This is a genomic window from Mesorhizobium sp. BR1-1-15 (genome assembly GCF_020165475.1).
In the GTDB taxonomy this organism is placed as follows: Bacteria; Pseudomonadota; Alphaproteobacteria; order Rhizobiales; family Rhizobiaceae; genus Mesorhizobium.
In genome coordinates this window covers 1-111135 of record NZ_JAIUIF010000010.1, presented here as the reverse complement: position 1 = coordinate 111135, position 111135 = coordinate 1, and the positions used below count along the sequence as shown (strand labels likewise).

The window sequence follows — 111135 nt, the reverse complement described above, 5'->3', positions numbered from 1 at the left end:
CAAGGTGCGAAAGCGTTGGCAAGCCTGCTGCCATTGTCGCTGAACAGCCAGGTGATCGCGTTGAAGACCTGGCTGATGCCGCCGACGATCGTCAGCGACAGTACGGCGACGATCAAGCCGTATTCGACGGCCGTGGCGCCCTTTTCATCGTTCAGGAAACGCAGCAGCACTGTTTTCATCACGTCGATCCCTCTTGCCGGAACCATACCGCCGACCTGTTAAGAAAGGTTAACGGCACAGGCTTAATAGGCGATGAAACCGCCGCCTCTGAAAATGTCTTGGACCCGATCAGCAGTCGCCGCTGGTCCGGCCGTCGGATCGGATGATGCAGACCGAATCGGGCTGCGGCTGAAGCACGCTGCGGCGCACCGTATAGGTATCGCGACGAGCGATCGAACCAGTGGCAGTCATGTCGAGACCGCTGGCAAAATTCCGAGCCGATTGCGAGCGCGCCTGGCTGTCGAGGAAGGGCGTTGCGATCAGGGCCAGCGCCACCGCGGCCGAACCGAACAGCAGCGTGACGCGCAGCACGCCCATGCCCGCATCCGCGGCGCGAAAACTGCGGTCGGGCCGGATCGAATCCCAATCCCTGTCTAGGCTCATGCTGTCGCTCCCCAGAAAATCGCCGGCACGGCCGCGACGAGGCAGCCTTGCATCAATTTTTCATGATGAGATAAATCTTCCATTAATGCTGGCTTATGCGCCCCGCAGCTCCGCTCAGCCACAGGCCGCTAGCGGTTCTGTTCGCCTACAGGAGGTCGATCAGGAACGGGATCAGCGGAGCGTCGGCCGGCGGCATCGGGTAGTCGCGCATCTGCCTGGGCCGCACCCATTTCAGCGCCTGCCCCTCCTTCGGCTGGGCGATGCCGCGAAAGCGGCGGCAGATGAAAAGCGGCATCAAAAGATGGAAATCGTCGTAGCTATGGCTGGCGAAGGTGAGCGGTGCCAGGCACGGGATGTCGGTCTCGATCCCGATCTCCTCATAGAGTTCGCGGATAAGGCATTGCTCCGGCGTCTCGCCGGGCTCGACCTTGCCGCCGGGAAACTCCCAGAGCCCGGCAAGCTGCTTGCCCTCGGGCCGCTGCGCCAGGAGCACGCGCCCGTCGGCGTCGACCAGGGCGCAGGCGGCGACCAGGAGCAGGCGCTTGCCGGCGATCGTCACATCATTCATGCCCGATTTCACCCATGAACAGGCGGCCGGCGGTAGTGGTAGCGATAGACCTCGTCGAACCCGAGCGAATGATAGAGCGCCAGCGCCGGCACATTGCCGGCCTCGACCTGCAGCCAGGCTTCCCGCGCGCCGCGCAGCCGCGCCCATTTCAGCGCCGACAGGATCAGGTTTCGGCCGTGGCCCTTGTTGCGTGCCGACTTGTCGGTGGCGACCTCGAACAGGCCGGCGAGATCGCCGTCATGGACGCAGATCAGCGTCGCCAGTGGTTCCGCTCCAGCCTCGAGCGCGAACAGCCCGGCCTCGGGCTGGATGGCGCCGATGATCTCCGACAGGCCTGGCCGCAGCGACGCGTCCGAGCCGCTGACCTTGAGCGACGCGCCGATGAAGCGGCTGATGTCCTTCAACGGGATCTGGTCCATGGCGGCGTCGAGCTGGGCATCGGCCAGCGGCAGCCGCATCACCAGCGATTCGTCGAACCGACTCCAACCCTCGCGGTCGAGATGGCTGGCGAGATCCGGACCCGATAGCGGCGACATGCGGAAGGTCAGCGGCCTGCCATAGGCATCGAAACGGCGGCTGGCGCGGCCGATGCGGTCAGCGATGTGCTGGGTGTCGCCGGGATCGAGCGGATTGACCGAATTCAGCCGCTTGGCCGGATGTCCGGCCGTCAGCCGCACCACCCAGGTGCCGTCATAATGGACTGCCGCCGCGGGCCAGGCGCGGAACCCGGCCGCCTCATAGCGGCGCACTGTCGCCAGCATGCTGGCCGGATGTTTGGAAACCAAGTCGTCAGCTCCGGTAGTCGCCATTGATGGCGACGTATTCCTTGGTGAGGTCGCAGGTCCACACCGTCGCCTTGCCGCGGCCGATGCCGATATCGGCGCGGATGCGGATGTCGTCGCGCTTCATATACGCCGAGGTCGCTTCCTCCGAATAGGCCGGATCGCGCTCGCCCTCATGCGCCAGCCTGTTGTCGCCGAACCAGATCGACAGGCGGTCGCGGTCAGCCGGCTCGCCGGCCTTGCCGACGGCCATGACGACGCGGCCCCAATTGGCGTCCTCGCCGGCGACCGCGGTCTTGACCAGCGGCGAATTGGCGATCGAGAGCGCGATGCGCTTGGCCGAGCGCGCCGATTTCGCGCCGGTAACGGTGACTTCGACCTGCTTGCGGGCGCCCTCACCGTCGCGCACCACTTGCAGCGCCAGCGACTTCAGCACTTTGCCGAGCGCACGGCGGAACGCCCCCAGACGGGCATCCTTGGGGTCGGTTACCTCCGGCGCGCCGCGTTTGGCGGCCTTTCCGGTGGCGAAGAGCAGCAGCGTGTCGCTGGTGGAGGTGTCGCTGTCGACGGTCACCGCGTTGAAGGTCTTGGCCGTGCCGCGCGACAGCAGATCCTGCAGCACGGGGGCGGCGATCGGCGCATCGGTGGCGACAAAGGACAGCATCGTGGCCATGTCGGGTGCGATCATGCCGGCGCCCTTGGAAATACCGTTGATGGTGACATCGGTGTCACCGAGCTTGACGGTCTGCGTCGCCACCTTCGGATAAGTGTCCGTGGTCATGATGGCTTTGGCCGCCTCGGTCCACAGGTCGGGCTTGCCGTTGCTGACCAGACCAGCCAGCAGATGGCTGAACTTGGTTGTGTCAAGCGGCTCGCCGATGACGCCGGTCGAGGCCAGGAACACCTCGCCTGGCGTGCAGCCGGCAGCCTTGGCTGCCGCTTCGCCCGTCAGCGCGGTGGAGTCCCGGCCCTTCTTGCCGGTGAAGGCGTTGGCGTTGCCGGAATTGACGACGAGCACCCGGGCCTTGCCCGCGGCAAGGTTCTGCCGGCAGAAATCGACTGGCGCCGAGGGGCATTTCGACTTTGTGAACACGCCGGCGACCGCCGTGCCGGGCTCGAAGACCATGGCCAGGAGATCGGTGCGGTTCTTGTATTTTATCCCCGCTTCGGCGGTGGCGATGCGCACCCCCTCGATCTCAGGCATCTTGGGGTATTTCTTCGGCGCGAGCGGCGAAATCGTCGTGGACATGGAACCTCGGACGGGAAAAATCGGCGGAGAAACGCCGGTTTGCCCGATACGGCGCGCCCGCGCAAGGCGTTTTGGTGGCGGCGTGAGAACCGGAATTGGCCTTGACCGGTTCGCAGCCGGCTCCGTTGCAGTTCGCTGGCACCGCCCTGCCCAGGTTGCGATCGTTGCGACTCGGTGCGGGCGCGCGGCCGGAGTTGGTCAGCACCGATGACGGCCTGCGCATCGTGCGGGAAACATGGCAGGCAAAAATGTCCCTTGAGTCAACCGCTAAGAACGGGCCGTTTCGTTTCATCGCCGGATCACTTATATTGCCGGCCCTACCGACGGCGAGGGCGACAGGATGGCCGAAGAGGCGGATACGGCGCGTAAATCTATTGGCGCGCGGCGCAATCCCGACAGCGCGGAAGCTATTCTCGATGCCGCCGAGGCGGTGTTGGTCGAGGCCGGCTATGCCGGCTTCTCGATCGAGGCCGTGGCGCGGCGGGCGCGTGCGGGCAAGCCGACCATCTATCGCTGGTGGCCGAGCAAGGCCTCGCTGCTGCTGGAGGTCTACCAGCGCCAGAAACGCGTCGATGTTCCCGATACGGGAAGACTGGAAGAGGACCTCGTCGGCTTCCTCAAGAACCTGTTCGCGCACTGGCGCGAGACGTCGTCGGGCAGCGTGTTCAGGTCGCTGATCGCCGAGGCGCAGTCGGACGAAACGGCGGCCACGGCCCTTGCCGGCTATACCGGCGGGCGCCGGGCCCACACCGGCCAGATCATCGAGCGCGCCAAGGCAAGGGGCGAGGTCGCGGCCGATGTCGATCCGGCTGTGGCCGCCGACCTGGTGGCTTCCTATGCGTGGCGGCAGCTCCTGACCAACCGGCTCGACGAAGACGAGGCGACGATACGCAAGGTGGTCCGCTATCTCCTGCGAGGCATAGAGGGGCCCGACGGCTGAACTGACGCAAAAAGGGCGCGGCGCCCTTTGGCCACCGCGCCCCTTTTTCGAAACCGTTCTGGTTTACTTGGCGCTTTCCAGCGTATCGACGGCCTTCTTCAAATTGGCGTCGGGAATTTCGACCTTGGCATCGGCGCGCAGCGACTTGACCAGCGCGAAATACTTGTCGCGGATGACCGCCTGCTTGGCCTGGTCCTTGACGTCGTCGAAGGCCGGCGGCTGCTTGGTGCGCTTGTCCTCGAGCTTGATCACATGCCAGCCGAACTGCGACTGCACCGGCTGCTCGGTGTATTTGCCGACCTCGAGCGCGAAAGCGGCCTTGTCGAATTCCGGCACCATCTGGCCAGGTCCGAACCAGCCGAGATCGCCGCCACTGGTCTTGCCGCTCGGATCCGAGGTGTGCTCGTTGGCGAGCTTCTGGAAATCGGCGCCGCCGTCGAGTTGCTTGATGATCGCCTCGGCCTCTTCCTTCGTCTTCACGAGGATGTGACGGGCATGCACCTCGTTGACCGGCGGCGTGTTGGCGATCTCCTGGTCGTAGCGGGCGCGGATCTCGGCGTCGGTGACCTTGTCGACGACGCCCTTCTCGACCATCTCGCCATGCAGCGCGCGCTGCTGCAGGAAGGCCATGCGGCGCTGGAAATCGGGATCCTTGTCGAGACCGGTCGAGACGGCCTGGGCGGCCATGACGCGGATCTCGATTGCGGCCGAAAGCGCCGCGGCGCGGCGTTGCTCGGCCGGGAGTTGCGCGAACTGCTGCGACAGCTCGCCTTCGGCAAGCACGAGATCTGCTTCGGTGAGGGGTTGGCCGTTGACGGTGGCAACCACTGTATTCGGATCGACCGGTGCGGCCGGTGCCGCTGGTGGTGCCGGCTGGGCTGGTGCGGTTTCCTGCGCCATCAGCGGCGACAGGCAAAGAGCCGACAGGCCGACGGCCAGGCCGAGGCTGGCGAGCGACGCACGGCGGAACAACAAGGACATTAAGATGACTCCGATGAGGATGTGAAGGACGGGAGGCTTCCAGATCAGCCAGATTGTGGCCGAATTTGGCGCGACCGGCAGGGCCAGCGCGGCGTTGACATCAGTTGAGCCCCCTCTTATCTGTCCAACGACTTTGCGTCCAGAACCGTTTTCCGGGCGCTTTTTGCGTTGCCCGTATACAGGCGGCGCATTCACGTGGATTTGATGGGGCCGGCCGGCGCTCGTCTCAGTTTGAGAATTCTATCGAAAGGACCATTGGATGGTCAGTCTCGGCGGTCTCGCCCGTAAGGTTTTCGGCTCCTCCAACGACCGCAGGGTCAAGTCGACCCGGCCCCGTGTCGAGGCGATCAACGCCATGGAAAACGAGATGCGGGCGCTCTCCGATGCAGAGCTCGCCGGCCGCACGGAAAAGTTCCGCCAAGACATCGCCAACGGCGCCAGCCTCGAGGACCTGCTGATCCCGGCCTTCGCCACCGCCCGCGAGGCGGCGCGCCGCGTGCTCGGCATGCGCCCCTTCGACGTCCAGCTGATCGGCGGCATGGTGCTGCACAATGGCGGCATCGCCGAGATGCGCACCGGTGAGGGCAAGACGCTGGTCGCGACCTTGCCCGTTTATCTCAATGCACTGGCCGGCAATGGCGTCCACGTCGTCACCGTCAACGATTATCTTGCCACCCGCGACTCCGAATGGATGGGCCGTGTCTACAAGTTCCTCGGCCTCTCGGTCGGCGTCATCGTCCATGGCCTGTCCGACGAGGAGCGCCGCGTCGCCTACGCCGCCGACGTCACCTATGCTACCAACAACGAACTCGGCTTCGACTATCTGCGCGACAACATGAAGTACGAGCGCGCCCAGATGGTGCAGCGCGGTCACAACTACGCGATCGTCGACGAAGTCGATTCCATCCTGGTCGACGAGGCGCGCACCCCGCTGATCATTTCCGGTCCCCTCGAGGACCGTTCGGAAATGTACAACACCATCGACACTTTCATCATCCAGCTGCAGCCGCAGGATTATGAGATCGACGAGAAGCAGAAGACCTCCATCTTCACCGAGGAAGGCACCGAGAAGCTCGAGAACCTGCTGCGCGACGCCGGCCTCTTGAAGGGAGAGTCGCTCTATGACGTCGAGAACGTCGCCATCGTCCATCACGTCAACAATGCGCTGAAGGCGCACCGCCTGTTCCAGCGCGACAAGGACTATATCGTGCGCAATGGTGAGATCGTCATTATCGACGAGTTCACCGGCCGCATGATGCCCGGCCGCCGCTATTCGGAAGGCCTGCACCAGGCGCTTGAAGCCAAGGAGCATGTGGCGATCCAGCCGGAGAACCAGACGCTCGCCTCCGTTACCTTCCAGAACTATTTCCGCCTCTACAAGAAGCTTTCCGGCATGACCGGCACGGCGCTGACCGAGGCCGAGGAGTTCGGCAACATCTACGGCCTCGAAGTCACCGAGATCCCGACCAACCTGCCGGTCATCCGCAAGGACGAGGACGACGAGGTCTACCGGACGGTCGAGGAAAAATACAAGGCGATCGTCAAGGAGATCCGCGAAGCCAGCGCCAAGGGCCAGCCCACGCTGGTCGGCACCACCTCGATTGAGAAGTCCGAGCAACTGGCCGAGCGGCTGCGCAAGGAAGGTTTTAAGGATTTCGAGGTGCTGAACGCCCGCCATCACGAGCGCGAGGCGGCGATCGTCGCCCAGGCGGGCAAGCCCGGCGCCATCACCATCGCCACCAACATGGCCGGCCGCGGCACCGACATCAAGCTCGGCGGCAATGCCGAGATGCGCATCGCCGAGGAACTGGGCGACATGCCCGAAGGGCCCGAGCGCGAGGCGCGGGAAAAGGAAATCTATGCCGACGTCGAGCGCCTGAAGGAAAAGGCGCTGGCTGCCGGCGGCCTCTACGTGCTCGCCACCGAACGCCACGAGTCACGCCGCATCGACAACCAGCTTCGTGGCCGCTCCGGCCGCCAGGGCGACCCCGGCCGCTCGAAATTCTTCCTGTCGCTGCAGGACGATCTGATGCGCATCTTCGGCTCCGAGCGCATGGACGGCATGTTGCAGAAGCTCGGCCTCAAGGAAGACGAGGCCATCATCCATCCCTGGATCAACAAGGCGCTGGAAAAGGCGCAGAAGAAGGTCGAGGCGCGCAACTTCGACATCCGCAAGAATCTTCTGAAATATGACGACGTTTCCAACGACCAGCGCAAGGTCGTGTTCGAACAGCGCATCGAGCTGATGGACGGCGAAGGCCTGTCGGAGACCATTGCCGAGATGCGCGAAGGCGTTATCGACGAGATCGTCGCCAAGGCCATTCCCGAGAACGCCTATGCCGAGCAGTGGGATGTCGCCGGGTTGAAGGCCGAGGTCGCCGAGTTCCTCAATCTCGACCTGCCGATTGAGGAATGGGTCAAGGAAGAAGGCATCGCCGAGGACGACATTCGCGAGCGCATCACGCAAGCCGCCGACGCCGCCGCCAAGGAGCGCGCCGAGCGCTTCGGGCCCGAGGTGATGACCTATGTCGAGCGCTCCGTGGTGCTGCAGACGCTCGACCATCTGTGGCGCGAGCACATCGTTAATCTCGACCATCTGCGTTCGGTTGTCGGCTTCCGCGGCTACGCCCAGCGCGATCCTTTGCAGGAATACAAGAGCGAGGCGTTCGAGCTGTTCCAGGCGATGCTGGGCAATCTGCGCCAGGCCGTCACCGCGCAGCTGATGCGCGTCGAACTGGTCCGCCAGGCTGCCGAGGCCCCGCCGCCGGAAGCCCCCGACATGTTCGGCACGCATATTGACGGTACCACCGGCGAGAACGATTTCGAAGGCGGCGAAACCGCCCTTCTGGTGCGCCAGGAAAGCAACGCCATCGTCGCCCCCGAAGACCGCGACCCCAACAACCCCGCCACCTGGGGCAAGGTCGGCCGCAACGAAGCGTGCCCCTGCGGCTCCGGCAAGAAATACAAGCACTGCCACGGCGCTTTCGCGTAAGGAAAACCTGCAGGGCTCACATTCCCGGATTTCTGATCCGGGCGCGATTCCTACGTGCTCAGATCAGCCCGGAATCGCGCGCGGCGGCGGTCGCCTCGCCGCGCGAAATGGCCTCCAGCTTGCCCAGCACCGCCGAGACATGATGATCGACGGTCTTCGGTGAGATGGTCAGGTGCTCGGCTATTCTCTTGTTGGAAAAACCGCGTTCGATCAGTTGCAGGACCTGCATCTGGCGCAGCGTCAGGCCAGCTTGATTGGCGCGCGTGCTCTGCCGCGGTCCCCTTGCAATGTTATTGACGCCATTCTGCCGCATGACGGCGCGGACGTGCTGGGCGACCGGCCGGGCACCGAGCCCCTCGAATATATCCAAGGCCAGGCGCAGGGCCGGCTCGTCGCCGCGCAGCAGGGCGAGCGCCTGCTCGAACGGAGCACCCAGCCGGGCCCACAGCGTCGCGGCACCGTGCCAATCGCCGGCGAGCAGCAGGCGATAGGGCTCCGCCATGCCGGTCGTATCGCCAGGGTCGCTTTCAGGCGACAAGAGCAGCCGCCAGACGGCCAGTTCGGCGAACATCGCCCTCGTCGGCGACAGGCTTTCTGCCAGCTCGATCAGGCGAAGCGCCTCACTGGCGTCGCCTTGCCCAAGCCATGCCAGTTCGGCCATCGACGCCGTATAAGGCACCAGCCGCTGCAGCTCCATTCCCCTGTCCAGGAACCGCTTCATTTCCTCCAGCACAGGCCCAGCCGGATCGCCTCGCCTTATGCGCAGTTTCGCCAGCGCGACCAAGGATGGGTAACGCACCAGGGCCGTCGTTGCAGCATCGTCGATGACGTCGAGAGCCATGGCGGCCGCATCGTCCCAAAGGCCGCGTCGCAAAAGCAGCTGCGCCTGCACGCCCCGCATATAGTCGCGCCAGGTCGCGAGGTCGTTCTCAACGCAATAGGCAATGCCGCGGTCGAGAAAGGATTGCGCGCGCACAAGATCGAGCTGGTTCATTTCGGCGCAGGCGCAATTGGTGAAGCCGCGTGCCGCGTGCTCCTGGAAATTCTGCACGAGCGCGATTTCAAGGCTGCGGGCGAGGTGCAGCCGGCCCTTGGCCAGGTCAAGCCACTGCTCGGCCGAGCCAAGATTGTTGAGCGCGTGGCAGATTATCTCCGGCTTGTTCAACCGTTCGGCCAGAGCGACTGCCTTGCCGCCAAGCAGCAGCGTCTCATCGAGCTTCTCGGCCAGCATCGCCAGCTGCGAGAGATTGGAATAGGCCATGGCAAGCTCCGGACTGGCAGGCGCCTGTTCCAGCAGTTCCACCGCCTGGGCTCCGAACAGGTCCGCCTGTTCGCGGTCACCCACCAAATAGGCGAAGCGCGACAGGCATCTGAGGCTGTCGCCCTCCCTGAGCGTGTCCCCCAGCACCTGCTGTAGCCGGCGCGCCTGGCCCTGCGCCTCGATGGCCGCATCGATGCGGCCGATCAGATGGCATTCAAACGCATATCCTTCGTAAAGCCTCGCCCGGTCGCTCATCGGCAGGCTGTCGGCATGCCGCAAGGCGACCTCGTAGTAGCCGGCGGCATCGCGATGCGCGCCGACGCGGGAAGCCTCGCGCGCTGCGAGCGGGGCAAGCTCGCGCACCGCCTCAAGATTCTGGGCCTCCACCGCGTGGTGCACAAGCCTTGCGGTAGCCACCTCGGCGTTTTCCTGCAGTGCGGAAAGCGCGCGTTGGTTGAATTCGCGCCGACGGCTCGAGGTCAGCGCCATCTCGATGGCGCGACGGGCGATCTCGTGCCGGAAGGCGTAGCCATCGCCGAGATCGTCGAGCAAGCCATTCGAGACACATTCCGCCAGCTGGCCGGCGCTGGCGACGCCACAGAGGCCGCGCAGCGCCCAGGCATCGGCGCGGCGTGGAAACACAGACACCGCGTCGAGCATCGAGCGCGCTCCCTGCGACAGGCGCTCGGCACGCGCCAGCACGGCGTCGCGGACGCTGGCCGGCGGGATCATCTCGCTTTCGGCAGCCAGCAATTCGGTGACGAAGAAGGCGTTGCCCGCGGTGGCGCGATAGATTGCGCTGCCGTCGCGGTTGGCTGCTTCGGCAAGCGACAACACCGCCGCCTCGCTGAGCAGTGGCACTTCGATGCGCTGGACGTTGCCGGCTGGAATTTCGCCGAGCACCCGGCGCGCACGCATCTGCCCTTCGCTGCGGTCGGTGCGTGCCGTGAACAGCACCAGCATATGCGTGTTGGTGATGCGCCGGCCCAGGAAACGGACGAAATCCAGGGTCGCGTCGTCGGCCCAGTGCATATCCTCGATGACCAGCAAACCCGGCCGAGACCTCGCCTCGAAAACCTCGAGAGCGTCTGAAAACAGGGGCAGCCGCTGACCTTGGCGGTCGTCGATTGCCCGGGGCAGTGCCCACTGCGCGTCCCGGGCCAGATCATAGAGCGGTCCCAGCGGATCGGGAATCGACAGGTCCTCGCAAGCGCTGCGGAATATGGAAACGTGCTGCCCGGCACGGGTTATGAACGCCTCGACGAGTGCCGTCTTGCCGGCGCCGGCCTCGCCCAGCAATGCCGCCACGCGGCCGCGACCGCGCGCGGCCTCCGCGAGCAGTTCCTCCAACTGATCGAGTTGTGCCTGCCGTTCCAGAAGCATCGTCACTGGCCCATAAGTATCGTCGTCCCTCGACCCTTCTCCAAAATACCCCCGCTTCGGTATCCGCAGTGTGGCTCCCAGACCAAACGTCGAAAACATAGGGAATCGTCCCGCGCAATATGGGGAAAGGCTCCGATGTGCGCTTTCGACGATCGTGATTTTTCTCCAACCGCGCTCATTTCGAGCGTGAATCAGTCACAAAAGGAAGCCACTCCATGCCTCGCTATCTGATCGAACGGACATTCCCCGACGGGCTCAACGTGCCGACGAACGACGTCGGCGCGACGGCGCTCGGCGGCATCATCATGCGCAACGCCGAGAAGGGGGTCACCTGGCTGCACTCCTTCGTGTCGCCCGACAGGAACAAGAGTTTCTGCATCTACGACGCCCCCTCGCCGGAGGCGATCCGCAGCACGGCGCAGAAGAATTCGCTGCCGGTGGACAAGATCACGGAGGTGAGGGTCCTGGACCCTTACTTTTATCGCTGACCCTATGGACCAAGGATGGAACAATGAGCGTGAGATCGTCCTGGGCAGCGATGGGTGTCGGCTTTCCGTGCTGTTTCCTCCCGAAACGGCAGCCGCCGTCGTGGCGTTCGACCATGCACCCTCCCGGCGTGGTCTCGCATCGCGGATTGTGTCCGCGCTGCTCGCGCCGTTGCGAAGCCGGCGCAGGCGCCTGCCACCGCAAGACGATTATTTAAGGCGGGACGTCGGCCTGCCGGAGCACGAGATGCGGCGGGACTACTGGGAATACTGGGGGTGGCATCAATGAGACCGCCGCCCGGCTAGAGACGGACGGATCGGACCCGTCCCGCAACTGACGATCCAACGCGCAGGCATGGCAGCAGGGCCTTACAGGCCGGTCCTGCCGCCTGCGCGTCACCAACAACCAATGGAGAATAAAATGAACGTCAATTTCTGGCGCCTTGCCGCGCTGTCCATCATGGCGATCGCCGCCACTGCCGCATCTGCGGAGAGTGGCAATCGGCTGGCAGCCGAGGTGCGGGCGGCCAACGGCCGCTTCGTGAATGTCGCGGCGGCCACCGCCGAGGGCTATGCGCCGATTCCCTGCGCCAGCGGCATCACCGGCGGCGCCATGGGCATTCACTACGTCAATGGCGCCTATCTCAAGGACGATGCCGTCGACCTCGCCAAGCCGGAGGCCGTGATGTACGAGCCGATGGCCGATGGCAAGCTGAAGCTGGTGGCCGTCGAATATATCACCGCGAAGGGTCCCGCGTCGCTCGAAGGCCAGCTGTTCAACTTCGACAGCGCTCCCAACCGCTACGGCCTCGGCCCCTTCTACGAACTTCATGTCTGGGCCTGGAAGCAGAACCCGACCGGCGCCTTCGCCGACATGAACCCGAATGTCTCGTGCGACGCCATGAAAAAGGCCGACTAACGGCACCGGCCTGCCGGAACAGTGCCGGCAGGCCTTTTCACGCGTCGCGAGGAGAAATCATGCCCGAGATCGCTATCTTCCTGGCAAGGCTGCGCGCCCCAAGCTCGGCCGCAACGAAGCCTGCGGCTCCGGCAAGAAATACAAGCACTGCCACGGGGGCTTTCACGTAAAGGCGCAGCGCTTTCCTTCTCCCCGTCACTATACCTATCGTATTCACACATCTCTGCCGGCATCGAGGATGCCCGCTGAAAACGCGAGTCTTTTCAATGTCAGTGATCACGCGCGCCGTCCGGTGCTTTCAACATCGATGCTCATCTAAGCTATTGATCCTGATTCGGTTTTTGCGATGTGTGAATCCGATAGGTCACTATACGGGGAGAAGGTGCCCGAAGGGTGGGGCGGCGCTGGCGGTCGCGATTTGCCGATCTCCCCACCTGAGGGGAGATGGCCGGCAGGCCAGAGGGGGGCGCTGTCCCGCCGGCCTCTAAAGGATCGGTATCCCGATCGTTGTGGTCTTGAACTTTACCCGCAGTTCGCCGTCAGCCACACTCACCAAAAATACCGATTTTGGTTCTTTGTAAGCGCCAAGCTTTTTGTATCTTTCGCATAGATCGAGCAACTTGCGCGCGTCAGCCGATACCTGGACGCGCCACGCCGGTGATGAGTTCACCAGAGAGCCCATAATTGGCGTTTCAACCATGATGCCGCCGGCCGCAGGCGAGAGGATCGTATCCTTAGGGATGCTGCCCTTTGCTCCTACCGGCGCACGCCGCATTTGCGGCAGTTTCGCAACTGCTTGATAAAAATCCAGAGCGCTGGTTTCGACTGGCGGATGAGCAAGCGTTGGAGATTTGGTGGTCACCGTTTGGCCCCCTTCATCGCCTCAGTGATCGCCACCGTCTCTATGCTCACGCGCGTTACTCGCATCAGAAGGTCGATTACTTTCTCCTTGTAATCAGCAAAGCGGTAGGTATTGAACTTTTCACGAATGGTCGGGTCTTTCGGTGTCTTTTCCTTGTACTGATCGAGAATCCACTCGAGGCCTGACCGATTGCCGAGCCGGTAATCCCACGCCTCCATCGGAATACCGGAAAGCTGTGTTTCTGTGTCGAGCCGGATGATACCGTTCTCGCGGTCTGCCTTGAGCAGGGGCCTGGGCGCAACGCCTGTTGTCCGCGCCGTTTCATCAGACGCGTCTAGCCGCTCCAGCGGCCATGGTTCGACGCTCTCATAGCCGACATGCAGTTCCATCAACTGCTTACCCCACTCTGCCCAGCGCCAGAAATCGGGATAGAACGGGATGTGAGGGAACTCTCGCTTTAAATTCAGCATGTATTTGTCCCGGTACAGCGGGTCGTACAACACAGCGTATACGTAATGGAAGATGCTATCCTTGGTGAGTACCTGCGTCTTCGCTTGTTCGGCTCTGAGAGACGTGGTGCCGCCCCCGTCCTTTCCATATGCCTTCTGGAATTCCTTCAATCCCCAGTCAGTGATGTTGTCGACGCGCTCCCCGCCTCTGGAATAGCGATAGCGAGGAAGACTTTCCGTTCCACCGTTTCCGGTTTTGACCAAGCTGTAATCAATAGGCGCGTTGGAAGCCAATACCGATAAACCGTCGTCGGCTGCCACGTTCCTAAACGCAATAACGATATTAGGTAGCGTGAGATTTGGACCAAAAATCGAAAAATGATGGTCCGTTAAACGATCGCTTAATATCTTGTCGCAATAGAAAAACCCTTGGACAAACGCGCGAAGCTCTACCGGACGAACGCGGGCACGCGAGAAAATGACGGCTGACGAGGGGATGCGAAGGGAGCTGCTGAGCTTGATCTCAGTTGCGAGTAAACGAATATCGGTAATCTTCTTCTCGTGAGCTTGATTTAGTACACTTAGGAAAAATGAAATTTTGTCTTGAAGCCTATCTTCAGATAAATCATAGACCCACTCATCTCTATTCGTTTTTATGCCACTAGCAAACAGCCGAAAAATTGCTTTCTCTTGCGTCTTTGTCTTGGCTGCCTTTGTCTTTTTGTCCGCCACTGGAATCATTTCATCCCAGTCGTTCTCCACCAAATTGACCCAATTTCCGTTCTTGTCAGGCTCGACCCGAAGGTAGGAAATCTCCGAGGCCTTGGTGTTTGCCAGAAAGCTCAGTTTATCTTCGGCCGTGTCCATTTCCGGCCGACGCGCATAGAAAACCTTGCAGCCCTTCTGCTTGTGCCGCTTGACGAAGAAGGAGATCGCCACGCCCGTCTGGATCCCAAAGACATTGTTCCTTGTGCCGGAGAGCCTGGGGTTAGCACGCACATCTCCGCCGAGATCGAGGACGTGGATTTCGTTGAACTCTTGCGCCACTGCCTTGCGGAACCCGTCGAAAGTTCGGCTTTCGATGAAGCTGCGATTTGTGATGAACGCCAGCACACCGTCATCGGCCATGCGGTCCGACGCCCAGCGGAAGAACCGAGCATACATATCGTAGACCTTGGTCTTCTGCGCCGTCGAAAGTCGGATGTAACTCGACTTGATGAGTTGATCGATACGGGGATATTCGCGGTTCTTGTTGTTGTCGTTCTCGTTGGCCTGGTTGGCATTGTACGGCGGGTTGCCGATTATGACCGAGATCTTGCGCTTGTTCTGTCGCCTGACACGCGCGACGTTCTCATCCGAAAGCCCGGCGAACATGTCGTGCTGATAGCCGGCCTTGATGCCAAGCCCGGCTACATTGTCCAGCGTGTCGACGAAGCAGAGGTTGGGAAACTCGGCGAATTGGCCCGAGATCGCGGCATAGGTCGCCTCGATGTTCAGATTGGCGACATAATAGGGCAGGATCGCCACCTCGTTGGCGTGCAGTTCGTTCTTGTATTTGTGCGCCAGCTTTCGCGGCTGCCCGCGAAAATGTTCCAGCAGTTCGCAGATGAAAGTGCCGGTGCCGGTTGCGGGGTCCAGTATCTCGACATGCTCGTCGATAAGTTGTTGCCGAAATGTTTTTGAGTAAGCCAGTCGGCGCCCTCAATCATGAATTTCACGATCTCGTTTGGCGTGTAGACGACGCCCAATCGGTCGGCTTTCTTCTTGTCATAGACCTTGTAGAAATTCTCGTAGATCAGCTTCAGGAACTGCTGTTTTTCCTGATGGCTGGAAATCAGCGCCGCATTGGCGCGGATCGTGGCGTAGTAGGTTTCCAGACCCTTGAGGGTTTCGCGTTTCACTTGCCCCGTGAAAAACTTCGCCTCCAAAGCATAAAGCTCTTTGGCGATGTTGTTCTCGCGGTGGAAGTCGCTGTTGTCGAAAACGTGGGCGAAGATTTCCTCGGTCAATATGTGCTGGATCAGCATCTCCCGTACATCGGCTTCGCCGACCGACGGGTTGATCGTGTCCTTGGCATGCTGGAGGAACTTGTCTGCCGCGGCGCGGAAATCCGGATTTTTGTCATAGGCCGCGTCGATGCGTTCACGAAGTGCGGTCAGCACCGCCGGAATGTCGTGCTTGAACTGTTCTACCGCCTTGCGAAAATCACGGATTTCTTCGCGCTCGTACTTGAAGAACAGCGAAACCAGTTTCAGCAGTTTTTCGGTGTCCGTCATCGAACAGCGAAAAACCTCCTGCCGGTTCTGGATCAGGACCGCCGTTTTCGAATTCTCAAAAATGATATTGTCCTGTGGATAGCCCTTGGCCAACTTCTTTCGAATTTCCCCATCGAGATCGTCCGCCGTGTCCTTGGCTTCCCAATAGCCAAGCGGCACCCGGAGATCATGCAGGATTGTTCCATCAGGACGGATGCGGTTCTTCTGCGGAGACAGAAATTCGTATTGGCTAATGAAGTGCAGATTGTTCTGCCGTGACCACGCCTTCAACAGATCCTTGAAGGCTTCCGAGATAACTCCCTCGGTAATGGATCCCGAAAACTTTCTTAGCCTGTCGATTTCGTTGAGATATTGCTGAATTAGAAGTTGCGACATGATTCCCCCAGAGCGGGCGTATTAGAGCGGGTTTCGCGGTTCCGGGAAAGTGCTTGAACGCTGATCCCTGCGCCTCCTGTTTCCTCATTCTTTGCCAAGAACGACGGGGACGAGCGCCGAGCAAATCTCCAAAACCCGGCGACGCCCCTCATCCGCCTGCCGGCACCTTCTCCCCGTATAGTGACGGGGAGAAGGGAGCTCCCCACCCACCCTTTCTTAAGGTGTCTCCGCTACACCAAAGCCTGAAAAGAAGCGGAAAACGGAGAACAATCGGGGTGCGCTTTTCCGCGGCCACGACAGCCGGGCGGTTCTTGCCGCAGCGTTTGGCGCTGCGCGTGGAGCCGTTGCTTGGCCGCGTCGACGCCGTGCTGTTCACCGCCGACGAGCGCGGCGAGGCCGGCCGCATGTCGGTCATTGCCTTTTCCATCCGCATCGTCAGCGCCGTCATCGCCTTCGTCAGCCAGGTGTTGATGGCACGCTGGATGGGCTCGTTCGAATACGGCATCTTCGTCCTTGTCTGGGTGACCATGGTCATCGTCGGCAATCTCGCCTGCCTCGGCTTCCACACCTCGGTCATCCGCTTCATTCCCGAATACCGCGAGCGCGGCCTCATCGACGAGTTGCGCGGTATCGTCGTGGCCAGCCGCCTGTTCGTCCTGATCGCTTCGACGGTCATCGCCGGGCTCGGCGCGCTCGGCGTGTGGCTCGCTTCGTCATGGACTGAAAACTACTATGTCCTGCCGTTCATCCTCGGCGTCATCTGCCTGCCGATGATAGCGCTATCGGATCTGCTGCAAGGCCAGGCCAGGGCGAACAGCTGGGCGCTGTTCGCCCTGGCGCCGACCTATCTGATACGGCCCGTGCTGATCCTGCTGTTCATGGCGCTGATGCTTTTCGCCGGCTACGCGCCCGACGCGAAGACCGCGATCTTCGCCTCGATCGCCGCCACTTACGTCACCACGCTCGCCCAGCTTATCGGCGTCACCCGGCGCATGGAAAAGCAGATTCCGGCCGGGCCGATGAAGGTGCATTTCGCACAATGGTTCATTGTCTCGCTGCCGATCTTCCTGGTCGAAAGCTTCTTTTTCCTGCTCACCAATGCCGACGTGCTGATGGTCGGCGCCTATATGGACCCCAACGACGTCGCCGTCTATTTCGCCACGGTCAAGACACTGGCGCTGGTGCATTTCGTCTACTTCGCCGTCAAGGCAGGCGTCGCTCAGCGCTATGCCCAGTTCACCCATGGCGAGCCGGAAAAGCTCGCCGCCTTCGCCCGCGAGACGGTGTCGTGGACCTTCTGGCCATCGCTCGCCATGGCGCTGCTGGTGCTGGCGCTTGGCAAACCGATGCTGATGCTGTTCGGTCCCGAATTCACATCGGGTTATCCGCTTCTGTTCCTGCTCGTCTTCGGCGTCGTGGCGCGCGCCGCCGTCGGCCCGTGCGAAAGCCTGCTCACCATGAGCGGCAACCAGAATGTCTGCGCCGCCGTCTATGCCATGACGCTGGCCTTCAACATTGGCCTGAACGTGGTGCTGATCCCGCTCTTCGGCCTGTGGGGCGCCGCAATGGCCACCGCCTTCGCCATGATCTTCGAGGCCGGCGCGCTGTCCTTCACGGTCTGGCGCAAGCTCGGCATCGTCATGGCGATCTTCGTGCCAGCCAAAGGAGCCGCGTGATGGCCGCCATCCCCTTGCTCGAGGAAACCAGCGGCGGCCCCGCCGGCGCCATGGTGTCCGGCCTTGCCGGACTGGGGCGCGACACCGACCCGGCCCATATCGAGATCCTCGCCAACAACCGGCCCGAGCGGAAACTGGCCATCTATCCGGCGTCGGCCGGGTTCGACCTCGTCGAGGAGCTGGATTATCTGTGCGCCCGCACCATCGAGCCCAACGTCTTCTTCAACCCGCGTTTCCTCGCGCCCGCAATGCCCCGGCTGGAAGACCGCGAGGTGCGTCTGGCCGTCATCCGTGACGGCGATGAATACCGCAACCGGCTACGCCTTCTGGTGCCGTTCTCGGTGGAGCGGCCGGTGGTGCCGCTCGGGGTTCCGGTCATGCGCACATGGTCGAGCCCGTTCGGCCCGCTCGGCACCCCGCTGGTCGACCGCGACGATCCGGTCGGTGTCCTCGAGGATTTCTTCTCCATGCTGTCGCGCCCGCATCTGAAGCTGCCGAAAGTGTTCGTCCTGCCCGACATCAGGCTCGACGGCGCGGTGGCGAGCCTGGTTGCCACTGTGGCCGAAACGCGTGGCCTGATGTTGGTCACCACCGGTCACGCCCAGCGTCCGCTGCTCGAGAGCGAACGCGACGCCGAGGACTATCTGAAGGCTTCGCTGCGCGCGCACCATTACCGCGAGTTCCGCCGCCTCAAGCGGCGGCTGGGCGACCTCGGCAAGCTTGAACATGTCGTGGCGCGCGGCCCCGACGAGATCCGTCACGCCATCGAGAGCTTCCTGACGCTGGAGGCGGCCGGCTGGAAGGGCCGCGAGCGCACGGCCATGGCGATCGACCGCTACCGCGCCGCCTTCGCCCGCGAGGCCGTGCACAGGCTGGCCGAGCAGGACCTGTGCCGCATCCATTCGCTGACGCTCGACGGCCGCACCATTGCGTGCCTGATCGTCTTCGTCGAAGCCGGCGTTGCCTACACCTGGAAGACGGCCTACGACGAAACTCTGGCCGGCTATTCGCCAGGCACGCTGCTGATGATCGAGGTGACCAGGCAGCATCTCGACGACCCCAACATCATGATGACCGATTCCTGTGCCGTGCCCGACCATCCGGTGATGAGCAGGCTGTGGACCGAGCGCAAGCCGATGGGCACGCTGGTGATCGGCCTGACGCCGGACGCCGACCGTCTCGCCCGCCAGGCGGCCTCGCAACTGCATCTCTACCGGGAGACCCGCAACATGGCCCGCCTGCTGCGCAACCGGATGAAGAGCCTGCTCAAGAGACGATAGACGCGCTCGCATCTTCTGGAGCGCGTGGATGCTTGCTTCAAGCCTGAGCATTTGGTTGCTTCATGGGATAAACAGTCACTGTATTGATAGCGTTTATTCGCCAGCGCCTGCTTGAGCAACAGTCACAATCTTTCAACAAAGCGCGACAAAGGTGATACGATTTTGGGTATAATTCATGTCGCTTGCCGGCGGCGCATCCGTTTTTCTTGAGCGCTTTTCCTCGTGGCAGACATCAGAATTAGCTAATTCATTCGAACATATAAAGGACATTCAAGGAACTTAAGTGGTAACATAAGACCTTTGGGACCAGACCCTGGGACTTTGGTCCGCCTTCACGAAATCCGGCAGCGAGCATGAGGCTAATCTTCATTGCTCTTCAGGAACTTGAAACGGCCGACCAGATCTAACTTGAGCCACTCGTCCTCATTCTTCCTCGTCGCTTTCGGCGGTGGCGCGCGGATTGCGAGGAACAGGCGCTGAACGCGAGAAATCCACCTGCCGGAACCAGCGGGTGAGCCGCCATGGGAAAGCTGCCGGCGCCAGAATCCTGGACGCGTAGAAGCCCGCCACGGAGCCCTACGGGGACGGTCTTGGGCGAGCGAGCGCCATGTCGAAAGTGTCCGGCAGGTGAGGATGCGCGCCGGTCCGTCTCACCGAAGCCGTGGTCATCGCGTCGACCGGGAGAATAATCGACATGCGAGCATAGTGGTCCGGCCACAGCGGCTTTCCAAACAGGAAGAACACGATCGCGAGAAAACAAATCAGCAGCAGGACGGCGAAGGTGTTCGCGATGATCTCGCCAAGCTGCATGTCTTTCTCCCCGAAGTCGGACACCCGCCGCTCGCAGCAACGGCGGGCGTCCAGGGACCGTCGATGAAGGGACTTTACTCGACGGCTTCCACGCCAATGAGGAACGGCGGCTTATGTTCAGGGTTTAGGACCAATGCGTCGATGCTTCGGACTTCAGTCCCAATTGCGGGTCCGAGGAGAAGGAGACAGTCTGCCTTTCGCACCGGCTAAGCCCTCCACCAAGGTACCTGACAGCCGGGAGCACAGCCCGGCCTGCTCGCCAAGTGCCGAACCTACCGCCAAAAGCAGGCCGGGCTCCTTCTGTCGATAGTCAAGATCGTCGCCCAACAGGGAAAATGACCAGCTACAAGGTGGAGGAAATCCTGGACGAGAGAATTATCGGCACGCACGAGGTGGCGGCTTCAAGTCCCGCAGGGGCTGCCAGACGGGCAACCGGTCATCCGATGCAACCCCGCATTCCAGGTGCGCTGTTCGTTCGGGTCACCAGATCGGAGGACGGCACGGTCGCCGAATTCAGCTTCGCGGGATTTCCTTGTTGAACCCGGATGTCGTCGGATGGGACGGCACGAGTGGCGTTTCTTGCGACTATGGCCGGTGTCTAAGCCGACCCATTGGCGCGGTTCGGCGTTGATGGAACCGCCGGCTCACCCTAACCGTTTGTTTTCACGTGGATTCCGAAGCTCGTCGATGAAACCGTTTTGACCCGACTTGCACCAGAATTGCGCTAGCGTCCCAGCGGCTGTCTGGATGCCGAAACCAATTCGTCTTCGTCCCTGATCCCGGCCATGTAATTCGCGATTATGCGGGATGAAATCGCTTCGCGTTGCTGGGCCGATCGGGCGTCGAGCTTCAGCCTGTCGAACACGCGGCCAAGCAGGGCCACTTCGGAGGAATCGAAGACGCCAGCCTCCTGAGCTTTCTGACGAATCGGCATGAGTTCCTCCCTTTCAGATAAATAAGCAACAACTGATGCAAGGGGCAATCTCAAGGCCTGATATATCCACACCGAGGAACGGTCAGGCGGCCAACATAGGTCCTGAAGCGTGAAAGCGGCTACCGCATTGGACAGGCCGTCCTGCACCCTGCCGAGCCGCTCCCGGATGTCGCTCTTGCGATATCGGCTTTAAACGGCGCACGACAAACTCGAACACCATATCCGCATTTGCCGAAACGCCGATCGGGAATTAGCGGCAGACGTATCGAAGCGGCGACTGAAATGGTGCCCCTAGCCGGGATCGAACCAGCACTCCTTGCGGAACTCGATTTTGAGTCGAGCGCGTCTACCAATTCCGCCATAGGGGCTCAGGCCGGGCGGCCTGGATGGCGCGGACTATACGGTTGGAGGCCTGTTCGTCAACTGGCCTGTTGCCGATAGCCTGCGGAGCCGCGACCAAACCGCCCCTTTCGGTTTCCTGCGGGCACTGCCATTGTGCGGCGCGGAAAATCTTTCTAGACAGGCGTCGTGTCGAAGCGCCTGGCGTCCGGAAGAAGGAACGCGGCGCGCTTCGGGTCTTGGTTTCACGCATGCACCTGTTTCATCCATGCCCCTGGTTTTCTGCCTGCCCTTATGCCGGCCACGCCGTGCATGTGGGCGCCGTGCGGTAGGCATTTACGACATTAGGAGAGCCGATGCTTCGCGGACTGTACGACTGGACCTTGTCGCTGGCGGCGCGCAAATCCGCTGAATGGTGGCTGGCCTTCATCGCCTTCGTCGAGAGTTCCGTGTTCCTGGTGCCGGCCGACGTGCTCTATCTGCCGATGGCACTGTCGCGGCCTGATCGCGCCTATCGCTATGCGCTGATCGCCACCGTCGCCTCCGTGCTGGGCGGCATCGCCGGCTGGTTCATCGGCCACTACGCCTACGACGCGCTGGCGCGGCCCATCCTCGAATTCTACGGCAAGTATGACGAGTTCGAGGCGCTGCGCGTCTCTTCGGGCATCGGCTTCATCATCTTGATGCTGATCACCTCGGGCGCCGCCCATCTGCCGCCGATCAAGGTGGTGACGATCCTTTCGGGGGTCATCGGCGTCAATCTTTTGCTGTTCATCGCACTGGCAATCGTGGCGCGCGGCGGGCGCTTCCTGCTTCTGGCCTGGCTGCTGCGCCGCTATGGCGAGCCGATCCGCGAGTTCATCGAAAAGCGCCTCGGCCTGATCGCGGGTGCGGCGGCAGCCGCCCTGATTTTGCTCTATATCCTGGTCAAATACGCCTTCTGATTCATGTCGCCCAAACCGCGCGGCGGCGTGGCGACATGGACCACAAGACCGGGCGAGCGGCGAACATAACGGACGAAAGACCCCATGACTGCGACCATGACTGCCAACACCGGACGCCAGCGGACCATGACGGCCCTGTTCCTTGCCGTAGCCATGGCCGCCACTGTCGGCTCCGCGCTCGCCTTCCAGTACATTGGCGGCTACATCCCTTGCCATCTCTGCCTGGAACAGCGCACGCCCTACTATATCGGCGTGCCGCTGATGCTGCTGGCGCTGCTTGCATCGGCGCTGCACGCGCCGGCATGGGTGGTGCGCGGCTTGCTGGCCATCGGCGGCCTGCTGATGCTCTATGGGCTGTATCTCGGCATCTATCACGCCGGCGTGGAGTGGGCCTGGTGGCAGGGCCCGGCCGATTGCACCGCGGGCGGAGGCCCGGTCGACACCGGCGGCAAAGGCGTGCTCGACGCGCTCGACAAATTCGTGCCCCCCTCCTGCGACAAGGCCGCGCTTCGCATTCTCGGCCTGTCGCTCGCCGGCTGGAACGCCATCGCCAGCCTTGTCCTCGCGGCCGTGGCCTTCCGCAGCGCTCTTTCGCGCGACTGAGTAGCGCGAAAGCGCCGACGCGAGATCGTTCAAGAACTCTGCAGGCTGAGTCGTATGGAGTGATTGTCGAGAACCGAAGCGGAGCGGACATTGGTCCGTGAGCATCGGAAGCGCAGACAATCGCTTCAGACGGCCAGCGTCCCGAATTGTCGGACGCTCTCAGGGTTCGAGTTCGACATCCCAGTACAGATAATCCATCCAGCTTTCATGCAGATGGTTGGGCGGGAACAGACGGCCATTATTGTGCAGGTCGTGCACCGTCGGCTGGTAGGGCTTCTGCAACGGCCACATCTTGGCATGCGCCGGCATCATGCCGCCTTTCCTGAGATTGCAAGGGGAACAGGCGGCGACGACATTCTCCCACGTCGTAGCACCCCCGCGGTGGCGGGGGATGACGTGATCGAAGGTCAGATCGTCGGGCGTGCCGCAATATTGGCACTGGAAGCGGTCACGCAGGAAGACATTGAAGCGTGTGAAGGCGGGATGCCGCGACGGCTTCACATAGGCCTTCAGGCTGACGACGCTCGGCAGCTTCATCGAGAAGGTCGGCGAGGACACCGCGTGCTCGTATTCGGCGACGATGTTCACCCGTTCGAGGAACACCGCCTTGATGGCGTCCTGCCACGACCAGAGCGACAGGGGGTAATAGCTGAGCGGACGGTAATCCGCATTCAGCACCAGCGCTGGAAGCCCATCCGGAGATACGGCAACCGTCACGTCGTTGGCCTCCTTGGTTCTCTAACCTGAATGGCGCGGATACTGTAAGCCCGACATGACAGGGATGTGAAGCGGATTGTCACGCGTCCGAAGGCACAAAAAAACGAGATTTTGATGCTTTTTCGCGCTTTCAGGCCGGGGGTGCGGCATCCCTGCCCTTCAATTCGCGATAATAGGACCAGAAAAGCCGCGATGCGACACCTCTCCATGGGCTCCATGATTCGGCGAGTTGGATCAGTGTTTTCTCCTGCGGACGCGGGTCGATGCCGAGCGCATGGCCGACGGCGGTCTGGAGCGCGACATCGCGCGCCGGGAAGATGTCGGGATGGCCTGCGGCGAACAGCAGATACACCTGCGCCGTCCACGGACCGATACCGGGCACGGCCGTCATGGTCGTGATTGCCTCGCCGGCGTCAAGCGAACACAAATGATGAAGATCGAGGCCGTCCGCCACCGCCTGGGCGGCGGCGAGGAGGCCGCGTTGCTTGGGTCGCGACAGGCCCGCCTCGCGAAACATGTCCTCGCCGGCGGCAAGGATCGCCAGCGGCGTCAACGGGTCGACCAATTTCGTCAGCCGGCCGAAGATCGCATCGGCGCTGGCGCGCGACACCTGCTGCGAGACGATAATCGAGGCAAGGCTCGAGAATCCTGGTTGGGACAGCCGTAGCGGCACCTCGCCCGCCATGCCGCGGATCTTTTCCAGCCTTGGGTCGATCGCGCAAAGCGCGTCGAGTCCCCGGGCGATGTCGTCCAATGTGGCGATACGTTGCATGCTTTCTTGTTCCTGAACCGGCCGCACGGTAGCAATTGGCAAAACCGCCGCACAACCCGATTGCCGCTCAAGAGATGACACTCCTGACATTCCGTTTCGCGCCAAGTCCCAATGGCGAACTGCATCTCGGCCATGCCTTTTCGGCGCTGCTCAACCAGAAACTGGCGCGAGCGGTCGGCGGCCGCCTGCTGCTGCGCATCGAGGATATCGATACCACGCGCTGCTCGCCGGAATTCGAGGCGGGCATCTTTGCCGACCTGAAATGGCTCGGACTTGCCTGGGAACAGCCTGTACGACGGCAATCCGAGCACTTCGCCTGTTATGAGACGGTGCTTGGCCGGCTGATCCGGGAGGACCTCGTCTATCCCGCCTTCATGAGCAGAAGCGAGATCCGGGCTTTCATCACCGACAGCGAAAAGCGCGACTGGCCGCGCGATCCCGATGGCGTGCCGGTCTATCCCGCCGTCGACAAGGCGCTGCCGGCGAAGGAACGCCGGCGCCGCATTGCCGAAGGCGCTCCCTTCGCCTGGCGGCTGGATGTCGATGCGGCGATGGCACGCGTCGGCAAGGATTTGTCATGGAACGAATTTTCAGACGAAACGCTTTCCGCGACGCGCGTCGTCGAGGCCCGCCCGCGCGATTGGGGCGACGTGATCGTGGCGCGCCGCGAAATCCCGACCAGCTATCATCTCGCCGTCGTCGTCGACGATGCGCTGCAGGGCGTCAGCCATGTCGTGCGCGGCCAGGATCTTTATTCCGCCACCGGGGTACAGCGGCTGCTTCAGGAACTGCTTGGCCTGCCGCAGCCAGCCTATTTCCATCACCGGCTGATCCTGGGACCCGACGGGCGCAAGCTGTCGAAAAGCCTGAAGGACACCGGCCTTGCCGTCTTGCGCGAAGCGGGCGTGTCGGCTCACGATGTCAGGCGGATGGTCGGTCTCTGACGCAGGCGAAGGCCGAAGAGACAGCTTGCAGAAAAGGCGGCCGGTTGAATTCCGGTGATGCATGGATCAATCGTTTCGTTTTGCGCGCCGGCTTGAACCGGACTAGAGCTTCGCCACGGCTCAATTCTCATCAAGCGCGGTCCCCGGAAAATGCACAGCGTCAAGCGGCTCATCCCCGCCACTTTCGTCGTCCTGTGGGCGACCGGCTTCATCGGCGCCCGCTATGCCATGCCGTGGGCCGAACCGTTTACGTTCCTGGCTGCGCGCTTCGTCCTGGCGGCGGCGTTGTTCGCCGGCCTGGTGGTCGTGCTTGGCTCCAAGAGAGCCTCCCGCGAAGAGGCATTGCACGCCACCGGGGCCGGCATTCTGATGCATGGCGTCTATCTCGGCGCGGTCTTCTGGGCTATCCACAGGGGCATGCCCGCCGGGCTGTCGGCGCTGATCGTCGGCCTGCAGCCGCTGATCACGGCGGTGCTCGCCGGCAAGTTTCTCGGCGAGGCGATCCTGCCGCGCCATTGGGTCGGCCTCGCGGTCGGCCTCGCCGGCGTTGTCATCGTGCTCTGGCCAAAGCTCGGTGCGCTCGGCGGCGGCGTGACGTCAGCCACGCTGACAGCCTCGCTCGTCTCGGTGCTCGGCATGAGCGCCGGCACCATATGGCAGAAGCGTTTTGCTTCCGGCGGCGACCTCGTCGCCGCGACCATGTGGCAATATGTCGGCGGCGCTTCGGTGATGATCCTGGCTTCACTGGCCTTCGAGACCCACGCGGTCGTCATCAACGGCGAATTGATCTTCGCCATGGCCTGGCTGGTGCTGGTGCTGTCGATCGGCGCCATCTTCCTTCTGATGGTGATGATCCGCGACGGCGAGATGTCGAAGGTCGCTTCGCTGTTCTATCTGGTGCCGGCGGTGACGGCCGTCATCGCCTGGGCCTTGTTCGACGAGCAGCTCAACGCGCTTCAGATTACCGGCATGGCGATCACGACCTTCGGTGTCGGTCTGGCAACGGTGCGGCAGACCAAGGGAAGAATTGTAGAAATGAGGAATTGAGGAATTGAGGAATTGAGGAAAATGGTGCCATCTGGCGCTGGGGGCTTCTTCTTCAATTCTCCAATTCTCCAATTCTCCAGTTCTTCAATTCAGCCGGTCATCCCACCCGCGCGCGTGCCTCCAGATAGCGGCTGATTGCTGCATTGAGTTCGCCACCGAGAATGAAGATCGCGGACACGATGTAAAGAAAGACCACCGCGATCATGATCGAGGCAAGCCCGGCGTAGGTCGTCACGTAGGACGAGAAATGGTCGAGATAGGTGGCGAAAATGGTCGAGCCGATCAGCCATGCGGCGAGCGTGAAGACGATGCCGGGGATCAGCGAGACGAAACGGCGCTTGCCGGCCGGCAGCCAGTAATGCACTGAAAACAGACCGCCGACGATGACGGTCGAGGCGATGACGTAGCGCCACAGCGTGATGGTGCCCGTATAGGGTTTTATCCACTCGAAATGCGCCTCGGCCAGCCGCGCCAGCAATGGCGCGAAGACCAGGAGCACGCTGATCGCCAGGAAGCCTGCCGTGGCGATCAGCACGAAGAAGATGCTCTGCACGCGGCGATAGATGATGCCGCGCGTCTCGGTGACGCGATAGGCCCGGTTGAGCGAGGTGCGCAGCGCCTCGATGCCGTTCGAGGCGAAATAGGCGGCCAGCAGCACGCCGTAGGTGAGCAGATCCGATCGTCGCACGGTGAGCACGTTCAGCACCTCCCGCGCGATCGGTTTGGCGATTTGCTCCGGCCAGGTGTCGAAGACCAGGTGCACGGCCGTGTCGGCGAAGGCTTGCGCGCCGAGGAAGCTCGCCAGCGTGGTGGCGAAGATCAGGAACGGAAACAGCGCCATCAGCGAGGTGATTGCCAGATGGCTGGCCATCGCCCAGCCGTCATCGGTGTTGAAATGACCGATCGCGTCGTAGAGCACGCGGCGCAGGGCGACGATATTCCGCAACAAGAACCGCGCTCCCCTTCGATTGTCTCGACGCCGCGAATATGGGAAGGGAATGCGGCAAATGGCAACCCTTGGTCATAAGACGAATCCGTCGGCACGCGCGTTGCGCGTCATCATCGTCACCGGCGCGTCGTCCGGCATAGGCGCTTATTGCGCGCGGGCGCTCAAGGCGGAAGGCTGGCGGGTGTTCGCCACGGCGCGCAAGCCCGAAGACATCGCGGCCCTGGAAAAGGAGGGAATCGAGGCGTTCTATCTGGACTATCGCGAACCTGCCTCCATCGAAGCGCTTGCGGCTTCAGTGCTGGAGCGGACCGGCGGCAGGATCGATGCTCTGTTCAACAATGGCGCCTATGCGCAAGCGGGCGCGGTCGAGGATCTGCCGGTGGCCGCCTTGCGCGAGCAGTTCGAGGCCAATTTCTTCGGCTGGCACGACCTGACCCGCCGGCTCGTGCCGGTGATGCGCCGCCAGGGCCGTGGCCGGATCGTTCATTGCTCGTCGATCCTTGGCCTGGTGCCGGTACGTTTTCGCGGCGCCTATTCGGCATCCAAACACGCTTTGGAGGCGCTGATGCTCTGTCAGCGCCAGGAACTGGCCGGCAGCGGCGTGCATGTCTCGCTGATCGAGCCGGGGCCGGTGAAATCAAAGATCGCCAGCAATGGCCTCGCCTGGTTTCTCAAGAATATCGACCATGAGAATTCCGTGCACCGCGCGGACTATGAGGCGCAGTTGGAACGGATGCGCACCGGCGGCAGCCAATCGGCGCTGAAGCCCGGGCCGGAAGTGGTCCACAAGGCGCTTCGCCATGCACTTCTGTCGCGGCGCCCGCGCCCGCACTATGTGGTAACAGTGCCGGCCAAGGTCGGCGCCACGCTCAAACGCATCCTGCCGGCATCGATGCTTTACCGCCTGCTCGCCAAACGCGCCTGAGCAAGAAAAGGACTGGAAACGCAAAATGGCATCCGTCTTCAACATCCTTGCCATCCTGGTCATGGTCGCCGTGGTGATCGTGCTGGTCCGGGGCCTGATCAACATGATGCGCGGCGGTTCCGGCATGACCTCCAACAAGCTGATGCAGACGCGCGTCGTGCTGCAGGCCGTGGCGCTGGCGCTGATCCTGCTGGCCGTGTATTTCACCCGCAAATGAGGACACCGGCCGTTCGGGAGGCGACGTGGTCAAGCTCAACAAGATCTACACCCGCACCGGCGACAACGGCACCACCGGGCTCGGCACGGGTGAGCGGCGGCTGAAGTCCGATCTCAGGGTGGACGCCTACGGCACTGTCGACGAAGCCAACGCCTGCATTGGCATGGCTCGTGTTCACACCGCCCCAAGCCACCCGGCGATTGACGCCATGCTTGCCCGCATCCAGAACGATCTCTTCGACCTCGGCGCCGATCTGGCTGTGCCCGACGACGGCAAGCCGCTCGGCTACGAACCGCTGCGCATCATTGCCGCGCAGACCGAGCGCGTCGAACACGACATCGATCTCCTCAACAACGACCTCCAGCCGCTCAAATCCTTCGTGCTGAACGGCGGCACGCCGGCCGCCGCTGCGCTCCATCTCGCCCGCACGGTGGCGCGGCGGGCCGAGCGGCTGATGGTGGCGCTCGCACAGCATCCTGGTGAGCACGTCAACCGCGACGGGCTGAAATACATCAACCGCGTCTCCGATTTCCTGTTCGTCGCCGCCAGGGCGGTCAATGACAATGGAAATGCCGACGTGTTATGGGTTCCTGGCAAGAACCGCTGAACTATGCCAAGGCGGGAGAGGCCAGGCACCTATGTTCATCCCGCTCTACGACACCAACAGGCTGCGGCACATCAGGCTGCAATATGTGACGATCGCCCTGATCCTGGCCAACGCGCTGGTCTATTGCGCCACCGCGCTCGGGGGCGAGAATTTCACCAACGCCGCCGTGCTCGGCCTCGGCTTCATCCCCTCCGTGGTGCATGACACGGCAGAGCTCGACCCGCGCTTTATCGTCATTCCCGAAAGCCTGAGCTATCTCACTTACTCATTCCTGCATGCCGACATTTTCCACCTTGGCGGCAACATGCTGTTCCTGTGGGTGTTCGGCGACAATGTCGAGGACGCGCTCGGCCATATCCGCTATCTCATCTTCTACCTCCTGTGCGCCATCGCCGGAGCCGCCTTCCAGGGCCTCATCGCGTGGGACTCGCAGGTGCCGCTGATCGGCGCCTCCGGCGCCATCGCCGGCGTGGTCGTCGCTTACCTGATCCTCTATCCCAGGGTGAAGGTCTGGGTGCTGGCCTTTGCCCGCATTCCGCTGCGCATCCCGGCCTTCATCCCGCTCCTCCTGTGGGTGCTGTTCCAGATCGTCATGTTCGCCGCCGGTGGCGAGGACCAGATTTCCTGGGCCTGCCACATAGGCGGCATCATCGCCGGCGCCGTGCTGGTGCTCGTGCTGCGCAGCCGCGGCGTGCCGCTTTTTGCGGGCGCGGACGAAGAGGCCGCACCCGCCGACCAGCCCGCCATCGCCGTAGATCCGGCCGTAAACGAGCCGATTGCCGCGCAGCCCGTGCCACGCTGGGGTCGGGGAAGTGCCCCCGGCCCCGACTGAACCGATTGAGTGAATTGCCCGACGCCGTGGCATATTGACGTGCGGGTTCGCCGCAACTACGGAAGCGTTTCCGCCCGCCTTTGGCGGTTGAAGAGCAGAATTTCCATCCGGAATGTCGGCTTTCGACAACTCTGACAGGGTTCACGCTGGTATAGCGCGCCCCAACTATCTCAAGAGAGGTGACAGGAAAATGAAGATCCTTGTGCCCGTGAAGCGGGTTGTGGATGCGAATGTGAAGGTTCGCGTCAAGGCTGACGGTTCGGCGGTGGAATTGGCCAACGTCAAGATGGCGATGAACCCATTCGACGAGATCGCGGTGGAAGAGGCGATCCGGCTCAAGGAAGCCGGCAAGGCCGAAGAGATCATCGTCGTGTCGATCGGCCCGCAGCAGGCGCAGGAGACGCTTCGCACCGCGCTCGCCATGGGCGCCGACCGCGCCATCCTGGTCAAGACCGACGAGCAGACAGAGCCACTGGGCGTCGCCAAGGTACTGAAGGGCGTGGTCGAGGCCGAGCAGCCCGGCCTTGTCATCCTCGGCAAGCAGGCGATCGACGATGATTCCAACCAGACCGGCCAGATGCTCGCAGCCCTTCTCGGCTGGGCGCAGGGCACGTTTGCTTCCAAGGTGGTGCTGGAGGGCGACAAGGCCAGGGTGACGCGCGAGGTCGACGGCGGCCTGCAGACGGTTGAGCTGAAGATGCCGGCGATCGTCACTGCCGACCTTCGCCTCAACCAGCCGCGCTATGCATCGCTGCCCAACATCATGAAGGCCAAGAAGAAGCCGCTCGACGAGAAGAGCCCGGCCGACTACGGCGCCGACGTCAAGCCGCGGCTGAAGGTCATCAAGACCGAAGAGCCGGGCGGCCGCAAGGCGGGTGTCAAGGTCAAGAGCGTCGCCGAGCTCATCGACAAGCTGAAGAACGAAGCCGGCGTGCTCTGAGATCGGAAGGAACAGATAAAATGACCATTCTCCTCATCGCCGAACACGACAACGCTACCCTTTCCGACCAGACCGCCAAGGCGCTGTCGGCCGCGCTGCAGATCGGCTCGGACGTGCATGTGCTGGTGGCCGGCAAGGGCGCCAAGGGCGCAGCCAACGCCGCCGCCAAGCTGAAGGGCGTGAGCAAGGTGCTGCTGGCCGAAGCCGACGAGCTTGCCGAGCGTCTCGCCGAGCCGACCGCGGCGCTCGTCGTGTCGCTGGCCGGCTCCTATGACACCATCGTCGCGCCGGCAACCTCGTCGGGCAAGAACGTCGCGCCGCGCGTGGCCGCTTTGCTCGACGTGGCGCAGGTCTCCGAGATCATCGAAGTGGTCTCGCCGGACACCTTCAAGCGGCCGATCTATGCCGGCAACGCCATCCAGACGGTACAGTCGACCGATGCCAAGAAGGTCATTACCGTGCGCACCGCCTCCTTCCAGGCGGCGCCCGAGGGCGGTTCGGCCGCTGTCGAAACCGTCAGCGCTGCGGCCAATCCTGGCCTCTCCTCCTTCGTCGAGAACAAGCTATCGGAGACCGATCGTCCGGAACTGACCTCGGCCAAGATCATCATCTCGGGCGGCCGCGCGCTCGGCTCCTCGGAGAAGTTCCAGGAGGTCATCCTGCCGGTCGCCGACAAGCTCGGCGCTGCCGTCGGCGCATCCCGCGCCGCCGTCGATGCCGGTTATGCGCCGAATGACTGGCAGGTCGGCCAGACCGGCAAGGTCGTCGCCCCCGACCTCTACATCGCCGTCGGCATCTCCGGCGCCATCCAGCACCTCGCCGGCATGAAGGATTCGAAGGTCATCGTCGCCATCAACAAGGACGAGGAAGCGCCGATCTTCCAGGTTGCCGACTATGGCCTCGTCGGCGATCTGTTCGTTGTCCTGCCGGAGTTGCAGAAGGCGCTTTGACGCCCTGCCGCAAAGCGTATTAAATTGTGAGGGGTGGGGTAGACGAAGTCGCCCCACCCTTTTAGTTTGCACCGCACAAAAAGCAGGCCGCAAAGGCCTTTTTCGACGGGATCGGTGTAATGAGCAAGATCGAAACGATCGGCATCATCGGCGCGGGCCAGATGGGCGGCGGCATCGCCCATGTCTCCGCACTTTCGGGCTACAAGGTGCTGATCTACGATATATCGCCCGACCGTATCGAGAAGGGCATCGCCACTGTCAGCGGCAACATGGCCCGCCAGGTGGGGTCCGGCAAGCTCGACGAGAAGCTCCGCAACCAGGCGATGGCGCGCATCGCGGCGGCGCCATCCATGGCCGATCTCGCCGGTGCCGACCTGGTCATCGAGGCAGCGACCGAGGACGAGACGGTCAAGCGCAAGATCTACGCCCAGCTTTGTCCGCAGCTCAATCCCGAGGCCATACTGGCGACCAATACCTCGTCGATCTCGATCACGCGGCTAGCCGCGCAGACTGACCGCCCCGAGCGCTTCATCGGCATCCACTTCATGAATCCGGTTCCCCTGATGAAGCTGGTCGAACTGGTGCGCGGCATCGCCACCGAGGACCAGACCTTCGAGGCGGCGAAGACCTATGTGAAGCAGCTCGACAAGACGATCACGGTCTCGGAGGATTTTCCGGCCTTCATCGTGAACCGCATCCTTTTGCCGATGATCAACGAAGCGATTTACACGCTTTATGAAGGCGTCGGCACGGTCGATGCGATCGACACCGCCATGCGGCTCGGCGCCAACCATCCGATGGGGCCGCTGCAGCTGGCCGATTTCATCGGCCTGGACACCTGCCTGTCAATCATGCAGGTGCTGCATGACGGCCTGTCGGATTCGAAGTACCGCCCCTGCCCGTTGCTGGTCAAATATGTCGAGGCCGGCTGGCTCGGCCGCAAGACCGGCCGCGGCTTCTACGATTATCGCGGCGAGCATCCGGTTCCGACACGCTGACCCGCCAGACTGATCACGGCCTGGCCGCGCGGGTTTACGACGCGGCGGCCAGGGGCTTGGGCGTCTCGATTTCGACCCTGTCGTCCTTCGCATCGGTCTCCGGCGCCATGGACACGCATCCGCGACCGGCAGCCTTGGCCACGTAGCAGGCGGCGTCTGCCCTGGCGATGATCTCGTCGACCGCGCCGCAATCTGCGTTGATAGGAGCCAGTCCGATGCTGGCGCCGATCGAATGAGGACGGCCTTCCCAGGTGAAGTCGAGGCCCTGTATCGCATCGATGATGGATCGCGCCGCGATTCTGGCCCCGGCAGCCGAGCCCGACTTCAGAATGACCGCGAATTCGTCGCCGCCCAGACGCGCGACCATGTCCTGCGGACCAAGCACGCCACGCACGGCCTCGGCAACGCGCTTGAGCAATGCGTCTCCCGCCGCGTGGCCGCCTGTGTCGTTGACCAGTTTGAAATGATCGAGGTCGATGAACATGAACTGATGTCCGATCCCCTCCTTGCGGGCCTGATCGACCAGTTCTTCCATGGCGCGGATGAAACTCGCGCGGTTGGCAAGGCCGGTCAGCGCATCATGCGCGGCGGCGTGGGCAAGCTGGCGCTGCAGCGCCCGCGCATCGGTGAAGTCCTGGAAGACGATGACCAGTCCGCAGAATTCGTTGCGTTCGTTCATGATCGGCGACACGACCTGCCGGATGCTGCAGCGCGTCTCGTCGCGCCGGATGAGGACGGCGCGGCTGTTCTGGTCATCGGCTCCCTGGCCGCCGATCGCAGGCCGCGCCACGCCGATCCTGTGGCCGGTCTCCTCGTCGACCGCCCAATAGACATGGCCGAGCGTCTTGCCGAGGGCATCATTGCAAGAGACACCGGTCAGCTTTTCGGCGACAGGATTCATGAAGGTGACGCGGTTGGCGGCATCGGTGCAGATGACGGCATCGCCGATCGACTGGAGCGTCACTTTGAGGCGCTCCTTTTCGTCCGCCAGCATGGCCGCCGACACGGCGAGGCGCTCCTCCGCCTGCTTGCGCCGGGTGATGTCGGTCAGGCTGCCTATCGCCCTGATCAGCCGCCCCTCTTCGTCGCGCTCGATCGCCTTGCCGCGGTCGAGGAACCAGAGCCAGCGGCCATCCTTGTGGCGCATCCTGAATTCGGCCTCGAAGAACGGCGTGCGGCCTTCGAGATGGGCGCGGTCCGCCTCGGCCACTGCTTCGCGGTCGTCGGGATGTATCATCGCCAGCCAGTGATCGGGGTCACCGTCGAGTTCCCCGTCGGCGTAACCCAGCATCTTGACCCAGGTCGAGGAATAGTTAGTGCCGCCCCTGCGCTTGTCGAAGTCCCAGACGCCCTGGCCGGCGCCGGCCAATGCAAAGTTCCAGCGCGTTTCGGCCTCGGCGATCCGCGCCTCGGCCTGCTTGCGCGCATTGATGTCCTCTATCTGCGAGACGAGATACAGCGGCCGGCCGCTATTCCCGTCGCGAATGACGGAGCCGGCCAGCCTGGCCCAGACGGGCGTGCCGTCCTTCTTGAGATAGCGCTTCTCGAAATGAAAGGAATCGATCTTGCCGGCCTTCAGGTCTTCCATCGTCTCCCGCCCGATCTCCAGATCGTCGGCATGCGTGAGCTGGAAGAAGGTCAACGCCTCGATCTCGTCGCGGCGGTAGTCGAGCATGGCAGCGAAAGCCGGGTTGGCCTCGAGAATGCGCCCGTCGAGGCCGACGATGGCGACGCCGATGGAGGAATCCTCCATGGCACGGCGGAAGCGCTGCTCGCTCTCGGCGATCTGGCGGCGGTCCTTGCGGATGACGCGCGCGAACATGCAGGCCAGGAGAAGTGCGCCGGCTGCCACACCGACCGACGCCTGCACACATAATTCGAGCGTCTCGGCGCCGGGATCCAGCCGCGACAGCAGGATCGATGCCGTCATCGCCGCTGTCCCGCCCACGAGCAGAGCCAACCCCGCATGTCTGTGCGGCGCCGGCCCGATGATCCTTCGCATTGCCACGATTTGTACCACCCCGTGGGCAATCGCATTTCCCGTGAAAATCCTGACGGATCGATTTTAAGGAAAGGTTGCGTCGGGTATCGGCGATGCCGCCGGCCGGCAAACATTTGCCGGCATGATTAAGGATCGGTATGCGCGGGATGCAGCAGCGGGCGTCGCGCTACCAGCGCACGGAAAACCGGCCGCCGAGCGCGCCGAGCAGCGCCAGCGCGGCGATCGCGATCGTATACCAGGTGGCGACGAAAAGCGGCGAATCATCAAAGCAATGCGCGGCATAGAAGGTTGCCGCCAGCCCGCCGGCGAGCAGGCCCGCGGCCGTGCCGGCCAGCACCGGCCGTGTCGGCGCGCCATAGCGCAGCATCCACAGGAAGATGGCAAGCGGGCCGATGCCGATCAGCGGGATGAGCCCCATGCAGACCATCATGTTGGAACCGACGAGACGCCTGCCCCAGTCGGCCTCGGGCACGGTGTAAAGCTCCAGCACCACGGCCACTGCCACGAGCACGGGCGCAGCCGCCATCCAGGCCGCCGCCTTGCCTGTCGATGCTCCCGGTGTCGACAATGCCCTGACGAAGGCGAAGGCGCTGGCGGCGAGCACGATGGTGAACAGGAACTTCGAAAGAAAGCGCATCGTATGTGCGGCAGCCATGAAGTCGGGGCGCGGACCGATCGTCATCATGAAAACCGCGCCCGCGATCACGGCGGCCACGCCGGCAGCCAGCCACCAGGCCGAGCGCAGCGGCATCGCCTTGCTGCGGGCGTCGGCATCAAGCGCCTTGATGAGATCCTCGGTCCTCATGTCATTCCCGCCCAAACCGCCCCTGCCCGAACCGCTTGGCAATGGCTGCAAGTCCGCGATGCAAGGAAACCCGCACCGCTGTTTCGCTGATGCCGAACTTGGCTGCCGTGTCGCCGATCGAGCGCCCCTCCACCGACACGGACGACACCACGGAGCGCTGTGCCGGCGGCAGGCCGTCGAGCGCCCGGCTGATGTCGCGTTCGCTGACGGTTTCCGTTTCCGGCTCGGCGAAGGTTTCGGCAATATCGTCGACATCGATCTCGATGCGCCGTCCGCGCCGCCGGAACGCGTCGATCAGCTTGAAGCGCGCGATGGCATAGACCCAGGGCAGCACAGGTGCGTCCTGGCGCCAAGTGTGCCGTTTCACATGAATGGCCAGCAAGGTTTCCTGCACGACATCCTCGGGATCGACCCCGCCTTTGACGATCTTGCGCCTGGCAAAACCGCGAACCAGAGCGGCCGTCCGGTGCAGAAAGTCGGCATAGGCCCTTTCATCTCCCGCGATCGCGGCTCGCATCAGCCGGGAAAGCTCGGCCTCGTCCTTGCCGCTCACAAGAGTTCACTCCCCGATCTTCGCGCCTCGGCGCTGATTTGTTACGTGGCCGGCGAAATAATGTCCAAGGCAAACTACCGGCAAGTCACGAAAGATTGCGGGCGAACGCGAACTTGGGCTCGTCGACGGCGACTGTGTCCTGGACCGTCGGTCGCGCGCGGCCATCACGCGGAATTGTCCGCCTGGCATGGGCCTGTGCCGCCAGCGGCCGATTGAAGCAGGCCAAAAATGTTGACTACACCTGTCATGTATCGATAGGTGCTGCGTGCCAGTTCAACGAGATCGAGGACGACGCCCATGAAATACGCTCTTTCCACCCTTGCCGGCGCCGCGGCGGTGGCGGTCAGCCTGATCGCTGGCCAGGCGATGGCTGAGGATACAGGCATCATCGTCTACAATGCCCAGCACGAGAGCCTCGCCAAGGAATGGGCCGACGGCTTCACCAAGGAAACCGGTATCAAGGTCACGCTGCGCAATGGCGGCGACAGCGATTTCTCCAACCAGATCGTCGCGGAGGGCACCGCCTCGCCCGCCGACGTGTTCCTGACCGAGAATTCGCCGGCCATGGTGCTGGTCGAGAATGCCGGCCTGTTCGCGCCGGTCGACGCCGACACACTGGCGCAGGTTCCGCAGGATTATCAGGCAGCGAGCGGCAAATGGGTCGGCGTTGCCGCCCGCAGCACCGTCTTTGCCTACAATACCACCAAGCTCAAGGCCGACCAGTTGCCCAAGTCGCTGCTCGACCTTGCCGATCCGAGCTGGAAAGGCCGGTGGGCCGCCTCGCCGTCGGGCGCCGATTTCCAGGCTATCGTCAGCGCGCTGCTGCAGCTCAAGGGCGAAGCCGCGACAGCGGACTGGCTGAAGGCGATGAAGCAGAATTTCACCGCCTATAAGGGCAACAGCACCGTGATGAAAGCGGTCAACGCCGGCGAGATCGAAGGCGGCGTGATCTATCACTACTACTACTTCGGCGATCAGGCCAAGACCGGCGAAAACAGCAAGAACGTAGCGCTGCATTATTTCAAGAACCAGGATCCGGGCGCCTTCGTCTCGACCTCCGGCGGTGGCGTGCTGGCTTCGAGCAAGCATCCCAAGGAAGCCCAGGCTTTCCTGAAGTGGGTGACCGGCAAGGGCGGCCAGGACGTGCTGAAGAACGGAACGTCCTTCGAATACGCGGTCGGCAAGGGCGCAGAGTCCAATCCGAAGCTGGTGCCGCTGGCCGACCTGCAGGCGCCGAAGATCGATGCCGCGACGCTGAACTCCAAGAAAGCCACCGACCTGATGACGGCGGCCGGCTTGCTTTAGTTGCCGTTCGTCCTAATAAGGACACCGGCCGTGCTCCCGCGGGAATTCCGCGGGAGCGTTTTGTTTTTTCGAGATGGCATTCGTCGATGACGACACGCTGTATTCCCGACCATGATCGTGGTCTTTCGATTGCCGCCGCCGGGCGGCAAGGGCGCGAAGTCTGAGCCGATGCAGTTCGCGGCCGACATTGCAACCCCGGGCCTGCCGCCGAGGACGCGCCGCAGGGCGCGCCAGCGCGCTGCGTCATGGATCGTTGCCGCCGCTATCTTCGTTTCGCTGCTGGCCCTGCTGCCGCTTGCCTTCATCGTCTGGGTCGCCGTGCAGACCGGTTGGGAAACCGTCTCGGCGCTGGTTTTCCGGCCGCGTGTCGGCGAGCTTCTGGCCAACACCGTCCTGCTTGTCGCGCTCGCCGTGCCGATCGCCATCATCCTGTCGGTGGCGCTGGCCTGGCTGACCGAACGCAGCGACCTGCCCGGCGCCCGGCTGTGGGCCTGGCTATGCGTGGCGCCGCTCGCCATTCCCGCCTTCGTGCACAGCTATGCCTGGATCACCATGGTGCCCGGGCTACATGGCTTGTGGGCCGGCGTGCTTGTCTCTGTCATAGCGTATTTCCCGTTCCTTTACCTGCCGGTATCGGCGGCCCTGCGCCGGCTCGATCCGGCGCTCGAAGACGCCGCGGCCGCACTCGGCCTTGGTCCCTGGCGTGTGTTCTGGCGCGTCGTGCTGCCGCAGCTCAGGCTTGCCATCTGTGGCGGCGCATTGCTGGTCGGCCTGCACCTGTTGGCCGAATACGGCCTTTACGTCTTCATCCGCTTCGACACCTTCACCACGGCGATCGTCGACCAGTTCCAATCGACCTTCAACGGGCCGGCCGCGAATATGCTGGCCGGCGTGCTGGTGAGCTGCTGCTTCGTGCTGCTCGGGCTGGAGGTGCTGGTGCGCGGGGAAGAGCGCTATGCCCGCGTCGGTTCGGGCGCCGCGCGCCACCAACAGCGCGCGCCGCTCGGCCGGGCGACCGTGCCTTGCCTGCTGCTGCTTGCCGCCACCACGCTTCTGGCGCTCGGCGTACCGTTCGTCACCATCGGACGCTGGCTTGCCGCCGGCGGCGCCGAGGTCTGGCGGCTCGACGAGATCGGCCTGGCGCTCGGCCAGACGTTGTTCCTGGCGCTCGCCGGCGCGCTGCTCGCCACCGTCGCCGCCATGCCGATGGCCTGGATCTCGATCCGCGCGCCGGGGCCTCTGCAGCGCTTGCTGGAGGGCTGCAACTACATCGTCGGATCGCTGCCCGGGGTCGTGATCGCACTGGCGCTGGTCACCATCACCGTGCGCATCGCCCTGCCGCTCTATCAGACCCTGTTCACCATCCTGGTTGCCTATGCCTTGATGTTCCTGCCCCGCGCCCTGATCAGCCTGCGGGCGTCGATCGCGCAGGCGCCGGTCGAGCTCGAGCGCGCCGCGTCCAGCCTCGGGCGGTCGCCGCTCCATGCATTGTGGTCGACGACGATCCGCCTGTCGGCGCCGGGTGCCGCCGCCGGCATGGCGCTGGTGGCGCTCGGCATCATGAACGAGCTGACCGCGACCCAGATGCTGGCGCCGAACGGCACCCGCACGCTGGCAATGGCATTCTGGTCCTACAGCGGCGAGATCGACTACGCTTCGGCGGCACCTTACGCCTTCATCATGGTGGCGATGTCGCTGCCCCTGACCTGGCTGCTCTATGTCCAGTCAAAACGGATGGCTGGACGATGAGCTTTCTCGAACTCAGGGGCTTGCACAAGCATTACGGCCCGGTCGCGGCGCTTGCCGGCATCGATCTCGACATCGCCAGCGGCAGCCGCACGGCCATCGTCGGGCCGTCCGGCTGCGGCAAGACCACCTTGCTGCGGCTGATCGCCGGTTTCGAGGCGCCCGACCAGGGCAGCATTGTGCTTGACGGAAAGATGCTGGCCGACAGCAGGGGCGCCGTTCCGGCGCACCGCCGCGGTATTGGCTTGGTTGCACAGGACGGCGCCCTGTTTCCGCACCTGACGATTGGCGACAATATCGGTTTCGGGATGGACCGCAGGCTGGACAAACGCTCCGAACGCATCGTCGAACTGGCCTATATAGTAGGGCTGGACAAGGCGATCCTGAAGCGCCGCCCGCACGAACTCTCCGGCGGTCAGCAGCAACGCGTGGCGCTCGCCCGCGCCATGGCGATGAAGCCGCGGCTGATGCTGCTCGACGAACCGTTCTCGGCGCTCGACACCGGCCTGCGCGCCTCCATGCGCAAGGCCGTGGCGGAACTGCTCGAAGCCGCCGGCATCACCACCATCCTGGTGACGCACGATCAGGCCGAGGCGTTGTCCTTCGCCAGCCAGGTCGCGGTGATGCGCGAGGGCCGGTTCTCGCAGGTCGGCACGCCGCGCGAACTTTATCTCAAGCCGAAGGACAGGATGATTGCCGAGTTCCTTGGCGACGCCATCATCCTGCCGGCGAAGATAGCGGGCGGTTTCGCCACGTCGCCGCTTGGCCGCATCGCCGTCGATACGTCGGACAGCCGCGATGTCGCCCGCATCATGTTGCGGCCGGAGCAGATCGGACTGAAGCGGACATCGCGCGAGGGCATGTCGGGCACGCCGGACATGCTTTTTGGCGAGGTAACGGAATCCGAATTCGCCGGCTCGACCTGCACGGTCGCGGTGCGGTTGCTCAACAGCCCCGACCCGCCGGACGCCGCCGCCATCGGCAGCACACCGCTGATCCTGCGCAAGTCCGGCATGGACGCGCCGGCGGTCGGTGAGATCGTCCGGCTCACCGTGTCGGGACAGGCGCATGTATTCGCCTGACCGGCCGACGGTTCGCGGCTCGCTGATCAGCATGCAAGATTGGCGTCAGTCGACCCTCTTTGCAGCCTGATCGAACCAGTGAAGTTTCTCGGCCTTGGCCACGACGCGCAACTGGTCGCCGGGCTTGGCTGTTGCGCGCGCGGCCACACGCACGACGATGCGGTCGCCTCCTGCCGCACAGTGAAGAAAGCTGTCCGCTCCCACCGGCTCGACCGCCTCCACCATTGTCGGCAGCACGAGCGCGCCGGACGGTGCCTCGGCCGCGAAAGTGACATCGGCATCCTCGGGGCGGAAGCCAAGCGTGACGGCATTCGCAGGCGCAAAGTCGCTCGTCTTGCTGCCGGTCAGCGCCGGACCCGAAAGGGACAGAAGATTCATCGGCGGTGCGCCGATGAAAGAGGCGACGAACGTCGAGGCCGGCTTTTCGTAAATGTCGAGTGGCGCGCCCGCCTGCTCGACCAATCCGCCATTCATGACGACAAGGATGTCGGCCAACGTCATCGCTTCCAACTGGTCATGGGTGACGTAGACCGAGGTGACACCGAGCGAGCGCTGCAAGTTCTTGATTTCGACCCGCATCTGGCCGCGCAGCTTGGCATCGAGATTGGAGAGTGGCTCGTCGAACAGGAAGACTTTCGGATTGCGCACGATGGCGCGGCCCATGGCGACGCGCTGGCGTTGACCGCCTGAAAGCTCGCGCGGGCGCCGGTCAAGCAGCGCTGAAAGCTCCAGCACCTTGGCGGTCGAACGAACCCTGCTGTCGATCTCGTCCTTGGGCGTACCGCGATTGCGTAGCCCGTAAGCCATGTTGTCGTAGACTTTCATATGCGGATAGAGCGCATAGTTTTGGAACACCATGGCGATGTCGCGCTCGGTCGGGCCGATCGTGTTGACGATCTTGCCGTCGATAGCGACCGTGCCGGAAGAAATGGTCTCCAGCCCGGCGATCATCCTCAAAAGCGTGGACTTGCCGCAGCCGGACGGCCCGACCAGCACACAGAGTTCCTTGTCGGGAATGGCAATGGAGACGCCCTTCACGGCTTCGACGCCGCCGGCATATACTTTCTTCACGTCCCTCAGATCGACCGTCGCCATCGGCTTCTCACTTTTCGGTGTCGACCAGTCCGCGCACGAACCAGCGCTGCATCAGCACCACAACCAGGATTGGCGGCAAGATTGCCAGGATCGCCGTGACCATGACCAAATGCCATTGGGTGTCGGCATCGGCGAAGGAGACCATCTTCTTCAGTGCGATGACGATGGTGTTCATATCGTTGCTGTTGGTGACCAGCAGCGGCCACAGATACTGCGTCCAGCCGTAGATGAAAAGAATGACGAACAGCGCCGCGATATTGGTGCGCGACAATGGCAACAGGATATCGAAAAAGAACCGCCATGGACCGGCGCCGTCGACGCGCGCCGCCTCGACCAACTCGCCCGGGATGGTCATGAAGAACTGGCGGAACAACAACGTTGCGGTGGCCGAGGCGATCAGCGGGATGATCAGTCCGGCATAAGTGTCGATCATACCGAGGTCGACCATTACCTTGTAGGTCGGCAGGATGCGCACCTCGACGGGAAGCATCAGGGTGATGAAGATCAGCCAGAAGAACGTCATGCGCAGCGGAAAACGGAAGAAGACGATCGCATAGGCCGACAGGATCGAGATGAATATCTTTCCGACCGCGACGCCGAGCGCCATGATCGTGGAGTTGAGGAGCAGCCTGCCGACGCCGAGCCCGCCGATGCGGCCGACGCCGCCGAACAGCGCCTCGCCGTAATTGTTCCAGAACTCGCTGCTCGGCCGGAAAGGCAGTGGCGGCCTAAGGATGGTTTGCAGCGTCTGCGTCGAGGCAACGAAAGTGTAGTAGATCGGGAAGGCCACGATCAGTATGCCGAGGATGAGCACGGCATGTGCAAGGAAAATGCGAAACGGGGATTGACCGATCATCGCGCTCCTCAGCCGTAATGAACCTTCCGTTCCACGTAGCGGAACTGGATGGCGGTGAGCGCGATGACGATGACCATCAGGATGACCGACTGCGCCGCCGAATCGCCGAGGATCAGATTGACGAAGCCGTCATTGTAGACCTTGTAGACCAGTGTCTCGGTGGCCTTGCCCGGCCCGCCGCCGGTGACGGCGTGGACGATGCCGAACGTGTCGAACAGCGCATAGACGGTATTGACGACCAAAAGGAAAAACGTCGTCGGCGCCAAAAGCGGGAAGACGATGGTCCAGAAGCGCTTGGTTTCGCCGGCGCCGTCGATCGCCGCCGCCTCGATCAGCGTTTTCGGCACCGCCTGCAGCCCGGCGACGAAGAACAGGAAATTATAGCTGATCTGCTTCCAGGCGGCCGCCGCCACCAGAAGGATCATGGCGTCGGTGCCGTTGAGCAGCGGATCCCAGGCGACGCCCAAACGTCTCAGCAGATAAGACAGCGAGCCGATCGATGGATTGAACAGGAACAGCCACAGCATGCCTGCAATCGCCGGCGCCACCGCGTAGGGCCAGATCATCAGCGTGCGGTAGAGGCCTTTGCCGCGCACCACCTTTTCCGCCATCACGGCAAGGAGCAGCGCCACGCCCATGGCAACGATCACGGTCGCGAGCGAAAACACCACTGTGACCTTGATCGAGTTGAGATAGGCCGGGTCGGCAAGCACCTTGCGGAAATTGGCAAACCAGACGAACCTGCTCCTCAGCCCGAACGGATCCTGCCTCAGCATCGACTGGTAGAGCGCCTGCCCGGCCGGCCAGTAGAAGAACACCAGCGTGATGGCAAGTTGCGGCGCCACCAGGAGGTATGGCAAGACTTTGTTGGGAAAGACGACGCGCGGGGTCAATGCGCCGCTCCGGCGTGGAAAGCCGAGCGGCACTCTACGGCGCTCACCGCTGCCCTGCCGGGCATCTCCCCCTCTTGGAGGAAGATTGGCAGTTCCTGCGGCAGCTGCCATTCTCCAGCTTTGACAATCGCCGAAAACGGTCGCGACAGCCAGTCTCCCCCCTTCAGGGGGAGATGCCCGGCAGGGCAGAGGGGGGCCTCGTAGAGCAAGGACTATAACTCGATAGGTTCGGACGCGCCCTAATTCCCCAGCGCTTCCTTGATCGCCGCGTTGCCACGCGTGACCGCATTGTCGAGCGCCTGCTGGGCGGTTTCCTGGCCGGCAAGCATCTTTTCGAACTCCTCGTTCTGGATGTCGCGCACCTGCGGCAAGTTCGGCAACCGCACGCCCTTCGAATTGTCGGTCGGCGCCTTGCCCGTCATCTGCAGGATCGGCGTCTCGCGACCGGGATTCTTGTCGTAGAAGCCGGACTTTTTCGTCGCCTCATAGGCGGCGAGCGTCACCGGCAGGTATCCCGATTTCTGGTGCAGATATTCCTGCACATCGGTCTTGGACAGATAGGCGAAGAAAGCCGCGACGCCTTTGTACTCCTCGTCGGACTTGCCGCCGAAGACCCAAAGGCTGGCACCGCCCGGCGTCGTGTTCTGCGGCGCGCCCTTGGCGTCGCTGTCATAGGGCAACTGGCCAATGCCGTAGTTCATGCCCGACTTGACGATGTCGCCTAGGCCGCCCGAGGATTCGGTGAAGATGCCGCATTCGCCGGCGAGGAATATCTGCTTGGCTTCGGAGGTGCGCCCGCCATATTTGAAGGTGCCGTCCTTGGCCAGATCGGCGAGCGCCTGGAAATGTTTGACGAAGATCGGCGAGTTGATCTTGAGTTCGACATCACCGCCGGCCAGGCCATTCTGCTGCGTGGCCCACGGCACATCGTTCCACGCCGCGAAGTTTTCCAGGTGTATCCAGGTCAGCCAGGTCGAGGTGTAGCCGCAAGCGGCGGCGCCGCTCGCCTTGATCTTTTTGGCATCCTCCCACACCTCGTTCCAGGTCTTGGGTGGGTTGTTCACATCGAGCCCCGCCTTCTGGAAGATGTCCTTGTTGTAGTAGAGGATCGGCGAGGAGGAGTTGTAGGGGAAGGACAGCATGGTGCCGTCCGGCGTCGAATAATAACCGACGATGCCTGGCAGATACTGGCTCTTGTCAAAGTCCATCCCGGCGCCGGTCAGCACCTCTGCCACTGGCTTGATCGCGTCCCGGGCCGCCATCATCACGCCGGTGCCGACATCGAACACCTGGATGATGTCAGGCGACTGGCCGGCGCGATAGGCGGCGATGCCGGCATTCAGCGTTTCGGGATAGGTGCCCTTGAAAACCGGAACAATCTGATAGTCGCCCTGGCTGGCGTTGAAATCCTTGGAAATCTTGTCGACGACCTCTGCGTTGGCGCCGGTCATGGCGTGCCACCAGCTGATCTGCGTGACGGCGAAGGCGGAGGTTGTGGAAAGCAGGGTCACGGCGACACCGGCCGCGAAGCCAAAGAACTTCATGTTTCGTCTCCCGTTCTCATTGCTTGTCATTGGCGAAAGGGGCACTCCCGCAATGGCACTATGTGTCGTTCGCGCGCAGCGGACAACGGTTTTGTTGCGGGCAGGCGCACTTCATGTCCGGCTAAAGTAGCGTTCACTTCCGGATGAAAGTGACCCGGAAAAGGATTGCATAGCGGCTTGCTGCTTGAATGATGTACCAGGGACCTGTCTCGAGACGGTCAGCGACCTCACCGACGGACGGCGTCTAACAGCACATGACAACACTGACATGACAACGCTGAAAAAGGCGTCGGTTTAATGCTCGGTCGATGCGTGGAAATTCCCGTCCCGCGCTCAGCCTGACGGATTTGACATCGGCCAATCAGTCTGCTGGCCGGGAATGGGTCTGCCGCCGCTCAGTTCTGCTGCCGCTCGGTTCCAGAAGCGCGCGGCAAGTAGAGATGCAGGCTTGTTCCCTGACCGATTTCGCTATCGATTCGGACATGCCCACCGGATTGCTTGATGAAGCCGTAAACTTGGCTTAGCCCGAGTCCCGTACCCTGCCCTTCCGATTTTGTTGTGAAGAATGGTTCGAAAACGCGCGCCAGGGTGTCCTTGCTCATTCCACAGCCGGTATCGCGTACAGTCACGCGAACAAATGAAGCCGCCGCTGAACGCAAATCCTCCAGATCATTTGGAAAATTGCTGGTCTCAATCGTGAGAGTGCCATTGCCTTTCATTGCATCTCTGGCGTTCACGGCAAGGTTAAGAACGGCGATGTCGAGCTGGTTGGCATCGATAAGGATAGGGTCCAAGGCTGGATCCAGATTGCATTGTACCCGGATGCCGCTCCCCAACGTCCGTTCCAGCAGCGTCGTCAGCCCCTTGATACGTTCATTGAGATCAATCTGTTCCGGGACCAGGGATTGGCGTCGCGAAAAGGCAAGCAGTTGCTGTGTTAGCGCTCCTCCATTTTCGATCCGCCTGAACATCTCCTCGACCAGCAGAGCGACTTTCTCATCCGCAGGATCTTTAGCGATCTGTTTCTCCAGAAGCCGAAGGCCAGACCCGAAAACGGCGAGTAGGTTGTTGAAGTCATGGACAATGCCAGCTGCGAGGCGTCCAATGGCTTCGAGCTTTTGTGACTGGCGTGCGTTTTCTTCTCTTGATCGCTGGGCCGAGACATCGCGCAGGCTGGCAAGCAATGCGGGCCTGCTGTCCCAGGTAACCTCGACCGTACGCATTTCCACTTCTGCCGGCTTGCGGCCGGAACGGTGAACGGTGATCTCGGCGATCTCTCCGGAGACGACCGGACGGCCGAGCGGAACGTGGAGGAGTTCGTCAAGCGGCTGTCCAAAAATTACGGCTGCCGCAGGATTGGCATAGAGCACTGTTCCGTCCAAATCGACCACCAGCATCCCGTCGGCGGTATTTTCGATCAACTGGCGAAAGCTGAGCTGGCTGATGCCAGCCGGAGATGTATCTCCGGGCGATTCCAGCATTTCGGCGGCGTTTTGCGCCGTATTCAAGGCGCTCTTCATGTCGACGTGTTGTCCACGGCGGAGTCGCCGAACACATCAGGCGCGCTGTCAAAGGGCTTTCCAAGATGCATACCGCCACTGTCGATGGTGAAGCGCCGTATCTGTTTGTCGTGTTCGCTGCCGCGCATTTTCAGCACCATCATGCCGCGATGCATGAATTCTTCCTGCTGAATGTAGCGCAACAGAATGATCGAATCGGTGAGTGTGGAAATATGCTGCTCGCTAGCGCTCTGGCCTCCGACAAGCGATTTGTTGGTAGCGGTGCAAAGGCCGGCAATTTCGCGCTTCTTTATGAAGGAGGTGACGCTGATCAAGAACTCACGAAACCCGGTTTCTGGCGCGATGCGTTCCAATGCCGACAAGCTGTCGATTGCCATGCGATCGGGTTTGAACTCCGCCACCAGTTCGCGGATCATCAGAAGGTGATCCGGCAAACTCTGCGCTTCCGGATAAAGGCAGACTACCTTCAGGCGACCATCCGCCTCCATCGCTTCGAAATCGACGCCCCAGCTACGCGCGTTGCGGAAAAGCTGGCCGCGGCTCTCCTCATAGCCGACGAGCAAGGCGCGTTCGCCCGCAGCCACTCCGCCTGCTAGAAAGTTGGTGACAAGTAGAGTCTTTCCGGTGCCTGTGGCTCCACTGACAAGGGTTACGCTGTCGCGAAAGAACCCGCCGCTGCACATTTTGTCGAGTTCGGAATTACCACTGGTGACCCGTTTCGTGCTTGATTGCTGCTCCAGGCGCAACGATGACAGAGGCACAGCTACGATGCCCTGTTCGGCGACCAGCGTTATGGGCACTTCGCCCTCAACGTGACGGCTGCCGCGCATTTTCAGGACTTCTATGGTCCGCCGACGGCGCTCGCGATCAAGGGCATTGCGAAGGATCACGACATTGTCTGCGACGAACTCCTCTATTCGGTGACGGGAGATTTCACCATATTCACTGTTGCGTTCCGCGGTCATAAGGACCGTCAGCCCTTCTTTCTTCAGCGCGGTCGCAATACGTAGAAGTTCGCGGCGCACTGCCGTCTGCTCGGCTACGAAATGATCGAAAAGTTGGGTAACCGAATCGAGCACGATGCGCTTTGCCCCGGCGCTTCGGCTCGCGTGCAGAATGCGGGTCAGAAGACCGGCGAGGTCGAAATCGCCCACAACCACCTGGTCCTGATCGCGCGGGCTCGCATCGACGAAAACAAGCTTGTCCGCCGCTCGCCAGCCGCGGATGTCCCAGCCGAAGCTCGCCATGTTTACCTCGATCTCGGTTGGCGACTCCTCGAAAGTGACGAAGACACCGGCCTCATTGAGACCGGTGATGCCATGCGCCAGGAACTGCGTGGCGAATACGGTCTTGCCGCTACCGGGCGTGCCGCCCACGATGGTGGTGCGTCCGCGCGGCAAGCCACCCATCACCAAGTCGTCAAAAGCCTCGATCCCTGTATTGACGCGTTCAAGAACCGGGTCGATAGAGATCTCATCCGTCGCGGTCATGAATATCATCCTTCTTGCGAAAACCGAAATAGTCCAGAACCTGAGCGATATTGCTGATGTCGCCCACCAGACGGCGCGGGGGATCGGCGGATTCGTCGGAGAGCGTCGGCGTTGCTAGTATCCCTGCTCGCTCCGCCTCATGAGGATGTTCCAGGATATCGAAGATCTGGATTTCAATGGATGCGCTCATCTCCTCGATTATCTTCAGGCGGCTTTCCAGTGCCCGACGAGCACCGGGCGTGTCTCCGGCGATGTAGAGCCGGAGAAGGGGATGGGCCCCTGAAGCGGGCGGTTGTTCCGGGTTCATATCTCACGCTGGTTGCACGGGTTCAGTATCGACGTGCTCTACGCGACACGCCAGCAATTCAACCGCAGGGCTTTGTTGTCCGCCTTGGGCGATCTTCTAGCATTTCGCCTGGAGCCGACGCGCCACAGCTCGCGCTCGATGGGGCCTGGATCAGCACCCCTGTCACTTCTTAGACATTCGCGCTTTGCGCGTCTGCGCACTAGTGGACATTTCTCCGGTTATTGGGATATGGCCGCAAGCGATCGTTCGGAGGAGTGTAAATGGAAGCCCGCGCCCACATAGACTCCGGCATGATCGGCAACAATCTTCTGCGGGCACTCACCGCGGCAGATTGGGCAATCCTCGAGCCTTGGCTGGATGAGTGGTCGGCCCCCACCGGAACACTGCTTTATGAACCTGGTGACACGGTTCGCCATGCATACTTCCCGAGAGGTCCCAGCCTGATTTCCTATCTCGTCGTGCTGAGCGACGGGCGTGCGATCGAGACGGCTCTGGTCGGACGAGAAGGGGCAATTGGCGGAGTTGTCAGCCAAGGCAGGCTCCCAGCTTACGCTCGCGCTGAAGTACAATTGGGAGGTTCGTTCTTCCGCATCGACCTGCTTAACCTTGAAGAGGCGAAGTCCAGGTCGTCGACGCTACGGAATCTGTTCGCGCGGTACGCGGACTGCCTGATGGCGCAGATGTTCCAGTCCGTCGCCTGCAATGCCGCGCATTCGATCGAGCAACGGACAGCGAAATGGCTGCTGGCCGCCATTGATCGGACGGGCACTCCCGATCTGGCGCTGACACAAGAACAGCTCGCCGTAATGCTCGGAGTCGGCCGGAGCTATTTGAGCCGCGTCATACGCGATCTGAAAGAACACGGTCTCATTGAGACCCATCGTGCCCGGATCGTCGTTCGCAAGGTCGACGGCCTGCGGTGGCTTGCTTGCGAGTGCAATGCGGCGGTCAGTCATCACTTCGACGAAGTATTGAAGGGCGTCTATCCCCTGCCGACCAACGGCTCGTCTGGCCGATAGCACAAACGGCTCGCCATATATGTCCTTAAGGTGAGTCCCTGGACGCCGAGGCTTGGACTACTATCTCGGCAAGCCGGCGCCGATCCAGGCATTCGACGAATTGACCGGGTCGGCTCAGGCCGACGCGGATGGGCTGGGCGGGACCGTTGCGTGGTCAGGCCGCGCTTGCGCCCAGCCTTGTCCCAGCCTCTTCAAGACCCGAGCGCGGCCTCGACAAGCCGCTTGGCGTCCGGCCCCGACCACTCGGCCGGGCCGTTCATATGAGCGATCAGGCAGCCTTCGCCGTCGATCAGCATGGTGACGGGCAGGCCGAGCGCCAGGCCGCGCGTCTTGAGCTCGTTGAACAGCGCCATCGTCGAATCCCTGTAATAGCCGAGTGCCTCGACGCCGGTGTCCTTGAGGAACTTCTTCGGCTTCACGTCGTCGCCGGCATCGACGTTGACGGCGACGACCTGGAACGCATCGCTGCCTTTCTCCTTCTGCAAGGTGTCCAGCGCCGGCATTTCGGCGCGGCATGGCGCGCACCATGTCGCCCACAGATTGAGCAGCACCGTCTTGCCGGCACGGTCGGCGATGGTCATCGGCTTGCCGTCCGGGCCGTTGAAGGCGAGGCTCTTCATCGATTGCGGCGGATCGGCTGGCAAGAGCGCCGCGACCTCGCCGGTGGCGGCTGCGGCGATCTTCTTGGCGCGTTCGCTCTTGGCAGCGCAGGCGACATCGTCCTTGCTGTCGCCGACGGCGACTTGCGACGCGGCGTTGTTGCCAGACCGGCTCTCGCTGACATATACCGCGACCGCGCCGGCCAGCGCTCCCGCCACCAGGGCGGCGAGGATCAGGCGCGGGGCCGGGAAAAATCTGTTTCCGTCTGCCATTTTCTCAAAACTGCTCCGAGCACGGGTTTTATAGCCATGAGCGACAAGAAGACCAGCAACCAGATGTGGGGCGGACGATTTGCCTCGGGTCCGGCCGCGATCATGGAAGCGATCAACGCGTCGATCTCGTTCGACCGCAAACTCTATGCGCAGGACATCAGAGGTTCGATCGCCCATAGCGCGATGCTGGCGCAAACGGGCATTATTTCGGCGGCCGATCAAGAGAAAATCGCTCACGGCCTGAACACGATCTTGAAAGAGATCGAGGCGGGCACGTTTGAATTCTCGACCAGGCTGGAAGACATCCACATGAATGTCGAGGCCCGCCTCGCCGAGCTGATCGGTCCGGCCGCCGGCCGGCTGCACACGGCCCGCTCTCGCAACGACCAGGTTGCAGTGGACCTCCGGCTCTGGGTCAAGGACGAGTGCTTTCGCGTCGCCGAGGCCTTGAAGGGTCTCATCAGTGCGTTGCTGGAGCGGGCCGAGCAGCACGCCGCGACGGTGATGCCGGGCTTCACCCATATGCAGGCGGCGCAGCCGGTGACATTCGGCCACCACTGCATGGCCTATGTCGAGATGTTTTCGCGCGACCTGTCGCGGGTGCGCGACGCCATCGAACGCATGGACGAGAGCCCGCTCGGTGCAGCAGCCCTTGCCGGCACCAGCTTTCCGATCGACCGCCACCAGACCGCCAGTGCGCTCGGCTTCCGCGAGCCCATGCGCAATTCGCTGGACAGCGTCTCGGACCGCGATTTCGCGCTGGAATTCCTGGGACTGGCGGCCATATGCGCCACGCATCTGTCGCGGCTGGCGGAAGAAATCATCATCTGGTCAACGCCGCAATTCGGCTTCATCAGGCTGTCGGACAGCTTCTCCACCGGCTCCTCGATCATGCCGCAGAAGAAGAACCCCGACGCCGCCGAACTGGTGCGCGGCAAGACCGGGCGCGTCACCGGCCATCTGGTCGGCCTGCTGACGGTGATGAAGGGCATGCCTTTGACCTATGGCAAGGACATGCAGGAAGACAAGGAATCGGTGTTCGATGCCGCCGAGACGCTCGACCTGATGCTGGCGGCGATGACCGGCATGGTCTCCGATATGACGGTGAACGCGGCGGCGATGAAGAAGGCTGCCGGCTCCGGCCACGCAACCGCGACCGACCTTGCCGACTGGCTGGTGCGCACACTCGGCCTGCCGTTCCGGGAAGCGCATCATGTCACGGGACGGGCGGTGGCGCTGGCCGAAGAGAAGAAGCTGAGCCTGGAGAAGCTTGCGCTGGAAGACTTGCAGTCGATCCACCCCGGCATCACGAAGGACATTTTTTCGGTGCTGGCCGTGCAGAACTCTGTGAAGAGCCGCACCTCCTTCGGCGGCACCGCACCGTCGGAAGTCAGGAAGCAGATCCGCTACTGGAAAAAGCGGCTGGCCAAGGCGTGATGCCGGACATTGCGGCCAGCCATATCCCGGATATTGCAACCGCCAATATCCACGATATTGCAACGGCAATATCCAGGGTGCAATGCGCCGAGAACTCGGCTAAAAGCAGCGGCGGAAAAAAGTTTCGGACGGATGGATCGATGACCGGAAGCAGGATTTTGGTGACACTGACGCTGCTTGCGGCGGTTGCCGCCGTTACGGCTTGCGGCAGAAGGTCCGGTCTCGACACGCCTTACGAGGCGGCCGTGCAGGCGCGCAAGGACGCCGAGAAGGCACACCAACCCGTGCCGCCGGAACCGGAAAAACCGGTCGCGGACAAGAAGTTCATTCTCGACCCGCTGCTCTAGAGCCGGTCAGAGCGGTTTAGAGTGCTAAACCCGCTCCTACCCTGCTCCAACTTTTCGGAACCACTCTCGTGAACCATTTCGACTACCGCGACGGCGTGCTTCATGCCGAGGACGTGGCGATATCGGACATCGCCGCAACCGTCGGCACGCCATTCTACTGCTATTCGACGGCCACGCTGACCAGGCACTACCACGTCTTCGTCCAGGCATTTGCCGGGCTCGATGCACTGGTCTGCTACGCCATGAAGGCGAATTCCAATCAGGCGGTGCTCAAAACCCTGGCCAGGCTCGGCGCCGGAGCCGACGTGGTGTCGGAAGGCGAGTTGCGGCGCGCGCTGGCAGCCGGCATCCCGGCCAGCAAGATCCTGTTCTCCGGCGTCGGCAAGACCGCGCGTGAGATGGACTTTGCGCTGGCAGCCGGCATCCTGTGCTTCAACGTCGAATCCGAGCCCGAACTCGAACTGCTCTCGTCGCGCGCCGTTGCCCTGGGCAAGGTGGCGCCGGTCTCGCTGCGCATCAATCCGGATGTCGACGCCAGGACGCACAAGAAGATCTCGACAGGCAAAGCCGAGAACAAGTTCGGCATCCCATGGCAGAAGGCGCGTCAGGTCTATGCGCGCGCGGCTGAATTGCCGGGCATCAAGGTCACCGGCATCGACACCCATATCGGCAGCCAGATCACCGAGCTGCAACCTTTCGACGATGCCTTCGCGCTTTTGGTGGAACTGGTCGGCGCGCTGCGCGCCGACGGCCATGCCATCGAGCATGTCGATCTCGGCGGCGGTCTCGGCATTCCCTACCGCGTCGACAACAACCCGCCACCGCTCCCCGACGCCTACGCGCAGATCGTCCGCAAGCACGTCACCAAGCTTGGCTTGAAGGTGATGTTCGAGCCGGGCCGGCTGATCGTTGGCAATGCCGGTATCCTCGTCTCGCAAGTGATCTTCGCCAAAGAAGGCGATGCCAAGAATTTCCTCGTCGTCGACGCCGCCATGAACGACCTGATCCGGCCGACGCTCTACGACGCTTTCCACGACATAAGACCGGTGGTGCTGCCGCCCGCCGACGCGCCGCGCATGACGGTCGATATCGTCGGCCCGGTCTGCGAGACCGGCGACTATCTCGGCCTCGACCGCGACCTGCCAAGGCTCAAGTCCGGCGACCTGGTCGCCATCGCCACCGCCGGCGCCTATGGCGCGGTACAGGCGGGCACCTACAACACCCGCCTGCTGGTGCCGGAAGTGCTGGTCGACGGCGATCGTTTCCACGTCGTGCGCCCGCGCCAGACCTATGACGAACTGATCGGGCTGGATTCGATCCCCGACTGGCTTGCATAGAAGCCGCCGAAGGCGGTCCTAGCTATAGCCGGTTCTGGATGAGCGCTCTTGTCTCAGCGATCCTGTCCTCGTCGCGGCGATAGAATGTCCATTGCTTGATGCGCTTGGCCCGTAACAGCCCTGCCTGGGTGAGCACACGCATGTGCTCGCTGAGCGTCGCCTGGGTAATGCCGAGCTTTTCGGCGATCAGCAGCGCACAGACGCCGTCCTCGACCAGATCGCCATCCGCCTGGGCCGGGAAATGCGCGCGCGGATCCTTCAGCCAGTCGAGGATCCGCAGCCTTCGTTCGTTGGCAATCGCCTTGAACACGTCAACCTCTTGCATTTAGGCATTTTGCCAAGTTACTGATTGCTGTCAATCCCAAGGAGATGGCCATGACCAACGGCAACACCATAACGCGCGAACGCATCGCGATGATGGAACCGCGCATCCGTCGCTATGTGCGCCACACGCCGGTGCTGCGCGTCGACATGGCCGACTTCGACCGGCCGCCGCTGGCGGTCGATCTCAAACTCGAATGCCTGCAGCATTCCGGTTCGTTCAAGGCGCGCGGCGCGTTCACCAATCTTCTCGAGCGGCAGGTCCCCGAGGCCGGTGTCGTCGCCGCCTCGGGCGGCAATCATGGCGCGGCGGTGGCGTATGCCGCCATGCGGCTCGGCCATAGGGCGACCATCTTCGTCCCGGAAGTGAGCCCGCCGGCCAAGCTGGAGCGCATTCGCAGCTACGGTGCCGAGCTGGTCGTCGGCGGCGCCCGCTATGCCGAGGCGCTAGCCGCCAGCGAACGTTTTGCCGAGCAAACCGGCGCCTTGCAGATCCACGCTTTCAACCAGGAGGAAACGCTTATCGGGCAAGGCACGCTCGGGCTGGAAATCGAGAACGACCTGCCTCAGATCGACACTTTGCTGGTCGCCGTCGGCGGCGGCGGCCTGATCGGCGGCATCGCCGCCTGGTTCGCCGGCCGTATCCGCATCGTCGCCGTCGAACCGGAGGGCGCGCCGACACTCTATCGCGCCCTCGAGGCCGGCCATCCGGTCGATGCGCCGGCCGAGGGCATCGCCGCCGATTCCCTGGCGCCCAAACGCGTCGGCGAGATGATGTTCCCGATCGCCGAGGCCTTCGTGGAACGCTCCATCCTGGTCAGCGACGACGAGATCGTCGTCGCCCAGAAGGCGCTGTGGGACCGGGTGCGGATCATCTCGGAACCCGGTGGCGCCGCGGCTTTCGGCGCCATCCTGTCCGGCCGCTATGCGCCGGCACCCGGCGAACGGGTCGCCGTCCTGGTCTGCGGCGCGAACGCAAATCCGGCGAAATTCTGATCGCCGCGCCTTTCTCTCCTTCACGTTTTTCAGGAACTGCCTCGCCTTCGCCGCGTTTGCTGGGTATTCTTCGAGTCGTGAGGTTCGGGCCATCCCGCCCGCTCCCGTGGAAGGGCCGATGACGGAACGACCGATCTTCAGCAGCGATCGCGGTCTTGCCGGGCGCCTGGCGCTCAGCCGGCTGGCGACGCGGGTCTCGATGATGGTCGAACGGGGCTGGCCGCTCCTGCTGCCGCTTCTCGTCGTCGCCAGCCTGTTTCTCAGCATTTCCTGGCTAGGGCTTTTCCCGCGCCTGCCCGATGCGGCGCGCATCGGGTTGGTCGCCGCCTTCGGCGTTGCGACACTGGCCGCGCTCTATCCGCTACGCTTTTTCCACATGCCGGGCGGCGCCGAGATCGACCGCCGCATCGAGGCGGCCAATCACTTGCTGCACCACCCCGTCCAGACCCAGACGGACCGGCCGAGCGGCCGCGAAAGCAGCTTCTCGCAGGCGCTGTGGCGCGAGCACCAGAAGCGCATGGCCGACAGGCTCGACAGCCTCGGCGCCGACGTGCCGCGCACGCGCGTGCCGGAACGCGATCCCTGGGGATTGCGCGCCGTGGCAGCGCTTCTGCTCGTCACCGCCTTCGCTTTTTCCTTCGGACCGACTGGTGGCCGGATAGCCGACGCGTTCAGCGCCCAGGACGCGCATGACGCCGTGCCGCCGCGGATCGATGCATGGGTGACGCCGCCCGCTTATACCGGCAAGCCGCCGATCTTCCTTACGGCAGACGCCAACCAGGCGGCGCCGGCTTTCCACGTTCCCGAAGGCAGTGATGTTTCGCTGCGCGTCACCGGCGGCTCGGGCGAGGAGACGCTTGCCTATGCCGACAAGGATGGCAATGCCCGCGCCATCGATCCCGCCGACCCGCAGGCGGCCGCGGCCAAGCCGGCGGCAAGCCCGGCAGCGCAATCCAAAGTGCGCCAGTTCATCGGCAAGCTGACGAGCGATGGCACGCTGACGCTGAAGTCGGGCGAGGACCAACTCGGCCGTTGGGCCTTCGCGGTGATCCCGGACAAGCCGCCGCAGATCCGTTTCGTCGGCGAGCCGAAGCGCGCTGTCAACGGCGCTTTCGAGCTCAATTACCAGATCGACGACGATTATGGCGCCGCCAACGCCAAGGCCGTGTTCGCGCTCGCCGATCCGCAGGCTCCCGATGCGCGTCCGCTCTACGGTCCGCCTGACATGCCGCTGACGCTGCCGCGCCGCGGCGGCAAGGCGAATGCCGCCAGGACCTCGAAGGACCTGACCGAGCACGTCTGGGCTGGCGCCGAGATCAAGTTGACGCTGGTCGCCACCGACGATGCCGGGCATACGGCGAGCAGCGAAACCAAGACATTGGTGATGCCGGAGCGGCCGTTCTCCAATCCGCTGGCGCGGGCCGTTATCGAGCAGCGCCGCCTGCTGGCGCTCGACGCCAACGCCAAGCCGCGCGTGCTCGACCTGATGGATGCGATCACGCTGCGGCCCGAGGACACGTTCGACAACATGTCCCACTACCTCGCCATCATGAGCGCGCGCAGCCGGTTGAAGATGGCCGACAGCGACGACCAGTTGCGCAACGAGGTCTCCTATCTCTGGGAAATCGCGCTCGGCATCGAGGAGGGCAATCTCTCGGCTGCCGAGAAGCGGCTGCGCCAGGCGCAGCAGGCGTTGCAGGATGCTATCAAGAACGGCGCCAGCGACGCGGAGATCGAAAAGGCGATGAAGGAACTGCGCGAGGCGATGAACCAGTTCCTGCAGGAATTCGCCGAGCGCGCCAAGCAGAATCCCAACGCCCCGCAGATGCAGCAGAACGGCCAGGAACTACGCCAGAGCGACATCGACCGCATGATGGACCAGATCGAGAACTTGGCGAAGTCCGGCGATCGCGACAAGGCGCAGCAATTGCTGTCGCAGCTGCAGGACATGATGAACAACCTCCAGGCCGGCCGCCAGCAGCAGGGTGGCCAGCAGGACAGCCAGCTGCGCCAGCAGATGGACAAGCTCGGCGACATCCTGCGGCGCCAGCAGGAGATGATGAACGACACCTTCCGCATGGACCAGATGCAACGCGGCGAGCGCCAGCGCGGCCAGAACCGCGATGAACAGTTCGGCGAAGGCGGCGGCGAGGGTCAGGACAAGCCGGGCGCAGGCGAGAACCGCGATCCGCTCGCCGGGCAAAAGCCGATGACGCCGCAGGAATTCGCCGATGCGCTGAAGCAGTTGCAGGAAGGCCAAGGCCAGCTGAAGAACGACCTTGAGCAGTTGAAGAAGGGGCTCGAGGGCATGGGCATGGAGCCCAATGAAGGCTTTGGCGAGGCCGGCAAATCAATGGGCAATGCCGAGCAGGCCCTGGGCGATGGTGAAGGTGATCAGGCCGTTGGCCACCAGGGGCGCGCGCTGGAGGCGCTGCGCAAGGGCGCCAAGGACATGATGAAGCAGATGCAGGCGATGCAGGGCGACGAAGGCGGCAGCCAGGAAGGCGGTCGCCAGCAGAACGCCGATCGCGATCCGCTCGGCCGGCCGCGTGCCAGCCAGGGTCCCGATTTCGGCGATTCGGTGAAGGTGCCGGACGAGATCGACGTACAGCGCGCCCGCCAGATCCTGGAAGCGATCCGCAAGCGGCTCGGCAATGCGCTCAGCCCCGATATCGAGCGCAGCTATCTGGAACGGCTGCTGGAACTGAAATAGGGATCGCCGCCGCGGCATCCGCTGGGAGCGGCTGCAACATCATGCCCGAACTCGGCACAGTGACGCCCATCCTGCGCATCTTCGACATTGCCAAGGCCCACGAGTTTTACGTCGGCTTCCTCGGCTTCCAGGTGCTGTGGGAGCACCGCTTTGACGACAACGCGCCGCTTTACATGGCGGTCGGCCGTGACGGCTGCATCCTGCATCTGAGCGAACACCATGGCGACGGCGTGCCCGGCATCGCCATGCGCATCAAGGTCGAGGACATCGCCGCCCTGCATCGCGAGCTGATCGGCAAAGCATACCGTTTCGCCAGGCCGGGCCTGGAAAAGACGCCGTGGAAGACCCGCGAGGTGTCGGTTGCCGATCCGTTCGGCAACCGGCTGCATTTCTACGAGGATGCGGCCGGCTGAGTCTGCCTGTTGACGAACGCCTCGCGGATCGCCTCTTGCATGCCGTCGATCGCCTCGCCCGACGCATTCGGGTTGCGATGCATCACCACATTCGAGGAATCGATGTCGCCGAAACCGTCGGCGGACGTCAACTCGCGGCAGCCGTCCGGAATGTTGCTGCGCGAAATCGGTGCGATCGCCAGTCCCGAGGTGACGGCAAGCTTCAGGCCGCCGGTCGTGTCGCTGGTGTAGGCGACACGATAGCCGAGCCCGCGCTGCTCGAGCGATTTGATGGCGAAATCCTTGCACCAGCCGGCCCGGTTGTAGAGCGCGATCGGCACCGGACGCTCCTCATGCATGTTATGCAGGATCGATGTCACCCACACCGTCGGATCATGCATCAGCACTTCGCCGCCTGAAGGATCCTGCCATTCGAACACCACGCAAAGATCGAGCTCGCCGGCGGCAAGCGCCGCTATCTGCGCCCCCGAATGGGCATAGCGCACGGTGACCTCGACCTTGGTGTGACGCTTTGAGAATGCGCCGAGCGCGCGCGACAGGATGGCATGGCCATATTCCTCCGGAATGCCGATCCGCACCGGCCCGCCGAGCGGCGCCGCCGCCATCGACGCTGCCGTCTCGTCGAGCAAAGAGACGATGCGGCGGGCATTGACGATCAGCTCGCCGCCGCGCCGCGTCAGCGCCACGCCGCGCGACCCGCGCTCGAACAGGCTGTCGCCGATGACGCTTTCGAGCTTCTTCATCTGCATCGAAACGGCTGACTGGGTGCGACCGGCCTGCTCGGCCGCCTTGGTGAAATTGCCTGCTTCGACAATGGCCACGAAGGTGCGCAGGAGATCGCTGTCGAGGGTGGGCCGCATCCTGTCCGCCATAAGGAATTTTGATTGCTGGTATCATTCCAATTCGTTTGCAACATGTCAAACACGGGATGATAGTTGGTTCACCCATTGGATATGTGGCTGAGGATTCGGCCACGGACCAATCAACAGTCCTCACTCATGCCCGCTGCCCGAAACGGTGGCGGGTTCTTTTTAGCTTGCTGCAAGCTTGCTTGCGTCCTGGTACGGGAGCTTGGGATCCTTATGCGCAATCGGATGGTGCTCGGCATGCTGAGCCTGTGCCTGGGCGTGTTGGTCTTCTCGTTGCAGGACCCGCTGGTCAAGGCGGTGTCGGGCGGCTACCCCGTGACCGAGGTGATGGCCATCCGCGCGGTCGTCGCCCTGCCGATCCTGATCGTGCTCGTCCATGCCGATGTCGGGCTGCGTGCGATCCTGTCGCGGCGGTTCGGCATGCTGACCATGCGCGCCTTCATTCAGTTCACCTCCTACACCATGTACTACCTCGCCATCGCCGCCTTGCCCCTGGCCGATGCCGTGGCGCTCTATTTCATGGCCCCGCTCTGCATCATGGTGCTGGCCGGGCCCTATCTTGGCGAACGGGTCTCCTGGCAGACGCTGGCGACCGTGTTGATCGGGCTGCTTGGCGTCGTCGTGATGCTGCGCCCGGGTGCGGGACTGTTCGACTTGGCGGCGCTGCTGTCGCTGGGCTCCGCGGTGCTCTACGGCTTCTCGCAACTGATGGCGCGTAAGATCGGCGACACCGAATCCTCGACTGTGATGGCCTTCTACCAGAACGGTGCCTATCTCGCCGGCGCCGCATTGGTCGCAAGCCTGTTCTGGCTTGCCGGCATCAATCATGCTGCCCATCCCAGCCTGGAATTCCTGGTGCGGCCCTGGCTGTGGCCGACGCTGCCGGATTTCATCAAGATGGCTGCCTGCGGCTTCGTCGCCTCCGCCGGCATGATCTTGCTGTCGCAGGCCTACCGGATGGCGCCGGCCAACCGCGTCGCCACCTTGGAATACACAGGCATCCTGTGGTCGCCGCTATGGGGTTTTCTGTTCTTCGCCGAAGTGCCGCGGTCGACGACCGTGATCGGCGCCGCCCTTATCATCGGCGCCGGCCTGCTTGCGCTCAACACCGGACGGCGCAAGCTCCCCGTACTCGTCGCTGCCGATCCCGCCTGATCAGGCGAAAATGCTCAGCGCCCGTTCGACGCGTGAACGGATTTCGGCCAGCGTGAACGGCTTCTGCACGACGTCGAGGATGATGCCGTTCAACTCCTCGGCGCGCTCGCGCTGATCGGCATAGCCGGTCATCAGCAGTATCTTCATCGACGGGAAAAATGCCGAGGCTGCAATCGCCATCTCGATGCCGTCCATCTCGGGCATGCGGATGTCGGAGACGACGAGATCGTAGCCGCCCTTCGCGGCGCGTATCAGCGCCAGTCCTTGCGCGCCGTCGGCGGCGATGTCGATTGCGTGCCCGGCGCGTTCGAGCGCCCGGGCTGCGAGGGTGCGGACGGACTCATCGTCCTCAACGATCAGAAGCTTTGCCATGGCCGGCATGTTTGGCGAGCAAACGTTGACTTTTTCTGAAGGGCCCGGCGCTCCGGCATGGGTTATTTTCTTGAAGCCGTTAAGGCCTTTTTCAGTATTTGCCGCTGCCTCACTCATCGCCTTTGACGACGCCGACGAACGGCAGTTCGCGAAAGGCGTGCGCGACATCCATGCCGTAGCCGACGACGAAATAGTCGGGGCAGTCGAATCCGACATAATCGGCATTGAGGGTGGTCTGGCGACGCATGCGCTTGTCGAGCAGCACCGCGATGGCGCAGCTTCTGGCGCCGCGTGACAGCATCAGGTCGCGGGTGAAGCTCAGCGTTTTGCCCGACTCCAGAATGTCGTCGATCAGAAGCACGTCGCGGCCGGCGACCTCGTTGTCGATGTCGCGCAGCACCCTCACCTCGCCGCTTGTGGTGCCGGCGCCGTAGCTGGAGATGAAGATGAACTCGACCTCTGGCGACAGGCCGACATCATGCATGGCGCGGATAAGGTCTGCGGCGAAGATGAACGAGCCCTTCAGCACCGAGATCACCAGAAGATCGTGATAGTCGTGCCCGGCGATCTCCTTGGCGAGTTCGAGATTGCGCCGGGCGATGGCCGACGCCGAAAACAGGACCTCGATGTCCTTGCCGCGCACAACTGGCATTCTTCGTCCCTTCAAGATTTTCAAAGGCCTTCGCGCACAGGAAGCGCTGACATCAGCCGTTTGCGGGCCGGCCTCACCTGTCGCACATGCTATTCCGCGAAGGTGACCGACACCGTCCTTACGCCGTTTCTAGGCACGTCAAGCCGGCTGGCAAAGCCGAATCTTTCATTTGGCGCCAATGAGCGGCTGGATGTCCCCAAAGTATAGCGCGTTGTGCGCCCATCATTGCCGGTGACGCGGATCTCGAGCGGCGGCAGCGTCGCCGGACTTGCACCGTCATTGGCGGCCTCGCCGTCGACGAACAGCACGGGGTTCGCCCCAGACGCGTCCACGCGTGACGTCACCCCTGAAATGCTCAACGCCGAGGCCGGTCCGCCCGCGGCGGGCGGCGCCTGGCGCACCAGTGCATGCCCGCCGGAGACCCAGAAGGCGGCAAAGGCGGCGCCGACACCGGCGATCCAGAAGATCGGACCGCCGCGCGGCGCCGGCGGCCGCACCGGCGGCGGCTCGGGCTTGCGCAGCATGTCCATGCCTTCGAGGGATGGCATGGACATCACGCGCCGCGGTGAAATGGCTTCGGCATGGGGCGCGGCCCGCGGCACCACCACATAGTCGGCATCGACGATATTCGCCGCGCCAGCGCGCAGGATACGCTCCGGCGCGGCATTTGCCGGCGGATCGGTCATGATTTCGCCGGAAACCGGGCGCGCGGTTCGATCCTCAGCCATCATGGCCCCAGCATTGCAGCACGTTCGCTTTTCGTTTCTTTTGCGTAAAGGCAAATGGTTAACGCTTCTCCACCGGAGCCCTTGTGACGAGCCGAAACAACCCGCTAATTAACCGCCGGTTAACCATGCCGGCCGATGGTCTTTTCCCAGAACAGGCCGGCTTGCCGCCGACGGATTCCGATTTCAGGTCAAATCGACCTGAAATCTGAATCCGCCTCCGAATTAGAGTGATAGAGCATGATGTCGCCCGAAAATCGCCTCACACTTTTCGGCATCACGCTCTAGGAATTTCAGGTCGCCGAAAGTGATTCGCTTCGAAAATGTCGGCCTCCGCTATGGCATGGGTCCGGAAATCCTCCGCGACATCTCCCTGCACATACCGGAGCGCTCGTTCCAGTTCCTGAGCGGGCCTTCGGGCGCCGGCAAGACGACGTTGCTGCGCCTTCTGTTCATGTCGCTGAAGCCGACGCGTGGGCTGATCACCATCTTCGGCAAGGACCGCTCGCGCATCTCGCGCGCCGAACTGCCGCATCTCAGGCGCCGCATCGGCGTGGTGTTCCAGGATTTCCGCCTGCTCGACCACATGACCACGTATGAGAATGTCGCGTTGCCCTTGCGCGTGCGCGGGCGCGAGGAAGCGAGCTACCGCACCGACGTCACCGAGCTGTTGAAATGGGTCGGGCTCGGCGAACGCATGCATGTGCTGCCGCCAGTCCTGTCGGGCGGCGAGAAGCAGCGAGCCGCGATCGCCCGCGCCCTGATCGAGCAGCCGGAGATCCTGCTGGCCGACGAGCCGACCGGCAATGTCGATCCGCCGCTGGCGCGACGCCTGCTCAGGCTCTTCATCGAACTCAACCGCCTGGGCACCGCCGTGGTGATCGCGACCCACGATCTCGGCCTGATGGAGCAGGTCGATGCGCGCCGCATGATCCTGGCCGGCGGGAGGCTTGATATCTATGACTGAGCTTTCCGCCGAACACCTCGACGCACAGGCCGACGAAGCGGCCGCGCCAAGACCGCGCGTCCAGCGCAAGATGGCGCCCATCGTGCCGGCGCAGAACATCGCCGGCCGCGCCCTGGTGCTGGTCATCGCCATCATGACCTTCCTGTCCTGCCTGACCTTCGGCGCGGTTACCCTGGTGCGCGACACCGCCTCGGTCTGGGAAAACCAGATCTCGCGAGAGGCGACGATCCAGATCAAGCCGGTCGACGGCCTCGACATGGAGGCAGCCCTTGCCCAGGCCTCGCAGATCGCCGGCGAATTCCCCGGCGTGAAGGCGACCAGGATCATCGACCGCGACGCCACCGCCAGATTGCTGGAGCCGTGGCTGGGTTCGGGCCTCAACATCGACGAACTGCCGGTGCCGCGGCTGATCATCGTCACCATCGACGAGAGCAACCCGCCCGATTTCGCCGCCATGCGCGCCGCGATCACGCCGAAGCTGCCGAGCGCATCGCTTGACGATCACCGCACCTGGGTGGACCGGCTGGTGGCCATGGCCCGCACCACGGTGACCATCGGTATCGCGGTGCTGGCGCTGATGCTCTCGGCGACGGTGCTGACCGTGGTGTTCGCCACGCGCGGCGCCATGGCCGGCAACGGCCACATCATCGAGGTGCTGCATTTCGTCGGCGCCGAAGCGCGTTTCATCGCCCGCGAGTTCCGTCGCCATTTCCTGATCACCGGGATGAAGGGCGCGGCCGCCGGCGGAGCCGCCGCGGTCGCCGTCTTCATCGTCTTTTCCTGGTGGTCCTCGCGCAACATGGCGACCCCGCAAGCCGACCAGGCGACTGCGCTATTCGGCAACTTCGCCATCGGCTCGGCCGGTTATCTCGGTGTCGTGCTGATGGTGCTGGTCATCGGCGGGCTGACGGCTGCAACCTCGCACGCCACCGTCGTCGCCTATCTCAGCGACATCGACGTGCGCCAGCCTGAAGCGTGACGACGTCGAATGACCAGGATCGATCACGCATGAAGAACCGCCGTAACGCAAATTGCGATTTTTACCTACCAAAGGCCGCATTTCGGGATTAACCATGCCATGATGGAGGTGCGGGACTCGACTAGTACCGTTGGACCGATGCCGGCGTTGCCGGCTCGTCCGCATGGACGCGGCCGGGTTTCGGCCGTGCTGCGCCTTTCTTCTTTCGCGTTGCTTGCCCTAGTCGCACTGTTTGCCGGCGGCTTCGGCTGGTTCGCCAACACCGTCAGTCATCTGACCACCCCTGCCAACCCGGCCAAGGCCGACGCGATCATCGTGTTGACCGGCGGCCAATCGCGCCTCGATGCGGCGATGGAGCTGCTGGCGTCCGGCAAGGGCGCGCGGCTTTTGATCAGCGGTGTGCATCCCTCCGCCAGCCGACGTCAGCTTCAGGCCGCGACCGGCGGTGACATCAGGCTGTTTTCCTGCTGCGTCGACATCGACCGCGCCGCGCTCGACACGATCGGCAATGCCGAGGAAAGCGCCAAATGGGTCGAGAGCCATGCCTATGGCACGGTGATCCTCGTCACCAACAATTACCACATGCCGCGCAGCCTGCTGGAAATGGGCCGGCTGCTGCACAAGGCCAAGCTCGAACCCTATCCGGTGGTCAACAGCAATCTCGACAATGGCGGCTGGCTGACCAAGCCGCGGGCATTGCGCGTGCTGTTCACCGAATACAATAAATATCTGCTGGCATTGGCGCGCGGCATCGTTCCGGTGAAGCCGACGCCGGACGGCATCGCGTTGGCCGAGATCGCCGCCGGCAGCTGAACCTGCTCGTCATTTGGTGACGACGGATCCCGGCGCCTGCCGCAGGCGAGCGACTTCCTGTTCGAGCCGTTCGATCCGCCTGTCGCGTTCGGCCAGCGCCGCCGCCACGTCAGCGGCCTCGAAGCGCTGCGGAATGTGCTGCGGACAATTCGCATCCCAGGTCGCCACGGTGAACAGAATGACCTGTTCGGGCCGTGCCGCATAATCCCGCGGCATCAGCCTCGCCATCAGCTCGGCGTCGCCTTCCACCACACGCGCCGTGCCCCAGATCTTGACACGCCGGCGATGGGCATAGTCGATGAGGAACAGGAAGGCCTGCGGATTGTCGGCGAGATTGCCCTGGGTGATGAACTGTCTATTGCCGGCGAAATCGGCGAAGCCGATCGTCTTTTCATCGAGCACCTTGAGGAAGCCGGCCGGCCCGCCGCGATGCTGGATATAGGGCTGGCCAACACCGTTGGCCGTCGACAGGAAGACGCTGGTCTGCATCTCGATGAAGGCCGCAAGGTCCGATGTAATCACCGACTGCCAGCCACCGCGCTCCTCGACCCGGGAATAGGCCTGGCGAGAGCCCTTGCGGGCCTGGATCGCCTTGACGGTCGGCGTGAAAGCGACGTCGCTGGTAAAAGCATGCGCGTCCATCGGTAGCCTTTCTTACCCGGAGAGGTTAAAGCCCGAGTTCAGACAGCGACGGATGGTCGTCCGGCCGTCGGCCGAGCGGCCAGTGATATTTACGGTCGGCAGCGCCGATCGGCAGGTCGTTGATGCTGGCGATGCGCAGCCGCATCAGCCCATATTCGTCGAATTCCCAGTTCTCATTGCCATAGCTGCGGAACCACGAGCCGCTGTCGTCATGCCACTCATAGGCGAAACGCACCGCGATACGGTTGCCATGGAAAGCCCAGACCTCCTTGATCAGCCGGTAGTCGAGTTCCCGGCTCCATTTGCGCGTCAGGAAAGCCTGGATGGCATCGCGGCCTTGCAGGAACTCGGCGCGATTGCGCCAGCGGCTGTCTACCGTATAGGCAAGCGCGACACGGGTTGGATCGCGCGAGTTCCAGGCATCCTCGGCCATGCGCGCCTTCTGCGCGGCGGTTTCCGCGGTGAATGGCGGCAGCGGCGGACGCTCTTGCGACATGACAATTCCTTTCTTGACCCGGGTCGTCTGCGTCACACCCAATATGGAGGCTTCCATCAGACAGATGTAGATGCCATATTTGTAATCTATCCTTCCAATTTCCGGAAGAATCGATGGACCGGCTCGAAGCCATGTCGCTCTTTGTCGCCGCGGCGGAGGCCGGCAGCCTGTCTGCAGCCGCGCGCCGTTTTCGCATTCCGCTGGCGACGGTCAGCCGCAAGGTTTCCGACCTGGAACGACATCTCAAGACCCGCCTTCTGAACCGCTCGACACGCCGGCTGACGCTGACCGATGCGGGCCAGGCGTATCTTGCCGCCTGCCGCCGCATCCTGGGCGAGGTCGGCGAGGCCGAGCGCATGGCGGCCGGCGAATACAGCGCCCCGACGGGCGAACTGGCCATCACCGCGCCGGTCGTCTTCGGCCGCCTGCATGTGCTGCCGGTCGTGACCGGCTTCCTCGCCGCCTATCCCGACGTAGACATCCGCCTGACGCTGGCCGACCGCATAACCCGGTTGGTCGAGGACCATTTCGACCTCGCCATCCGCATCGGCCGGCTTCCCGACTCCAGTTTTGTCGCCATGCGGATCGGTACGATCCGCCGTGTCGTTTGCGCGAGCCCCGGCTATCTGGCCGAACGCGGCGCCCCGACGGCGCTTGCGGACCTCGAGTCCCACAGCTGCATTACCTTCGAAGGGCCGGGCGCGCTCTCGACATGGAGCTTCACCGTCGGGAAGGCCGAGATGCCGATTCGGGTCCGCTCGCGGCTTCAGGTCAACACCGCCGAAGCTGCGATCGATGCCGCGCTCGCCGGCGTCGGGCTGACGAGGGTGCTGTCTTACCAGGTCGACGCGGCGGTGCGGTCACGCGCGCTGCGCGTGCTGCTGCGGGAGTTCGAACCGGAACCCTGGCCGGTAAGCCTGGTGCACGCAGGCCACGGCTTGCTGCCGGTCAAGCTGCGCGCATTTCTTGACTTCGCCGCCCCGCGCCTGAAAGAAAGACTGGCGCGGCTGATGTAGCGCGGCTGGGCCGTGGGCGAAGCCGAAACGTCTTTCGGCGCTGTTCGGGGGCATCTTCGGCCATTTCCTTTTTGCGCCCGCTTGGTGTAACCAACGCACACCTCCTTACCGGGCCTCCCCCAATGCTCCAAGTCCGATCGCTGGCGTTCAACTTCGTCTTCTACGTCAATCTGATCGTCCAGATGATCCTCTGGACTCCCTATTATTTCCTGTCGCCGCGCCATCGCGCCTGGTTCGTGCCGAAGTTCTGGTCGCGCACCTCGATGTGGCTCTACGACAAGATCGCCGGGACCAAGAGCGACATCACCGGGGTGGAAAATCTGCCCGAAGGTTCCTTCATCCTGGCGCCCAAGCACCAGTCCTTCTGGGACGCGATCGCCTTCTTCCCCTATCTCCAGGATCCACTCTACATTCTGAAGCGCGAGCTGACCTGGATTCCGTTCTTCGGCTGGTACATCCTGAAAATGCGCATGATCCCGGTCGACCGCGGCAGCCGCTCCAAGGCGCTGAAGGCGGTGGTTGCGGCGACCAAGGAAGAAATCGCGCGCAACCCGCGGCAGCTCATCATCTATCCCGAAGGCACCCGCCGCGCGCCCGGCGACGAACCCGCCTACAAATACGGCATCGTCGAAATCTATGCGCAGCTCGGCATTCCCGTGGTGCCGGTCGCCCATGTTGCCGGCCTCTATTGGCCGCGCCGCAAGTTCCTGCGCTATCCCGGCACCATCAAGGCGCGCTTCCTGCCGCCGATCCCGCCGGGCCTGGACAAGGAGGAATTCATGCGGCGGCTGATCGGCGAAACCGAAACCGCCTGCGACCAGTTCCTCATCGACGCGTCCCGTGCACCCAATCCGCCCGCCTTGCCGCCGACGGCGGTCAAGCGGCTGCGGGAACTCGGCGCCAAAGCCTGAAGTGCGGCCTTCGGCGCGGCCGATGGCGGCTCGCGCAACGTTCAAGCGAACACAGCCAGTGCGGTCGTCAGCACCAGCGTCGCGGCAAAGACCAGATTGATGATGCGCGAAGCCACCGGCCTGCGAAGAAAGCGCGCGAAAGCAGCGCCCGCAAGCAGCCACACGGCATGGATGGCGACGATCATGAATGCGAGAGCGGTCAGCTTCGGCGCGGTGCCGATGGCGCCGGCGCCCGAATCCGCGGACGCGCCGGCGAACACCGCGGCGATGGCCACATAAGCCTTCGGGTTGGCCAACGCCAGCAGGAACCCGCCGGTGAATGTCGGTCGCGCGGCCTCGCCGGCATCCGCCGCCAGGGGCGGCGCGCTGGCAATCTTGAACGCGAGATAGAGGATATAGGCAGCCGACGCCGCGACAAGCAGCGGCGCGAGCGGCGGCATCGCGGCAAGCATGGCGCTCACCCCGCTTGCCACGACCAGAAGCACGGTGATCGTGCCCAGGATGACCCCCAAGGCGTAGCTCAGGGAACGGCGCAGGCCGAACGCCGCGCCGACGGCGGTGACGCTTATCGTCGCCGGTCCCGGGCTGCCCATGACGGCCGTAGCGGCAAGCATCAGCGCAACGAGCTGACGCCACATATCCGGCTGCGAAAAAAGCGGGCCTGCCATCCGCGCCTCCTGTCTTGCCAAGCGTCAATGACGGTATGGCAAGGTCGGGGCGACCGTCTTGGACGATCGTGCGCGCTGCTGACGGCTCAGCCGCTCGCCTTGTCGAGCTCGGCCATGTCGTCGGCGCTCAGCTCCAGCGACACCGCCTTGATCAGGCTGTCCATCTGTTCAGGCTTGGTGGCGCTGGCGATAGGCGCGGTGACGCCCGGCCGGGCAATGACCCAGGCAAGCGCCACTTCCGCCTGTTTGGCCGAATGCCTGGCGGACACCGCGTCGAGTGCCGCGAGGATGCGCATACCGCGCGCATTTAGGTAATCTTTCACGCCGCCGCCGCGCGGGCTTTGACCGAGATCGGCCTCGCTGCGGTATTTGCCACTCAAGAAACCCTTGGCCAGGCTGAAATAGGTGATCACGCCGATGTCCTCCGCCATGCAGAGATCGCGCAGCGGGCCATCGAACGACGAGCGGTCGTAGAGATTGTATTCCGGCTGCAGCACTTCATAGCGCGGCAGGCTGCGCAGGCTTGCCACGTCGAGGGCGGCGCGCAACTGGCCGGCGTCGAGATTCGAGCAGCCGGCATAACGGATCTTGCCCTTGGCGAGGAGCTTTTCATAGGCGCCGAGGGTTTCCTCATAGGGCGTGGTTGGATCCGGCCAGTGCGACAGATAAAGATCGATGAACTCGGTCTGAAGCCGCTTCAGCGATGCATCGACGGCCTTTTCGATGTAAGCGGCGGACAGGTCCTTGTGGCCCTGCCCCATGTCTGAGCCCACTTTGGTGATCACCACGACCTTATCGCGGTTGCCGCGGTCCTTCATCCATTTGCCGATGATGGTTTCCGATTCGCCGCCCTCGTGGCCGGGCACCCAGCGCGAATAGGCGTCCGCTGTGTCGACCGCGTTCAGGCCGGCGCGGACGAAGCGGTCGAGCAGGTCGAACGACGTCTTCTCGTCGGCGGTCCAGCCGAAGACATTGCCGCCCAGAACCAGCGGCGCGATGGAAAGGTCGGTGCGACCGAGACGGCGTTTCTGCAAGGCTGATCTCCGTGTTGGTGGGATTGGGCGGCTATCGCCCGTTGAGAGTCGGAGCCTAACCTAGGCCTCGCCGCATCGAGGTCAAAGGCCTCACCGGGCTTTTCCGCAGAGCCAGCGCTTCACAAAGGCGCGATCCGCCTCGCCACGTCTTCCAGCCAGTGATCGCGAATGCCGAGCGCCCGGAGATGGTCCAGCGTGCTCGACACATAATCCTCATTATTGCCGGACTGGCCGACAGCGCCGCGCACCACATCAGCGGCGTGGGCCGCATCGAGCGCACCGGCATACTGCTCATGATTGCGGTCGACGATATAGGCCACGGCCTCGACCGTGCCGCCGCCGTCAAGGCGGACATTGAGCATGCGCTCGAGATAGACATTGGTGACCAGCTCGCGCTCACGCAGATAGGCGATGACCTCGTCCCGCAACTCGCCCGGCACCCGGAAAGCCAGCCCGACGCAGGAACCCCCGCGGTCAAGGCCGAGCACCAGCCCCGGACGTTCCCGCGTGCCGCGATGCACGAAGGAATAGACGCACAGCGCGCGACGATAGCCATGCAGGCGCGCCCGCCTTGTCTCGACATGCGCGAACCCCGGCCGCCATATCAACGAACCATAGCCAAACACCCAAAAATCGCCCATATCGCCGTGCCTGATTGCGTAAGAATGGCAACACCACACCGGAATCGGTGTTTTTTCCGTCCATCTCTGTCTACCTATTGTCGTTGCCAGAATCGACAGCCCGCCCACAGCCCCCATGCGTGAACGAGAACCGCAGCATGACGTCCACTGACGAACGCCAGCCGAAGCATCGCCGCCGCCTGTTCTGGCTTGCAGCGTTTGTCATCGCGCTGTTCGCCATCTACAGCGGCGGCTGGTTCTATCTCGCCGACAGGGTCCGGAGCGAAGCCGACAAGGCGATCGCCACGCTCAACAAGAGTGGCATCGAGGCCGGCTGCGCCAATCTCCAGGTCAGCGGTTATCCCCTGAGCTTCGCCGTCTCCTGCGACAATCTTGCTTATGAGGACGACGCCAAGAACCTTGCCGCCTCTGCCGGCTCCTTCAACGCCGTCGCCCAGATCATCCAGCCGCTGTCGCCGGTCGCGGACCTGCGCGGTCCGCTCAGGACCTCGGTTCCGGGCATGGTGCCGCTGTGGATCGACTGGGATGATCTTAAGGCCAACGTCAAGCTCTCATGGCCGCTGCCACGGCGCATTTCGCTCACGGCCGAGGGCCTGTCCGGCCAGACCGATCCGGCCGACGACACCGATCCGGTGCAACTGTTCAGCGCCGGCAAGGCGGCGGGCCAGCTGCAGCCGAACGGCAGCGATATCGACTATATCGGCAGCTTCGGCGATCTGGAGATCGATCCCGATGCGATCGGGGGCCGCGTCCTGCCGCCGCTCGACGCCAGTGGCGAGGCGACGCTGAAGAACGGCCTGGCCCTGATCGGCACGCAACTGAAAAGCCTGCGCGGCCAGGCCGTCGAGATCCGCAGGCTCGATTTGTCGTCGGGCACGGCGCACGTCACCGTTTCCGGGCCGCTGTCGGTCGACGCCGAGGGCCTGGTCGATGCCGATCTGATGATCAGACTGAAAGACCCGAAAGCCGTGGCCGCCATTCTCGGCGCCGCCATACCCGAGCAGAAGAACCAGATCGAACAAGGCTTTGCCGCCCTGGCGCTGCTCGGCAACGAACCGTCGATGCCGCTCAAGGTGGTCAAGGGCAAGGCCTCGCTCGGCTTTATCCCGCTGGGCAAGATCAAGCCGGTCGACTAAGCATCCCCAATGGACAGACCGGCAAAACTCCTGAGCGTCGGCGCGCTGACGCTCGACACCATTCTTCGCGTCGAAGCGCTTCCCATCCATCAGGGCAAGTTCATGGCCGCCGATGGCGTCCAGATCGCTTCCGGCATGGCCACGAGTGCCGCCTGCGCCGCACGCCGGCTGGGCGCCGAAGTGTGGCTTTGGGCGAGCGCCGGCGATGATCAGGTCGGCGACCAGTTGATATCAGGCATCGAGGCGGAGGGCGTCGATTGCAGCCTCATCCGTCGCGTTGCCGGAGCGCGCTCGGCGCTGGCCGCGATCCTCGTCGACGGCCATGGCGAGCGCATCATCGTGCCTTTCTACGATCAGCGCGCTCAGGCCGATCCCGACGGCTTGCCGGTCGCCGATCTCACGGCTTTCGATGCCGTGCTGGTCGATGTGCGCTGGCCGGGTGCGGCGGCGCTGGCGCTCAGCGCTGCGCGCGCTGCCCGCCGCCCTGGGATCCTCGATGCCGACACCGCGCCATTGGCAGTGCTGGAGCGGCTGTCGCCGCTCGCCTCGCACATCGTCGCCTCCGAACCGGCGGCGCGCATCGTCTGCGGCCAGGCGCTGGACCCGCAGGCCGCATGCGCCGACCTTGCGTCGCGCACCGACGCTTTCGTCGCGGTAACCGCCGGCGGGGCTGGAACCTGGTGGCATGACAGGCAGGCCGGTTGCGTACGCCACGTCGCTGCGCCAAAGGTCAAGGTGGTGGATACGCTGGCAGCCGGCGACGTCTTTCATGGCGCATTCGCAGCCGGATTGGCGCAAGCCATGCCGATCGAGCAGGCGCTACGCTTTGCCAGCGCGGCCGCAGCGCTCAAATGCCAGCGCTTCGGCGGCAGGCTGGGCGCGCCCGATCGTGCCGAGACACTGGCGATGATGGCGGCGACCTGGCCTGAAGGAGCCTAGTTTTTCGCCGGATGCTCGACCGCCTGGCGACCGAAATCCGGCACGTCGATGTCCTGGCCGGCCTCGATGATCGAGCGTCGCACGGCGCGGGTGCGGGTGAACAGGTCGAACAGCTTGTCGCCGTCGCCCCAGCGGATCGCCCGCTGCAGAAAAGCCAGATCCTCCGAGAACCGCGCCAGCATTTCCAGGATCGCGTCCTTGTTGTGCAGGCACACGTCCCGCCACATGGTCGGATCGGAGGCGGCGAGGCGCGTGAAGTCGCGGAAACCGGAAGCGGAATATTTGATGACTTCCGTCTTGGTCACCGATTCCAGGTCATCGGCGGTGCCGACGATGTTGTAGGCGATGATGTGCGGCAAATGCGAGACGATGGCCAGCGTCATGTCGTGATGCTGCGGATCCATCGTGTCGATGTTGGCGCCACAACGGCGCCAGAATTCGGAAAGCCTTTCCAGCGCGTCCGGATCCGTGTCCGGCAGCGGGGTGAAAATGCACCAGCGGTTGTCGAACAGATCGGCGAAACCGGCATCGGGCCCAGATTTCTCCGTGCCGGCCAGCGGATGGCCGGGAATGAAATGCACCCCACCGGGTATATGCGGCTGCATCTGTGCGATCACGGAAGCCTTGGTCGAGCCGACATCGGTGACGATGGCGCCCCTCTTCAGCGCCGGCGCGATCTCTTGCGCCACCGCGCCGGACGAGCCGACCGGCACCGAGACGACGACCAGGTCGGCATCGCGGACCGCTTCCTTGGCATCTATGGCGTAGGAGGAGCCCAGCCCAAGCTCTTGCGCCCGCGCCAGCGTTGCGGCGCTGCGCGTCGAGATGGCGACATGGCCGGCCAGGCCCTCGCGGCGGATGACGCGGGCCAGCGACGAGCCGATCAGGCCGATGCCGACCAGCGCGATCTTTTCGAACATCGGTGATGCCATGGCGTTCTAGCTTTTCAGGAATGTCGTGAGTGCCGCGACAACGCCGCGATTGGCCTCTTCGGTGCCGACCGTCATACGCAGTGCGTTGGGAAAGCCATAGCCCGAAACACGCCGCAGTATGTAGCCGCGCTGGGTGAGATAATCGTCCGCCGCCGCGGCCGAATGCTTGCCGTCGTCGGGAAAATGAATGAGGAGGAAATTGCCGACGCTGGGCGTCACCCGCAACCCGAGCCCGGTCATCTGTTCGCTCAGCCAGGCCAGCCAGGTCTCGTTATGCGCGACGCTGCGCTCGATATGGGCGCGGTCGCGGACGGCGGCGATGCCGGCCTCGATCGCCGTCGCATTGACGTTGAAGGGACCGCGTATGCGGTTGATCGCGTCGACGATGTGCATCGGCCCATACATCCATCCGATCCGCGCCCCGCCAAGTCCGATCTTGGAGAAGGTGCGGGTCATGACCACGTTCTGAGAGCTGCCCGCGAGCTCGATGCCGGCCTCATAGTCGTTGCGCCTGACATATTCGGCATAGGCGGCATCGAGCACCAGAAGCACGTTCTTCGGCAGGCCGGCATGCAGGCGGCGCACCTCCTCGAACGGCACGTAAGTGCCGGTTGGATTGTTGGGATTGGCGAGGAACACGATCTTCGTACGTGGCGTGACGGCCGCCAGGATCGCATCGATGTCGGCGCGCTCCTGGGTCTCCTTGACCGCGACAGGCGTCGCACCCGCCGACTGGATGTAGATCTTGTAGACCATGAAGGCGTGTTCGGTGAATATGGCCTCGTCGCCGGGCGCGAGATAAGTCTGCGCCAGCAGGCCGAGGATCTCGTCGGAGCCGTTGGAACAGATGATGTTCTGTGCGTTCAGACCATGCACCTCGGCGATTGCTTCGCGCAGGCGCCGGGCGGTGCCGTCGGGATAGACGTCGAGCTTGGCGGCGACCTCGCGCGCGGCCTCGATTGCCTTCGGCGAGGGGCCGAGCGGGTTTTCGTTCGACGACAGCTTGTGGACCTTGTTCACCCCGGCGGAGGCCGAGCTCTTGCCCGGCACATAGGCCTCGATGTCCATGATGCCCGCGCGCGGGGTTGGACGTGCCTTGTCCGGGGTCTGGCTCATATCGCAAATCCGTCGAGAACGCTTCCGTCCTGGAAGCCGCTGCGGAAATACAAGCCATGGCCGGCAATGTCGAGAGGTGGCAGTGGTGCCAGCAGGTGGCATTGACGGCGGGGCAGGTGAGTTCTAGAAGGGCAGCAACAGTTCCGTGGTGATTTGGCCGGTCGGCTTGCAGCCACGTTAAACAATTCGCTAAAGGGCCGTTTGCGTGACGTAACCGGCTTTGCGAAGGCATTGCCGGTTTTTTATTGTCCGCGGCCGGCCGGACGAACGCATCGGCGGCGCGGACATCGGTAGCGATTTCCGCAAAGGCAAGGGTGCAGCAAGAGAGACGAGATGGCCGCTCAGCGCGCTGGCAGAACCAACAACGAGGCAGACCAGCCGTCGAGCCCGGTCGTGCGCTTCGGCGCCGACAAGCCGCTCAAGCTCGACGCCGGCACGCTGCTGTCGCCGTTCCAGATCGCCCACCAGACCTACGGCACGCTGAATGACGCCCGTTCCAACGCCATTCTCGTATGCCACGCTTTGACCGGCGACCAGCATGTGGCCAGCACCAATCCAGTGACCGGCAAGCCGGGTTGGTGGGAAGTGCTGATCGGCCCCGGCAAGATCATCGACACCAACCGTTTCTTCGTCATCTGTTCAAACGTCATCGGCGGCTGCCTCGGTTCCACCGGCCCGGCATCCACCAATCCCGCCACCGGTAAGCCTTATGGGCTCGACCTTCCGGTCATCACCATCCGCGACATGGTGCGTGCCCAGCAGATGCTGATCGACCATTTCGGCATCGAAAAACTGTTTTGCGTGCTCGGCGGGTCGATGGGCGGCATGCAGGTGCTGCAATGGGCGTCGAGCTATCCGGAGCGTGTTTTCTCGGCGCTGCCGATCGCCACCGGCGCGCGTCATTCCTCGCAGAACATCGCTTTCCACGAGGTCGGCCGGCAGGCCGTGATGGCGGACCCAGAATGGCATGGCGGCAAGTATTTCGACCACGGCAAACGCCCGGAAAAGGGGCTCGCCGTGGCGCGCATGGCCGCCCACATCACCTACCTGTCGGAAGCCGCCTTGCACCGGAAGTTCGGCCGCAACCTGCAGGACCGCGAAGCTCTGACCTTCGGCTTCGACGCCGACTTCCAGATCGAGAGCTATCTGCGTCACCAGGGCATGACTTTCGTCGACCGCTTCGACGCCAATTCCTATCTCTACATGACGCGGTCCATGGACTATTTCGACCTCGCCGCCGACCATGGCGGCAGGCTGGCCGATGCTTTTGCCGGCACCAAGACACGCTTCTGCCTGGTTTCGTTCACCTCGGATTGGCTGTTTCCGACCGAGGAGAGCCGCTCGATCGTCCATGCGCTGAATGCCGCCGGCGCGTCGGTGTCCTTCGTCGAGATCGAGACCGATCGCGGGCACGACGCCTTCCTGCTTGACGAGCCGGAACTGTTCGCCGCCATCAATGGCTTCATCGGCTCGGCCGCGCGAGCGAGAGGGCTCGGCGCATGACCCCGCAAAATTGCAGACCTGTCCATCAAGGGTCACGCACCACGACAAGGGGCAAGCCATGAGCGTCAACCGCGCCCAGCGCGTCGATCTCGAGGTGATCGCCGGTCTGATCCCGCCGCAATCGCGGGTGCTGGACGTCGGCTCCGGCGACGGCTCGCTGCTCGAGCTTTTGCAGGAAACCAAGCAGATCGACGGCCGCGGACTGGAGCTGTCGCAGCGCGGTGTCAACGAATGCGTGGCGCGCGGCCTTTCCGTCGTTCAGGGCGACGCCGACAAGGATCTCGAATTCTATCCCGACAAGGGTTTTGATTTCGTCGTCCTGTCGCAGACCTTGCAGGCGACCCGCAACCCGAAGCTCGTTCTCGACGAACTGCTCAGGATCGGCGAACACGCCATCGTTTCCTTCCCCAATTTCGGCCACTGGCGGGTGCGCCTGTCGCTGTTCGTCAAGGGCCGCATGCCGGTGACCAAGGACCTGCCCTATTCCTGGTACGACACGCCGAACATCCACTTCTGCACCATCCGCGACTTCGTCAATCTGTGCGAGGAGCTTGGCGCGACCGTGGAAAGGGCGACCGCGCTCGACGCCAACGGCCAGAAGATCGGCCTGTCGATGCCATGGTGGTTCTGGAACTTCTTCGGCCAGCAGGCAGTGTTCTTGTTGAAGCGATAAGGGCCATCCCGGAGGTGGCTATGACACCCCCTTTTCGGGCGAAGTCGAGCTGCAGGCTGATCTCTGCGAGGAAGGTCATCAGCAGGTTGGAACGCATAGCCCGGCGAAGGCTCAGCGATCGAGCTCCGGGAAATACGGATCCGACAAGAGCCGTCTGTCGCGTTCGCCTTGCAGGCAGTCGATCGGAGCCTCGGCTTCGGCGGGAATGATCCTGGTCTCGTTCTGAACGCCGCTCACTTCGAGAATCAGCTTGCGCCGGATTGCCGTCGAAAATTCGGCGGCTGTATAAATCGGCAGCACGAAGGAGCCCGGCCCGCCGGTGACGCACTGGGCGTAATACCGGTCGAGGTGGCTGAAGGTGGGCGATGGATTGATCAGGATCGGCAGGCCGTTGATGACGATGCCTCTGGCGTTTGCCGCATCCCGCGTGGCGGTGACGGGCGGCCCGATATTGTTCGGTCCGTCACCGGAAATATCGATGACGCTGCGTTCGCTTTCGTAAGCGGTGCGGTCGAAGAGCCCCGCGCCGAAGGCGAGCGCGCCGGAGATCGACGTGCCGCGGAAGCTGCGGAACGGGCGGGCTGCAATCTTGTCGGCAAAAGCGTTGGCGCTCTCAGCGCCGTCGATGGCCTGCCAGCCGATGAGCGCGTCGTCGCGCGCAGTGCCGGCCCATTCGAAATAGGTGAGCGCGATGCGACCGGCGTTCCCGGCGCGGACCGCCTTGATGAAGTCGGGATGACGCAGCGCCTCCACATAGCCGGCGCGCTGCAGGGCGAACTCCTTCTCGTCCATCGACAATGAGATATCGACCGCCAGCACCAGTTGGACATCAACGGCCAGGCTGTCCGGCGCAGGCGCAGTCACGGCGGCCTCGGTGCAGGCCAGGCAGGCAAGCAGGCTGAGAGCATCAAGCATGGCCGGCTCAAGCTATGTTTCCGGTGCGATCTTCCCTCGCGATCACGGCGAAATAAAGCTGCCACCTGACGTGGCGCGGGCTGGTCCGAATAGATGCCGGAAGTGCTATTTCTTGCGGCGAGGAGCGGCCGGCGGCGGCTCGATCGCGCCTGCCCTTATGCGCGCGGGCTTCAGGGCCGGCACGCCGGACGCCTTCACGATGGTCAGTGCGCGCGGGAAGAATTGATTGTTGTGCTGGCCGCGGCCTATATTGAGGATCGTCGCCCCGCCCAGCCGCTTCTCCAGCATCGACAACACCCGCCGCAGTGTCGGTCCGTCGAAGGCATCGAGAGCCTCATCGATGATCACCCATTTTGGTTGGCGCAGCACGAGGCGGGCAAAGGCCAGCAGGCGCAGTTCGTCGTCGGCCAGTTCATGCTCCCAGCGCGCGCTGCGGCCGAGCGACGACGACAGGTGTTCCAGGCCGATCTCGGCCAGCACGGCTGAGATATCGGCATCGCTTGCCGGCGCAACCCCGTCCACGCGGTCGAGCACTTCGCGCAGCGTGGCGGTTGGGAAGTAAGGCGTGCGCTGCACGAAGATGGGCGTCTCTCCCGCCGGCATGCCGATGCGCCCGCTCCCCCACGGCCACAGGCCGGCAATGGCGCGAAAGAACAGCGTCTTGCCCGCGCCAGGCTCGCCGGTGAGCATGACGCGTTCGCCGGCGTGGATCTCGACATGCTGGTCGGCGAGCCTCGTGCAGCCCTCCGGCGAGGCCACTTCGAGTTTCTCGAAGGTCAGCTTGCCGTTTGCATTCTCGCCGAATTCGATGCGCCTTTCCTGGCCGTGCAGCACATCGGTCTCATCCAGCGCAATGCGGAAATCGGCGACGCGCATCAGCGTCGCGCGCCAATCGGCGATGCTGCCGATATTGTTGATGAACCAACGCAATGAAGAATGGACCTGATTGAAGGCGCCGACCGCCATCATCAGTCCGCCGAAGCTGATATCGCCCGCGAAATAGACCGGCGAAGCGACCAGGATGGGAGCCACCACGGTGATCCAGCCATAGGTGTCCGTCACCCAGGCGAGATTGATCTGGGCGTTATAGATGCGTCGCATGGCGCCGAGCACGGTGCCCAGGTCGGTTTCCAGCCGCCGCCTGGCATCGGGCTCGCTTCGGGCGAGCGCGATGGCATCGATGTTCTCGTTGACGCGCACCATCGAGGAACGCAGCTCCGCCTCGCGTGTGTAGCGGTCGCTGTTGAGGTGGATCAGTGGCCGTCCGACCAGCCAGCTCAGCCAGGAAGCCGTTCCGGCATAGAGGATGGCCGCCCACACCATGTAGCCCGGTATGGCGAGCGATGTCCCGCCGACATGGAAGACGAAGCCCGAGGACAGCTCCCACAACACGCCGACGAAGGAGGCGAGCAGGATTAGGGATTGCAGCAGGCCAACGCCAAGATCCGTCGACAGGTCGGAAAGATGGCTCGCGTCCTGCTGCATGCGCTGGTCGGGATTGACCCCGATGGCGCCTGCATGCGCCAGGCGAAAAGCGCGCGCCGGCCGCATCCATCCATCGATCAGATCGAGCGTCAGCGCCTCGCGCAGCTTCAGCCGGATCGTCTGATTGAGCCAGGTCTGGCCGACATTGAGCACAAGAAGCCCACCGGCAATCGCGGCAAAAACGGCGAGCTGGTGCAGGAAGGCCTGCATGTCGCGGCGTGCAAGCGCATCGTAGAAAGGCTGGTTCCAGCGGTTGAGCAGAACCTGGCCGATCGAGGTCGCGACAATGACGGCAACCATTCCGATGGAGGCCCAGCGTAGCCCTTTGCGGACCGGCGACCCGGCAAGCGCCAGCTTGATGGTTGCCACCTGATCACGCAGGCTCGAAGCTTCGACCGCAGCGATAGGCCGGGCAGAGGCATCATTGTCCGGATAATCGGCCATGAGCTGAAGTCCTTGCGTTCAAAAGCGGTGCTGAAAACCGGATGAAGTGTAGTGACGCCACTGGTCACTCAGCCAGGCTGCGAGCCCGTCAGCGACAGATAGGTCGCGAAATGCCGTCCGGCGCAAGTTTCTGGCATGATCACGAAGGTGTCATTCGCGGACCCGGCGATGTCGTGGCCCCGGTCTCTATTCGCCGGCCGAGCCGCGTTGCTGCATGCGGCGAAAGCACCGGCACGAAAACCCGTCGGGAAGCGCGCTGGGCGGCCGGCACGCCCTGATAGAGCCGCTTCTGCGCCTCGACCACGATGACGCCGGAAAAGATCGGCCACAGCCGCCGGCCGGCGCGCTCCACCATATTGTGGAAGCGCATCATGAAACGCCGCCGCGATGGCGGAAAGAACAGGGCGTCGGACCAGGCGGCGGGCGTGAAATTCGCCTCGCGCAGCAACTCGGTGAGCTGACCGCGCGAGAACGGCCTGCCATTGCCAAACGGCGTGTGCTCGAACCGCGCCCAGACGCCGCGCCGGTTGGGCACGACGATGACCACCCGGCCGGCCGGCGACAGCACGCGCCAGATCTCGTTCAGCGTTTCGCGCGGGTTTTCGACATGCTCGAGCGAATGCACGAGCAGCATGCGGTCGATGCAGGAATCGACCAGCGGCAGTTCCTCGTCGAAAACCAGAGCCGTCGCCGTCGGTCCCGCCGCCGGCCAGACCACGGCGCCCTGCGTCGCCGGCATGAAGGCGAACACCCGCTCGGCGTCGCTGCCGAACCGTTCCAGCCAAGGCAAGGTGTAGCCGAGCCCGACAAGCCGCTCATTGGGCACGGTGGCCCATATCGATGACAAGGCCATGGTGATCGAATGCTCGGCGAAGCGACCGAGCGCTGTCGAATAGAAGGAGCGGAGATCGACGATGTCGGAATGCATGTCAGGGATGTAGCCGCGATATCGGCGGGTTTCAACAAAAGGCCGCGACGTCCCGAGATCCCGGATGTCGAATGACATCCTGACATTAGTCATCTCCGGGATGACATCCGCGCGTCGGCGTCCTATGTCTGCGGCGAAAGATGGAGAGATGCGATGGCGGTCGAAATCGAACAGTTCATGTGCCGCAGCGACAATTTCGGCGTGCTGGTGCATGATCCCAAAAGCGGTCAGACCGCGCTTATCGATGCGCCGGAAGAAGCGGCGATCCTGGCTGCGGTCAAGCGCACCGGCTGGACGCCGACGATGATCCTGACCACGCATCACCATGTCGACCATGTCGAGGCCAATCTGGCGCTGAAGCAGCGCTTCAAGCTGCGCATCGTCGGTCCCGAAGCGGAAAAGGCCAGGATCCCCGGCATTGACGACACGGTCGAGGACGGTTCGGTCCTGCATCTCGGCGAGGAACGTATCGAAGTGATCGCCACCCCCGGCCACACCGCTGGCCACGTCTCCTATCACCTGCCGGCATCGAAAGTGGCGTTCACCGCCGACACGCTGTTCGCGCTCGGTTGCGGGCGGCTGTTCGAATGCAAGCCGCCGGTGATGTATGGATCCCTGAAGAAGCTCGCGGCACTGCCTGCCGCGACCGTGATCTATTGCGGGCACGAATACACGCTCGCCAACGCCCGTTTCGCGCTGAGCGTCGACCGGACCAATTCGGCATTGAAGGAACGCGCGGCAAAAATTGAAGCGCTGCGCGCCGATAACAAGCCGACGCTGCCGACCACGATCGGCGAGGAATTGTCGACCAACCCTTTCCTGCGCTGGCACGATCCGGCAATCCGCAGGCATCTCGGCATGGAGAAGGCGTCGGATGTCGAGGTTTTTGCCGAGATCCGCAAGCGCAAGGATAATTTCTAGGCCAAGCGACACTGGTCGAAACCATGACGAGTTCCGCAGAAATCATCGTCATCCTTGGCATGAAGCCGCATCCGGAAGGCGGCTGGTACACGGAAACCTTTCGCGACGGTGGCGGCGGAGCTCGAGGCCACTCGACGGCAATCTATTTTCTGCTGGAGCAGGGCCAGGTTTCCGCCTGGCATCGCGTCAGGGATGCAGCCGAGGCCTGGCACTTCTACGCCGGCGCGCCGCTGGCGCTGTCGATATGGGAAGAAGGCGGCCCAAAGGCTAACCGGGTGATCGAGCAGGTGCTCGGCATCGAGCTTGCGGCCGGCGAGCGGCCGCAAATCGTCGTGCCGGCGGGCTGGTGGCAATCGGCGCGCAGCCTGGGCGAGTGGACCCTGGTCGGCTGCACCGTGGCGCCGGGCTTCGACTTTGCGGCGTTTGAACTGGCGGAGCCTGGTTGGCGGCCTAAACAGCTCTGACGCAGCCGGAAACCCTTAGCGCAGCAGGAAACCAAGCGTGATCACGAGCTGCGCGGCGTAGTAAAGCACCCAGACCGCCAAACGCATCCAGGCGCGATGTGGCGAAATGGCGGCCGCCAGGAAGCGTTCCGTGGCCAGCAGCGCGTCGGACGCCATGAACAGCACGGCACCGCCGATAGCAGCGGCACTGCTCGTCGTCAGCGCCGAAATGCCCATGGCGAGGATGGCCGCGACATAGCCCGCGATCGGCGCTCGCAGGGCCGGGCCGACGCGGCGCCACAGCGCCGCCAGCATGAGAATAACGAATACCGCCATCGCCAGTGCGATTGCCGCGCGCCAGGGTTCGGCCCCCAGCACTCCCAGCCCCTCGCCCCTGCGCAGGAACAGCACGACATAGACGATATGCGCGGCGAGAAAGCTGCCCAGCCCGCCGAGAAACATCTTTTCGCCATCCCGCGACAGGAAGGCGTCGCCGATGGCGCTCAGTGCAAGGGCGGCGACCAGCAGCAGCGGCCCGCCCTGCATCGCCGCCAGCACGGCAAGCATGGCCACGGCGAGCGTTTTTGCCGCCGAACGGGCGAGCGTCGGCGCCATGCCTGATGTGAAGGCGTAGACAACCGCCGCCACCAGGGAAAAGATCAGCGTCGCATTGGCGTTGCCGTCGATGCCGCCCGGAAACGGCATCGTCATGCCCGGGCTCCGCCTTCGGATGCCCCGGCTCCGCCTTCGGCAGCCGCAGGCTTGCGCAGGAACAGCGATTTTGCCGCCAGGGCAGCGCCGCCGGTGATGAGCACGCAAGCGGCGAGGATGCGCAGCGACGGTTCGGCGACGCCGGCCGCGATCAACACCAGCGTCGACAGGAGCGGCGCGGCATAGCTTGCCGCGCCCAGCACCTGGATGTTGCCGCGCTTGACCCCGACATCCCAGGCATAGAAGGCTGCCCCCACTGGCATCAGGCCGAGCCCGAGCACGGCAAGCCATTGCCCGGCACTCGCGGGCAGCACCGTCTCTTCCAGCGCCAGATGGCAGGCAAGCGACAACAGCGCGGTCGCCGCGCAGAACCAAGTGACGATGCTGGTCGGCACCGAGGGGAAACGCCGCGACAGGAGCGAATAGGACGACCACAGCACGGCGCAGACGGCAGCCATGGCGTAGCCGAAGGCATAACGCGCGTCGAAGGCGAGGCCGCCGCCCTTGGTGACGATGAGCACGGTGCCGGCAAGGCCGAGCAGCGCGCCCACGATATGGTTCCAGGCCAACCGCTCGCCCGGCATCAGCGCCGAGCCGAGCACGATCAGCAGCGGCCACAGATAGGCGATCAGGCTGGCCTCCACCGCCGGCGCGTTGCGCAGCGCTGTGAAGTAGAAGAAGTGGTAGCCGAAAAGGCCGGCAATGCCGATCACCCAGACCTGGCGCGGTATCTTCTGGCTTCTATCCGCGGCCGGCATGAAAAGGCGCGCGACAAGCCCGACCCCGGTGCCGATCGAGAAGGTGATGGCCGACAAGAGGAACGGCGGCACCTTGCCGGATGCGTCCGTAAGCAACGCCAGCAGTGCCCACATGGCGACGGCCGAAAAGCCGATCAGTGTCGCGCGCCCCATTCTGTCTCCAGCGGCGCGCGTGGCGCCTTATTGTATTGCTTCGAAACGCCTGGCGCTGATGGTCAAGGTGCCGATCTGCGTCCCGACCGTCGCGCGGATCGGCGCATATACCCCGGTTTGGCCGAGCGGCGCAAATGTCACCATTATGCGGCTTTTGTTCTTGAGGTAGTTGAGCGCCTTGCGGCCCTTGCGGTAGCCCGCCACCGGCTCGAAACCCATCCGGCAGGTGACCGTGTCGCCCTTGTAGCCGGGCACCGAGATCGACCCTTTTGAAGCGTAGCTCAGCGTCAGGTTGGCGCGCATCTCACCGTCATAGAGCCTCACCGTGCGGCCGCAGACCTCGTCGAGACTGCCGGCATGGATGACGGTCGCCGCCATCGGATCGAGCACCGATGCCAGGTCGCCGGCGCCGAGCGGCACCCAACTCTCGGGGTCACGCTTTTCCGGCGCGGGAACGACCGTCGTCGAGATGACGTTGCCATTGGCAAAACGAATGTCGATGGCGGAGGCTTTCTTGCCGGAAGTGTAGTCCGCGCGGAACGCCTGCGGCACCATCTTCTGGCCCGAAATCGTACCCTTGGACGAGATCGTGCCGCGCGTGTCATCGAACAGCTTGGCGAGACCAGCCGCGGAAACGCTGCCGTCGATCGAGTAGACGCCGTTCTCATAATGGCTTGAAAAGCTTGATTTCGCGATAGAAAGGCCGAGAAACGACACTGTGTATTCGCCCCTGAAGGACTGCGGCGAGGCGGCCGTCGCGGCCGACGGCAAGGCGACGGCCAGCGCGGCGGCAAGGGCATGGGGCAAGCGAAGCATGGCGCGATCGGATCCTTGATTTCAACCGGAGGCGGACAACTCCGGTCTGGCATGTCCCTATGGAACCGCTTATACGACGAATTCCGGCCTTAGTATGAAATGCCGCTGGGCCAGGCTGGAGCTTGACGCATGGGCGAAATGCAACTATGGAATGCCAACTTTTTCCATAAGGCCGCTTGACCAGAACCGCGCGCCACCCGGCGTGGGCACGAAGGTTTGGCAGGTCCCCGAGAGAACTGAAGGTTAGAACCATGTCCCGCACCTGCGAACTCACTGCCAAGGCAGTCCAGACCGGCAACAATGTGAGCCACGCCAACAACAAGACCAAGCGTCGCTTCCTGCCGAACCTCGTCAATGTGACGCTGATTTCGGAAGCGCTGAACCAGAATGTGCGCCTGCGCATTTCCGCCAACGCGCTGCGTTCGGTCGAGCATCGCGGCGGTCTCGACGCCTTCCTGGCCAAGGCTGACGTCAAGGAGCTGTCGCAGCGCGCGCGCCTCTTGAAGAAGCAGATCGCCAAGAAGCTCGCCGAGCAGGCTGCCGCGTAAACTGCCTTCAGGCGGGGGACAACCGCCCTGGCCAACCTCTTGTTGGCCTTGGACATCGGGTCGCCGTCCGCAAGGCGGTTTCGGAAATCCGATGCTCGAACAAAGCGAGCGCGATCCGGTTTCGGCATGACGCTCCGCTGGTTCCATTACCCAGGATAAAAAAATGACTTCCTTCTCGCGATACCTGCCCTTCGTGGCCGCCATGGCGCTTGTCGTCGTGGCATCGAATATCCTCGTGCAGTTCCCGATGCAGGGTCGGATCGGCGGCTTGTCGCTGGCCGACCTGCTCACCTGGGGCGCCTTCACCTACCCGTTCTCCTTTCTGGTCACGGACCTTGCCAACCGCCGCTACGGGCCTGCCGTGGCGCGCCGGATCGTCTTTGTCGGCTTCATGACGGCGGTGGTCTGCTCGGTCCTCGTGCCGCCCTTCCTGTTCCGCCATGGTTTCATCGAGTTCGAGACCGCCGCCGACCGGCTGGTGCGCATCGCGGCGGCGTCCGGCGCGGCCTTCCTCACCGCGCAATTGCTAGACGTGACCGTGTTCAACCGTCTGCGCCGACAGAGCTGGTGGCGGGCGCCGATCGTCGGCACGCTGGTCGGCTCGGTGTTCGACACCGTCGTGTTCTTCAGCGTCGCTTTCTCCGCGGCTTTCGCCTTCGTTGGCCCAAGCGACAGTTTTGCGCTGGAAACGGCGCCGCTGATGGGCGTGCTGCCGGTCGAGGCCATGCGTTGGGTCTCTTGGGCGCTTGGCGACCTCAGCGTGAAGCTGATCATCGCCGTCGTGGCACTGATCCCCTATCGGCTGCTCGCCGCCCGCTGGAGCCAGCCGGCTGTTGCTGCGGTCTAGGCCGTGATTCCCTGGATCCAGCTGGACTCCGCGAAAACCCCGGATGGCGCGCAGGAGCTTCGGCTCAAGCGGCGCGGTTCCGAATTCTCGATCATGCTGGGCACCAACGAGTTGATGAACAGCCGCCTCAGCGGCTCGGAAGAAGCGTTGGCCAGGCTCTCCTGTCGGAGGATCGCCGGCCGCAGACAGCCGAGAATGCTGATCGGCGGGCTTGGCATGGGTTTTACGCTGCGCGCCGCTCTCGCCGAGTTGGGCGAGAATGCCGAAATCACTGTCGCGGAGTTGGTGCCGGCGGTCGTCGCGTGGGCACGAGGGCCGATGGCCGAGCTGTTTGGTGGCTGCCTCGACGATCCGCGCGTCATCGTTCGGGAGGCCGATGTCGGGCAGTTGATAAGACCCCGGCCCGCGGCCTGGGACGCCATCCTGCTAGATGTCGACAACGGCCCGGACGGCATCGTTCACAAATCCAACGACGCGCTTTACAGCCTGCAAGGCCTGGCGGCAGCGCGCATCGCACTGAAGCCTGGCGGCGTGCTTGCGGTGTGGTCGCAAGGGCCGGACAGCGGCTTCACCCGGCGACTGAAGCAGGCAGGTTTCGCGGTCGAGGAGGTGAGCACGCGCGCCAACGGCAAGCGCGGCGCGCGCCATGTCATCTGGATCGCCACCAACGGCTCGCGACCTGAGCGGACGCCGTCATTTGATGAATAGTCGACCAAATCGAAGCCGGCGTTGAATACCTTCAACTTCAGCTTCGCAGTTGGAGCGCCAAATCAGTCCTGGTGCAAAATGAATTCCAGGTAGAGATTGCGCTGCAGGATCGAGTGGTTGTCGTCGGAGATCAGCGACACCATCAGCGCGCCGTCTTCGCGCTTCCAGACGTCGAGCCCTTCCATATTGTCGATCTGGTAACCCATATCGGCTTCCAGCAGCACCGGACCGTCGGCGACCGCGCCCTTCTCGACGGTCTCGCCATCAATGCGCCGCAGCCGCATCTTGAGGCCTCCTGCCATCGTGAAACTGCGCTCCAGCAGCAGAAGGTCGCCATCCGGCAGGAAAGCCCCATCGGTGATATCGAAATCGCCGTTGCGCTTGACGGTGAAGACGCCCTTGTGCGGACCTTCGATGATGGCGGCATAGATGTTGCCGGCCTTGTCCAAGCTCTTTTCCGACACCACGACCAGGGCGCCTTGGTGGCGGCCATTGGCATTGGCGTGGGTGACCGTCTCGAAGCCTCGGTTCCGGCGCAGCTCCCATGCCGGAACCAGGAAATCCATCTGCCTGAACGGCGCCTTCATATCGTCGCGGCCAATTTTGAACTGGGCGACGCGATGGTTGCGCTCGAAACCCACGGTGGCAATGCCGTCCTTGACGGAAAGCCCCTCGGCATCGACTTCCGATTTCTCGTCGATCGGCTGGCCCGATGCATCGACCATCTGTTCCATGCGGAAGTGCCGGATGCCTGACGGGCGCTTGTCCGCATCATGGGTCACGGTGCCGAAGAACCAGAATCCGGTATCGGCGACGCCGACGAAGTCGCGACCGCCTTTCAGGAAACGGAAGGCCGACAGGGCGCCGAAATCGCGCGACGGCGACGTCATTTCCAGCCCGCCGACGAATTCGAGCGGACCGAATTGCTTGTCGGCACGGCCTATACGGAATTCGGTGATCGGGCGGGCCGAGACCTCGACCGGTTCAACCGAGGTCGCGCCGGCCGAACTGGATGGCACCGGGGCTGCACCGGCAAACAGGGCGACGGCGGCGAAAAGCGCTTGCCGAAATCCGCCGTGCGAAAAGATCATCCGGCGCGCCGCATGCCGCCGCGCCGCGTATCGCGTGCGCTTTCCTCGGCGAACAGCGAAGCCAATTGCTCGGTCATGGCGCCGGCCAGTTCCTCGGCATCGACAATGGTGACGGCGCGCCGGTAATAGCGGGTAACGTCATGGCCGATGCCGATGGCAAGCAGCTCGACCGGCGAGCGCGTCTCGATCAGCTCGATGACGGCGCGCAGATGGCGCTCGAGATAATTGCCCGGATTGACCGACAGCGTCGAATCGTCGACCGGCGCGCCGTCGGAGATCATCATCAGGATCTTGCGCTGCTCTGGCCGGGCGATCAGCCGGTTATGCGCCCACAGCAGCGCCTCGCCATCGATGTTTTCCTTGAGCAGGCCTTCGCGCATCATCAGGCCGAGATTGCGCCGTGCCCGCCGCCAGGGATGGTCGGCCGACTTGTAGATGATGTGGCGCAGGTCGTTCAGCCGGCCCGGATTCGGCGGCTTGCCGTCCTTCAGCCACTTCTCGCGGGCCTGCCCGCCTTTCCAGGCGCGCGTGGTGAAGCCCAGAATCTCGACCGAAACGCCGCAGCGTTCCAGCGTGCGCGCCAGAATGTCGGCGCAGGTGGCGGCCACGGTGATCGGCCGGCCGCGCATGGAACCCGAATTGTCGAGCACCAGCGTCACCACCGTGTCGCGGAATTTGGTGTCGCGCTCCTGCTTGAAAGACAGCGGCTGCATCGGATCGATGACGACGCGCACCAACCGTGCCGGATCGAGATAGCCCTCCTCCAGGTCGAAATCCCACGACCGGTTCTGCTGCGCCATCAGGCGGCGCTGCAAACGGTTGGCCAGCCGGCCGACGACGCCGGACAGGTTGGCGAGTTGCTTGTCGAGAAAGGCGCGCAGCCGGTCGAGCTCTTCTTCCTCGCAAAGCTCCTCCGCCCCCACCGTCTCGTCGAAAGCTGACGTGAAGACCTTGTAATCGATCTCCTTCGGAAGGTTGGTGAAAGGGTTGTCGTTGCGGCGCGCCTCACCGGGCGTCTCGGCATCGGCATCGTCGTCGTCGGACAAATCGTCGGCAGTGGCGTCGGAGGCTTCGGTCTCGGCCGACTGCTCGTCGTCAGAGGAAGCCTCGGCATCCTCGGACTGCGACTGTTCGGAGCCGGAATCGTCCTCGCCGCCTTCCTCGCTCTGTTCCTCGCCTTGCGGCTGGTTATCGTCATTGTCCTCCGAGTCTTCGGTCTCTTGCTCGTCGCCGAGTTCCTCGGCCATTTCCATGGAGGCTAGCATTTCACGCACGACGCGGGCGAAGGCCTGCTGGTCGTCGAGCTTGGACGACAGCCCGTCGAGGTCGGCGCTGGCCTTTTCCTCGACCCAGGGGCGCCAGAGCTCGACCAGCCGCTCGCCGCTCTTGGGAATCGGCCGGCCGGTCAGCTTCTCGCGCACCATCAGCGCCAGCGCCTCCTCGATCGGGGCGTCGGCCTTATCCTTGACGTCGACGAGATTGGCCTTGGCGTATTTGTCCTCCAGCATCGAGCCTATATTGTCGGCGACCCCTTGCATGGCGCGGCTGCCGATCGCCTCGACGCGCGCCTGTTCGACCGCGTCGTAGATGGCGCGGGCCGCCTTGCCTTCCGGCGCCAGTCTGCTGTGGATGCGCACGTCATGGCAGGCGCGCTTGAGCGCCATGGAATCGCCGAGGCCGCGGGTGATGGCTATGTCGGCCTTGGACGCTTTCTTGGGCAATTCCGGCAGCCGGGCGCGGCTGCCGGCGAGCGCCGGGCGGTCCTTGGCGAAGCCGACTTCCAGCTCCTTGTCGCCGGCGATGGCGCGCATGCAGACGGTGACGGCGCGCTTGAAGCTGTCGGCTTCAGAGCCCGTCTTCGACTTGTTGCGCGTATTGTCGCCCGGACCCGCCATCGAGGCTCTGCTTAGCCCAGCACCACATTGGCGGCGCTCTCCGGCAGATCCTCGCCGAAGGCGCGCTGGTAGAACTCGGCCACCACCGAGCGCTCCAGTTCGTCGCATTTGTTGAGGAAGGTCAGCCGGAACGCCATGCCGATATTGCCGAAGATCTCGGCATTCTCCGCCCAGGTGATGACGGTACGCGGGCTCATCACGGTCGACAGATCGCCATTGATGAAGGCCGAGCGCGTCATGTCTGCGACGCGCACCATCTTGTTGACGATGTCCTTGCCCTTGCCGTCGCGATAGTGCTTGGCCTTGGCCAGCACGATATTCACCTCATTGTCGTGCGGCAGGTAGTTCAGCGTGGTGACGATCGACCAGCGGTCCATCTGCGCCTGGTTGATCTGCTGGGTGCCGTGATAGAGGCCGGTGGTGTCGCCCAACCCGACCGTGTTGGCGGTCGAGAACAGCCGGAACGCCGGATGCGGACGGATGACGCGGCTCTGGTCGAGCAGCGTCAGCCGACCAGACGATTCCAGCACGCGCTGGATGACGAACATCACGTCCGGACGGCCGGCGTCATATTCGTCGAAGCACAGCGCCACATTGTGCTGGTAGGCCCAGGGCAGAATGCCGTCGCGGAATTCGGTGATCTGCAAGCCGTCCTTGACCACGATCGCGTCCTTGCCGACGAGGTCGATGCGGCTGACATGGCTGTCGAGATTGACGCGCACGCAAGGCCAGTTGAGGCGGGCCGCGACCTGCTCGATATGGGTCGATTTGCCGGTGCCGTGATAGCCCGAGACCATGACGCGCCGGTTGTAGGCGAAGCCGGCGAGGATCGCCATCGTCGTCGCCTTGTCGAAAAGATAGTCGGGATCGATGTCGGGCACATGTTCGCTGGTGACCGAATAGGCCGGCACCACCATCTTGGAGTCGAAGCCGAATTTGTCCTTCACCGACACCGTGGTGTCGGGCAGGTTGGCGATGTCGCGATCGACCTTGTTCATCTCTATCCACGTCTCCACGGGCGAAACGACTGATTTCGCCGGCAATCGATTTTCTCCGGGGGCGGTCTTAGAGCCTTTTCCACCCTTATGAAAGTTGGAAAACGACACGAACCGTTGGGTCGCTCAGCACAAACCCGCCTGCTTGAGCACGCGATAGGCCTGGAGCACATCGCGGAACCGGTCTTCCGAACCTCTGTCGCCGCCATTCGCATCCGGATGGTGACGCTTCACCAGTTCCTTATAGCGCGCCTTGATCTCCTTGCCAGTCGCCTTTGTATCAAGGCCAAGCGTTTCCAGCGCCTTGGCCTCAAGCGGCTTGGCCTTGCGCTCGCGCACCTCCCGGGGATCCTTCGGCCCCTTGAACAGGTCGAACGGGTCGCGCATCCGGTTGTAGTAGCCGGCGCGGCCGGAGCGCATCTGCGCCATATCGGGAGACGAGCGCGTCGAGGCGCCGTTGACGCCCATCTTCCAGGTCGGCCGATGGCCGGTCATCGCCTCCTTCTGGAAACGGGCGACCTCGGTGTCCGGAACGCCGGAAAAATAGTTGAAACCCTTGTTGTACTCGCGCACATGGTCGAAGCAGAAGCGGAAATACTCGCCCTCCTTCATGCGCCCGACCGGAGCGCGATGGGTGCCCGCCTCCTTGCAGCCATCCCACTGGCAGATCGGCGCGTGCGACTTCAGCTCCGCGTCCTTCTCCTGGCGGATGCGGATCTTCTCGAAATATTTGGGATACGGCTTCATCTAACCCATTTATGGGGCGTTCGCAGATGCGAAACAAGAATTGACATTTTCGCGATGATCGCCCTAACCGCTGAATCGCGGCATAAAGCAGGCGGAGGACCGATTTTGTTGAAGCGCGGCATGCAACGAAGTCGGTTCGGCTTCCGCGATCCCGCTGGCGATATGTGGTGAAGGGAGACGGCAATGTCCATACAGGCAACCATGGAAGACAAGTTGAGCAAGGCATTTTCGCCGGAGCGGCTGGTCGTCATCAACGAAAGCCATCTGCACGCCGGCCATCATCATGTGGAATCCGGCCACCAGGCTACGTTCGACGGCACCGGCGAGACGCATTTCCGCGTCCGCATTGTTTCGCAGGATTTTGCCGGCATGAGCCGCATCGAGCGCCACCGCGCGGTCAACGCGCTTTTGGCCGACGAATTGAAGGCTGGCCTGCACGCGCTGGCGATCGAACCGGCGGCTCCCGGCGAAAAGACGCGCTGGTAGGCCGGTCCTCCTCGCTCCTCGCGGTGACGTTCAGAGCTCCGTTTCGATGCCGCAATCACCCGACCGCCGATTTCAGGAATGCCAGTGCCGCCCCGGTCAAGGCGTCGCCATCCTCGCCGAAATCGCGGTTGATCGACATGTGCGTATAGGCGCTGCCGTCGAACAGCGTCACCTTGGTGCCGGTGGCGCGCAAGCGCTCGGCGAACACCTTGGAGTCCCCGTCCCGGCCCGAAGCGCCTGAGTAGGCGATGAAGGTCGGCGGGTGCTTGTGGCAGTCTACATAACTGGCCGGCGACAACGCCGCCCATTGCGCGGGATCGGGGAAGGCCCGCGCATAGGCCCCCGCCATGCCGCCATTCCTGGAAAGCGCGGTGAGGTCATAGGCCCTGGTGTCGTCGAGAAGCAGCGCGGCGACACCCGGTAGACCGCCACGCATGCCGGTCAGCGCAACGAGGTGGCAACCGGCCGAATGGCCCATGGCCACGATCCGCCTGGCATCGCCGCCATGCCGGGCAATGTTGGCGCGGACATAGGCATAGGCCTTTTCGACATCGTCGGCCTGGGTGGCGACCTCCGCTTCGGGCAGCATGCGATAGTCGATGGAGACCAGGCAAAACCCGTTGGCGAGCAGGAAGGCCGGCTTCGCGTTGACCTGCGAGCGCTTGCCGGAGCGCCAGGCGCCGCCATGGACGAAGAAGACGACCGGCAATCCGCGTGCGCCATCCGGCGCATAGATATCGAGCTTGGCCGGCCCGTAATCGAAGGTTGTCGGCACGGGTTGGCGCTGGCCCCATGCGACCGATGTGCCCAATGGCAACATCGCCGCCGCGGAGACCAGAATAAGGCTTCGTCGATCGATCATCGCAATCTCCCGATCATTGGGCCCGATATGTAGACGAGGAATGCCCGCACGCACCACGAGCATCCCGTTAGACTTGGGAGTGCTCAACGATCTGATTCAACACCGTACCAGCCGCATCAATGCACTCGCTTTGCCGTTCGGTTCACGAAATCGATATTTGCCCTTGACGGTCTCCTCTGGCCATCACCACCTGAGATATCAGACGAGCATTGTAACTGTGTGCTGTCCAAGTTCGATGCAGATACACGCTCTCTCTCCAATGTGGAGGGAACCACAATGCATCCCGGTAGTTGAATGAGATGAGCCGGGCGGCAGCCAGAATGGCTCTGAGGGCAACCATCATGGGTGAGAACCAGTCCGACGTCTTCGATCTGTTTTCGGAGATTTATGCAAACGCGGGCCAGGAGGAAATAAGCCTCCAGCAGTATCTCCTTGCCTGCCGGGAAGACAAGTCAATGTATGCCTCGGCGCCGGAACGGATGGTCGAGGCAATCGGCGAGCCGAACCTGGTCGACACCAGCAAGGACGAGCGGCTCGGCCGCATTTTCTCCAACCGCACGGTCAAGGTGTATCCCACCTTCTCCGATTTCTACGGAATGGAGGATACGATCGAACGCATCGCCGGCTATTTCCGCTATGCGTCGCAGGGGCTCGAGGAGCGCAAGCAGATCCTCTATCTCCTCGGCCCTGTCGGCGGCGGCAAGTCCTCCCTGGCCGAACGGCTGAAGAAACTGATGGAGGAACGCCCGATCTACACGCTCAAGGCCGGCAATCAGATCAGTCCGATTTTCGAATCGCCGCTCGGCCTGTTCCATCCCGATCGCATGGGCGACCTGCTGGAGGACAAATACGGCATAGCCCGGCGTCGCCTCAACGGCATTATCTCGCCCTGGGCGGCCAAGCGGCTTGATGAATTGTCTGGCGACATTTCCAAATTCAGCGTGGTGAAGTTGATGCCCTCGCGGCTGCGCCAGATCGCTATAGCCAAGACTGAGCCTGGCGACGAGAACAATCAGGATGTCTCGGCTCTGGTTGGCAAGGTCGACATCAGGCAATTGGAGGATTTCAGCCAGTCCGATCCGGACGCTTATTCCTACAGCGGCGGGCTGAACCGGACCACGCAAGGCCTGCTCGAATTCGTCGAGATGTTCAAGGCGCCCATCAAGGTCCTGCATCCGCTGCTGACGGCGACCCAGGAAGGCAGCTACAACGGCACCGAGAATTTCGGCGCATTCCCCTATCAGGGCATCATCGTCGCCCATTCCAACGAATCGGAATGGCAACAGTTCAAGAACAACAAGAACAACGAGGCCTTTCTCGACCGCATCCTCGTGGTCAAGGTGCCGTATTGCCTTCGGATCACCGAGGAGAGGCATATTTACGAGAAACTGTTGCGCGAGAGCGAGCTGGCCGGCAGCCCCTGCGCACCTGAAGTGCTGGATATTCTCAGCCGGTTCACGGTCTCGACCCGTCTTGCCGAGCACGACAATTCGCCGCTCTACACCAAGATGCGCGCCTATGACGGCGAAAACCTCAAGGAGGTCGACCCCCGGGCCAAGTCGGTTCAGGAATATCGCGACGCCGCCGGCGTCGACGAGGGCATGACCGGCGTAAGCACGCGCTTCGCCTTCAAGATCCTGTCGCAGACATTCAACTACGACACCAACGAGGTCGCGGCGGATCCCGTGCACCTGATGTACATCCTGGAAGAGGCGATCAAGCGCGAGCAGTTCCCAAAGGAGACGGAAGCGAGCTATCTCGAATTCATCAAGTCGGAACTGGCGACGCGCTATGCCGAGTTCATCGGCCACGAGATCCAGAAGGCCTATCTGGAATCATACAGCGAGTATGGCCAGAACCTATTCGACCGCTACATCGCCTATGCCGATGCCTGGATCGAAGATCAGGACTACAAGGATCCCGATACGGGCCAGATCCTCAATCGCGAGATATTGGACAAGGAGTTGTCGCAGGTCGAAAAACCGGCCGGCATCGCCAACCCCAAGGATTTCCGCAACGAAGTGGTCAAGTTCACGCTGCGTGCCCGGGCACGCAACCACGGCCGCAACCCGTCATGGACAAGCTACGAAAAGCTGCGCGAGGTCATCGAGAAGCGCATGTTCGGCCAGGTCGAAGATCTTCTGCCGGTGATCAGTTTCGGCTCCAAGCAGGACAGCGTCACGGAAAAGCGGCACAATGAATTCGTGCAGCGCATGGTGCAACGCGGCTACACCGAGCGGCAGGTACGGCGGCTGGTCGACTGGTACATGCGCGTGAACAAGGCGGGCTGAGAAAAGCCCGGATGGTTCCATGCCGATCTTCATCGACCGCCGCCTCAATCCGAAGGACAAGAACCTGGGCAATCGCCAGCGCTTTCTCAGGCGCGCGCGGGAAGAACTCAAGCGGAGCATCCGTGACCAGATAAGGACGGGCCGGATCGCCGATGTGGACAGCGGGCATGCCGTGCCCATGCCTCACAGAGGCACCAGCGAACCGACCTTCAGCGATGCCAGGGACAGTGGCCGGCGCCAGCACATCCTGCCAGGAAACAGGACGTTCATTCCCGGTGACCTGGTGCCCAAACCCGGGCAGGGCGGCGCAGGTTCCTCGTCGCCGGGAAACACGGCATCCGAGGACGACTTTCGCTTCGTGCTTTCGCGCGAGGAAGTTCTCGACCTCTTTTTCGAGGATCTCGAACTGCCGGATCTGGTCAAGCTCAATCTCAAGCAGATACTCGCATTCAAGCCAAGGCGGGCAGGTTTCGCGGCAACAGGATCACCGACCAACATTAATGTCGGGCGCACGATGCGAAACAGCCACGCCCGCCGTATCGCGCTTGGGCGCCCCAAGCAGCCGGAGCTGGATGCGATCCTCCGGCAGCTCGCCAAACTGGAATCGAAGCCGCCAAACGCCGCGACCCGCGAACGCATCTTGACTTTGCGGGAGGAACTCGAGCGGCTGGAGCGCCGCCGAAAGCGTATTGCCTTTGTCGATCCCGTCGACATCCGCTTCAATCGCTTCGACCCGCAGCCGGTGCCGAATGCCAGCGCCGTCATGTTCTGCCTGATGGACGTCTCCGGGTCGATGGGCGAGCGCGAGAAGGATTTGGCCAAGCGCTTCTTCGTTCTGCTGCACCTGTTCCTGACCCGACGCTATGAGCGCACGGAGATCGTCTTCATCCGCCACACGCACGAGGCCCAGGAGGTGGACGAAGAGACATTCTTCTACTGCACGCAAAGCGGAGGCACGGTCGTTTCCACCGCGCTGGAGGAAATGCAACGCATCATAGAACAACGCTATCCGGCCACGGAGTGGAACATCTATGCCGCCCAGGCTTCGGACGGTGACAATTTCGCCACCGACTCGCAGCGCTGCATAGAACTGCTCCATGGCAAGCTCATGCGCCTGTGCCAGTATTTCGCCTATGTGGAGATCATCGACGAACGCGAAAGTCATATTTTCGGCTCGACCGAAAATGGCACCTCGCTCTGGCGCGCCTATAGCGCCGTCGAGCAAAAATGGCCGAACTTCCAGATGAGGCGCATCGCCGCTCCGGCCGATATCTACCCGGTATTTCGCCAGCTTTTCGCCAGGCAGCCGGCTATGGCCAAGAGCGCGTAAGGGGTGCCGGATGGCTGGCCAGGCCAACAAATCGGGGTTGCTTTTCTCCGGATCCGACTGGGATTTCAAAAAGCTGTCGCGGGTCTATGAGGAGATCGAGGCGATTGCGGTCGACCAGCTTCATCTCGACACCTATCCGGTGCAGATGGAGGTCATCTCTTCCGAGCAGATGCTCGACGCCTACTCGTCGGTCGGCATGCCGCTGATGTACCGGCATTGGTCGTTCGGCAAGCATTTCCTTTACAACGAGCTTCTCTATCGCAAAGGCGGTCGCGGGCTGGCCTATGAATTGGTCATCAATTCCAATCCCTGCATCGTCTACCTGATGGAGGAAAACACCATGGCGCTGCAGGCCTTGGTGACCGCTCATGCAGCACTTGGACACAATCACTTCTTCAAGAAGAATTACCTTTTCCGCCAATGGACGGATGCCGGAGGAATCCTGAGCTATCTGGACTTTGCCAAGGGCTACATCGCCCGGTGCGAGGAGCGGCACGGCCTGGCCGCCGTGGAAGCCATTCTCGATTCCGCTCACGCGCTGATGGAGCAAGGCGTGTTCCGGTATCACCGGCCGCCGAAACTGTCGTCGGAGCAGCAGCGCGAGGGACTTCGCGAGCGCCTCGAATACGAGGAGCGTTCCTACAATGACTTATGGCGCACCCTGCCGCCCGCGCAGGACGCCGACAACTCCGAAGCGGGCGATGAAGGCGTGTCGGAGCGGAAGAAATCGCTCAATCTGCCCGAGGAAAACCTGCTCTATTTCCTTGAGAAGAACAGCCTTGTCCTCGAACCCTGGCAGCGCGAGATCCTCAGGATCGTCCGCGTCATTGCGCAGTATTTTTACCCGCAGCGGCAAACCCAGGTGATGAACGAAGGGTGCGCCACTTTCGTGCACTACACGCTCATGAACATGCTGTTCGACCGTGGCCGGATCACCGAAGGCGCGATGCTCGAAATCCTGCGCAACCACTCGAACGTGATCTTCCAGCCATCCTTCGACGACCAGCGGTTTTCCGGCATCAACCCCTACGCGCTCGGGCTTGACATGATGCAGGACATTCAGCGCATCTCGACCGAGCCGACAGCCGAAGATCGCGACTGGTTCCCGGACATAGCCGGCCGTGGCGACTGGCTTGAGACGCTGCTCGACGCCTGGGCCAACCACCGCGACGAATCCTTCATTCGCCAGTATCTCAGCCCGACCTTGATACGAAAATGGCGGCTCTTCGTCCTGGCCGATGGAGCCGACCAACCGCACTACGAAGTCGCATCGATCCACAACGAGCGGGGCTACAACAACATACGCGCCGCGCTGGCCCACAGCTATGATGTGGGCGCGAGCCGGCCCGACATCCAGGTTGTGGACGTGGACCTGCTCGGCGACCGGCATTTGCGGCTACAGCACAAGGTGAAGAATGGGGTCGTGCTGGAGAATGACAGCCGCGACGCGACCCTTCGCCACATCCGGCATCTCTGGGGCTATGAAGTCAGCCTGGCGGCCGTCGACGCCGACACCGACGCAATGGTCGGCGAACGCTCGACCAAGGACTGTTGAGCATCAGGGATGACGCGGTTGTGCGTGTCTGCGACACGATGGACCGTTCAGCTGTCGCCTGCCGGCCTGATCCTGAGCCTGGCGACGCGGTTCTTGTCGCGTTTCATGACGATGAAACGCTTGCCGTGGAAGGTGAAGGCCTGCTTCTCCTCGGGGATCGACTGCGTCTCATGGATGACCAGGCCGGCGATGGTGGTTGCCTCCTCGTCCGGCAGGTCCCAGTCGAGCGCCCGGTTCAGGTCGCGGATCGGCACGGTTCCGTCGACGACGACGGAACCGTCCGCCTCCTGCTTGACGCCCTGTATGTCGACATCGTGCTCGTCGGCGATCTCGCCGACAATCTCCTCGATGATGTCCTCCAGCGTCACCAGCCCCTCGACCTCGCCATACTCGTCGACGACGACGGCGAAATGCGCCTTGCGGCGCAGGAAGGCGTTGAGCTGTTCCTGCAATGTCGTCGTATCGGGCACGAACCAGGGCTTTGACGCGATCTTCATCACATCGATCCTGGAGAAGTCGTTGCCGACATCGTTGAGCGCGCGCAGCAGGTCCTTGGCGTGCAGCACGCCGACAATGTTGTCGAGCGACCCCTTCCACAAAGGCATGCGGGTGTGCGGGCTCTGCAGGATCTCGCGCACCACGGCTTCCGGCGCATTGTCGGCGTTGACCGAGCGCATATTGGTGCGGTGGACCATGACGTCGGAGACTTCGAGCTCCTCGAGGTCGAACAACCCGCCGATGCGATCGCGCTCCTCGCGCACCACCTGGCCGTCACGGCGGAAATCGTCGACGGCGCCGCGCAGCTCGTCCCCGCTCGAACGCTGCGGCTCGATGCGCGACAGTTCATAGCCGAAAGCGGCAAGCAGGCGCGTGCGCATGGCGACGGCCAACACGATGAGGACGGCAAGGACAGCGATGACGATCCAGCCGGCCCCATTCATTTCGGACGGCTTCCTTGCCTGTCCGGACGGCTCTCTTGCCTATCCCGGCGGCTTCCTTGCCGGCCTTCCGTCGCGCTCGGGTGGTTCTCCCTGAGGAACGACAGCACCTCCGAGGCCGGCACGTCCTTCGCGATGAAAGCCTCTCCGATGCCGCGCGTCAGGATGAAGGTCAGCGCGCCGCGCGACACTTTCTTGTCCTGGGTGATGAAGCCAAGCAGTGCATCGGCGTCGGGCAGTTCGCCGGGAATGTCAGCCATCCGCCACGGCAGTCCCACCGTGTTGAGATGCGCCTCGACTCGCGCCGCATCGTCTGGACTGGCCAGGTTGAGTCGTGACGAGAAGCGATGCGCCAGCGCCATGCCGATGGCGACCCCCTCGCCATGGACGAGGCGGGCGCCGTCATATCGGGTGGCGGCCTCCAGCGCATGGCCGAAAGTGTGGCCGAGATTGAGGAGCGCGCGGTCGCCGGTCTCGAACTCGTCGCGGGCAACGACATCCGCCTTGGCGCGGCAGGCCTCGGCGATGGCCTCCACCCTCTCCGGTCCGCCGGCGAACACGCTGGCCCAGTTTTTCTCCAGCCAGGCGAAGAATTCGGGCCGGTCGATCAGCCCGTATTTGGCGAGTTCGGCGTAGCCGGCGCGAAATTCGCGGATCGGCAGCGTATCGAGCACTCCGGTATCGGCCAGCACCAGCTTCGGCTGATGGAAGACGCCGACCAGGTTCTTGCCGCGCGCGCTGTTGATGCCGGTCTTGCCCCCGACCGAGGAATCGACCTGCGCCAGGAGCGAGGTCGGGATCTGCACGAAGTTCATGCCGCGGCGCACGATGCCGGCGGCAAAGCCGGCCAGGTCGCCGATGACGCCGCCGCCGAGGGCGATGACGACGTCGCCGCGTTCCAGCTTCGCGGCCAGGACGCCGTCCACCACCTCTTCGAGATGCGCGAAACTCTTGGTTTTCTCGCCGGGCGGCAGCGTGATCACGGCGGGCTCGATGCCGCTCTCGAGCAGACCGGCCTTCAGCGTATGGAGATGCGCCGCCGCGACGTTTTCGTCGGTCACGACCGCGGCGCGTCGGCCCGGCAGGCGGCGCGACATCTCGGCGCCGGCGTGCGACAAAAGCCCCGGCCCGATCAGGATGTCGTAAGCCCGCTCGCCAAGTCCGACCTCGACGGCAACGGCTGCATTGGCGTTCACGGTTCGACCTCGCCCGCGGGAGTGGTCTGGGCGATATCGAAATGCCGGCACAGCGCCCCCACCACCTCGGCCGCGATGACTTCCTTGCGGTCGTCGCGGGTCGGCACGGTGACGTCCGATGTCGCATAGACCGGATAGCGTTCACTCATCAGCCGCTCGAGCACGCCACGCGGATCGGGGCTCTTCAGCAGCGGCCGGTTCTGTTTCTTGGAGACCCGGTCCATCAAAAGGTCGAGTTCGGCCTTCAGCCATACCGACACGCCATGTGCCGCTATCGCCTCGCGCGTCTGTGCGTTCATGAAGGCGCCGCCGCCGGTCGACAGCACCTGCGGGCCGTTTTCCAGCACGCGCAGGATGACGCGCTGCTCCAGCGCCCGGAACTCCGTTTCGCCATAGCGTTCGAACAGTTCCGGAACGGTCATGCGCGAGACGCTTTCGATCTCCTGGTCGCTGTCGATGAAAGGCAGCGCCAGCACGCTGGCGACCTTGCGGCCGATCGCGGTCTTGCCGGCGCCCATCAGGCCGACAAAGACGATGGAGCGGCCGCCGAGCCTGCCCAGCAGCGCGGCATGGCTCCCGCCCGGAGGATTTGCTGGTAGCGCGTTCATCAGCCTCGAAGCCCTCTTTGCCGGCGTATCGACATGAAAAGCCCGGTTGCGTCAAGCGCACTGAGGCAGGCTGGCCTCCCGCGAGCGAGGAACCGGCTGCATTGGAAGTTGCCGGCGCGCTTCAGCTTCTCGCTTGAATTGGCCGGATTGGCGTCCCATAAGGGCACAGGGTTTGGAAACGCAGAACAAGAAGACGGGCGAAGATTGATGCCGACACTGTTTCGCCTCGTCGTGATAACAGCGATTCTGGCGGGCATCGCCTATGGTACGATGTTCGCGTTGGTGATGTTCGTCGAGCCGAAAAAGGCGGAAATGAGCGTGCGCATCCCTGCGGAAAAGCTAAACCCAAAGAAAAACTGAGCCCGAAGAAAAACTTCAGGAAATGAACAGCGCCGCCCGCATCGAAGCCTTTCTGGAGATGATGAGCGCCGAGCGGGGTGCCGCCGAAAACACGCTTTCCTCCTATCGCCGCGACCTCGATGACGCTTCGCAGGAAATCCCTGGCGGTCTTGCCGGCGCCGGCGCCGCGGACATCCGCGCCTATCTCGACGACATCGCCGCACGCGGCTTCGCACCGACATCGCAGGCACGCAAATTGTCGGCGATCCGCCAGTTCTTCAAATTCCTCTACGCCGAGGGCCTGCGCCGCGACGACCCGACCGGCACGCTGGACAGCCCGAAAAAAGGCCGCCCGCTGCCGAAGACCATGAGCGAGGCCGACACCGGCCGGCTGATCGACCGCGCCGCGCAGGAGGCCGGCGATGCCGGGCTCGGCGACAGCGACAGGCTGGCGGCGCTGCGTCTGCACGCGCTGGTCGAAGTGCTTTATGCGACAGGCCTGCGCGTTTCGGAACTGGTCGGCTTGCCGGTGACGGTGGCGCAGCGCGACGACCGTTTCTTCATGGTGCGCGGCAAGGGCGACAAGGAGCGCATGGTGCCGCTGTCGGCCAAGGCGCGCGCGGCGATGCGAGCCTGGCTCGCCGCCCGGGCCAAGGTGCCCGCTTTCGCTGACAGCCCGTTCCTGTTTCCTGCCGCGTCGGACAGCGGCTACCTCTCGCGCCAGGTCTTCGCTCGCGACCTCAAGGGGCTGGCGGCCCGGGCCGGCATCGCCTCGGCCAAGGTCTCGCCACATGTGCTTCGCCATGCTTTCGCCAGCCATCTCTTGCAGAACGGGGCTGATCTCAGGGCCGTCCAGCAACTGCTTGGCCATGCCGACATATCGACGACACAGATCTATACCCATGTGCTGGAGGAGCGATTGGTGCGGCTGGTCAACGATCATCACCCGCTTGCCGACTAGACCTCATATCGCTATGTGAGGGCGACGTTCCATCGCCCGGAGCCCCGGATTTCAGGGTCCCGCCAGTCTTTGCTTCCGACGTATCGGTCCGCCCAAGCATGTACAACTACCTCGATTTCGAAAAGCCGGTGCAGGATCTGGAACTCAAGATCCTGGAACTGAAGAAGCTTGCCGAGAACGGCGAGGCGGTCGATGTCGCCGACGAGATCAGCAGGCTCGAGAAGCGGTCGCGCGATGCCCTGCGCGATCTCTACAAGGCACTGACGCCATGGCAGAAGGTGCAGGTGGCGCGCCACTCCGACAGGCCGCACTGCGTCGACTACATCAAGGGCCTGTTCAGCGATTTCACGCCGCTCGCCGGCGACCGCAATTTCGGCGAGGACCAGGCGATCGTCGGCGGCTTTGCCCGGTTCCGCGGCGAACCGGTAGCGATCCTCGGCCAGGAGAAGGGCTCCGACACGGCGAGCCGGCTGAAGCACAATTTCGGCTCGGTGCGCCCCGAAGGCTATCGCAAGGCCGTGCGGCTTATGGAGCTTGCCGACCGCTTCAAGATCCCGCTGCTGACATTGGTCGACACGGCCGGCGCCTATCCCGGCGTCGGCGCCGAGGAGCGCGGCCAGGCCGAAGCCATTGCCCGTTCGACCTCGGCCTGCCTTGCGCTCAAGGTGCCGTCGATTTCGGTTGTCATCGGTGAAGGCGGTTCGGGCGGCGCCATTGCCATCGCCACCGCCAACCGCGTCTACATGCTGGAACATGCCATCTATTCGGTGATCTCGCCCGAGGGCGCGGCCTCCATCCTGTGGCGCGACACGACGCGCTCCAAGGACGCGGCGACCAACATGAAGATCACCGCCCAGGACCTTCTGGAACTGAAGATCATCGACGCCATCATTCCCGAACCGATCGGCGGCGCCCAGCGCGCACCCGAAACGGTGATTGCCGCGACGGGCGATCTCATCGCCAAGACGATGAAGGATTTTGCCGGCGCCAACATGGATTTTCGCGAGCAGCGCCGCGAGAAGTATCTGGCAATGGGCCGCAGCCTCTGACCACGATTTGGCGGCTCAACCGGGCCGCCGCAAGCCGCCTCCACGGCAACGCTCCACGGCAATGTGGCGGCGATGAGCAATTTCGCCACAAAAATGCCGCCGGATTCGGTTCAATGGAATTGCCGTGAGGGGTGGCCGAGGCTTGCGGTAAGGAATTTTCAAGGTTAACGGGCGTACGGTCCGTCTGTGTTCAGCATGCGGGCTCGGCCGTTTCGAAGCCATTGGCCCGAAAGAGAAGACGTAGCCTTATCCATGTTTGCCAAGCTTGCCCGCACCGGAATTCTCATCACCGCGATAGCCGTTGCCGGCTGCAATGATTCGTCGATGAAGGATTTTGCCCCGGAGGCCAACAAGCCCCTGCCCGACAAGATCCTGGCCGACATGAGGGCCAAGGGCATGGTGCGCACCTCCTCGGTGATGGCGCGCATCTTCAAGGAAGAGGGCAAGCTCGAAATCTGGAAGGCCAAGACCAACGGCCGCTACGACATGGTCGCCAGCTACGATATCTGCAAATGGTCGGGCAAGCTCGGGCCGAAATACACCGAGGGCGACCGCCAGGCGCCGGAAGGTTTTTATACCGTGCGTCCGGCGCAGATGAACCCGCGCTCGAACTACCATCTGTCCTTCAACATCGGCTATCCCAACGCCTATGACCGCGCCAACGGCCGCACCGGCTCCAACCTGATGGTGCACGGCGCCTGCTCGTCTTCGGGCTGCTATTCGATGACCGATGCCCAGATCGAGCAGATCTATGCGTTCGGCCGCGATGCCTTCCAGGGCGGCCAGACCGAGTTCCAGATCCAGGCCTTCCCGTTCCGCATGACCGCCGCCAACATGGCGCGCTACCGCAACGACCCGAATTACGAATTCTGGAAGATGCTGAAGGTCGGCTACGACAATTTCGAGATCACCAAGGTACCGCCGAAAGTCGACGTTTGCGAGAAGCGCTACGTCTTCAACCAGGTGGCTCCCGAAGGCACCACATTCAATCCGACCGGCCCCTGCCCTGCGTCCACGCAGCCGGATTCGCTGAAAAGCGCCTACAGTGCTTATCAGAGCACGTATGAGGCTGCGTTCAACGGCGCCCTCAAGGCAAGCACGCCGGCGCCCAAGCCCACCATCGCCGGCATCAAGGAAGCCAGCATCGTCTCCGACTGGTCCAAGCGCCGTGCGCGCGGCGAGCGCGTGCCGATCGACCCGCCATCGCTCAACTCGGACGGCTCGGTCACCGAGACGGCGCGCATGGGCCGCATCGATTCGCCCGCCGGCCGCAAGATGGCCGCGCTCGATGCCGAAAAGGCCGCGAAGCAAAAAGCCGAGGAGCAGCGGCTGGCCGCGATAGAAGCTGCCAAGCAGGCCAAGGCGCAAGCGCTGGCCGAAAAGGAAGCCGCCAAGGCGCAGGCGCTGGCCGAAAAGGAAGCGGCCAAGACCGCCAAGGAAGCCCCTGTCGCCACCGCGACGATCGAAGCGCCGGCCGAGCCCGCACCGCCGGCCGAAACGCAGGCCGCAAGTGCCGACGAGAGCCGCGTGACGAGGCTGAAGAACAAGCTGCTCGGCATGTTCGGCGGCTGACATTTTTCGCCGTGACCGACGTCACCGTCTACGATCTGAAGGGGCTGAACTGCCCTTTGCCGGTGCTGAAGGCGAAGAAGCGGCTGGCCGGGATGCGCCCCGGCAGCCGGCTCTGGCTGGAAACGACCGATCCGCTCGCCGTTATCGACATTCCGGCGTTCTGCGCCGACTCTGGTCATCATCTCGTAGAGACATCCGCCATATCAGGCGGTCACCGCTTCCTGGTCGAGCGCGGCGAATAGCTGTCGTAAAGGTCAGCGTCCCGCGATCGCCAGGGGATTGTTCTCCAGCGCCGCGCGGTCGGGCGTGTCGATCGAGGGCCGGTTGGTGAAGGCGGCAAACAGTCGCCTTACATAGTCTTCGGGCATGTCGAGCGTGATCAGCACCAGCCGGGTGCCGCGCTGGCCGTCCGGCCAGGACGGCAATCGAGCCGGCGGATGCAGGATTTTCTGCACGCCATGCACCACCAGCGGCCGCGACGGATCTTCCTCGAGTTCGATGACGCCCTTCATGCGCAGCAGGCGCTCGCCATGCGTGGAGCGCAAAAGATCGAGGAACATCTCGATGGCCGAGAACGGCACCGGGCCGTCATGCACCAGGGAGTGGGTGCGAATGCGCTGATCATGCCGGTGCCCGTGGTCGTGGCCGTGCCCGTGGTCATGCCCGTGGTCATGCCCGTCATGATCATGATGATCATGGTTATGCATCGCTTCTTCGCCGAGCCAGCGCCGCACATCGGCGGATTTGGTCGCCGGGTTATAGAGGCCGCAGTCGAACAGCGCCGCGACGCTCGTTTTCGCATCGTCGACAGCCAGCAGTTCGGCGCCCGGATTGATCTGCCGCAGCCGCGTCCGCAGCGCTTCCAGTCCATCCGGACCAGCGACCAGGTCGGTTTTGGAGAGCACGATGCGGTCGGCGACGGCGACCTGCTTGACCGCCTCGACATGGGCATCGAGCGTGGCATCGCCGTTGGCCGCGTCGACCAAGGTGATGACGCCGTCGAGCCGGAAAGCCTGGACCAGGGCCGGATGCGCCATGATCGATTGCAGCACCGGCGCCGGATCGGCAAGGCCGGTGGTCTCGACGATGACGCGGGCAAGGCGGGCTATGCGGCCGGTCTGCAGCCGGTCGACCAGATCGGCCAGCGTGTCGACCAGTTCGCCGCGTACCGTGCAGCAAAGGCAGCCGTCCGAAAGCTGGATGATGCCGTCGGACGCCTGTTCCACCAGCAGGTGATCGATCGCCACTTCGCCATATTCGTTGATGATGACGGCCGTGTCGGCCAGCGCCGGGTCCTTCAGGAGCCGGTTGAGCAGCGTCGTCTTGCCGGCACCGAGAAAACCGGTCAGCACGGAAACAGGGATGGGAAAACCGCTCATTGCCTAGTTCGCAACCTTGACCGGCTGGTCGCCCTGCGCAGCCGAGCCCGCCACCGTCGGGCCGGCGCCGGGCGCCGGTCTGTCCGGACGCCAGGTCGGAATGGGCACGTCGGCATATTCCTGGCTGCCCTGGGCGAGCATGGCCATCGGCGTCGGGCCGGTCGCGCCGCCAAGCCCCACGGCAACCAGTGTCGGCACGTGGTCGAGCTTTTCCTGGTAGGGCGATTTCGGCACGTTCTTGGCGACGACGGGCGGTGCCTCGGACTGCTCCGCCGGCGCCTTCTTCTTGCAGATCTCGTCACGCATGTCGTTGGGCGAGATGGTGTCGCCGTAGGGCGCCAGCGTGGCAATGGTGGCCGAGCCGGCGGCAGGCGTATCGAAACCCTGGTCGAGCAGTTTGGCCGCGGCCTCGGCACGGGTGATCGCCGATTTCTCGCCGAGCACCACCGCCACCAGCGTGCGGCCGTTGCGGGTCGCCGAACCGATCATGTTGAAGCCGGAGGGGCAGACGAAGCCCGTCTTCATGCCGTCGGCCCCCGGATAGCGGCCGATCAACAGGTTGTAGTTGGGAATCGCCCTCTTGCCGACCGCAAGCCCCTCGATCGAGAACCACGGCGCATATTGCGGAAACTCGCGGCGGATCGCCGTCACCAGCACGGCCAGGTCGCGCGCTGTGGTGTACTGATCCGGCGAATAAAGCCCGTTCGGATTGACGAAATGCGTTCCATTCATGCCGAGCCGGACCGCCTCGGCGTTCATGCGCTCGGCAAAGGCTGCCTGCGATCCCCCGACATTCTCGCCGACGGCCATGGCGATGTCGTTTGCCGACTTGACCAGCATCATCTTCAGCGCATTGTCGAGCCGCATCACCGAGCCTGGCTTGAAGCCCATCTTGCTCGGCGGCTCGGCGGCGGAATGTTTCGTTACCTTGATCGGCGAATCGAGCCGGACCTCGCCGGCCGCGATCGCCCGGAAGGTCACATAGGCCGTCATCAGCTTGCTCAGCGATGCCGGGTACCAGCGCTTGAACGCGTCCTGATGCTGGAGGATCTTGCCGCTGTTCAGGTCGAACAGCACGACCGGATTGGCCAGCGCCGGCCCGGCCAGCGCCGAGAACGCCACGGCGCCCGCGCAGAATAGTTTGAGGAAATGCCTGTGCCGCATGATCGAATCCGAAATCGCCTCTTGCCGTAGTCGCCCCTGGCTCCGTAATATTTACGCGATCGCCAGCAAAATGAGTCCGCCCTCAAAAACGGACCGCATTGTTGCGGTGCTATTTACTCTATGTGACGTCAACATGGCAAAGTGCCTGACGATCGCAATTGCAAGGCAGCGGACCTGCCCCAACAGCGAGATGGAACCATCATGCCAATCCTGAACCGTGCCGCCGAAATGCAGGACGAGGTTGCCGGCTGGCGACGACATCTGCACCAGACCCCGGAACTGAATTTCGACGTCTTCAAAACAGCCGCCTTCGTCACCGAGAAGCTGAAGGCCTTCGGCTGCGACGATGTGGTGACGGGGCTGGGCAAGACCGGCGTCGTGGGCATCATTCGCGGCCGCCAGGGCGAAGGCGCCACCATCGGCCTGCGCGCCGACATGGACGCGCTGCCGCTTAACGAGATCACCGGCAAGCCCTATGCCTCGACCGTTCCCGGCAAGATGCATGCCTGCGGCCATGACGGCCATACGGCGATGCTTTTGGGTGCGGCGAAATATCTCGCCGAGACGCGCAATTTCGCCGGTTCGGTGGCGGTCATCTTCCAGCCGGCCGAAGAAGGCGGCGGTGGCGGCAACGAGATGGTCAAGGACGGCATGATGGAGCGTTTCGACATCGCGAAAGTGTTCGGCATGCACAACATGCCGGGCCTGCCGGTCGGCCAGTTCGCCATCCGGCCGGGCCCGATCATGGCGGCGACCGCGGAATTCACCATCACCGTGAAGGGCCGCGGCGGCCATGCGGCGATGCCGCACGGCACGATCGACCCGATCGTCATCACCAGCCAGTTGGTCGGCGCCCTGCAGACGATCGCCTCGCGCAGCACCGACCCGGTTGAAGCGGTGGTGGTGTCGGTGACCAAATTCCATGCCGGCGACGCCTACAACATCATCCCGGAATCGGCGGAGATCGCAGGCACGGTGCGCACCTTGCGCAAGGAAATCGCCAAGAAGTCGGAAGAGCGCATTCGTGCCATCTGCGACGGATTGGCCACGGCCTTCGGCGCGAAGATCGAGGTCGATTACCAGGCGAACTACCCCGTAACCTTCAACCATGCGGAAGAGACGGTTTTTGCCAGCGACGTCGCGGCAAACGTCGCCGGCGACGCTCATGTCCACCGCGGCATCCAGCCGGTGATGGGCGGCGAGGACTTCTCCTACATGCTGGAAGCCAGGCCCGGCGCCTTCATTTTCATTGGCAATGGCGACACCGCCGGCCTTCACAACCCGGCCTATGACTTCAACGACGAGGCCATCCCGCACGGCATGAGCTACTGGGTGAAGCTGGCCGAAACCGCGCTCGCCGCCTGAGGCCTGGCGGCGGCAGGGGCGGGCCGATTGTGTTCGGCCCGCCCCTTGGCGAAACGATCGGAAGCGGCTATGTGTCGGGCCGCGTGGTCCCGTAGCTCAGTAGGATAGAGCGGCAGATTCCTAATCTGTAGGTCACAGGTTCGATTCCTGTCGGGATCACCACGTTTTGCTGCTTAAGCCGGATACTGTCGGACCTGAATCGGACTGAAACCAGAGCCGATCACTGGGGTCGCATCGGTCATCTGTACGGAACCTGCATGCGGATTTCTACCGTTCGAATAACGTCAGAAAAGCGCTTGCAGACGTTCCGACAAATCGGAAATTGGTTGATTGGTTGGAGCCCGGTCGACGGACCGCAGCGGTCCCGTCCGGGATGAGGTTCAGAGCCGTTCCAGCGTCAGCATGCCCGGATCGCCCTTCCAGGCTTTGGAAAGTTCGTCCGCGGCTTTCGTTGCGGCGGCAGTATCGCCTTGGGCTTCCGCCGCCTGCTGCAGCCCGAACAGTGCCCAGGCGCTGCTGCGTGCGCGGTGGAGCGCCGCCACAAACTCCTTCGCCGCGTCCGCCGGCTGACCGTTCTTGAGGAGGGCGGCACCGAGGGACTGCCGCACGGGATAATACCAGTACGGAGGCTCCATGTAGGGGATCGTGTCCTCCGTTTCGACCGCTTTCTTCCAGAAGGCTATCGAGCCGCCGACGTCATTCTCGGCCTGCGCAGCGCGGGCACGTACGACATCTTCGGCCACTTGCAGGACCGACAATGCCGGGATTCCCCAGGCATCGTGCACCGACCAGTCGGTTTCCTGAGCGATCTTGTGGATGGCGTCCGCCTCGACTCGCGCGCCCGAGGCGTCCTTCTTCTCGGCCAGGGCGACGCCGCGCGCATAGTGCCACATCGATGTGATGTAAGGCGGCGCGCCGGCCGGCTCGGCCTTAGCCAGGATCGCATCGGGTTCGGCATATTGCGCCCAGGCGAAATACGGAGCTGCCTTCACCGGCTGCACGATCGGTATTGCCGTGGCCACCTCGTTAGTCAGAAACTTGTCCAGCTTCTCAGCCTCTGCAAGCACCGTCTTCGAGTCACCGAGGAGCTGGGCCGAAACCAATACGAAGTGCACGTTGTGGGAATAGTAGCCGAGCGGATAGACACCGGTAGCGCCGGTTTCGGCGAGATAGGTCTCGTCCACTTTCGAGGCAGCTTCGTTGGACTTCAGCGAATCCGTGTAGCGGCCGACGCGATAGTAGATGTGGCTCGGCATATGGACGATGTGTCCGGCCCCCGGCATCAGCGCTGCTAGCCGGTCCGCGTAGGGCTCGGCGCGCTCCGGACGATCCGAGGCTTCAACAAGATGAATGTAGAGGTGAATCGCCATCGGATTGTCGGGCTTCCTGGCGAGAACGCCTTCCAGCCGCCTCTGGATGTCGGCGGTGCGGCCCTTGGGTTCCTTGCCGCCCGGCTGCCAATAGTCCCAAGGCTGCGTGTCCATGCCGGCCTCTGCGGCCAGCACAGCGAGCTCGAGATCGTCAGGATATTTGTCGGAAAGCGCCGCAGTTGCATCGGCGAAGGCGGCGTTCAGGGTGTTTCGATCGGCCTTGGGATCTTCGGAATACCGCGTGGCGACCGCCTCGATCAGTCCCCGCTCCTTCTCGGTGGCACCGGATGAAAGCGCCTGCGCCTTTCGAAGAGCAGTGATCGCTGGTGCATTTGCGGTGGGATCCATCGGCACGTTGATGTTCGGGCCCAGGACCAGTGCCTCGCCGAGGAAGCACATCGCACAGTCGGGATCGAGGCTTTGTGCCTTGCGGAAGGCGCGTCGCGCCTCCGCGTGATTGAAGTTGGTGGCGAACCGCAGCCCCTGGTCAAAGTATTTTTGGGCATCGGCGCTCTTTGTGCTGATCGGATAGCTCAGGGAGCCCAGGTCATCCCACAATGGCGGCTGGGCCTCCTCGTAGGCCTTCAAGTCTTGCGGGGCCAGTGATTGGCCGGCAGGGGCCAGAGCGACGCAGTGTGTGATGTCGAGTTCCCCCGGCAACGATACTCTTGGCGCCGCAAGCTGCGACTGCAACGGACTGTCCGCGGCGTAAGCAATGGCAGCACCTGTGCCGAAACTCATTAAGGCAATAGCTGTCCATCCTGCACTTGGCAGGCAAGCACGCAGTTTCATCTGAACCTCCTGGCGTTCGGTACGATCGGCAAGCTCCGATCAGCCCTGTCTTTCCAATTCTCGATCGGAGGTGCGGGCGTTGATGATCCGCCTCGCGCCGCCGTTTGGCAATATATTTCCTACTGCTAATGTAATAGCGGACGCGATGTTTTCTGCTCACCTCTTCGGCCCGAAGGCACTAGTCGGACACCAGAGGGATTCAGGCACGCGCCGTTGCAAAAACCAAATATCGTCTGACCGCCCGCCCCGCTTGAGACGTATCGGATCGAGACCGGCGCCTGTTGTTGTGAAGTGCCACGGCCCCGATTCAGCGCAGAGTGCAACCCTTGGACCGTCAGGGCTTCACCCGAACGGGTGACACCGCGACTTCAATGCGTGGAGGACCCTTGGTATCGGGACAAGAGCTTCGCGAGTTCCGCCTGACTTCCGGTGCTTGTTTTCGAGAATATTGCACGGAGCTGGGTTCTGGCGGTTTCACGGCCAATTCCCAGGGCAGAGCTTGCCGCGCCTATACCTCGGCCATCGGCAAGGCGGCAGGCCAGCCGCGTTTCGGCTGCTGTTAGTTGAAAGGCGCGCCTTATCAGTTGCTTGGGTAGCGCCGGTTCGGCCACAAGATCGGTAAAATAGAGGAGCGCGTCTCCGCCGTTAAAGAGGTCATGGACGAACGAGGTCATCGGAATGGCTTCAGCAAGAAGCCATGGCGAACCCTCGCGAGCAATCAAAACGGGCTCCCCGTCGCTCAAGTCGCCGCATTGGCTGACCACGCCTGCGATCAATTTCTGCAAGCGTGAATCACTGGGCCGATCTGCCGCCCGCAGACGACCACCGTGGATAACGAGGCCAGTACCAAGCAGAGCTTCCGCGTGTTTATTGTAGCGGGTGACGCGGCCTCGGCAATTCAGCAACAGCGCTGCGCTTCCCATCCGATCCAGAATGGCCAGGTTCGGTTCGACTGCCGTTTCCCAAACCTTTTCCGCAGCACTGATGATGCGAACCATCGACGGAACGATCGCCAAGAAATCCTCGGCTTCATTCCGGTAGAATGGCCCCTTATGAGCGTCACGAAACATCGAGAGCATCCACCTTCGATCCTTCACCATGAAGTCTATTGCAGCCCACCATTCCCGGTCGCCTGGACGCGCGATTTCTTGGTAATAAGGGAGAACCTCGCGCTCATCACGAGTGGTGATCTCATCCTCGACAACGAAGCTGTCTGTCAGTTTTGCCAACCTCTTGCGCGGTCTACGTTCATGCGGATCGGGAGCACCTTCGATTCTTTCGATCCAAAGGGCGGCGAATTCGGCATGTTCGGTCGAATCGGGTCTGAGCGCGGTCGGCGATCGCTGATCGCTACGAAACGGGTGAGTTGGATCGCAGGTGCGGATAACGCAACTTGTGGCTCCCAGGGAGTGGGCCAGCATTTGAAGCGCTGCGGGCCACTGCCTAAACTCGAACGCGGCGTCGTAGCAAGCCTCGATCGCAGCGGCAATGTTCCGATTGTCGGACATAGGATTTGCGTCGCGATCCCGGTTTCTCGCCCTTTTTCTCCTCATGGCCCGTTGACGGCCCTCCAGCTACAGGCCCCGCAACCGGCTCGGGCCAGGGATGTTTATTTCCCGCGGCCATGCTCGACAGACGGTCAGCTGAGGACCTATCGTCAGACTGACGCATCGAATGAGAGATAGCTACATTAGCATAATAGCCACGCAACTTCACCGATGCTTCTCGACGAAATCTCTGCACGCAGGTGAAAGCCGTTCGATCTGGCTTTCAAGGTCGCATTTACCCATCGGTTTCGTCGGGCAAAACCGTGCGTAGTCGCGGCGACATCCCTTGCCTTCGAAAATTTTGAAAGATCTTACCTGCGTAGGGTTTGTTGCGTTGACTGAACTGGGTATCAGCCCGGTTTCGATCTCCATCGCACCGTCACGACTTGACCCCTTGCTTCCACCCTTGCCCCCACCCTTGCCGC

The 111135-nt window shown here is 63.2% G+C and carries 110 protein-coding genes, 2 tRNA genes and 1 riboswitch (1 of these 113 only partly in view); of the genes, 54 read left to right on the top strand and 58 right to left on the bottom strand.

All coding sequences use genetic code 11. The features are described 5' to 3' along the window. The 5 genes from LB541_RS18460 to argJ form a co-directional block, all read right to left on the bottom strand. Nucleotides 1-179 carry the 5' portion of a Flp family type IVb pilin gene (locus LB541_RS18460; RefSeq protein ID WP_140500916.1) on the bottom strand. The gene continues 1 nt to the left of window position 1, outside the view, so only the first 179 of its 180 coding nucleotides appear in the window; the start codon lies at nt 177-179; the stop codon is cut by the window's left edge — 2 of its three bases fall inside, at nt 1-2. A 109-nt stretch (nt 180-288) separates the two neighbouring features. Beyond that, on the bottom strand, nt 289-603 hold the full coding sequence (locus tag LB541_RS18455) for a hypothetical protein (protein ID WP_140879503.1): 315 nt from the start codon (nt 601-603) through the stop codon (nt 289-291). 145 nt (nt 604-748) lie between these two features. Next, the gene (locus LB541_RS18450) at nt 749-1171 is read right to left on the bottom strand and encodes a (deoxy)nucleoside triphosphate pyrophosphohydrolase (RefSeq protein WP_140525450.1); all 423 of its coding nucleotides are present in this window, start codon (nt 1169-1171) and stop codon (nt 749-751) included. Nucleotides 1172-1179: 8 nt separating this feature from the next. Further along, on the bottom strand, nt 1180-1932 hold the full coding sequence (locus tag LB541_RS18445; protein WP_140500961.1) for a GNAT family N-acetyltransferase: 753 nt from the start codon (nt 1930-1932) through the stop codon (nt 1180-1182). Between the two features lie 28 nt (nt 1933-1960). Beyond that, nucleotides 1961-3202 (bottom strand): bifunctional glutamate N-acetyltransferase/amino-acid acetyltransferase ArgJ, encoded by a 1242-nt coding sequence (argJ, locus tag LB541_RS18440; RefSeq protein WP_140565928.1) that lies wholly within the window; start codon nt 3200-3202, stop codon nt 1961-1963. Between the two features lie 340 nt (nt 3203-3542). Between argJ and LB541_RS18435 the strand changes: the two genes are divergently transcribed. Further along, nucleotides 3543-4142, top strand: a complete 600-nt coding sequence (locus LB541_RS18435; RefSeq protein ID WP_140525449.1) for a TetR/AcrR family transcriptional regulator — start codon at nt 3543-3545, stop codon at nt 4140-4142. 63 nt (nt 4143-4205) lie between these two features. Here the strand turns inward: LB541_RS18435 and LB541_RS18430 are convergent, their stop codons facing one another. After that, on the bottom strand, nt 4206-5123 hold the full coding sequence (locus LB541_RS18430; RefSeq protein WP_140500911.1) for a peptidylprolyl isomerase: 918 nt from the start codon (nt 5121-5123) through the stop codon (nt 4206-4208). 259 nt (nt 5124-5382) lie between these two features. Here LB541_RS18430 and secA point away from each other — a divergent pair, with 259 nt between their 5' ends. Continuing rightward, a complete protein-coding gene (gene secA / locus LB541_RS18425; RefSeq protein WP_140500910.1) occupies nt 5383-8115 on the top strand; it encodes a preprotein translocase subunit SecA in 2733 nt (910 codons plus the stop codon). A gap of 58 nt (nt 8116-8173) precedes the next feature. On the opposite strand, the gene LB541_RS18420 is transcribed toward secA, so the two are convergent. After that, complete coding sequence (locus tag LB541_RS18420) at nt 8174-10759, bottom strand: helix-turn-helix transcriptional regulator (RefSeq protein WP_224619293.1); 2586 nt, start codon at nt 10757-10759, stop codon at nt 8174-8176. A gap of 215 nt (nt 10760-10974) precedes the next feature. Here LB541_RS18420 and LB541_RS18415 point away from each other — a divergent pair, with 215 nt between their 5' ends. Both LB541_RS18415 and LB541_RS18410 read left to right on the top strand, forming a co-directional pair. Then, on the top strand, nt 10975-11247 hold the full coding sequence (locus tag LB541_RS18415; protein WP_140500909.1) for a DUF4242 domain-containing protein: 273 nt from the start codon (nt 10975-10977) through the stop codon (nt 11245-11247). Between the two features lie 418 nt (nt 11248-11665). After that, nucleotides 11666-12163: a hypothetical protein gene (locus LB541_RS18410; RefSeq protein WP_140584055.1), complete on the top strand. Its 498-nt coding sequence runs from the start codon at nt 11666-11668 to the stop codon at nt 12161-12163. Between the two features lie 484 nt (nt 12164-12647). Here LB541_RS18410 and LB541_RS18405 read toward each other — a convergent pair whose 3' ends face one another. From LB541_RS18405 to LB541_RS18395, 3 genes are read right to left on the bottom strand one after another with little or no spacing between them, the layout of a single operon-like run. Next, nucleotides 12648-13025 carry a hypothetical protein gene (locus LB541_RS18405; RefSeq protein WP_224619255.1) on the bottom strand — a complete coding sequence of 126 codons (378 nt, stop codon included), beginning with the start codon at nt 13023-13025 and terminating at the stop codon, nt 12648-12650. After that, entirely contained in the window at nt 13022-15001 is a 1980-nt protein-coding gene (locus tag LB541_RS18400; protein ID WP_224619254.1) for a type ISP restriction/modification enzyme, read from the bottom strand. The genes LB541_RS18405 and LB541_RS18400 overlap by 4 nt, the downstream gene beginning before the upstream one ends. Continuing rightward, nucleotides 14968-16125, bottom strand: a complete 1158-nt coding sequence (locus LB541_RS18395) for a hypothetical protein (RefSeq protein ID WP_224619253.1) — start codon at nt 16123-16125, stop codon at nt 14968-14970. The genes LB541_RS18400 and LB541_RS18395 overlap by 34 nt, the downstream gene beginning before the upstream one ends. Before the next feature lie 275 nt (nt 16126-16400). Between LB541_RS18395 and LB541_RS18390 the strand changes: the two genes are divergently transcribed. Together LB541_RS18390 and LB541_RS18385 are read left to right on the top strand one after the other, a co-directional pair. Beyond that, nucleotides 16401-17801: a lipopolysaccharide biosynthesis protein gene (locus tag LB541_RS18390; protein ID WP_140513849.1), complete on the top strand. Its 1401-nt coding sequence runs from the start codon at nt 16401-16403 to the stop codon at nt 17799-17801. Then, on the top strand, nt 17801-19081 hold the full coding sequence (locus LB541_RS18385; protein ID WP_140525444.1) for a GNAT family N-acetyltransferase: 1281 nt from the start codon (nt 17801-17803) through the stop codon (nt 19079-19081). Before LB541_RS18390 ends, LB541_RS18385 begins: the two co-directional genes overlap by 1 nt. Before the next feature lie 576 nt (nt 19082-19657). On the opposite strand, the gene LB541_RS18380 is transcribed toward LB541_RS18385, so the two are convergent. After that, entirely contained in the window at nt 19658-19891 is a 234-nt protein-coding gene (locus LB541_RS18380) for a polymerase (RefSeq protein ID WP_140500900.1), read from the bottom strand. 335 nt (nt 19892-20226) lie between these two features. On the opposite strand from LB541_RS18380, the gene LB541_RS18375 reads away from it, so the two are divergent. Next, nucleotides 20227-20430, top strand: a complete 204-nt coding sequence (locus LB541_RS18375; protein ID WP_224619252.1) for a hypothetical protein — start codon at nt 20227-20229, stop codon at nt 20428-20430. A 185-nt stretch (nt 20431-20615) separates the two neighbouring features. On the opposite strand, the gene LB541_RS18370 is transcribed toward LB541_RS18375, so the two are convergent. Both LB541_RS18370 and LB541_RS18365 read right to left on the bottom strand, forming a co-directional pair. Then, the gene (locus tag LB541_RS18370) at nt 20616-20825 is read right to left on the bottom strand and encodes a hypothetical protein (RefSeq protein WP_140500898.1); all 210 of its coding nucleotides are present in this window, start codon (nt 20823-20825) and stop codon (nt 20616-20618) included. Between the two features lie 283 nt (nt 20826-21108). Beyond that, nucleotides 21109-21193 (bottom strand) — tRNA-Leu (locus LB541_RS18365). Nucleotides 21194-21520: 327 nt separating this feature from the next. Between LB541_RS18365 and LB541_RS18360 the strand changes: the two genes are divergently transcribed. Together LB541_RS18360 and LB541_RS18355 are read left to right on the top strand one after the other, a co-directional pair. Next, a complete protein-coding gene (locus tag LB541_RS18360) occupies nt 21521-22108 on the top strand; it encodes a YqaA family protein (protein WP_140500881.1) in 588 nt (195 codons plus the stop codon). Nucleotides 22109-22192: 84 nt separating this feature from the next. Beyond that, a complete protein-coding gene (locus LB541_RS18355) occupies nt 22193-22711 on the top strand; it encodes a disulfide bond formation protein B (protein WP_140513858.1) in 519 nt (172 codons plus the stop codon). A gap of 159 nt (nt 22712-22870) precedes the next feature. On the opposite strand, the gene LB541_RS18350 is transcribed toward LB541_RS18355, so the two are convergent. Together LB541_RS18350 and LB541_RS18345 are read right to left on the bottom strand one after the other, a co-directional pair. Continuing rightward, entirely contained in the window at nt 22871-23428 is a 558-nt protein-coding gene (locus LB541_RS18350; RefSeq protein ID WP_023677956.1) for an HNH endonuclease, read from the bottom strand. 130 nt (nt 23429-23558) lie between these two features. Beyond that, nucleotides 23559-24200, bottom strand: a complete 642-nt coding sequence (locus tag LB541_RS18345; protein ID WP_140513859.1) for a DNA-3-methyladenine glycosylase family protein — start codon at nt 24198-24200, stop codon at nt 23559-23561. Between the two features lie 74 nt (nt 24201-24274). On the opposite strand from LB541_RS18345, the gene gluQRS reads away from it, so the two are divergent. Both gluQRS and LB541_RS18335 read left to right on the top strand, forming a co-directional pair. Next, a complete protein-coding gene (gene gluQRS / locus LB541_RS18340) occupies nt 24275-25144 on the top strand; it encodes a tRNA glutamyl-Q(34) synthetase GluQRS (RefSeq protein WP_140513860.1) in 870 nt (289 codons plus the stop codon). Nucleotides 25145-25294: 150 nt separating this feature from the next. Further along, the gene (locus LB541_RS18335; RefSeq protein ID WP_224619251.1) at nt 25295-26191 is read left to right on the top strand and encodes a DMT family transporter; all 897 of its coding nucleotides are present in this window, start codon (nt 25295-25297) and stop codon (nt 26189-26191) included. 97 nt (nt 26192-26288) lie between these two features. On the opposite strand, the gene LB541_RS18330 is transcribed toward LB541_RS18335, so the two are convergent. Next, entirely contained in the window at nt 26289-27140 is an 852-nt protein-coding gene (locus LB541_RS18330) for a YihY/virulence factor BrkB family protein (RefSeq protein WP_140500876.1), read from the bottom strand. 58 nt (nt 27141-27198) lie between these two features. On the opposite strand from LB541_RS18330, the gene LB541_RS18325 reads away from it, so the two are divergent. The 7 genes from LB541_RS18325 (at nt 27199) to LB541_RS18295 (ending at nt 32609) form a co-directional block, all read left to right on the top strand. After that, the gene (locus tag LB541_RS18325) at nt 27199-28065 is read left to right on the top strand and encodes an SDR family oxidoreductase (protein WP_224619250.1); all 867 of its coding nucleotides are present in this window, start codon (nt 27199-27201) and stop codon (nt 28063-28065) included. Between the two features lie 25 nt (nt 28066-28090). Further along, the gene (locus LB541_RS18320) at nt 28091-28282 is read left to right on the top strand and encodes a twin transmembrane helix small protein (RefSeq protein WP_140500874.1); all 192 of its coding nucleotides are present in this window, start codon (nt 28091-28093) and stop codon (nt 28280-28282) included. A 25-nt stretch (nt 28283-28307) separates the two neighbouring features. After that, nucleotides 28308-28889, top strand: coding sequence for a cob(I)yrinic acid a,c-diamide adenosyltransferase (locus LB541_RS18315; RefSeq protein ID WP_140500873.1), 582 nt, complete (start codon nt 28308-28310; stop codon nt 28887-28889). A gap of 31 nt (nt 28890-28920) precedes the next feature. Beyond that, nucleotides 28921-29721 carry a rhomboid family intramembrane serine protease gene (locus tag LB541_RS18310; protein ID WP_140500872.1) on the top strand — a complete coding sequence of 267 codons (801 nt, stop codon included), beginning with the start codon at nt 28921-28923 and terminating at the stop codon, nt 29719-29721. A gap of 190 nt (nt 29722-29911) precedes the next feature. Beyond that, nucleotides 29912-30661: an electron transfer flavoprotein subunit beta/FixA family protein gene (locus LB541_RS18305; RefSeq protein ID WP_140525441.1), complete on the top strand. Its 750-nt coding sequence runs from the start codon at nt 29912-29914 to the stop codon at nt 30659-30661. A 20-nt stretch (nt 30662-30681) separates the two neighbouring features. Further along, on the top strand, nt 30682-31611 hold the full coding sequence (locus LB541_RS18300; protein WP_224619248.1) for an electron transfer flavoprotein subunit alpha/FixB family protein: 930 nt from the start codon (nt 30682-30684) through the stop codon (nt 31609-31611). 119 nt (nt 31612-31730) lie between these two features. Further along, nucleotides 31731-32609, top strand: coding sequence for a 3-hydroxybutyryl-CoA dehydrogenase (locus LB541_RS18295; RefSeq protein ID WP_140500869.1), 879 nt, complete (start codon nt 31731-31733; stop codon nt 32607-32609). Between the two features lie 34 nt (nt 32610-32643). On the opposite strand, the gene LB541_RS18290 is transcribed toward LB541_RS18295, so the two are convergent. The 3 genes from LB541_RS18290 to LB541_RS18280 form a co-directional block, all read right to left on the bottom strand. Continuing rightward, entirely contained in the window at nt 32644-34539 is a 1896-nt protein-coding gene (locus LB541_RS18290) for a PAS domain S-box protein (RefSeq protein WP_224619246.1), read from the bottom strand. Nucleotides 34540-34777: 238 nt separating this feature from the next. After that, nucleotides 34778-35416, bottom strand: coding sequence for an NrsF family protein (locus LB541_RS18285; protein ID WP_140664849.1), 639 nt, complete (start codon nt 35414-35416; stop codon nt 34778-34780). 1 nt (nt 35417) lies between these two features. After that, on the bottom strand, nt 35418-35969 hold the full coding sequence (locus LB541_RS18280; RefSeq protein ID WP_140500812.1) for a sigma-70 family RNA polymerase sigma factor: 552 nt from the start codon (nt 35967-35969) through the stop codon (nt 35418-35420). A gap of 297 nt (nt 35970-36266) precedes the next feature. Between LB541_RS18280 and LB541_RS18275 the strand changes: the two genes are divergently transcribed. The 3 genes from LB541_RS18275 to LB541_RS18265 all read left to right on the top strand — a co-directional run bounded on the left by LB541_RS18275 (nt 36267) and on the right by LB541_RS18265 (nt 40102). Next, nucleotides 36267-37274: an iron ABC transporter substrate-binding protein gene (locus LB541_RS18275; RefSeq protein WP_140525437.1), complete on the top strand. Its 1008-nt coding sequence runs from the start codon at nt 36267-36269 to the stop codon at nt 37272-37274. Nucleotides 37275-37442: 168 nt separating this feature from the next. Next, nucleotides 37443-39023, top strand: coding sequence for an ABC transporter permease (locus LB541_RS18270; RefSeq protein ID WP_181181925.1), 1581 nt, complete (start codon nt 37443-37445; stop codon nt 39021-39023). Next, complete coding sequence (locus tag LB541_RS18265; RefSeq protein WP_224619244.1) at nt 39020-40102, top strand: ABC transporter ATP-binding protein; 1083 nt, start codon at nt 39020-39022, stop codon at nt 40100-40102. The genes LB541_RS18270 and LB541_RS18265 overlap by 4 nt, the downstream gene beginning before the upstream one ends. Nucleotides 40103-40147: 45 nt before the next feature. Here the strand turns inward: LB541_RS18265 and LB541_RS18260 are convergent, their stop codons facing one another. From LB541_RS18260 to LB541_RS18230, 7 genes are all read right to left on the bottom strand, one after another. After that, nucleotides 40148-41197: a sn-glycerol-3-phosphate import ATP-binding protein UgpC gene (locus LB541_RS18260; RefSeq protein ID WP_140500808.1), complete on the bottom strand. Its 1050-nt coding sequence runs from the start codon at nt 41195-41197 to the stop codon at nt 40148-40150. A 7-nt stretch (nt 41198-41204) separates the two neighbouring features. Then, complete coding sequence (gene ugpE / locus LB541_RS18255) at nt 41205-42053, bottom strand: sn-glycerol-3-phosphate ABC transporter permease UgpE (protein ID WP_140676326.1); 849 nt, start codon at nt 42051-42053, stop codon at nt 41205-41207. Nucleotides 42054-42061: 8 nt separating this feature from the next. Beyond that, nucleotides 42062-42946 carry a sn-glycerol-3-phosphate ABC transporter permease UgpA gene (gene ugpA / locus LB541_RS18250; RefSeq protein ID WP_140513871.1) on the bottom strand — a complete coding sequence of 295 codons (885 nt, stop codon included), beginning with the start codon at nt 42944-42946 and terminating at the stop codon, nt 42062-42064. Nucleotides 42947-43185: 239 nt separating this feature from the next. After that, nucleotides 43186-44490: a sn-glycerol-3-phosphate ABC transporter substrate-binding protein UgpB gene (gene ugpB / locus LB541_RS18245; protein ID WP_140633277.1), complete on the bottom strand. Its 1305-nt coding sequence runs from the start codon at nt 44488-44490 to the stop codon at nt 43186-43188. Nucleotides 44491-44885: 395 nt separating this feature from the next. After that, nucleotides 44886-46010, bottom strand: coding sequence for a two-component system sensor histidine kinase NtrB (locus LB541_RS18240; RefSeq protein WP_140525435.1), 1125 nt, complete (start codon nt 46008-46010; stop codon nt 44886-44888). Then, the gene (gene kaiC, locus LB541_RS18235) at nt 46007-47500 is read right to left on the bottom strand and encodes a circadian clock protein KaiC (protein WP_140500803.1); all 1494 of its coding nucleotides are present in this window, start codon (nt 47498-47500) and stop codon (nt 46007-46009) included. The genes LB541_RS18240 and kaiC overlap by 4 nt, the downstream gene beginning before the upstream one ends. After that, nucleotides 47484-47807, bottom strand: a complete 324-nt coding sequence (locus LB541_RS18230) for a circadian clock KaiB family protein (protein WP_140500802.1) — start codon at nt 47805-47807, stop codon at nt 47484-47486. The genes kaiC and LB541_RS18230 overlap by 17 nt, the downstream gene beginning before the upstream one ends. 260 nt (nt 47808-48067) lie before the next feature. Between LB541_RS18230 and LB541_RS18225 the strand changes: the two genes are divergently transcribed. Continuing rightward, nucleotides 48068-48826: a Crp/Fnr family transcriptional regulator gene (locus tag LB541_RS18225; protein WP_140513873.1), complete on the top strand. Its 759-nt coding sequence runs from the start codon at nt 48068-48070 to the stop codon at nt 48824-48826. A gap of 191 nt (nt 48827-49017) precedes the next feature. On the opposite strand, the gene tlpA is transcribed toward LB541_RS18225, so the two are convergent. Next, nucleotides 49018-49698 (bottom strand): thiol:disulfide interchange protein TlpA, encoded by a 681-nt coding sequence (tlpA, locus tag LB541_RS18220; RefSeq protein WP_140513874.1) that lies wholly within the window; start codon nt 49696-49698, stop codon nt 49018-49020. Between the two features lie 36 nt (nt 49699-49734). Between tlpA and argH the strand changes: the two genes are divergently transcribed. From argH to lysA, 3 genes are all read left to right on the top strand, one after another. Continuing rightward, nucleotides 49735-51135, top strand: coding sequence for an argininosuccinate lyase (gene argH, locus LB541_RS18215; protein WP_140513875.1), 1401 nt, complete (start codon nt 49735-49737; stop codon nt 51133-51135). Nucleotides 51136-51275: 140 nt separating this feature from the next. After that, entirely contained in the window at nt 51276-51482 is a 207-nt protein-coding gene (locus LB541_RS18210) for a lipoprotein (protein WP_140500798.1), read from the top strand. A 68-nt stretch (nt 51483-51550) separates the two neighbouring features. Beyond that, nucleotides 51551-52819 carry a diaminopimelate decarboxylase gene (lysA, locus tag LB541_RS18205; protein WP_140513876.1) on the top strand — a complete coding sequence of 423 codons (1269 nt, stop codon included), beginning with the start codon at nt 51551-51553 and terminating at the stop codon, nt 52817-52819. 22 nt (nt 52820-52841) lie between these two features. Here the strand turns inward: lysA and LB541_RS18200 are convergent, their stop codons facing one another. Next, nucleotides 52842-53144, bottom strand: a complete 303-nt coding sequence (locus tag LB541_RS18200) for an ArsR/SmtB family transcription factor (RefSeq protein WP_140513877.1) — start codon at nt 53142-53144, stop codon at nt 52842-52844. Nucleotides 53145-53194: 50 nt separating this feature from the next. Between LB541_RS18200 and LB541_RS18195 the strand changes: the two genes are divergently transcribed. From LB541_RS18195 to LB541_RS18185, 3 genes are all read left to right on the top strand, one after another. After that, nucleotides 53195-54136 (top strand): threonine/serine dehydratase, encoded by a 942-nt coding sequence (locus LB541_RS18195; RefSeq protein ID WP_224619242.1) that lies wholly within the window; start codon nt 53195-53197, stop codon nt 54134-54136. Between the two features lie 118 nt (nt 54137-54254). Next, nucleotides 54255-56849 carry a TIGR02302 family protein gene (locus LB541_RS18190; protein ID WP_224619239.1) on the top strand — a complete coding sequence of 865 codons (2595 nt, stop codon included), beginning with the start codon at nt 54255-54257 and terminating at the stop codon, nt 56847-56849. Nucleotides 56850-56890: 41 nt separating this feature from the next. Continuing rightward, entirely contained in the window at nt 56891-57262 is a 372-nt protein-coding gene (locus LB541_RS18185; protein ID WP_224619237.1) for a glyoxalase superfamily protein, read from the top strand. Here the strand turns inward: LB541_RS18185 and LB541_RS18180 are convergent. Then, nucleotides 57241-58122 (bottom strand): LysR family transcriptional regulator, encoded by an 882-nt coding sequence (locus LB541_RS18180; RefSeq protein ID WP_140525428.1) that lies wholly within the window; start codon nt 58120-58122, stop codon nt 57241-57243. The two genes, LB541_RS18185 and LB541_RS18180, sit on opposite strands and share 22 nt — an antisense overlap. Before the next feature lie 222 nt (nt 58123-58344). Between LB541_RS18180 and LB541_RS18175 the strand changes: the two genes are divergently transcribed. Then, on the top strand, nt 58345-59286 hold the full coding sequence (locus tag LB541_RS18175) for a DMT family transporter (RefSeq protein WP_224619235.1): 942 nt from the start codon (nt 58345-58347) through the stop codon (nt 59284-59286). Here LB541_RS18175 and LB541_RS18170 read toward each other — a convergent pair whose 3' ends face one another. From LB541_RS18170 to LB541_RS18160, 3 genes are all read right to left on the bottom strand, one after another. Continuing rightward, nucleotides 59287-59658 (bottom strand): response regulator, encoded by a 372-nt coding sequence (locus LB541_RS18170; RefSeq protein WP_181170951.1) that lies wholly within the window; start codon nt 59656-59658, stop codon nt 59287-59289. A 109-nt stretch (nt 59659-59767) separates the two neighbouring features. After that, nucleotides 59768-60310 (bottom strand): hypoxanthine phosphoribosyltransferase, encoded by a 543-nt coding sequence (hpt, locus tag LB541_RS18165; RefSeq protein WP_224619232.1) that lies wholly within the window; start codon nt 60308-60310, stop codon nt 59768-59770. A gap of 89 nt (nt 60311-60399) precedes the next feature. Next, nucleotides 60400-61041, bottom strand: a complete 642-nt coding sequence (locus LB541_RS18160; protein WP_224619230.1) for a hypothetical protein — start codon at nt 61039-61041, stop codon at nt 60400-60402. A 301-nt stretch (nt 61042-61342) separates the two neighbouring features. Between LB541_RS18160 and ftsE the strand changes: the two genes are divergently transcribed. The 3 genes from ftsE (at nt 61343) to LB541_RS18145 (ending at nt 63794) form a co-directional block, all read left to right on the top strand. Beyond that, entirely contained in the window at nt 61343-62002 is a 660-nt protein-coding gene (gene ftsE / locus LB541_RS18155) for a cell division ATP-binding protein FtsE (RefSeq protein ID WP_027023302.1), read from the top strand. Continuing rightward, nucleotides 61995-62981, top strand: coding sequence for a cell division protein FtsX (locus tag LB541_RS18150; protein ID WP_140664837.1), 987 nt, complete (start codon nt 61995-61997; stop codon nt 62979-62981). Before ftsE ends, LB541_RS18150 begins: the two co-directional genes overlap by 8 nt. Nucleotides 62982-63080: 99 nt before the next feature. Next, nucleotides 63081-63794 carry a YdcF family protein gene (locus LB541_RS18145; protein ID WP_224619228.1) on the top strand — a complete coding sequence of 238 codons (714 nt, stop codon included), beginning with the start codon at nt 63081-63083 and terminating at the stop codon, nt 63792-63794. A gap of 9 nt (nt 63795-63803) precedes the next feature. Here LB541_RS18145 and LB541_RS18140 read toward each other — a convergent pair whose 3' ends face one another. Beyond that, complete coding sequence (locus LB541_RS18140) at nt 63804-64436, bottom strand: pyridoxamine 5'-phosphate oxidase family protein (RefSeq protein WP_140658265.1); 633 nt, start codon at nt 64434-64436, stop codon at nt 63804-63806. Between the two features lie 25 nt (nt 64437-64461). Continuing rightward, nucleotides 64462-64932 carry a DUF1348 family protein gene (locus LB541_RS18135; protein WP_140633298.1) on the bottom strand — a complete coding sequence of 157 codons (471 nt, stop codon included), beginning with the start codon at nt 64930-64932 and terminating at the stop codon, nt 64462-64464. 113 nt (nt 64933-65045) lie between these two features. On the opposite strand from LB541_RS18135, the gene LB541_RS18130 reads away from it, so the two are divergent. Both LB541_RS18130 and LB541_RS18125 read left to right on the top strand, forming a co-directional pair. Next, entirely contained in the window at nt 65046-65948 is a 903-nt protein-coding gene (locus tag LB541_RS18130) for a LysR family transcriptional regulator (protein WP_224619226.1), read from the top strand. Nucleotides 65949-66070: 122 nt separating this feature from the next. After that, nucleotides 66071-66859, top strand: coding sequence for a lysophospholipid acyltransferase family protein (locus LB541_RS18125; protein ID WP_140633304.1), 789 nt, complete (start codon nt 66071-66073; stop codon nt 66857-66859). Nucleotides 66860-66900: 41 nt separating this feature from the next. Here LB541_RS18125 and LB541_RS18120 read toward each other — a convergent pair whose 3' ends face one another. The 3 genes from LB541_RS18120 to LB541_RS18110 all read right to left on the bottom strand — a co-directional run bounded on the left by LB541_RS18120 (nt 66901) and on the right by LB541_RS18110 (nt 69202). Further along, complete coding sequence (locus LB541_RS18120; protein ID WP_224619224.1) at nt 66901-67527, bottom strand: LysE family translocator; 627 nt, start codon at nt 67525-67527, stop codon at nt 66901-66903. An 86-nt stretch (nt 67528-67613) separates the two neighbouring features. After that, nucleotides 67614-68561 (bottom strand): aldo/keto reductase, encoded by a 948-nt coding sequence (locus LB541_RS18115; protein WP_224619221.1) that lies wholly within the window; start codon nt 68559-68561, stop codon nt 67614-67616. Nucleotides 68562-68680: 119 nt separating this feature from the next. Next, a complete protein-coding gene (locus LB541_RS18110) occupies nt 68681-69202 on the bottom strand; it encodes a gamma-glutamylcyclotransferase (protein ID WP_140500781.1) in 522 nt (173 codons plus the stop codon). Between the two features lie 137 nt (nt 69203-69339). On the opposite strand from LB541_RS18110, the gene LB541_RS18105 reads away from it, so the two are divergent. After that, nucleotides 69340-70338, top strand: coding sequence for a DUF2125 domain-containing protein (locus tag LB541_RS18105; RefSeq protein WP_224619220.1), 999 nt, complete (start codon nt 69340-69342; stop codon nt 70336-70338). Between the two features lie 9 nt (nt 70339-70347). Next, a complete protein-coding gene (locus tag LB541_RS18100) occupies nt 70348-71277 on the top strand; it encodes a sugar kinase (RefSeq protein ID WP_224619219.1) in 930 nt (309 codons plus the stop codon). Here the strand turns inward: LB541_RS18100 and LB541_RS18095 are convergent. Further along, nucleotides 71274-72209 carry a prephenate/arogenate dehydrogenase family protein gene (locus tag LB541_RS18095; RefSeq protein WP_224619218.1) on the bottom strand — a complete coding sequence of 312 codons (936 nt, stop codon included), beginning with the start codon at nt 72207-72209 and terminating at the stop codon, nt 71274-71276. The genes LB541_RS18100 and LB541_RS18095 overlap by 4 nt on opposite strands. 6 nt (nt 72210-72215) lie before the next feature. Next, nucleotides 72216-73325 (bottom strand): histidinol-phosphate transaminase, encoded by a 1110-nt coding sequence (gene hisC / locus LB541_RS18090; RefSeq protein ID WP_224619217.1) that lies wholly within the window; start codon nt 73323-73325, stop codon nt 72216-72218. A gap of 135 nt (nt 73326-73460) precedes the next feature. After that, nucleotides 73461-73538, top strand: a riboswitch (SAM riboswitch). A 120-nt stretch (nt 73539-73658) separates the two neighbouring features. Here hisC and metX point away from each other — a divergent pair. Next, nucleotides 73659-74828 carry a homoserine O-acetyltransferase MetX gene (gene metX / locus LB541_RS18085; RefSeq protein ID WP_224619216.1) on the top strand — a complete coding sequence of 390 codons (1170 nt, stop codon included), beginning with the start codon at nt 73659-73661 and terminating at the stop codon, nt 74826-74828. Nucleotides 74829-74886: 58 nt separating this feature from the next. Continuing rightward, entirely contained in the window at nt 74887-75501 is a 615-nt protein-coding gene (gene metW / locus LB541_RS18080; protein WP_140500775.1) for a methionine biosynthesis protein MetW, read from the top strand. A 111-nt stretch (nt 75502-75612) separates the two neighbouring features. On the opposite strand, the gene LB541_RS18075 is transcribed toward metW, so the two are convergent. The 3 genes from LB541_RS18075 to LB541_RS18065 form a co-directional block, all read right to left on the bottom strand. Beyond that, entirely contained in the window at nt 75613-76416 is an 804-nt protein-coding gene (locus LB541_RS18075; protein ID WP_224619215.1) for a DUF1194 domain-containing protein, read from the bottom strand. 105 nt (nt 76417-76521) lie between these two features. Then, nucleotides 76522-78345 (bottom strand): ABC transporter ATP-binding protein/permease, encoded by a 1824-nt coding sequence (locus LB541_RS18070; RefSeq protein ID WP_224619214.1) that lies wholly within the window; start codon nt 78343-78345, stop codon nt 76522-76524. A gap of 139 nt (nt 78346-78484) precedes the next feature. After that, a complete protein-coding gene (locus tag LB541_RS18065) occupies nt 78485-79273 on the bottom strand; it encodes a class I SAM-dependent methyltransferase (protein ID WP_140565863.1) in 789 nt (262 codons plus the stop codon). 153 nt (nt 79274-79426) lie between these two features. Here LB541_RS18065 and gloB point away from each other — a divergent pair, with 153 nt between their 5' ends. Both gloB and LB541_RS18055 read left to right on the top strand, forming a co-directional pair. Further along, nucleotides 79427-80194 carry a hydroxyacylglutathione hydrolase gene (gene gloB, locus LB541_RS18060; protein ID WP_224619213.1) on the top strand — a complete coding sequence of 256 codons (768 nt, stop codon included), beginning with the start codon at nt 79427-79429 and terminating at the stop codon, nt 80192-80194. 23 nt (nt 80195-80217) lie between these two features. Beyond that, the gene (locus LB541_RS18055) at nt 80218-80658 is read left to right on the top strand and encodes a cupin domain-containing protein (protein WP_140500770.1); all 441 of its coding nucleotides are present in this window, start codon (nt 80218-80220) and stop codon (nt 80656-80658) included. Between the two features lie 15 nt (nt 80659-80673). On the opposite strand, the gene LB541_RS18050 is transcribed toward LB541_RS18055, so the two are convergent. The 3 genes from LB541_RS18050 to LB541_RS18040 are packed head-to-tail and all read right to left on the bottom strand — an operon-like array spanning nt 80674 to nt 83075. Beyond that, entirely contained in the window at nt 80674-81348 is a 675-nt protein-coding gene (locus LB541_RS18050; RefSeq protein WP_224619211.1) for a lysoplasmalogenase family protein, read from the bottom strand. Continuing rightward, nucleotides 81345-82259 (bottom strand): DMT family transporter, encoded by a 915-nt coding sequence (locus LB541_RS18045; protein WP_224619209.1) that lies wholly within the window; start codon nt 82257-82259, stop codon nt 81345-81347. The genes LB541_RS18050 and LB541_RS18045 overlap by 4 nt, the downstream gene beginning before the upstream one ends. Before the next feature lie 27 nt (nt 82260-82286). Further along, nucleotides 82287-83075, bottom strand: coding sequence for a DUF3108 domain-containing protein (locus LB541_RS18040; RefSeq protein WP_224619207.1), 789 nt, complete (start codon nt 83073-83075; stop codon nt 82287-82289). Nucleotides 83076-83326: 251 nt separating this feature from the next. On the opposite strand from LB541_RS18040, the gene rpmB reads away from it, so the two are divergent. The 3 genes from rpmB to LB541_RS18025 all read left to right on the top strand — a co-directional run bounded on the left by rpmB (nt 83327) and on the right by LB541_RS18025 (nt 85178). Continuing rightward, nucleotides 83327-83623 (top strand): 50S ribosomal protein L28, encoded by a 297-nt coding sequence (gene rpmB, locus LB541_RS18035; protein ID WP_140500766.1) that lies wholly within the window; start codon nt 83327-83329, stop codon nt 83621-83623. Nucleotides 83624-83786: 163 nt separating this feature from the next. Continuing rightward, nucleotides 83787-84470 carry a queuosine precursor transporter gene (locus tag LB541_RS18030; protein WP_140500765.1) on the top strand — a complete coding sequence of 228 codons (684 nt, stop codon included), beginning with the start codon at nt 83787-83789 and terminating at the stop codon, nt 84468-84470. Nucleotides 84471-84473: 3 nt separating this feature from the next. Next, on the top strand, nt 84474-85178 hold the full coding sequence (locus tag LB541_RS18025) for a spermidine synthase (protein WP_224619204.1): 705 nt from the start codon (nt 84474-84476) through the stop codon (nt 85176-85178). A gap of 62 nt (nt 85179-85240) precedes the next feature. On the opposite strand, the gene LB541_RS18020 is transcribed toward LB541_RS18025, so the two are convergent. The 4 genes from LB541_RS18020 to LB541_RS18005 form a co-directional block, all read right to left on the bottom strand. Then, the gene (locus LB541_RS18020; RefSeq protein WP_224619203.1) at nt 85241-86269 is read right to left on the bottom strand and encodes an esterase-like activity of phytase family protein; all 1029 of its coding nucleotides are present in this window, start codon (nt 86267-86269) and stop codon (nt 85241-85243) included. Further along, nucleotides 86266-88164 carry a cobaltochelatase subunit CobT gene (gene cobT, locus LB541_RS18015; protein ID WP_140513907.1) on the bottom strand — a complete coding sequence of 633 codons (1899 nt, stop codon included), beginning with the start codon at nt 88162-88164 and terminating at the stop codon, nt 86266-86268. Before cobT ends, LB541_RS18020 begins: the two co-directional genes overlap by 4 nt. A gap of 11 nt (nt 88165-88175) precedes the next feature. Further along, on the bottom strand, nt 88176-89162 hold the full coding sequence (gene cobS, locus LB541_RS18010; protein ID WP_140500761.1) for a cobaltochelatase subunit CobS: 987 nt from the start codon (nt 89160-89162) through the stop codon (nt 88176-88178). Between the two features lie 123 nt (nt 89163-89285). Next, complete coding sequence (locus LB541_RS18005; RefSeq protein WP_140500760.1) at nt 89286-89906, bottom strand: J domain-containing protein; 621 nt, start codon at nt 89904-89906, stop codon at nt 89286-89288. A 183-nt stretch (nt 89907-90089) separates the two neighbouring features. Between LB541_RS18005 and LB541_RS18000 the strand changes: the two genes are divergently transcribed. Beyond that, entirely contained in the window at nt 90090-90392 is a 303-nt protein-coding gene (locus tag LB541_RS18000) for a BolA family protein (RefSeq protein ID WP_140560160.1), read from the top strand. 55 nt (nt 90393-90447) lie between these two features. Here LB541_RS18000 and LB541_RS17995 read toward each other — a convergent pair whose 3' ends face one another. Further along, nucleotides 90448-91254 carry an alpha/beta hydrolase gene (locus tag LB541_RS17995; protein ID WP_224619201.1) on the bottom strand — a complete coding sequence of 269 codons (807 nt, stop codon included), beginning with the start codon at nt 91252-91254 and terminating at the stop codon, nt 90448-90450. A gap of 341 nt (nt 91255-91595) precedes the next feature. Between LB541_RS17995 and LB541_RS17990 the strand changes: the two genes are divergently transcribed. The 3 genes from LB541_RS17990 to LB541_RS17980 are packed head-to-tail and all read left to right on the top strand — an operon-like array spanning nt 91596 to nt 96430. Next, nucleotides 91596-93545: a PrkA family serine protein kinase gene (locus tag LB541_RS17990; RefSeq protein WP_140500854.1), complete on the top strand. Its 1950-nt coding sequence runs from the start codon at nt 91596-91598 to the stop codon at nt 93543-93545. 19 nt (nt 93546-93564) lie between these two features. After that, nucleotides 93565-94875: a YeaH/YhbH family protein gene (locus LB541_RS17985; RefSeq protein WP_140525767.1), complete on the top strand. Its 1311-nt coding sequence runs from the start codon at nt 93565-93567 to the stop codon at nt 94873-94875. Between the two features lie 10 nt (nt 94876-94885). After that, nucleotides 94886-96430: a SpoVR family protein gene (locus tag LB541_RS17980; protein WP_224619199.1), complete on the top strand. Its 1545-nt coding sequence runs from the start codon at nt 94886-94888 to the stop codon at nt 96428-96430. Nucleotides 96431-96477: 47 nt separating this feature from the next. Here the strand turns inward: LB541_RS17980 and LB541_RS17975 are convergent, their stop codons facing one another. Genes LB541_RS17975 through LB541_RS17965 form a run of 3 tightly spaced genes read right to left on the bottom strand, consistent with a single transcriptional unit; the run spans nt 96478 to nt 99172 of the window. Beyond that, entirely contained in the window at nt 96478-97371 is an 894-nt protein-coding gene (locus LB541_RS17975; RefSeq protein WP_140558088.1) for an HlyC/CorC family transporter, read from the bottom strand. Further along, on the bottom strand, nt 97368-98564 hold the full coding sequence (aroB, locus tag LB541_RS17970; protein WP_224619196.1) for a 3-dehydroquinate synthase: 1197 nt from the start codon (nt 98562-98564) through the stop codon (nt 97368-97370). The genes LB541_RS17975 and aroB overlap by 4 nt, the downstream gene beginning before the upstream one ends. After that, nucleotides 98561-99172, bottom strand: coding sequence for a shikimate kinase (locus tag LB541_RS17965; RefSeq protein WP_140676381.1), 612 nt, complete (start codon nt 99170-99172; stop codon nt 98561-98563). The genes aroB and LB541_RS17965 overlap by 4 nt, the downstream gene beginning before the upstream one ends. A 207-nt stretch (nt 99173-99379) precedes the next feature. On the opposite strand from LB541_RS17965, the gene LB541_RS17960 reads away from it, so the two are divergent. From LB541_RS17960 to LB541_RS17940, 5 genes are all read left to right on the top strand, one after another. Continuing rightward, entirely contained in the window at nt 99380-99532 is a 153-nt protein-coding gene (locus LB541_RS17960; protein WP_140513945.1) for a histidine kinase, read from the top strand. A 22-nt stretch (nt 99533-99554) separates the two neighbouring features. Then, nucleotides 99555-100472, top strand: coding sequence for a site-specific tyrosine recombinase XerD (locus LB541_RS17955; protein WP_224619194.1), 918 nt, complete (start codon nt 99555-99557; stop codon nt 100470-100472). Nucleotides 100473-100570: 98 nt separating this feature from the next. Continuing rightward, on the top strand, nt 100571-101521 hold the full coding sequence (locus LB541_RS17950; RefSeq protein ID WP_140525771.1) for an acetyl-CoA carboxylase carboxyltransferase subunit alpha: 951 nt from the start codon (nt 100571-100573) through the stop codon (nt 101519-101521). Nucleotides 101522-101773: 252 nt separating this feature from the next. Next, a complete protein-coding gene (locus tag LB541_RS17945; protein ID WP_140500750.1) occupies nt 101774-103093 on the top strand; it encodes a murein L,D-transpeptidase family protein in 1320 nt (439 codons plus the stop codon). A gap of 11 nt (nt 103094-103104) precedes the next feature. After that, complete coding sequence (locus LB541_RS17940) at nt 103105-103335, top strand: sulfurtransferase TusA family protein (protein WP_181168327.1); 231 nt, start codon at nt 103105-103107, stop codon at nt 103333-103335. 12 nt (nt 103336-103347) lie between these two features. Here the strand turns inward: LB541_RS17940 and LB541_RS17935 are convergent, their stop codons facing one another. After that, nucleotides 103348-104472: a CobW family GTP-binding protein gene (locus LB541_RS17935; RefSeq protein WP_224619192.1), complete on the bottom strand. Its 1125-nt coding sequence runs from the start codon at nt 104470-104472 to the stop codon at nt 103348-103350. 3 nt (nt 104473-104475) lie between these two features. Beyond that, entirely contained in the window at nt 104476-105636 is a 1161-nt protein-coding gene (locus LB541_RS17930; RefSeq protein ID WP_224619190.1) for a D-alanyl-D-alanine carboxypeptidase family protein, read from the bottom strand. 201 nt (nt 105637-105837) lie between these two features. On the opposite strand from LB541_RS17930, the gene LB541_RS17925 reads away from it, so the two are divergent. Then, nucleotides 105838-107001 carry a M20 aminoacylase family protein gene (locus LB541_RS17925; RefSeq protein ID WP_140513917.1) on the top strand — a complete coding sequence of 388 codons (1164 nt, stop codon included), beginning with the start codon at nt 105838-105840 and terminating at the stop codon, nt 106999-107001. A gap of 85 nt (nt 107002-107086) precedes the next feature. Further along, nucleotides 107087-107163: transfer RNA gene (locus LB541_RS17920), tRNA-Arg, on the top strand. 218 nt (nt 107164-107381) lie between these two features. On the opposite strand, the gene LB541_RS17915 is transcribed toward LB541_RS17920, so the two are convergent. From LB541_RS17915 to LB541_RS17905, 3 genes are all read right to left on the bottom strand, one after another. After that, nucleotides 107382-109163: a hypothetical protein gene (locus LB541_RS17915; RefSeq protein WP_224619188.1), complete on the bottom strand. Its 1782-nt coding sequence runs from the start codon at nt 109161-109163 to the stop codon at nt 107382-107384. Between the two features lie 368 nt (nt 109164-109531). Beyond that, nucleotides 109532-110671, bottom strand: a complete 1140-nt coding sequence (locus tag LB541_RS17910) for a helix-turn-helix transcriptional regulator (protein ID WP_224619185.1) — start codon at nt 110669-110671, stop codon at nt 109532-109534. A 204-nt stretch (nt 110672-110875) separates the two neighbouring features. Continuing rightward, nucleotides 110876-111135 (bottom strand): hypothetical protein (locus tag LB541_RS17905; RefSeq protein ID WP_210239552.1); only part of this gene is annotated, 260 nt, incomplete at its 5' end.

Coding starts and splice junctions, on each gene's coding strand:
- LB541_RS17960 (WP_140513945.1), top strand. CDS start 99,380: ATGCCGACACTGTTTCGCCTCGTCGTGATAACAGCGATTCTGGCGGGC.
- LB541_RS18285 (WP_140664849.1), bottom strand. CDS start 35,416: ATGAGGACCGAGGATCTCATCAAGGCGCTTGATGCCGACGCCCGCAGC.
- LB541_RS18135 (WP_140633298.1), bottom strand. CDS start 64,932: ATGTCGCAAGAGCGTCCGCCGCTGCCGCCATTCACCGCGGAAACCGCC.
- LB541_RS18075 (WP_224619215.1), bottom strand. CDS start 76,416: ATGCTTGATGCTCTCAGCCTGCTTGCCTGCCTGGCCTGCACCGAGGCC.
- LB541_RS18230 (WP_140500802.1), bottom strand. CDS start 47,807: ATGAACCCGGAACAACCGCCCGCTTCAGGGGCCCATCCCCTTCTCCGG.
- LB541_RS18430 (WP_140500911.1), bottom strand. CDS start 5,123: ATGTCCTTGTTGTTCCGCCGTGCGTCGCTCGCCAGCCTCGGCCTGGCC.
- LB541_RS17995 (WP_224619201.1), bottom strand. CDS start 91,254: ATGATCGATCGACGAAGCCTTATTCTGGTCTCCGCGGCGGCGATGTTG.
- LB541_RS18160 (WP_224619230.1), bottom strand. CDS start 61,041: ATGATGGCTGAGGATCGAACCGCGCGCCCGGTTTCCGGCGAAATCATG.
- gluQRS (WP_140513860.1), top strand. CDS start 24,275: ATGACACTCCTGACATTCCGTTTCGCGCCAAGTCCCAATGGCGAACTG.
- LB541_RS17990 (WP_140500854.1), top strand. CDS start 91,596: ATGGGTGAGAACCAGTCCGACGTCTTCGATCTGTTTTCGGAGATTTAT.
- LB541_RS17915 (WP_224619188.1), bottom strand. CDS start 109,163: ATGAAACTGCGTGCTTGCCTGCCAAGTGCAGGATGGACAGCTATTGCC.
- LB541_RS17910 (WP_224619185.1), bottom strand. CDS start 110,671: ATGTCCGACAATCGGAACATTGCCGCTGCGATCGAGGCTTGCTACGAC.
- LB541_RS18120 (WP_224619224.1), bottom strand. CDS start 67,527: ATGGCAGGCCCGCTTTTTTCGCAGCCGGATATGTGGCGTCAGCTCGTT.
- LB541_RS18445 (WP_140500961.1), bottom strand. CDS start 1,932: ATGCTGGCGACAGTGCGCCGCTATGAGGCGGCCGGGTTCCGCGCCTGG.
- LB541_RS18290 (WP_224619246.1), bottom strand. CDS start 34,539: ATGACGGCATCGATCCTGCTGTCGCGGCTGGATCCCGGCGCCGAGACG.
- LB541_RS18030 (WP_140500765.1), top strand. CDS start 83,787: ATGACTTCCTTCTCGCGATACCTGCCCTTCGTGGCCGCCATGGCGCTT.
- metW (WP_140500775.1), top strand. CDS start 74,887: ATGAGCGTCAACCGCGCCCAGCGCGTCGATCTCGAGGTGATCGCCGGT.
- LB541_RS18125 (WP_140633304.1), top strand. CDS start 66,071: ATGCTCCAAGTCCGATCGCTGGCGTTCAACTTCGTCTTCTACGTCAAT.
- LB541_RS18140 (WP_140658265.1), bottom strand. CDS start 64,436: ATGGACGCGCATGCTTTTACCAGCGACGTCGCTTTCACGCCGACCGTC.
- LB541_RS17955 (WP_224619194.1), top strand. CDS start 99,555: ATGAACAGCGCCGCCCGCATCGAAGCCTTTCTGGAGATGATGAGCGCC.
- LB541_RS18325 (WP_224619250.1), top strand. CDS start 27,199: ATGGCAACCCTTGGTCATAAGACGAATCCGTCGGCACGCGCGTTGCGC.
- metX (WP_224619216.1), top strand. CDS start 73,659: ATGGCCGCTCAGCGCGCTGGCAGAACCAACAACGAGGCAGACCAGCCG.
- LB541_RS18040 (WP_224619207.1), bottom strand. CDS start 83,075: ATGCTTCGCTTGCCCCATGCCCTTGCCGCCGCGCTGGCCGTCGCCTTG.
- LB541_RS18095 (WP_224619218.1), bottom strand. CDS start 72,209: ATGGCATCACCGATGTTCGAAAAGATCGCGCTGGTCGGCATCGGCCTG.
- LB541_RS17985 (WP_140525767.1), top strand. CDS start 93,565: ATGCCGATCTTCATCGACCGCCGCCTCAATCCGAAGGACAAGAACCTG.
- LB541_RS18355 (WP_140513858.1), top strand. CDS start 22,193: ATGACTGCGACCATGACTGCCAACACCGGACGCCAGCGGACCATGACG.
- LB541_RS18410 (WP_140584055.1), top strand. CDS start 11,666: ATGAACGTCAATTTCTGGCGCCTTGCCGCGCTGTCCATCATGGCGATC.
- LB541_RS18195 (WP_224619242.1), top strand. CDS start 53,195: ATGACCAACGGCAACACCATAACGCGCGAACGCATCGCGATGATGGAA.
- tlpA (WP_140513874.1), bottom strand. CDS start 49,698: ATGGCAGACGGAAACAGATTTTTCCCGGCCCCGCGCCTGATCCTCGCC.
- kaiC (WP_140500803.1), bottom strand. CDS start 47,500: ATGACCGCGACGGATGAGATCTCTATCGACCCGGTTCTTGAACGCGTC.
- cobS (WP_140500761.1), bottom strand. CDS start 89,162: ATGAACAAGGTCGATCGCGACATCGCCAACCTGCCCGACACCACGGTG.
- hisC (WP_224619217.1), bottom strand. CDS start 73,325: ATGAGCCAGACCCCGGACAAGGCACGTCCAACCCCGCGCGCGGGCATC.
- LB541_RS18240 (WP_140525435.1), bottom strand. CDS start 46,010: ATGAAGAGCGCCTTGAATACGGCGCAAAACGCCGCCGAAATGCTGGAA.
- LB541_RS18190 (WP_224619239.1), top strand. CDS start 54,255: ATGACGGAACGACCGATCTTCAGCAGCGATCGCGGTCTTGCCGGGCGC.
- LB541_RS18305 (WP_140525441.1), top strand. CDS start 29,912: ATGAAGATCCTTGTGCCCGTGAAGCGGGTTGTGGATGCGAATGTGAAG.
- LB541_RS18065 (WP_140565863.1), bottom strand. CDS start 79,273: ATGCATTCCGACATCGTCGATCTCCGCTCCTTCTATTCGACAGCGCTC.
- LB541_RS17965 (WP_140676381.1), bottom strand. CDS start 99,172: ATGAACGCGCTACCAGCAAATCCTCCGGGCGGGAGCCATGCCGCGCTG.
- LB541_RS18070 (WP_224619214.1), bottom strand. CDS start 78,345: ATGGCCGATTATCCGGACAATGATGCCTCTGCCCGGCCTATCGCTGCG.
- LB541_RS18270 (WP_181181925.1), top strand. CDS start 37,443: ATGCAGTTCGCGGCCGACATTGCAACCCCGGGCCTGCCGCCGAGGACG.
- LB541_RS18005 (WP_140500760.1), bottom strand. CDS start 89,906: ATGAAGCCGTATCCCAAATATTTCGAGAAGATCCGCATCCGCCAGGAG.
- LB541_RS18050 (WP_224619211.1), bottom strand. CDS start 81,348: ATGACGATGCCGTTTCCGGGCGGCATCGACGGCAACGCCAATGCGACG.
- LB541_RS17950 (WP_140525771.1), top strand. CDS start 100,571: ATGTACAACTACCTCGATTTCGAAAAGCCGGTGCAGGATCTGGAACTC.
- gloB (WP_224619213.1), top strand. CDS start 79,427: ATGGCGGTCGAAATCGAACAGTTCATGTGCCGCAGCGACAATTTCGGC.
- secA (WP_140500910.1), top strand. CDS start 5,383: ATGGTCAGTCTCGGCGGTCTCGCCCGTAAGGTTTTCGGCTCCTCCAAC.
- LB541_RS18200 (WP_140513877.1), bottom strand. CDS start 53,144: ATGCAAGAGGTTGACGTGTTCAAGGCGATTGCCAACGAACGAAGGCTG.
- argH (WP_140513875.1), top strand. CDS start 49,735: ATGAGCGACAAGAAGACCAGCAACCAGATGTGGGGCGGACGATTTGCC.
- LB541_RS17930 (WP_224619190.1), bottom strand. CDS start 105,636: ATGCGGCACAGGCATTTCCTCAAACTATTCTGCGCGGGCGCCGTGGCG.
- LB541_RS18055 (WP_140500770.1), top strand. CDS start 80,218: ATGACGAGTTCCGCAGAAATCATCGTCATCCTTGGCATGAAGCCGCAT.
- LB541_RS18420 (WP_224619293.1), bottom strand. CDS start 10,759: ATGCTTCTGGAACGGCAGGCACAACTCGATCAGTTGGAGGAACTGCTC.
- LB541_RS18210 (WP_140500798.1), top strand. CDS start 51,276: ATGACCGGAAGCAGGATTTTGGTGACACTGACGCTGCTTGCGGCGGTT.
- LB541_RS18045 (WP_224619209.1), bottom strand. CDS start 82,259: ATGGGGCGCGCGACACTGATCGGCTTTTCGGCCGTCGCCATGTGGGCA.
- LB541_RS18300 (WP_224619248.1), top strand. CDS start 30,682: ATGACCATTCTCCTCATCGCCGAACACGACAACGCTACCCTTTCCGAC.
- LB541_RS18455 (WP_140879503.1), bottom strand. CDS start 603: ATGAGCCTAGACAGGGATTGGGATTCGATCCGGCCCGACCGCAGTTTT.
- LB541_RS18100 (WP_224619219.1), top strand. CDS start 70,348: ATGGACAGACCGGCAAAACTCCTGAGCGTCGGCGCGCTGACGCTCGAC.
- rpmB (WP_140500766.1), top strand. CDS start 83,327: ATGTCCCGCACCTGCGAACTCACTGCCAAGGCAGTCCAGACCGGCAAC.
- LB541_RS17945 (WP_140500750.1), top strand. CDS start 101,774: ATGTTTGCCAAGCTTGCCCGCACCGGAATTCTCATCACCGCGATAGCC.
- LB541_RS18360 (WP_140500881.1), top strand. CDS start 21,521: ATGCTTCGCGGACTGTACGACTGGACCTTGTCGCTGGCGGCGCGCAAA.
- LB541_RS18320 (WP_140500874.1), top strand. CDS start 28,091: ATGGCATCCGTCTTCAACATCCTTGCCATCCTGGTCATGGTCGCCGTG.
- LB541_RS18415 (WP_140500909.1), top strand. CDS start 10,975: ATGCCTCGCTATCTGATCGAACGGACATTCCCCGACGGGCTCAACGTG.
- LB541_RS18385 (WP_140525444.1), top strand. CDS start 17,801: ATGGCCGCCATCCCCTTGCTCGAGGAAACCAGCGGCGGCCCCGCCGGC.
- LB541_RS18370 (WP_140500898.1), bottom strand. CDS start 20,825: ATGCCGATTCGTCAGAAAGCTCAGGAGGCTGGCGTCTTCGATTCCTCC.
- LB541_RS18000 (WP_140560160.1), top strand. CDS start 90,090: ATGTCCATACAGGCAACCATGGAAGACAAGTTGAGCAAGGCATTTTCG.
- LB541_RS18185 (WP_224619237.1), top strand. CDS start 56,891: ATGCCCGAACTCGGCACAGTGACGCCCATCCTGCGCATCTTCGACATT.
- LB541_RS18345 (WP_140513859.1), bottom strand. CDS start 24,200: ATGCAACGTATCGCCACATTGGACGACATCGCCCGGGGACTCGACGCG.
- hpt (WP_224619232.1), bottom strand. CDS start 60,310: ATGCCAGTTGTGCGCGGCAAGGACATCGAGGTCCTGTTTTCGGCGTCG.
- LB541_RS18275 (WP_140525437.1), top strand. CDS start 36,267: ATGAAATACGCTCTTTCCACCCTTGCCGGCGCCGCGGCGGTGGCGGTC.
- LB541_RS17925 (WP_140513917.1), top strand. CDS start 105,838: ATGCCAATCCTGAACCGTGCCGCCGAAATGCAGGACGAGGTTGCCGGC.
- LB541_RS17935 (WP_224619192.1), bottom strand. CDS start 104,472: ATGAGCGGTTTTCCCATCCCTGTTTCCGTGCTGACCGGTTTTCTCGGT.
- LB541_RS18225 (WP_140513873.1), top strand. CDS start 48,068: ATGGAAGCCCGCGCCCACATAGACTCCGGCATGATCGGCAACAATCTT.
- LB541_RS18145 (WP_224619228.1), top strand. CDS start 63,081: ATGATGGAGGTGCGGGACTCGACTAGTACCGTTGGACCGATGCCGGCG.
- argJ (WP_140565928.1), bottom strand. CDS start 3,202: ATGTCCACGACGATTTCGCCGCTCGCGCCGAAGAAATACCCCAAGATG.
- LB541_RS17975 (WP_140558088.1), bottom strand. CDS start 97,371: ATGAATGGGGCCGGCTGGATCGTCATCGCTGTCCTTGCCGTCCTCATC.
- LB541_RS18110 (WP_140500781.1), bottom strand. CDS start 69,202: ATGGGCGATTTTTGGGTGTTTGGCTATGGTTCGTTGATATGGCGGCCG.
- LB541_RS18435 (WP_140525449.1), top strand. CDS start 3,543: ATGGCCGAAGAGGCGGATACGGCGCGTAAATCTATTGGCGCGCGGCGC.
- LB541_RS18105 (WP_224619220.1), top strand. CDS start 69,340: ATGACGTCCACTGACGAACGCCAGCCGAAGCATCGCCGCCGCCTGTTC.
- ugpE (WP_140676326.1), bottom strand. CDS start 42,053: ATGATCGGTCAATCCCCGTTTCGCATTTTCCTTGCACATGCCGTGCTC.
- LB541_RS17980 (WP_224619199.1), top strand. CDS start 94,886: ATGGCTGGCCAGGCCAACAAATCGGGGTTGCTTTTCTCCGGATCCGAC.
- LB541_RS18295 (WP_140500869.1), top strand. CDS start 31,731: ATGAGCAAGATCGAAACGATCGGCATCATCGGCGCGGGCCAGATGGGC.
- ugpB (WP_140633277.1), bottom strand. CDS start 44,490: ATGAAGTTCTTTGGCTTCGCGGCCGGTGTCGCCGTGACCCTGCTTTCC.
- LB541_RS18335 (WP_224619251.1), top strand. CDS start 25,295: ATGCACAGCGTCAAGCGGCTCATCCCCGCCACTTTCGTCGTCCTGTGG.
- cobT (WP_140513907.1), bottom strand. CDS start 88,164: ATGGCGGGTCCGGGCGACAATACGCGCAACAAGTCGAAGACGGGCTCT.
- LB541_RS18395 (WP_224619253.1), bottom strand. CDS start 16,125: ATGTCGCAACTTCTAATTCAGCAATATCTCAACGAAATCGACAGGCTA.
- LB541_RS18265 (WP_224619244.1), top strand. CDS start 39,020: ATGAGCTTTCTCGAACTCAGGGGCTTGCACAAGCATTACGGCCCGGTC.
- LB541_RS18150 (WP_140664837.1), top strand. CDS start 61,995: ATGACTGAGCTTTCCGCCGAACACCTCGACGCACAGGCCGACGAAGCG.
- LB541_RS18380 (WP_140500900.1), bottom strand. CDS start 19,891: ATGCAGCTTGGCGAGATCATCGCGAACACCTTCGCCGTCCTGCTGCTG.
- LB541_RS18180 (WP_140525428.1), bottom strand. CDS start 58,122: ATGCGGCCCACCCTCGACAGCGATCTCCTGCGCACCTTCGTGGCCATT.
- LB541_RS18170 (WP_181170951.1), bottom strand. CDS start 59,658: ATGGCAAAGCTTCTGATCGTTGAGGACGATGAGTCCGTCCGCACCCTC.
- LB541_RS18310 (WP_140500872.1), top strand. CDS start 28,921: ATGTTCATCCCGCTCTACGACACCAACAGGCTGCGGCACATCAGGCTG.
- LB541_RS18450 (WP_140525450.1), bottom strand. CDS start 1,171: ATGAATGATGTGACGATCGCCGGCAAGCGCCTGCTCCTGGTCGCCGCC.
- LB541_RS18375 (WP_224619252.1), top strand. CDS start 20,227: ATGACCAGCTACAAGGTGGAGGAAATCCTGGACGAGAGAATTATCGGC.
- LB541_RS18130 (WP_224619226.1), top strand. CDS start 65,046: ATGGACCGGCTCGAAGCCATGTCGCTCTTTGTCGCCGCGGCGGAGGCC.
- LB541_RS18175 (WP_224619235.1), top strand. CDS start 58,345: ATGCGCAATCGGATGGTGCTCGGCATGCTGAGCCTGTGCCTGGGCGTG.
- LB541_RS18260 (WP_140500808.1), bottom strand. CDS start 41,197: ATGGCGACGGTCGATCTGAGGGACGTGAAGAAAGTATATGCCGGCGGC.
- LB541_RS18020 (WP_224619203.1), bottom strand. CDS start 86,269: ATGATCTTTTCGCACGGCGGATTTCGGCAAGCGCTTTTCGCCGCCGTC.